The sequence below is a fragment of the Tamlana sp. s12 genome, assembly GCF_016767215.1.
In the GTDB taxonomy this organism is placed as follows: Bacteria; Bacteroidota; Bacteroidia; order Flavobacteriales; family Flavobacteriaceae; genus Pseudotamlana; species Pseudotamlana agarivorans.
In genome coordinates, this window is record NZ_CP068547.1 from 3344944 (window position 1) to 3460286 (window position 115343).

General features: G+C 34.6%; 114 protein-coding genes (1 of these 114 running past the window's edge). 46 read left to right on the plus strand and 68 right to left on the minus strand.

The genetic code is table 11. The features are described from left to right. The 4 genes from JJL45_RS14420 to JJL45_RS14435 all read left to right on the plus strand — a co-directional run. Nucleotides 1–1169 carry the 3' portion of a peptidase domain-containing ABC transporter gene (locus JJL45_RS14420; protein ID WP_068603671.1) on the plus strand. Its footprint begins 490 nt before the window's first position, so the window shows 1169 of its 1659 coding nt (coding positions 491–1659); the start codon falls outside the window, past its left edge; the stop codon is at nucleotides 1167–1169. A 9-nt stretch (nucleotides 1170–1178) separates the two neighbouring features. Continuing rightward, nucleotides 1179–2528 carry an HlyD family secretion protein gene (locus tag JJL45_RS14425; RefSeq protein ID WP_068603673.1) on the plus strand — a complete coding sequence of 450 codons (1350 nt, stop codon included), beginning with the start codon at nucleotides 1179–1181 and terminating at the stop codon, nucleotides 2526–2528. After that, nucleotides 2525–3919, plus strand: coding sequence for a TolC family protein (locus tag JJL45_RS14430; RefSeq protein WP_082935947.1), 1395 nt, complete (start codon nucleotides 2525–2527; stop codon nucleotides 3917–3919). Before JJL45_RS14425 ends, JJL45_RS14430 begins: the two co-directional genes overlap by 4 nt. 178 nt (nucleotides 3920–4097) lie before the next feature. Next, nucleotides 4098–5099: a virulence RhuM family protein gene (locus tag JJL45_RS14435; RefSeq protein ID WP_068603675.1), complete on the plus strand. Its 1002-nt coding sequence runs from the start codon at nucleotides 4098–4100 to the stop codon at nucleotides 5097–5099. Between the two features lie 231 nt (nucleotides 5100–5330). On the opposite strand, the gene hemN is transcribed toward JJL45_RS14435, so the two are convergent. Beyond that, nucleotides 5331–6695, minus strand: coding sequence for an oxygen-independent coproporphyrinogen III oxidase (gene hemN / locus JJL45_RS14440; RefSeq protein ID WP_068603676.1), 1365 nt, complete (start codon nucleotides 6693–6695; stop codon nucleotides 5331–5333). A gap of 108 nt (nucleotides 6696–6803) precedes the next feature. Between hemN and JJL45_RS14445 the strand changes: the two genes are divergently transcribed. The 5 genes from JJL45_RS14445 to JJL45_RS14465 all read left to right on the plus strand — a co-directional run bounded on the left by JJL45_RS14445 (nucleotide 6804) and on the right by JJL45_RS14465 (nucleotide 10993). Then, nucleotides 6804–7433, plus strand: a complete 630-nt coding sequence (locus tag JJL45_RS14445; RefSeq protein ID WP_068603678.1) for a YceI family protein — start codon at nucleotides 6804–6806, stop codon at nucleotides 7431–7433. A gap of 171 nt (nucleotides 7434–7604) precedes the next feature. After that, entirely contained in the window at nucleotides 7605–8135 is a 531-nt protein-coding gene (locus tag JJL45_RS14450) for an RNA polymerase sigma factor (RefSeq protein ID WP_067149741.1), read from the plus strand. A 2-nt stretch (nucleotides 8136–8137) separates the two neighbouring features. Then, nucleotides 8138–8941 (plus strand): anti-sigma factor domain-containing protein, encoded by an 804-nt coding sequence (locus JJL45_RS14455; RefSeq protein WP_068603680.1) that lies wholly within the window; start codon nucleotides 8138–8140, stop codon nucleotides 8939–8941. Nucleotides 8942–9286: 345 nt separating this feature from the next. Next, nucleotides 9287–10654, plus strand: a complete 1368-nt coding sequence (locus tag JJL45_RS14460; protein ID WP_068603682.1) for an aldehyde dehydrogenase — start codon at nucleotides 9287–9289, stop codon at nucleotides 10652–10654. A gap of 51 nt (nucleotides 10655–10705) precedes the next feature. Further along, a complete protein-coding gene (locus tag JJL45_RS14465) occupies nucleotides 10706–10993 on the plus strand; it encodes a DUF805 domain-containing protein (RefSeq protein WP_068603684.1) in 288 nt (95 codons plus the stop codon). A 35-nt stretch (nucleotides 10994–11028) separates the two neighbouring features. On the opposite strand, the gene JJL45_RS14470 is transcribed toward JJL45_RS14465, so the two are convergent. Next, entirely contained in the window at nucleotides 11029–11370 is a 342-nt protein-coding gene (locus JJL45_RS14470; protein WP_068603686.1) for a DUF190 domain-containing protein, read from the minus strand. Further along, nucleotides 11367–12671, minus strand: coding sequence for a voltage-gated chloride channel family protein (locus JJL45_RS14475; RefSeq protein WP_068603688.1), 1305 nt, complete (start codon nucleotides 12669–12671; stop codon nucleotides 11367–11369). The genes JJL45_RS14470 and JJL45_RS14475 overlap by 4 nt, the downstream gene beginning before the upstream one ends. Nucleotides 12672–12900: 229 nt before the next feature. On the opposite strand from JJL45_RS14475, the gene JJL45_RS14480 reads away from it, so the two are divergent. Beyond that, nucleotides 12901–13263 carry a DUF1801 domain-containing protein gene (locus JJL45_RS14480; RefSeq protein ID WP_068603691.1) on the plus strand — a complete coding sequence of 121 codons (363 nt, stop codon included), beginning with the start codon at nucleotides 12901–12903 and terminating at the stop codon, nucleotides 13261–13263. 241 nt (nucleotides 13264–13504) lie between these two features. Here JJL45_RS14480 and JJL45_RS14485 read toward each other — a convergent pair whose 3' ends face one another. From JJL45_RS14485 to JJL45_RS14500, 4 genes are all read right to left on the minus strand, one after another. Further along, nucleotides 13505–15739, minus strand: coding sequence for a TonB-dependent receptor (locus JJL45_RS14485; RefSeq protein WP_068603692.1), 2235 nt, complete (start codon nucleotides 15737–15739; stop codon nucleotides 13505–13507). Nucleotides 15740–15750: 11 nt separating this feature from the next. Continuing rightward, the gene (locus tag JJL45_RS14490; protein ID WP_068603694.1) at nucleotides 15751–17043 is read right to left on the minus strand and encodes a tetratricopeptide repeat protein; all 1293 of its coding nucleotides are present in this window, start codon (nucleotides 17041–17043) and stop codon (nucleotides 15751–15753) included. Between the two features lie 176 nt (nucleotides 17044–17219). Continuing rightward, nucleotides 17220–17774 carry a DUF4331 family protein gene (locus JJL45_RS14495; protein ID WP_068603696.1) on the minus strand — a complete coding sequence of 185 codons (555 nt, stop codon included), beginning with the start codon at nucleotides 17772–17774 and terminating at the stop codon, nucleotides 17220–17222. Between the two features lie 26 nt (nucleotides 17775–17800). After that, nucleotides 17801–18451 (minus strand): DUF4331 family protein, encoded by a 651-nt coding sequence (locus JJL45_RS14500; RefSeq protein WP_068603698.1) that lies wholly within the window; start codon nucleotides 18449–18451, stop codon nucleotides 17801–17803. A 154-nt stretch (nucleotides 18452–18605) separates the two neighbouring features. On the opposite strand from JJL45_RS14500, the gene JJL45_RS14505 reads away from it, so the two are divergent. Beyond that, entirely contained in the window at nucleotides 18606–19778 is a 1173-nt protein-coding gene (locus tag JJL45_RS14505) for an LETM1-related biofilm-associated protein (protein WP_068603700.1), read from the plus strand. 63 nt (nucleotides 19779–19841) lie between these two features. Beyond that, nucleotides 19842–20834, plus strand: a complete 993-nt coding sequence (gene lpxD, locus JJL45_RS14510) for a UDP-3-O-(3-hydroxymyristoyl)glucosamine N-acyltransferase (protein WP_068603701.1) — start codon at nucleotides 19842–19844, stop codon at nucleotides 20832–20834. A 107-nt stretch (nucleotides 20835–20941) separates the two neighbouring features. On the opposite strand, the gene JJL45_RS14515 is transcribed toward lpxD, so the two are convergent. The 12 genes from JJL45_RS14515 to JJL45_RS14570 form a co-directional block, all read right to left on the minus strand. Further along, nucleotides 20942–22324, minus strand: coding sequence for a TlpA family protein disulfide reductase (locus JJL45_RS14515; RefSeq protein WP_068603703.1), 1383 nt, complete (start codon nucleotides 22322–22324; stop codon nucleotides 20942–20944). A gap of 35 nt (nucleotides 22325–22359) precedes the next feature. Beyond that, the gene (locus JJL45_RS14520) at nucleotides 22360–23583 is read right to left on the minus strand and encodes a TlpA disulfide reductase family protein (protein WP_068603704.1); all 1224 of its coding nucleotides are present in this window, start codon (nucleotides 23581–23583) and stop codon (nucleotides 22360–22362) included. Nucleotides 23584–23700: 117 nt separating this feature from the next. Continuing rightward, nucleotides 23701–24669, minus strand: a complete 969-nt coding sequence (locus JJL45_RS14525; RefSeq protein ID WP_068603706.1) for a hypothetical protein — start codon at nucleotides 24667–24669, stop codon at nucleotides 23701–23703. 73 nt (nucleotides 24670–24742) lie between these two features. Further along, entirely contained in the window at nucleotides 24743–26149 is a 1407-nt protein-coding gene (locus JJL45_RS14530) for a RagB/SusD family nutrient uptake outer membrane protein (RefSeq protein WP_068603707.1), read from the minus strand. A gap of 29 nt (nucleotides 26150–26178) precedes the next feature. Continuing rightward, complete coding sequence (locus JJL45_RS14535; RefSeq protein ID WP_202664180.1) at nucleotides 26179–29664, minus strand: SusC/RagA family TonB-linked outer membrane protein; 3486 nt, start codon at nucleotides 29662–29664, stop codon at nucleotides 26179–26181. A gap of 236 nt (nucleotides 29665–29900) precedes the next feature. Beyond that, the gene (locus tag JJL45_RS14540; RefSeq protein ID WP_068603712.1) at nucleotides 29901–31046 is read right to left on the minus strand and encodes a FecR family protein; all 1146 of its coding nucleotides are present in this window, start codon (nucleotides 31044–31046) and stop codon (nucleotides 29901–29903) included. A 208-nt stretch (nucleotides 31047–31254) separates the two neighbouring features. Further along, a complete protein-coding gene (locus tag JJL45_RS14545) occupies nucleotides 31255–31842 on the minus strand; it encodes an RNA polymerase sigma factor (protein WP_082935949.1) in 588 nt (195 codons plus the stop codon). Between the two features lie 228 nt (nucleotides 31843–32070). Beyond that, complete coding sequence (locus JJL45_RS14550) at nucleotides 32071–32826, minus strand: LytR/AlgR family response regulator transcription factor (RefSeq protein WP_068603714.1); 756 nt, start codon at nucleotides 32824–32826, stop codon at nucleotides 32071–32073. A 193-nt stretch (nucleotides 32827–33019) separates the two neighbouring features. Continuing rightward, on the minus strand, nucleotides 33020–33337 hold the full coding sequence (locus JJL45_RS14555; protein WP_068603716.1) for a 2TM domain-containing protein: 318 nt from the start codon (nucleotides 33335–33337) through the stop codon (nucleotides 33020–33022). 11 nt (nucleotides 33338–33348) lie between these two features. After that, complete coding sequence (locus JJL45_RS14560; RefSeq protein ID WP_068603964.1) at nucleotides 33349–33675, minus strand: 2TM domain-containing protein; 327 nt, start codon at nucleotides 33673–33675, stop codon at nucleotides 33349–33351. 11 nt (nucleotides 33676–33686) lie between these two features. Further along, a complete protein-coding gene (locus tag JJL45_RS14565; RefSeq protein ID WP_068603719.1) occupies nucleotides 33687–35027 on the minus strand; it encodes a 2TM domain-containing protein in 1341 nt (446 codons plus the stop codon). Between the two features lie 388 nt (nucleotides 35028–35415). Next, nucleotides 35416–36150, minus strand: a complete 735-nt coding sequence (locus JJL45_RS14570; RefSeq protein WP_068603720.1) for an energy transducer TonB — start codon at nucleotides 36148–36150, stop codon at nucleotides 35416–35418. A 448-nt stretch (nucleotides 36151–36598) separates the two neighbouring features. Between JJL45_RS14570 and JJL45_RS14575 the strand changes: the two genes are divergently transcribed. Both JJL45_RS14575 and JJL45_RS14580 read left to right on the plus strand, forming a co-directional pair. Continuing rightward, nucleotides 36599–37093, plus strand: a complete 495-nt coding sequence (locus JJL45_RS14575) for an RNA polymerase sigma factor (RefSeq protein WP_068603722.1) — start codon at nucleotides 36599–36601, stop codon at nucleotides 37091–37093. Between the two features lie 4 nt (nucleotides 37094–37097). Continuing rightward, a complete protein-coding gene (locus tag JJL45_RS14580; RefSeq protein ID WP_068603723.1) occupies nucleotides 37098–37730 on the plus strand; it encodes a hypothetical protein in 633 nt (210 codons plus the stop codon). Between the two features lie 247 nt (nucleotides 37731–37977). On the opposite strand, the gene JJL45_RS14585 is transcribed toward JJL45_RS14580, so the two are convergent. Beyond that, on the minus strand, nucleotides 37978–38583 hold the full coding sequence (locus JJL45_RS14585; protein WP_068603725.1) for a pseudouridine synthase: 606 nt from the start codon (nucleotides 38581–38583) through the stop codon (nucleotides 37978–37980). Then, nucleotides 38570–40873 (minus strand): type IA DNA topoisomerase, encoded by a 2304-nt coding sequence (locus tag JJL45_RS14590; protein ID WP_068603726.1) that lies wholly within the window; start codon nucleotides 40871–40873, stop codon nucleotides 38570–38572. Before JJL45_RS14590 ends, JJL45_RS14585 begins: the two co-directional genes overlap by 14 nt. 243 nt (nucleotides 40874–41116) lie before the next feature. Between JJL45_RS14590 and JJL45_RS14595 the strand changes: the two genes are divergently transcribed. Then, nucleotides 41117–41533 (plus strand): hypothetical protein, encoded by a 417-nt coding sequence (locus JJL45_RS14595; protein ID WP_068603727.1) that lies wholly within the window; start codon nucleotides 41117–41119, stop codon nucleotides 41531–41533. Nucleotides 41534–41742: 209 nt separating this feature from the next. Here JJL45_RS14595 and JJL45_RS14600 read toward each other — a convergent pair whose 3' ends face one another. Next, nucleotides 41743–43218 (minus strand): cell envelope integrity protein TolA, encoded by a 1476-nt coding sequence (locus JJL45_RS14600; RefSeq protein WP_068603728.1) that lies wholly within the window; start codon nucleotides 43216–43218, stop codon nucleotides 41743–41745. Between the two features lie 163 nt (nucleotides 43219–43381). On the opposite strand from JJL45_RS14600, the gene JJL45_RS14605 reads away from it, so the two are divergent. The 3 genes from JJL45_RS14605 (at nucleotide 43382) to JJL45_RS14615 (ending at nucleotide 46392) form a co-directional block, all read left to right on the plus strand. After that, the gene (locus JJL45_RS14605; RefSeq protein ID WP_068603729.1) at nucleotides 43382–43741 is read left to right on the plus strand and encodes a hypothetical protein; all 360 of its coding nucleotides are present in this window, start codon (nucleotides 43382–43384) and stop codon (nucleotides 43739–43741) included. A 117-nt stretch (nucleotides 43742–43858) separates the two neighbouring features. Beyond that, on the plus strand, nucleotides 43859–45334 hold the full coding sequence (locus JJL45_RS14610) for a right-handed parallel beta-helix repeat-containing protein (protein ID WP_068603730.1): 1476 nt from the start codon (nucleotides 43859–43861) through the stop codon (nucleotides 45332–45334). A 113-nt stretch (nucleotides 45335–45447) separates the two neighbouring features. Beyond that, nucleotides 45448–46392 carry an alpha/beta hydrolase gene (locus tag JJL45_RS14615; protein WP_068603732.1) on the plus strand — a complete coding sequence of 315 codons (945 nt, stop codon included), beginning with the start codon at nucleotides 45448–45450 and terminating at the stop codon, nucleotides 46390–46392. Between the two features lie 75 nt (nucleotides 46393–46467). Here JJL45_RS14615 and JJL45_RS14620 read toward each other — a convergent pair whose 3' ends face one another. The 5 genes from JJL45_RS14620 to JJL45_RS14640 all read right to left on the minus strand — a co-directional run bounded on the left by JJL45_RS14620 (nucleotide 46468) and on the right by JJL45_RS14640 (nucleotide 49046). Then, nucleotides 46468–46737 (minus strand): hypothetical protein, encoded by a 270-nt coding sequence (locus tag JJL45_RS14620; RefSeq protein WP_068603735.1) that lies wholly within the window; start codon nucleotides 46735–46737, stop codon nucleotides 46468–46470. A 236-nt stretch (nucleotides 46738–46973) separates the two neighbouring features. Continuing rightward, on the minus strand, nucleotides 46974–47372 hold the full coding sequence (locus tag JJL45_RS14625) for a rhodanese-like domain-containing protein (protein ID WP_068603738.1): 399 nt from the start codon (nucleotides 47370–47372) through the stop codon (nucleotides 46974–46976). 8 nt (nucleotides 47373–47380) lie between these two features. Continuing rightward, nucleotides 47381–47695 carry a rhodanese-like domain-containing protein gene (locus JJL45_RS14630; protein ID WP_067149818.1) on the minus strand — a complete coding sequence of 105 codons (315 nt, stop codon included), beginning with the start codon at nucleotides 47693–47695 and terminating at the stop codon, nucleotides 47381–47383. A gap of 177 nt (nucleotides 47696–47872) precedes the next feature. Next, the gene (locus tag JJL45_RS14635; RefSeq protein ID WP_068603740.1) at nucleotides 47873–48490 is read right to left on the minus strand and encodes a thioredoxin family protein; all 618 of its coding nucleotides are present in this window, start codon (nucleotides 48488–48490) and stop codon (nucleotides 47873–47875) included. 10 nt (nucleotides 48491–48500) lie between these two features. After that, nucleotides 48501–49046, minus strand: coding sequence for a TlpA disulfide reductase family protein (locus JJL45_RS14640; protein WP_068603742.1), 546 nt, complete (start codon nucleotides 49044–49046; stop codon nucleotides 48501–48503). Nucleotides 49047–49305: 259 nt separating this feature from the next. Here JJL45_RS14640 and JJL45_RS14645 point away from each other — a divergent pair, with 259 nt between their 5' ends. From JJL45_RS14645 to JJL45_RS14685, 9 genes are all read left to right on the plus strand, one after another. Continuing rightward, a complete protein-coding gene (locus JJL45_RS14645; RefSeq protein WP_068603744.1) occupies nucleotides 49306–50712 on the plus strand; it encodes an anthranilate synthase component I family protein in 1407 nt (468 codons plus the stop codon). A gap of 307 nt (nucleotides 50713–51019) precedes the next feature. Continuing rightward, complete coding sequence (locus JJL45_RS14650) at nucleotides 51020–51589, plus strand: anthranilate synthase component II (RefSeq protein WP_068603746.1); 570 nt, start codon at nucleotides 51020–51022, stop codon at nucleotides 51587–51589. A 227-nt stretch (nucleotides 51590–51816) separates the two neighbouring features. Continuing rightward, nucleotides 51817–52812, plus strand: a complete 996-nt coding sequence (trpD, locus tag JJL45_RS14655) for an anthranilate phosphoribosyltransferase (RefSeq protein ID WP_068603748.1) — start codon at nucleotides 51817–51819, stop codon at nucleotides 52810–52812. 182 nt (nucleotides 52813–52994) lie between these two features. Further along, a complete protein-coding gene (trpC, locus tag JJL45_RS14660; protein ID WP_068603750.1) occupies nucleotides 52995–53777 on the plus strand; it encodes an indole-3-glycerol phosphate synthase TrpC in 783 nt (260 codons plus the stop codon). A gap of 130 nt (nucleotides 53778–53907) precedes the next feature. Next, complete coding sequence (locus tag JJL45_RS14665; RefSeq protein WP_082935950.1) at nucleotides 53908–54546, plus strand: phosphoribosylanthranilate isomerase; 639 nt, start codon at nucleotides 53908–53910, stop codon at nucleotides 54544–54546. Between the two features lie 35 nt (nucleotides 54547–54581). After that, a complete protein-coding gene (gene trpB / locus JJL45_RS14670; RefSeq protein ID WP_068603754.1) occupies nucleotides 54582–55766 on the plus strand; it encodes a tryptophan synthase subunit beta in 1185 nt (394 codons plus the stop codon). Between the two features lie 235 nt (nucleotides 55767–56001). Beyond that, nucleotides 56002–56766, plus strand: coding sequence for a tryptophan synthase subunit alpha (trpA, locus tag JJL45_RS14675; protein WP_068603756.1), 765 nt, complete (start codon nucleotides 56002–56004; stop codon nucleotides 56764–56766). Nucleotides 56767–56812: 46 nt separating this feature from the next. After that, nucleotides 56813–57226 (plus strand): DUF805 domain-containing protein, encoded by a 414-nt coding sequence (locus JJL45_RS14680; RefSeq protein ID WP_068603757.1) that lies wholly within the window; start codon nucleotides 56813–56815, stop codon nucleotides 57224–57226. 73 nt (nucleotides 57227–57299) lie between these two features. Beyond that, entirely contained in the window at nucleotides 57300–57755 is a 456-nt protein-coding gene (locus tag JJL45_RS14685; protein ID WP_068603759.1) for a tRNA (cytidine(34)-2'-O)-methyltransferase, read from the plus strand. Nucleotides 57756–57773: 18 nt separating this feature from the next. Here JJL45_RS14685 and JJL45_RS14690 read toward each other — a convergent pair whose 3' ends face one another. After that, nucleotides 57774–58748 (minus strand): FAD:protein FMN transferase, encoded by a 975-nt coding sequence (locus JJL45_RS14690; RefSeq protein WP_068603761.1) that lies wholly within the window; start codon nucleotides 58746–58748, stop codon nucleotides 57774–57776. A 13-nt stretch (nucleotides 58749–58761) separates the two neighbouring features. Then, on the minus strand, nucleotides 58762–59139 hold the full coding sequence (locus tag JJL45_RS14695) for a Na(+)-translocating NADH-quinone reductase subunit F (protein WP_067149857.1): 378 nt from the start codon (nucleotides 59137–59139) through the stop codon (nucleotides 58762–58764). A 155-nt stretch (nucleotides 59140–59294) separates the two neighbouring features. Between JJL45_RS14695 and JJL45_RS14700 the strand changes: the two genes are divergently transcribed. After that, entirely contained in the window at nucleotides 59295–59747 is a 453-nt protein-coding gene (locus JJL45_RS14700; RefSeq protein ID WP_068603763.1) for a Na(+)-translocating NADH-quinone reductase subunit F, read from the plus strand. 68 nt (nucleotides 59748–59815) lie between these two features. On the opposite strand, the gene nqrF is transcribed toward JJL45_RS14700, so the two are convergent. From nqrF to JJL45_RS14730, 6 genes are all read right to left on the minus strand, one after another. Then, on the minus strand, nucleotides 59816–61123 hold the full coding sequence (gene nqrF, locus JJL45_RS14705) for an NADH:ubiquinone reductase (Na(+)-transporting) subunit F (protein ID WP_068603765.1): 1308 nt from the start codon (nucleotides 61121–61123) through the stop codon (nucleotides 59816–59818). Nucleotide 61124: 1 nt separating this feature from the next. Continuing rightward, nucleotides 61125–61847 carry an NADH:ubiquinone reductase (Na(+)-transporting) subunit E gene (gene nqrE, locus JJL45_RS14710; protein WP_082935951.1) on the minus strand — a complete coding sequence of 241 codons (723 nt, stop codon included), beginning with the start codon at nucleotides 61845–61847 and terminating at the stop codon, nucleotides 61125–61127. 76 nt (nucleotides 61848–61923) lie between these two features. Then, a complete protein-coding gene (locus tag JJL45_RS14715) occupies nucleotides 61924–62571 on the minus strand; it encodes an NADH:ubiquinone reductase (Na(+)-transporting) subunit D (RefSeq protein ID WP_067149868.1) in 648 nt (215 codons plus the stop codon). 3 nt (nucleotides 62572–62574) lie between these two features. Next, the gene (locus JJL45_RS14720) at nucleotides 62575–63327 is read right to left on the minus strand and encodes a Na(+)-translocating NADH-quinone reductase subunit C (protein ID WP_068603769.1); all 753 of its coding nucleotides are present in this window, start codon (nucleotides 63325–63327) and stop codon (nucleotides 62575–62577) included. 2 nt (nucleotides 63328–63329) lie between these two features. Further along, nucleotides 63330–64556, minus strand: coding sequence for an NADH:ubiquinone reductase (Na(+)-transporting) subunit B (locus JJL45_RS14725; protein WP_068603770.1), 1227 nt, complete (start codon nucleotides 64554–64556; stop codon nucleotides 63330–63332). Next, nucleotides 64556–65911 (minus strand): Na(+)-translocating NADH-quinone reductase subunit A, encoded by a 1356-nt coding sequence (locus JJL45_RS14730; protein WP_067149877.1) that lies wholly within the window; start codon nucleotides 65909–65911, stop codon nucleotides 64556–64558. Before JJL45_RS14730 ends, JJL45_RS14725 begins: the two co-directional genes overlap by 1 nt. 213 nt (nucleotides 65912–66124) lie before the next feature. On the opposite strand from JJL45_RS14730, the gene JJL45_RS14735 reads away from it, so the two are divergent. The 3 genes from JJL45_RS14735 (at nucleotide 66125) to JJL45_RS14745 (ending at nucleotide 69567) form a co-directional block, all read left to right on the plus strand. Next, on the plus strand, nucleotides 66125–67333 hold the full coding sequence (locus JJL45_RS14735) for a DUF5103 domain-containing protein (RefSeq protein ID WP_242521393.1): 1209 nt from the start codon (nucleotides 66125–66127) through the stop codon (nucleotides 67331–67333). Between the two features lie 106 nt (nucleotides 67334–67439). After that, on the plus strand, nucleotides 67440–67826 hold the full coding sequence (apaG, locus tag JJL45_RS14740; RefSeq protein WP_067149883.1) for a Co2+/Mg2+ efflux protein ApaG: 387 nt from the start codon (nucleotides 67440–67442) through the stop codon (nucleotides 67824–67826). A gap of 247 nt (nucleotides 67827–68073) precedes the next feature. Then, a complete protein-coding gene (locus tag JJL45_RS14745; RefSeq protein ID WP_202664181.1) occupies nucleotides 68074–69567 on the plus strand; it encodes a YfcC family protein in 1494 nt (497 codons plus the stop codon). On the opposite strand, the gene JJL45_RS14750 is transcribed toward JJL45_RS14745, so the two are convergent. Together JJL45_RS14750 and JJL45_RS14755 are read right to left on the minus strand one after the other, a co-directional pair. Continuing rightward, nucleotides 69562–70566 carry a DUF6695 family protein gene (locus JJL45_RS14750; protein WP_202664182.1) on the minus strand — a complete coding sequence of 335 codons (1005 nt, stop codon included), beginning with the start codon at nucleotides 70564–70566 and terminating at the stop codon, nucleotides 69562–69564. The genes JJL45_RS14745 and JJL45_RS14750 overlap by 6 nt on opposite strands. Continuing rightward, nucleotides 70559–71287: an NRDE family protein gene (locus JJL45_RS14755; protein WP_202664183.1), complete on the minus strand. Its 729-nt coding sequence runs from the start codon at nucleotides 71285–71287 to the stop codon at nucleotides 70559–70561. The genes JJL45_RS14750 and JJL45_RS14755 overlap by 8 nt, the downstream gene beginning before the upstream one ends. Nucleotides 71288–71499: 212 nt before the next feature. On the opposite strand from JJL45_RS14755, the gene JJL45_RS14760 reads away from it, so the two are divergent. Then, nucleotides 71500–72456 carry a tetratricopeptide repeat protein gene (locus JJL45_RS14760; protein WP_202664184.1) on the plus strand — a complete coding sequence of 319 codons (957 nt, stop codon included), beginning with the start codon at nucleotides 71500–71502 and terminating at the stop codon, nucleotides 72454–72456. A 2-nt stretch (nucleotides 72457–72458) separates the two neighbouring features. Here JJL45_RS14760 and rsmG read toward each other — a convergent pair whose 3' ends face one another. After that, nucleotides 72459–73088, minus strand: a complete 630-nt coding sequence (gene rsmG / locus JJL45_RS14765) for a 16S rRNA (guanine(527)-N(7))-methyltransferase RsmG (RefSeq protein WP_202664185.1) — start codon at nucleotides 73086–73088, stop codon at nucleotides 72459–72461. Between the two features lie 145 nt (nucleotides 73089–73233). Here rsmG and JJL45_RS14770 point away from each other — a divergent pair, with 145 nt between their 5' ends. Further along, the gene (locus JJL45_RS14770; RefSeq protein WP_067149903.1) at nucleotides 73234–74328 is read left to right on the plus strand and encodes a fatty acid desaturase family protein; all 1095 of its coding nucleotides are present in this window, start codon (nucleotides 73234–73236) and stop codon (nucleotides 74326–74328) included. A 32-nt stretch (nucleotides 74329–74360) separates the two neighbouring features. Then, nucleotides 74361–75548, plus strand: coding sequence for a pyridoxal phosphate-dependent aminotransferase (locus tag JJL45_RS14775; protein ID WP_068603784.1), 1188 nt, complete (start codon nucleotides 74361–74363; stop codon nucleotides 75546–75548). A 114-nt stretch (nucleotides 75549–75662) separates the two neighbouring features. Here JJL45_RS14775 and JJL45_RS14780 read toward each other — a convergent pair whose 3' ends face one another. Continuing rightward, on the minus strand, nucleotides 75663–77090 hold the full coding sequence (locus tag JJL45_RS14780) for a TrkH family potassium uptake protein (protein ID WP_242521394.1): 1428 nt from the start codon (nucleotides 77088–77090) through the stop codon (nucleotides 75663–75665). Between the two features lie 91 nt (nucleotides 77091–77181). Next, nucleotides 77182–78558 carry a Trk system potassium transporter TrkA gene (gene trkA / locus JJL45_RS14785; protein WP_262895013.1) on the minus strand — a complete coding sequence of 459 codons (1377 nt, stop codon included), beginning with the start codon at nucleotides 78556–78558 and terminating at the stop codon, nucleotides 77182–77184. 112 nt (nucleotides 78559–78670) lie between these two features. On the opposite strand from trkA, the gene ubiE reads away from it, so the two are divergent. Both ubiE and JJL45_RS14795 read left to right on the plus strand, forming a co-directional pair. Next, on the plus strand, nucleotides 78671–79396 hold the full coding sequence (gene ubiE, locus JJL45_RS14790) for a bifunctional demethylmenaquinone methyltransferase/2-methoxy-6-polyprenyl-1,4-benzoquinol methylase UbiE (protein ID WP_067149919.1): 726 nt from the start codon (nucleotides 78671–78673) through the stop codon (nucleotides 79394–79396). 4 nt (nucleotides 79397–79400) lie between these two features. Beyond that, nucleotides 79401–80129, plus strand: a complete 729-nt coding sequence (locus tag JJL45_RS14795) for a porin family protein (RefSeq protein WP_068603791.1) — start codon at nucleotides 79401–79403, stop codon at nucleotides 80127–80129. A gap of 56 nt (nucleotides 80130–80185) precedes the next feature. Here the strand turns inward: JJL45_RS14795 and JJL45_RS14800 are convergent, their stop codons facing one another. Continuing rightward, complete coding sequence (locus tag JJL45_RS14800; RefSeq protein WP_068603792.1) at nucleotides 80186–80905, minus strand: TrmH family RNA methyltransferase; 720 nt, start codon at nucleotides 80903–80905, stop codon at nucleotides 80186–80188. Between the two features lie 188 nt (nucleotides 80906–81093). On the opposite strand from JJL45_RS14800, the gene JJL45_RS14805 reads away from it, so the two are divergent. The 3 genes from JJL45_RS14805 to accD all read left to right on the plus strand — a co-directional run bounded on the left by JJL45_RS14805 (nucleotide 81094) and on the right by accD (nucleotide 85940). Beyond that, nucleotides 81094–83592 (plus strand): BamA/TamA family outer membrane protein, encoded by a 2499-nt coding sequence (locus JJL45_RS14805; protein WP_242521395.1) that lies wholly within the window; start codon nucleotides 81094–81096, stop codon nucleotides 83590–83592. A 132-nt stretch (nucleotides 83593–83724) separates the two neighbouring features. After that, complete coding sequence (fbaA, locus tag JJL45_RS14810; RefSeq protein ID WP_202664187.1) at nucleotides 83725–84792, plus strand: class II fructose-bisphosphate aldolase; 1068 nt, start codon at nucleotides 83725–83727, stop codon at nucleotides 84790–84792. A gap of 290 nt (nucleotides 84793–85082) precedes the next feature. After that, nucleotides 85083–85940 carry an acetyl-CoA carboxylase, carboxyltransferase subunit beta gene (gene accD, locus JJL45_RS14815; RefSeq protein WP_068603797.1) on the plus strand — a complete coding sequence of 286 codons (858 nt, stop codon included), beginning with the start codon at nucleotides 85083–85085 and terminating at the stop codon, nucleotides 85938–85940. Nucleotides 85941–85995: 55 nt separating this feature from the next. Here the strand turns inward: accD and JJL45_RS14820 are convergent, their stop codons facing one another. Further along, nucleotides 85996–87105 (minus strand): sensor histidine kinase, encoded by a 1110-nt coding sequence (locus JJL45_RS14820; protein ID WP_068603799.1) that lies wholly within the window; start codon nucleotides 87103–87105, stop codon nucleotides 85996–85998. A 243-nt stretch (nucleotides 87106–87348) separates the two neighbouring features. On the opposite strand from JJL45_RS14820, the gene rpsO reads away from it, so the two are divergent. Further along, on the plus strand, nucleotides 87349–87618 hold the full coding sequence (rpsO, locus tag JJL45_RS14825; RefSeq protein WP_067149941.1) for a 30S ribosomal protein S15: 270 nt from the start codon (nucleotides 87349–87351) through the stop codon (nucleotides 87616–87618). A gap of 208 nt (nucleotides 87619–87826) precedes the next feature. Then, entirely contained in the window at nucleotides 87827–90070 is a 2244-nt protein-coding gene (locus JJL45_RS14830) for a polyribonucleotide nucleotidyltransferase (RefSeq protein WP_202664188.1), read from the plus strand. Nucleotides 90071–90684: 614 nt separating this feature from the next. Here the strand turns inward: JJL45_RS14830 and JJL45_RS14835 are convergent. Next, a complete protein-coding gene (locus JJL45_RS14835) occupies nucleotides 90685–91515 on the minus strand; it encodes a helix-turn-helix transcriptional regulator (protein ID WP_202664189.1) in 831 nt (276 codons plus the stop codon). A 1-nt stretch (nucleotide 91516) separates the two neighbouring features. Further along, nucleotides 91517–91894, minus strand: coding sequence for a hypothetical protein (locus JJL45_RS14840; protein WP_202664190.1), 378 nt, complete (start codon nucleotides 91892–91894; stop codon nucleotides 91517–91519). 351 nt (nucleotides 91895–92245) lie between these two features. Between JJL45_RS14840 and JJL45_RS14845 the strand changes: the two genes are divergently transcribed. From JJL45_RS14845 to JJL45_RS14865, 5 genes are all read left to right on the plus strand, one after another. Next, nucleotides 92246–93664, plus strand: a complete 1419-nt coding sequence (locus JJL45_RS14845) for a glycosyltransferase (RefSeq protein ID WP_202664191.1) — start codon at nucleotides 92246–92248, stop codon at nucleotides 93662–93664. A 150-nt stretch (nucleotides 93665–93814) separates the two neighbouring features. Next, nucleotides 93815–94678, plus strand: coding sequence for an RNA polymerase sigma factor RpoD/SigA (locus JJL45_RS14850; RefSeq protein ID WP_019387909.1), 864 nt, complete (start codon nucleotides 93815–93817; stop codon nucleotides 94676–94678). Nucleotides 94679–94884: 206 nt separating this feature from the next. Continuing rightward, a complete protein-coding gene (locus JJL45_RS14855) occupies nucleotides 94885–95289 on the plus strand; it encodes a BLUF domain-containing protein (protein ID WP_068603806.1) in 405 nt (134 codons plus the stop codon). Nucleotides 95290–95343: 54 nt separating this feature from the next. After that, on the plus strand, nucleotides 95344–96006 hold the full coding sequence (rpe, locus tag JJL45_RS14860; protein WP_068603808.1) for a ribulose-phosphate 3-epimerase: 663 nt from the start codon (nucleotides 95344–95346) through the stop codon (nucleotides 96004–96006). A 152-nt stretch (nucleotides 96007–96158) separates the two neighbouring features. Beyond that, the gene (locus tag JJL45_RS14865; RefSeq protein ID WP_068603810.1) at nucleotides 96159–97100 is read left to right on the plus strand and encodes an alpha/beta fold hydrolase; all 942 of its coding nucleotides are present in this window, start codon (nucleotides 96159–96161) and stop codon (nucleotides 97098–97100) included. A gap of 19 nt (nucleotides 97101–97119) precedes the next feature. Here JJL45_RS14865 and JJL45_RS14870 read toward each other — a convergent pair whose 3' ends face one another. The 24 genes from JJL45_RS14870 to JJL45_RS14985 all read right to left on the minus strand — a co-directional run bounded on the left by JJL45_RS14870 (nucleotide 97120) and on the right by JJL45_RS14985 (nucleotide 115305). Then, complete coding sequence (locus tag JJL45_RS14870; RefSeq protein WP_068603812.1) at nucleotides 97120–97614, minus strand: hypothetical protein; 495 nt, start codon at nucleotides 97612–97614, stop codon at nucleotides 97120–97122. Nucleotides 97615–97618: 4 nt separating this feature from the next. Continuing rightward, nucleotides 97619–97984, minus strand: a complete 366-nt coding sequence (locus tag JJL45_RS14875) for a 3-hydroxyacyl-ACP dehydratase (protein WP_068603814.1) — start codon at nucleotides 97982–97984, stop codon at nucleotides 97619–97621. A gap of 3 nt (nucleotides 97985–97987) precedes the next feature. Further along, entirely contained in the window at nucleotides 97988–98581 is a 594-nt protein-coding gene (locus JJL45_RS14880; RefSeq protein WP_068603816.1) for an outer membrane beta-barrel protein, read from the minus strand. A 16-nt stretch (nucleotides 98582–98597) separates the two neighbouring features. Further along, nucleotides 98598–99203 (minus strand): hypothetical protein, encoded by a 606-nt coding sequence (locus JJL45_RS14885; RefSeq protein WP_068603819.1) that lies wholly within the window; start codon nucleotides 99201–99203, stop codon nucleotides 98598–98600. Beyond that, nucleotides 99181–99798 (minus strand): LolA family protein, encoded by a 618-nt coding sequence (locus JJL45_RS14890; protein ID WP_068603821.1) that lies wholly within the window; start codon nucleotides 99796–99798, stop codon nucleotides 99181–99183. Before JJL45_RS14890 ends, JJL45_RS14885 begins: the two co-directional genes overlap by 23 nt. Further along, on the minus strand, nucleotides 99791–100567 hold the full coding sequence (locus JJL45_RS14895) for a polysaccharide deacetylase family protein (protein WP_068603822.1): 777 nt from the start codon (nucleotides 100565–100567) through the stop codon (nucleotides 99791–99793). Before JJL45_RS14895 ends, JJL45_RS14890 begins: the two co-directional genes overlap by 8 nt. Next, nucleotides 100561–101625 carry a beta-ketoacyl synthase N-terminal-like domain-containing protein gene (locus JJL45_RS14900; protein ID WP_068603824.1) on the minus strand — a complete coding sequence of 355 codons (1065 nt, stop codon included), beginning with the start codon at nucleotides 101623–101625 and terminating at the stop codon, nucleotides 100561–100563. Before JJL45_RS14900 ends, JJL45_RS14895 begins: the two co-directional genes overlap by 7 nt. A gap of 12 nt (nucleotides 101626–101637) precedes the next feature. Further along, nucleotides 101638–102840, minus strand: a complete 1203-nt coding sequence (locus JJL45_RS14905) for a beta-ketoacyl-[acyl-carrier-protein] synthase family protein (RefSeq protein ID WP_068603826.1) — start codon at nucleotides 102838–102840, stop codon at nucleotides 101638–101640. Nucleotides 102841–102869: 29 nt separating this feature from the next. After that, nucleotides 102870–103127 (minus strand): phosphopantetheine-binding protein, encoded by a 258-nt coding sequence (locus JJL45_RS14910; RefSeq protein ID WP_067149992.1) that lies wholly within the window; start codon nucleotides 103125–103127, stop codon nucleotides 102870–102872. A 1-nt stretch (nucleotide 103128) separates the two neighbouring features. Further along, entirely contained in the window at nucleotides 103129–103749 is a 621-nt protein-coding gene (locus JJL45_RS14915; RefSeq protein ID WP_068603828.1) for a 3-oxoacyl-ACP synthase, read from the minus strand. Nucleotides 103750–103751: 2 nt separating this feature from the next. Continuing rightward, complete coding sequence (locus JJL45_RS14920; RefSeq protein WP_068603829.1) at nucleotides 103752–104813, minus strand: methyltransferase; 1062 nt, start codon at nucleotides 104811–104813, stop codon at nucleotides 103752–103754. Nucleotides 104814–104816: 3 nt separating this feature from the next. Next, nucleotides 104817–105962, minus strand: coding sequence for a beta-ketoacyl-[acyl-carrier-protein] synthase family protein (locus JJL45_RS14925; RefSeq protein WP_068603832.1), 1146 nt, complete (start codon nucleotides 105960–105962; stop codon nucleotides 104817–104819). 19 nt (nucleotides 105963–105981) lie between these two features. Then, nucleotides 105982–106428: an acyl-CoA thioesterase gene (locus JJL45_RS14930; RefSeq protein ID WP_082935954.1), complete on the minus strand. Its 447-nt coding sequence runs from the start codon at nucleotides 106426–106428 to the stop codon at nucleotides 105982–105984. Further along, a complete protein-coding gene (locus JJL45_RS14935; RefSeq protein WP_068603833.1) occupies nucleotides 106406–107668 on the minus strand; it encodes an ABC transporter permease in 1263 nt (420 codons plus the stop codon). The genes JJL45_RS14930 and JJL45_RS14935 overlap by 23 nt, the downstream gene beginning before the upstream one ends. After that, complete coding sequence (locus JJL45_RS14940; protein WP_068603835.1) at nucleotides 107661–108404, minus strand: ABC transporter ATP-binding protein; 744 nt, start codon at nucleotides 108402–108404, stop codon at nucleotides 107661–107663. The genes JJL45_RS14935 and JJL45_RS14940 overlap by 8 nt, the downstream gene beginning before the upstream one ends. Before the next feature lies 1 nt (nucleotide 108405). Next, nucleotides 108406–109401 carry a BtrH N-terminal domain-containing protein gene (locus JJL45_RS14945; RefSeq protein ID WP_068603837.1) on the minus strand — a complete coding sequence of 332 codons (996 nt, stop codon included), beginning with the start codon at nucleotides 109399–109401 and terminating at the stop codon, nucleotides 108406–108408. Next, complete coding sequence (locus tag JJL45_RS14950) at nucleotides 109391–109798, minus strand: hypothetical protein (RefSeq protein WP_068603839.1); 408 nt, start codon at nucleotides 109796–109798, stop codon at nucleotides 109391–109393. Before JJL45_RS14950 ends, JJL45_RS14945 begins: the two co-directional genes overlap by 11 nt. Nucleotides 109799–109808: 10 nt before the next feature. Further along, nucleotides 109809–110264, minus strand: a complete 456-nt coding sequence (locus tag JJL45_RS14955; RefSeq protein WP_068603841.1) for an ABC transporter permease — start codon at nucleotides 110262–110264, stop codon at nucleotides 109809–109811. Continuing rightward, nucleotides 110257–110694: a hypothetical protein gene (locus JJL45_RS14960; protein WP_068603842.1), complete on the minus strand. Its 438-nt coding sequence runs from the start codon at nucleotides 110692–110694 to the stop codon at nucleotides 110257–110259. The genes JJL45_RS14955 and JJL45_RS14960 overlap by 8 nt, the downstream gene beginning before the upstream one ends. Before the next feature lie 3 nt (nucleotides 110695–110697). Further along, on the minus strand, nucleotides 110698–111831 hold the full coding sequence (locus JJL45_RS14965; protein WP_068603844.1) for a beta-ketoacyl-ACP synthase III: 1134 nt from the start codon (nucleotides 111829–111831) through the stop codon (nucleotides 110698–110700). Between the two features lie 13 nt (nucleotides 111832–111844). Continuing rightward, nucleotides 111845–112768, minus strand: coding sequence for a hypothetical protein (locus tag JJL45_RS14970; RefSeq protein WP_068603845.1), 924 nt, complete (start codon nucleotides 112766–112768; stop codon nucleotides 111845–111847). A gap of 6 nt (nucleotides 112769–112774) precedes the next feature. Next, nucleotides 112775–113659: a lipid A biosynthesis acyltransferase gene (locus JJL45_RS14975; protein ID WP_068603847.1), complete on the minus strand. Its 885-nt coding sequence runs from the start codon at nucleotides 113657–113659 to the stop codon at nucleotides 112775–112777. Between the two features lie 7 nt (nucleotides 113660–113666). Further along, nucleotides 113667–113909, minus strand: a complete 243-nt coding sequence (locus JJL45_RS14980) for an acyl carrier protein (RefSeq protein ID WP_068603849.1) — start codon at nucleotides 113907–113909, stop codon at nucleotides 113667–113669. A 268-nt stretch (nucleotides 113910–114177) separates the two neighbouring features. After that, nucleotides 114178–115305, minus strand: a complete 1128-nt coding sequence (locus JJL45_RS14985; RefSeq protein WP_068603851.1) for a WG repeat-containing protein — start codon at nucleotides 115303–115305, stop codon at nucleotides 114178–114180. Between the last annotated feature and the right edge of the window lie 38 nt (nucleotides 115306–115343).

A 115343-nucleotide genomic window follows, 5' to 3' on the forward strand; every position in this document is an offset into this window, starting at 1 on the left:
TATTTGGACTATTATTACTACTTCTTATTTTTATAGTATTCAAATTTACCGCTAAAAAGGGTTTAGACACTAGTTTATATGAGTCCAAATACAAGTATAAAGTAGCGCACTGGATACAGGAAATTGCTAGATCTGTTATTAGTTTTAAACTCTCTGGAAGCACTAATTTAGGAGTTACTAAAAATGATAATTTAGTTGACGATTACCTTAATGCCAGAGAAAGTCATTTTAAAATTTTAATGCTTCAATTTATTCAAATGGTAAGTTTTAAAGTGATTGTAACAGCCAGCTTACTGCTTATTGGAGGTGCGTTAGTACTTAATCAGGAGATGAATATTGGACAGTTTGTCGCTGCAGAAATCATTATTCTACTTATCATTGCTTCGGTAGAAAAACTAATTATTGGATTAGAATCTTTTTATGACACCCTAACTTCTTTAGAAAAAATAGGACAAATAGCTGATAAGGATATCGAAAACCAAACTGGTGAAACACCAACATTTAAAAACGGAATTCATATTGAGTTAGACAACGTTTCGTATAATGTTTCCGATAGGGAAAAACATATTTTACATGATATTTCATTAAAAATAAACCCAGATAGCCGTATTCTTATTAGAGGAGAAAGTGGTTCTGGTAAATCAACTTTACTTCGTTTAATTTCGGGTGTTATTGAACCTACCGCAGGAAATATCTATGTTAATGATATGTCGATTCAAAGTTTACAACTAAATTTCTATCGGTCGAAATTAGGCTTATCACTTTCCGATGAAACACCGTTTGAAGGTACAATCAAGGAAAACTTAACATTTGGAAACCCATCAATAACCGATGAAGACATCCATGAGGTATTAAATACCGTAGGATTAAAATCTTTTTTAAAGGAACAACCCGAAGGACTTAACACCATATTATACCCCGACGGCAAACAAATGTCCTTTACCATTTCTAAAAAAATAGTACTTGCTAGAGCCATTTTAAAGAAACCACAAGTGCTCATTCTAGAAGATGCCTTAGATCGTTTTAACATGGAGGAAACCACAGAGATCATTAGTTATTTAACCGACAAAAAACGTCCGTGGGCCCTGGTTGTGGTTGGACATAATAAACGTTGGATTGGCCAATGTGACGAGGTAGTTATTCTAGAAAAAGGTAAAATTCAAAAATAAGCGAGGTTTATGTTAAATATTTCAAACAACAAATTAAATAGTTCGATAGACCTAAACAAGTTTAAATCTGGTAAAAAGGTGATGAATAAAACCTATTTCAAGTATTTTAATAGGTTTTTACTGGGTGCTGCCATCATTTTTTTCATCGTGCTTTTTTTACCATGGACACAAAACATCACCGGACAAGGTGTGGTTACTACTTTAAAGCCTAACCAGCGTCCGCAACACATCATGTCGCAAATTCCAGGACGTATTGAAGCCTGGTATGTTCAAGAAGGTGACCTCGTTAATGCAGGTGATACGATTTTACGTATCTCTGAGGTTAAAAGTGAATATTTTGATGATCAACTTGTATCACGAACTCAGGATCAAATAGATGCTAAAAGCGCATCGGCAAAAGCATACCTTAATAAAATTGATGCTTTAAATCGCCAAATAGTGGCTTTACGAAATGAGCAACGTCTTAAGTTACAACAAACAGAAAACAAATTGATACAAGCCGAACTAAAGGTTAAAAGCGACAGTATCGATTTAGAAGCTTCAAAAACAAACCTTACCATTGCCGAACGCCAACATGAGCGAACATTAACTTTACAAGAAGAAGGTTTAAAGGCGATGAAAGATGTGGAAGAAAAACGTTTAAAACTTCAAGAAACACAAGCCAAGTTAATCGCTCAAGAGAATAAGTTTATTGCGAGTAAAAATGAAGTTCTCAATGCACAAATTGAATTATCACGTGTTAATGCGACCTTTTCCGATAAAATCTCAAAAGCACAAAGTGATATGCACACGGCTCAATCTAACAGCTTTGAAAACGACGTGCAAGTCTCTAAGCTTGAAAACAGCTATAGTAATTACAAAAAACGTAGTAGTTTACTTTATGTTACTGCGCCACAAAAAGGCTACATAAACAAGGTGATTACCGATGGTATAGGAACAACTTTTAAAGAGGGTGCCGAGTTGGTTGGTATTATGCCCGCCGATTATCAATTGGCCGTTGAAACCTATGTAGAACCCATAAACCTGCCGCTACTACACATAGGAGAAAAAGCCCGTGTTCAATTTGATGGGTGGCCTGCGATTGTTTTTAGTGGATGGCCTAATGTATCATACGGTACCTATGGTGCCCAAGTAATCGCAATTGAGCAATTTATTAGTCCGAACGGAAAGTATAGAATACTACTTGTTCCTGATGAATCTGAGCATCCATGGCCTGATGCGATTCGCGTTGGTTCTGGTGCAAGAACGATGGCACTTTTACAAGATGTGCCTATTTGGTTTGAAATTTGGCGTCAAATTAATAGTTTCCCACCAAACTACTACCAACCTCAAAGCGCGACCAAAAAAGATAAAAAATGAAACGTATCATATTAAGCCTGATATTAATAGCTACTTGTAACTTATACGCACAAGATAGCTTATCAACCATTAGTTTGGCTGAATACTTAGGGTATGTTAAATCGTTTCATCCCATTGTAAAACAGGCCAATCTAATTTTAACTGAAAGTGAAGCTAAGCTTTTAAAATCGAGAGGCGCTTTCGACCCAAAATTGGATGTGGACTATGGAAGAAAAAAGTTTAAAGGCACCGAATATTACGATAAGCTTAATGCCAGTTTTAAAATACCAACATGGTATGGTATAGAACTTAAAGGAAACTTTGAAGAAAACACAGGTCAGTATCTTAACCCTGAATCGAACGTGCCTATCGACGGACTTTATAGTGCTGGGGTTTCTGTCTCTCTTGCTAAAGGCCTACTTATTAATGAACGCATGGCCACTTTAAAGCAAGCCAAATTATTTGTTAACCAAGCCAAAGCAGATCGTACCCTTTTAGTTAACGATATTGTATTTCAAGCCTCTGTAAGCTATTTCGAATGGTTAAAAAGCTTTAATGAAAAGCGTATTTATGAAAGCTTTTTAGACAATGCTCAAGAGCGATTAGATGGTATTAAAACAAGCTTTGAAGTTGGCGAAAGACCGGCCATTGACACTGTAGAAGCACGTATTACTTTAAACACAAGAAGATTAAACTTAGAAAAAGCCAGAATAAAATACATTAAAGCGACTCTAGAACTGTCTAATTATTTATGGCTGAATGAAAATACGCCTATTGAATTAAAAGATAATATTATCCCAGATATTAGCACCATCGATCACATTGATGAGATATTCAAAACCAGCGATTTAAATATTGAAAGCATCAATTTAGAAGAACACCCGAAGATGCTATCACTTCAAAATAAATATAAAAGTTTAGAAGTTGAAAAAAGACTTAAAACAAACAACCTATTACCTAAAATAGATTTACAATACAATTTTTTGTCACAAACGCCAGATCAAATAAATACATTTAATACAGCTAATTATAAAAGTTATGTTAATGTAAGTTTTCCTTTATTTCTAAGAAAGGAACGTGGCGATTTACAGTTGGCTAAAATGAAGCTTCAAAACACCAATCTAGATATTAGTGCGACACGAGTAACGCTTCAAAATAAAATTAATGCGGTTAATCAGGAAATTGAATCCTACGACGTTCAAACCATGCATACCTCAGAGATTATTTCCGATTATAAAATCATGCTTAATGCCGAAGAAAGAAAATTTTCATTAGGTGAAAGCTCTTTGTTTTTAGTGAACTCGCGAGAATCTAAATTGATTGATGCCGAATTAAAAGGCGTATCTATCGAATACGATTTACTTCAAACCAAGGCTAGGTTATCTAACATTTTGGCTTCTGAAATAGACTAAAACAGGATAATATCAATTTAACTTAGAGGTTTTTTTCTGTAATATTTGAGACAAACAAAATAACTTAACTATTTTAGTGAACGTTAATAAAACGTCTGAAATAAACCGAATTACGGAAGTGTAAAAACAGAAAGGCTTTGAGTAAACCTGCTTACTAAAAGGTTATAAATCTGAAACTATGGAAGAAAACAAGTCTCAAATAATAATTTATCAAACAGAGAACGGAGAAACAAAATTAGATGTACGTTTTCAAGATGAGACTGTATGGCTTACCCAAAAATTGATGGCTGAATTGTTTCAGACTTCCATTCCTAATATTAATATGCACCTAAAAAACATATTTGACGAGGGGGAATTGGAGGAAAATCGAACTATTAAGGATTTCTTAATAGTTCAAAAAGAAGGCAATCGAGATGTTAAAAGAAAGCAAGTATTTTATAACCTTGACGCGATTATTTCAGTTGGATATCGCATAAAATCTCACGTAGCAACTAAGTTTCGTCAGTGGGCAACTAATCAATTAAAAGAATACATTGTAAAAGGATTTGTATTAGATGATGAACGCTTGAAAAATCCTGACTTACCATTCGACTATTTTGAGGAACTAGAAAAGCGAATACAAGATATCCGCACTTCCGAAAAACGATTTTACCGAAAAATAACGGATATTTATGCGACAAGTGTTGATTATGACCCTACTTTAGAAATAAGCATTAATTTCTTTAAAACAGTTCAGAATAAATTACATTGGGCAATAACCGGACAAACGGCTGCAGAATTAATTAGTCAAAGGGCGGATTGTTCAAAAGTAAATATGGGCTTAACTAGTTGGAGAGGTGAAAATATTAGAAAAACTGATGTCTCAATTGCAAAAAACTATTTAAATGAAGAAGAACTTTCCGCATTAAACAACTTGGTTGAACAGTATCTGATTTTCGCTCAAGGACAAGCACAGCGAAGAGTGCCAATGTATATGAATAATTGGATTGAAAAACTAAATGGATTCTTAACCTTAAACGACCGAGAAATACTAGATAATTATGGAAGTATTTCTCATGAGCTAGGAAAAGAAAATGCAGAACGAGAATACAAGAAATTTAAAGAGATTAACCAAAAAACAATAAATGATGGCGATTTTGAAAATGCAATTAGAAAAATAGAAAATAATAAAAGGAAATAATTTAACGCTAAAAACTACACATTTACAATTCTCACCAGCCGAGTTACAAATTAAGGCTAGACTTTCTAATATTTTAGCCTCTGAAATAGACTAAAACAGGATAATATCAATTTAACATTGAGGTTTTTCTTCTGTCGTTTCTCTTTCTTTCTAAATGATAAGCTTAAAAAAAAGAAAAAGGCTTTCCGTTCAAAAGCCTCTTTCCAGGGTAGTCCAGTAGTTAGTAGATCTTTAGATCGTCATAGAAAACAACTGGGTGTGCGGCTTATTTCTTTGTAATAACACATCAAAAGCCATACAAATATTTCGGACAAATGGCTGGCCTTTTTGCGTGACTTCAACACTATTTTTTGTTCTTATTAGTAAACCATCCTGTTCCATTTCTTCTAATTTAATGAGCACATCTGGCAAGGCATCAAAGTACAAATGCGTTGCTGTCCATGAGGTTTTAAAACGACACATTAAATTGAGTATATGCTGACGTACAACTAAATCTTCTTCATTTAAAATATGACCACGGTAAACCGGAATAGTATCACTGTCAAGTAATTTATAGTACGCTTCAATCGACTTCACATTCTGTGCAAAACCATACCAACTATCGCTTATAGCGGATACCCCCAAACCAATCATAGCCAATGTTTTGGAATCGGAATACCCCATAAAATTCCGATGTAAATCACCAGAAATCATGGATTTGTATAAGCTATCTGATTTCAATGCGAAATGATCCATGCCAATTTCCTCATAACCAACATCAGATAACAATTGTTTTCCTATTTCGTATTGTTTTCTTTTTAATTCCCCGGAAGGCACATCGGAATCTTTAAATCCGCGTTGCCCATTCCCTTTTACCCATGGCACATGTGCATAACTATAAAAAGCCAAGCGATCTGGTAAAAGAGATTTGGTTTTTAAAATCGTTTCTTTAACATGTTCCAAACTCTGAAAAGGTAAACCATAAATAATATCATGACTCACCGAGGTGTAACCTATTGCTCTGGCCTGTTCGGTAACACGTTTTACATTTTCAAAAGGCTGAATGCGATGAATCGCTTTTTGAACCGTGTCATTATAATCCTGAACCCCATAACTTACACGTCTAAAGCCAACATCATATAGGGCTTGTAAATGTTCCTTGGTGGTGTTATTCGGGTGCCCTTCAAAGCTAAATTCATAATTTTCGGCAACAATAGCTTGCTTCAAAATACCGTTTATGAGTGTTTTTAAGTTTTGCGGACTGAAAAACGTGGGCGTACCACCGCCAAGATGAAGCGCTTTAATAACTGGTTTTTCATCAAACATATTTAAATACAGTTGCCATTCCTTTAAAACCGCGTTGATGTATGGGGATTCTACACTATGTTGCTTAGTAATGCGCTTATTACAACCACAAAAAGTGCATAAACTTTCGCAAAATGGCAGGTGAATATAGAGACTAATCCCTTCCTCGGAGTTACTAGAACTAAAGGCCTTGTGCAACGATGTTTTCCAATGGTTTAACGAGAAAGACGTATTATCCCAGTAAGGTACTGTTGGGTAACTCGTGTATCGTGGCCCTGGAATGTTATATTTATTTACTAAAGCGTTTGACATACCCAAAAATACCTCAATTCGCGATTGTAAAATATGACATTTGTCATAACTGTTATTGGGATATTCTTTAATAATCACTAACTTTCGGAGAAATAAAAACATTTTAAAATGAAAAAAATAAGCTTATTTTTTATTGCTATAGCGCTTAGTTTAACAGCTTGTAAACAAGAGAAAAAGGAATCAAAAACAGAAACTGCTACTGAAGTGGCGTCCACGGCAAAATTTGTGGTAAAACCAGAAGCTACTTCTGTAAAATTTACCGCTTACAAAACCACCGATAAAGTTGGGGTTGGCGGAGAATTTACTTCTGTTGAGTTTGAAGAGCAATCGGGAGACACCCCAGAAGAAGCTTTAAACAACTTGAATTTTTCAATTCCAGTAAGTAGTTTATTTACTAACGACCCAACAAACACGCGCGATGCAAAAATTAAAGCAGCGTTTTTTGGAGCTATGCTAGATACCGAATTAATTTCTGGAACGCTAAAGTTTGTAAATGGCTCTGCTATTGCCACTGTTAAAATGAATGGGGAAACACAAAACTTACCTATGGATGTTACCATTACAGATGAAAGACGCGTAACACTAACGGGTGTTATGAATCTTGCCGATTGGAAAGCTTTAGGTGCTTTAGAATCATTAAACAAAGTGTGTTTCGATTTACATAAAGGTGCTGATGGTGTTAGTAAAACTTGGGAAGATGTTGCTATTGAAGTGAATACATTTCTTCGTGAAAACTAGTTCAATTAACGCTCATATTTATAAAATGAATTAATCCTGTCATATTGAGCTTGTCGAAATATTTAGACCATAAAAATCAGCAACAGCTTCGACAAGCTCAGCCTGACAAATAAAATTTAAATCTCCATACAAACAATTTAACTATTAAGCATTGTAAACATCCTTCCATATATGGATTTAGACATTCTTGTTGAAAATTTTAAGAAAAAAGATGAGAAAGCTTTTGAGGCTTTATATAATATGTATAAAGACAGTATGCTAGGTGTTATCTACAATATAGTAAGGGATCATGATATTGCTGAAGAAGTGATGCAGGATGTTTTTATAAAAGCCTGGCATAAATCGGATACCTATTCTAGTCAAAAAGGGCGGTTTTTCACATGGATTTTAAACATTTCAAGAAACGCCGCCATTGATAAAACACGCTCCAAAAACTTTAAAAACTCCAAACAAAACCTAGATTCTAATTTTTTCGTAGATATACTTGAAACCAGTGAAAATTTAAATGATTCAACGGATGCCATTGGTATCTCTCAATATGTGGGTAAGCTTGCTAAAAAGTGTATCGAAGTTATAGAACTTCTCTATTTTAAAGGCTATACCCAAAATGAAGCGTCCGAAACCCTTGATATGCCTATTGGCACAATAAAAACACGAAATAGAAATTGTATTAAGGAACTTAGAAACATGGTTTTAAATTGATTATGGATATTAATGCATACATAGAATCCGGAATTTTAGAGCTATATGTAGCTGGAACCCTTTCTGAAAAAGAAAATCAAGAGGTTTATGCGCTTATGCAAAAACATCCTGAAATTCGTCAAGAAGTTTTAAATATTGAAGCCGCTATTGTTAAACTTACGGCAGCGACTTCACAAGGAAGTAATAACGTGAGTTATCAAAATATTAAACAAAAACTAGGTTTTGATGATTCTGAAACCCAAGTTATTCCTCTTAACAAACAAAAAAACAACTGGATTAGCTATTCTGGCTGGGCAGCAGCGCTTGTGTTGGGTGTTGGTTTACTATGGCTTATCAACCAGAATAATCAATTAAAATCTAGTATTCAAACCGCTGAAACACAGCAATCATTATTAGAAACTCAAATTGAAAATTCTAAAAATAATTTAGAAGAAGCTCATACATTAATATCTGTTTTACGTGATGATAATATTGCCAGAATTCCACTAAACGGACAAGGGAATTTTTCTAACACCTACGCCAAAGTGTATTGGGATAAAAATGAGAACCGTATCTTTTTAGATGCTCAAGGCTTACCTGAACCTCCTGAAGGTAAAGTATATCAGGTTTGGTCCTTAAAAATGAGTCCGTTAACCCCAACAAGCTTAGGCACTATTGACAACTTTAAAACAGACGACAATAAGATTTTTGAAATAGAAAACAGCCACGAAAGTGAAGCGTTTGGTATTACTTTAGAACCTGCTGGCGGAAGCAAAACGCCAACCATGGAACAACTATATACCCTTGGTGTTGTTAATGCCACTTAATATCTTTTTGTAGTTTCCATTTAGGAATAGGAATAAAAATTCTGTTTAAAACAGGATGAACCACTAAAGTAGTGTTTGCCTACTAAGTATCCTATTTTACTGAATAAGATACACCTAAGCGAAACCAAAAAAATACGGCATGCCCTATTTACGATCTCTGGATTGCCCCCTTGAACCTTATAATTTAATTGTTGAAGGAACCGAATTGAACATCCTGCATAGGGGAAACAAGAAACATATTAAAGTCTATTTTACTGCGAGAATCAAGCTTCATTCATAAACAATCGGCGAATAGCAAAAGCACTTATAATCGTTTTTAAATCTTATTAAAAAAAAAAGTGATCTATGGACATTAACAAATTACTAAAACAACAGCAAGCATTTTTTAATTCCAATAGCACTAAAAATATCGCCTTTAGAATTGAGCAGCTCAAAAAAATAGAATCCCTTTTACGCTCCAACGAAGCCTTACTTTACGAAGCCATTTATGAAGATTTCGGCAAATCGGAATTTGAAACCTATGTTACAGAACTGGCACTCGTTTATCATGAACTAGCAAACTTCATTAAGAACATTGGTAAATGGAGTAAAAAGCAAAGCGTCTCCACTGGTTTTGTAAACTGGCCTGGAAAAAGCTACGTTATTCCCGAACCTTTAGGTAACGTATTGGTTATAGGTGCTTGGAATTACCCTTATCAACTATCATTATTACCCGCCATAACAGCCTTAGCTGCGGGAAACACGGTTGTTTTAAAGCCTAGTGAACTTCCTAAGAAAACCTCGGAAGTGATGGTCAATCTCATTAACAATAATTTCCCCAGTGATTATTTTTGCGTCGTTGAAGGTGGTGTAGAAGAAACCACGGCATTGCTAAAACACTGCTTTGATAAAATTTTCTTTACAGGAAGTACAGCTGTTGGAAAAATAATTTATAAAGCTGCTGCTGAAAATTTAACACCTGTAACACTCGAATTGGGAGGCAAAAGTCCCACGTTTGTGATGGCCGATGCCGATATAAAGATGACGGCTAAACGTATGGTTTGGGCTAAGTTTTTAAACGCCGGCCAAACCTGTGTGGCACCCGATTATGTTTTGGTAGAAAAAGCGATTGAAACGGAACTTCTTGAAGCTATAAAAGCTGAAATTACCAAACACTATAACAGTGATTCAATCGAGGATAATTATTTACAAATTATAAATACGGCTAATTACGAACGCCTTGTTAAACTTCTGAATACCGATAACATTTATTTCGGCGGACAAACCAATAGTGAAAACAGGTTTATTAGTCCGAGTATTTTACACCAAGTCACCTTTGAAGACGAAGTGATGCAAGATGAGATTTTTGGCCCCATTTTACCCGTTATCGCATTCACAAATCTGGATGATGCCATAAAAAAAGTTAAGGAACGCCCTAAGCCTTTATCTTGTTATATCTATTCAAAAAACAAGAAAACTATTAATAAAATACTTCATGAAGTCTCTTTTGGTGGCGGTGCTGTTAATGACAGTCTCATGCATTTATCAAATAGTCATTTACCATTTGGAGGAGTTGGTTTAAGTGGCATAGGAGCTTATCATGGAAAAACAGGCTTCGATACTTTTACGCATCAAAAAAGCATTTTACAAAAACCCTTTTGGCTAGAGCCCAATTTAAAATATGCGCCATACTCCGATTTTAAATTGAAAATTATTAAATGGCTTATGGGATAAATACTTAACTTTAAAAAATCTGAAGAGCCAACCACAGTCATAAAAATCACCATGAATTACATCATAAACCCTTTAGTAAAAGTCTTTGATTTTAACGGAAAAGCAACTTTAAAAGAGTTTTGGCTGTTCTTTTTATTTTACTTGATTTCTGGTTTCATCGCTGTTATTCTATCAGCCGAGTTTCATATTGAAGCGTTACAAACCACATACCGATATCTTATGCTTATTCCTTTAACTAGTTTAGGTTTTAGGCGATTAAATGATGCTGGTTTTAATAAGTGGTTGTTTTTAATTCCGTTTGTAAATTTAATTTTAGCCGGAATTAACCGAAATAACTAAATATAGAGGTATCGTTTTTAACTTCATAACATCATTCATTTCAGCAAAACCGTATTCTTAACCATCACTATTTTGGCATCTTGAAGAAAAGCTTGTTCTTCATCTAAAAATTGATTGATTTTCTCTTCGGAGTCCATGATTTCAATAAGGTGTGGATGTTTATGGTGTTTGATTTCATGTTTCCCCCAATGCACACTTTGGTCGTTTAAATATCCCTTATTCACATTTAGGTGTAAAACTTGTTGCATGTTGAAATTTTTAGCTCGTTTCATCAATTCTTCTGAAAAATCTGCACCAAAATGACGCTTCCAAAACGAACTATTCTTCATTTTTTGTCCGTATTCAAAATAAATTCGAAGTGTGGTTAATGTCTTCATTTTTTAGTCCGTTTATTTTTTATTTCAGATAAATGCAAGCCTTTTTCCCTTAAAAAGACATTATTCTTAGGGCTTCCAATAATTTGAGAAGCATACACACCTGAGTGCCCTGAAAACAGGTAGGCTGTAGAACAAGCTAAGGCGATAAAAACACCAGATTCTATACCAAAAAGTTCAATCCCCATAACAGTACAAGCTATAGGTGTATTGGTGGCTCCGGCAAAGACAGCTACAAACCCCATACCAGCGAGTAATCCCATAGGTAAAGGGATAAACCAAATTAAAACATTCCCTAAAGTTGCTCCAATAAAAAACAAGGGGGTGACCTCGCCACCTTTAAATCCGGCGCCAAGTGTAAAAGATGTAAAAAGCAATTTTAAGAGAAAATCATAGGAATTCAAGTCTACGTTAAAGGCATCAACAATGGTGGGGATCCCCAAACCAATGTATTTTGTGGTTCCCATAAGGTAGATGGAGATCGCTAATATAACCCCACCTACAACAGGTCGTAATGGCGGATATTTAATAAACTTACCAAAAAGATGTCCCCAAAAATGTGTTGATTTGGAAAACAGCATCGCCACTAATCCGAAAATAATCCCGGCCAATAAACACCAAAGTAAATTTACAGGAGTCATTTCGGCAACTTCGGTAATGGTATAATGCGTGTGAGACACGTTCCAAATTTCACAAAAATAGTTTGAAAAAACGGCTGCCATAAAACTAGGAATAATGGCATCTAAACGAATGCGCCCTAAAACCAACACTTCTAAAGCAAAAATTCCGCCTGCTAAAGGCGTTCCAAAAACCGAAGCAAAACCAGCACTAATTCCTGCAATTAAAACGATTTTTCTATCGCGCTTTGAAAGGTTTAAGACTTTAGTAAATCGATCGGCAATAGCACCACCAATTTGCACCGCGGTCCCCTCTCGCCCGGCCGATCCGCCAAACAAATGTGTTAAAATGGTTCCGAAAAGTACCAAAGGCGCCATCCGAAAAGGAATGATTTTTTTAGGGGAATGAAATTCTTCAAGCAACAAATTATTGCCCTTCACGACGCTATTGCCGTAAAGATGGTAGGACAAGCCAATAATAAAACCTCCAAGGGGTAAAAACCAAATAATCCATTGGTGCGATTCCCTATAATCGGTGGCCCAATTTAAACTTATTAGAAAAAAGGCAGAAACACCTCCTACAATAACGCCTAAAACCAGACAGATTAACACCCATTTTATGAGGTACAACAAAGATGGAATTTGCTCTACGGACAACAAAAAATCTTTGATTTTATTTTTTTTCATATAGATTATATGATCAGCTTATTTCATTAACACCCTGTAAAACAACCATTAAAATCATCTAACAGAATCGTTCCTTGTAAAACGTATGGCTTACTTACAAGACAAATATAGGCTAAATAAATATTTTCGCTGAACACTAAAATTAGGGTGCTATTCTATTTTTAAAATAAAGAACCTTAACTTCGAATTAAATTGTTTAGCTTAATTTTGATTATAATAGGATATCACAATGAACAACCAAAACTTCTTTCTTAATCAAAACGAACCAAACAAAGCCTGCTTAATCGCTATGCGCGATATCTTACTAAATTTTGATGAAGACATAACAGAAACCACCAAATACGGTATGCCATGTTATTGTTATAAAGGCAAAATGTTCTGTTATATTTGGACCGATAAAAAAACCTCAGAACCATATTATTTGGTCGTTGAGGGGAAACGTATTGATCATCCGGAATTAGAAACCGGAAGTCGTTCTCGCATGAAAATATTACGAATAAATCCGAACAAAGATCTCCCCATAAACACCATAAAAGACATTATGACTATGGCTTTAGATTTATACAAAAATGGTATTATAAAAATTAAGTAGAAACTATATTTCGCTTAGAAAGTTTAAAGACCGTTTCACTGTAAGAATTAAGATTTGATTATTAATAAATGATAAACAGCATCATATTTATTAAAACCTTTAAAGTCTTATTCAAAAAAAGTGCTCAACACTTTTCAGCATTGAACACTTTTCAACCTCACAAAAACCCTAAAAACAAACACAATAATTAAGGTTTGGTAATATTTTTATTTTAATTGATTCCGTTTTCACGGAAGTGGAATTAAAAACGATATGTTACAGTGCCTTTAGCATAAAATGGTGTTCCTGGTGTGAAATGAATTTCGGTAACCGACTGTGGTTCATTTTGAAGTCTAGATTCCGTAGCAAACTGTGTTTCATTCCAGTCAACATCAAAAAGATTCTCTATTGCAACACCTATGGAAACTTTACCAATCGTATAATTCAGATTAAAATCGGTTACGAAATAGCCTTCAGCTACAATACTATTATCTTCATTAGCTGGTCTATCATCAATAAATCGGTATCGAATGGCGCCCGAAAACCCTTTCCAGTTATTTAGCGCAAGCCCTCCTGTTAGCGTAAAGCTAGGTGCTAAAGGAATATAATCTTCTCCTTTAGGCTCATCGATGCTTCTTGCTTTTGTTAGCGTGGCATCGGTATCGAAAAATAAAAAGTCATTGAACTGGTAACGCAAACCAAAATCCAAACCGTAGCGCTCAGTTCTTCCGCTAGGCTCCACAATTCCAGCATCACCAACATAAACAAACTCTTGCTCTAAAAATAAATACCACAGCGCCGTATTTAATACAAATTTAGAAGTAGGCTTCCAGATATGCCCCACATCAACGCCATAAGCTCTTGGTAAGATATCTTCAACTTGATTGCTTAACACCACTCTGCTGTCGTTTGAATGAAAACCTAATCCCGATTTCACATATAACTGTAAATTATCTTTCGCTGCATAGAAAAAATTAAGCTTTGGTGATGCTATCGTTTTTGTTTCAGCAAGCGTTTGGTAATTTGTTTGAAGTTCATCATTATACATAAACTTAAAATAATCGAATCGTAAAGCAGGAGCTATAGTTAGTTTACCAAACTCGAAATCGGCATTTACAAAAGCGCTAATATTGGTTTGATTGATATCGCCCAGTTGGATATATTCCAAAGTAGTCGTTCGGTTTAAGGTATGAGACAACTCGGTGTCGTTAGTAATATCTTGTCTCAAAGCAAAGCCCGATTCTAATTTGACATCGGTATTTCCTATGCGCGTATCATGATTTAAAGCTGTATTAAATCCGAAGACATCCCTGTTTTCAACTTGCTTAATTTGATCGCCATTGATAGGATCTTCAAGAAAAAAAGTAAAGTTAGAATACAGTTCGAATGCATTTCTTAAATAGAACGCATTGGTCTTTAACAGACTATTATCTGAAAGTTGTTTACTATATTCTACATTGATATTGGTGCGTTGTGTATTTCCGCCTTCGGTATCGTCTATAGCGCCGAAACGGGTGATATTACCATTATCAACTTCACGTTGTGGAATTTGTCCAGAAGCATCCCAACGGCTTGTGAAATGAGAAACGGTTAACGATAATTTATCATTTTCAGGTGAAAACATCACGTACTTTCCAAAAACATTAATGCGGTTAAAATTTTGAGGAGACTCAAAAGGGCCATCTGTTGCTAAATATTCTACCGCCATGTAAGCGTTTTGATTTTTGGTATGCTCCATCAAATCGAACATACCTAAAGTTCTTAAGGAGTTGAATTGCCCAACCGATAAGGTCACCGAGCTGTCACCTAAATAATCTTTAGTTGAAAAATCGATATAACCCGCGGTATCAAAATCACCTTTATCGCCATAATACGGTCCTTTTCCAAAATCTACTCCTTTTACGGTTTCTGGAATTAAAAAATGTAAATCGCTGTAACCTTGTCCGTGCGCATGCGACACCATATTTACAGGCATTCCATCGACCGAAATAGCCACATCGGTACCATGATCAATATCAAACCCTCTTAAAAATATTTGTTCGGCTTTTCCCCCTCCGGCATGCTGACCAATAATTAAGCCTGGAACTTTACGCATAATCTCTTGCGATGAATTTACAGGGTTGGTATTCAAATCTAACCTAGCTATGGTATTTAAAGGGTTTAATTCCTCTCGGATAACCAATTCCTCCAATTGAAATAATTTTTCTTGTAAAACAATCTGTAATTTGGTATCAAATGATGCAGGTTCTAAAACTAAAATTTGATTTTGATAGCCTAATAATCCAAATTTAATGGAGTCGCCAACTTTAGTGTTTTCTAAAATAAAACTGCCTGTTTCAGAAGAATGCGCATGACTTTTAGAATTCAAATTATAAATATAAGCGGCTTCCAGTGGCTGTTTTGATTCGTTGATAACAAAACCCTTAACTTGCTGTGCATGCAGCTTATTAAAAATTAAAATAACAACTAAAAAAACAAATGCGTTTAGGGTTTTCATACAATTCAAGGTTATATTTTATTTATGTTTACAGCCATTAGTGGGCCTAGTTCAAAAGTGCTTTCTAACAGTTCCTGTTTTAATGCTTTAGCTTCACTTATTTTTCCGTTAGCTTTATAAATTTGAGCTAAATGAAACAATATATTAGGCTCTGAAGTTTTCATTACGATATGGTTTTCGGCAACCGTTAATGCATTTTTATAATCGCCTTGGTTAAAATAAGTCCAAGCCAATAAATCGTAAGACTCTGGCGTTGGTCTATTTTCAATTTCATGTAAAGCCATTAATAAAGCTTCGGCGTTTTTTTCGGGAACTTCAGCAAATAGCAAAGCATTGTAAGCATTATACATATCACCATACAACGGGTTTTTAACCGCTTGTTTATACAAGTCTAGCTGCTGTTTTTCAAGCGTAGAATCTCCTTTAAACTGAGCAATTTCAGCTTTCAATAAATAATAATCTGGCGCCATATAATGTGCTGTAATACTGTTTAATATGCGTAATGCTTCGTCTGGTCTTTTTTCATGGGAATACACAATCCACGCAATGCCTTTTTTGGCATAAGCATCATTCGCATCAATCTTTAATGCTTTTAGGTAGTATTTGTAAGCTATTTCCACCTGACCAGCATGCCCGTAAAAATCGGCTAAATTAGTATAAACCCATTTATTTTTAAAAGGAATATTAGAAGATTCTATAATAGTTTTGGCTTGTTCCAAATATTTTATGGCGGCATCTAAATTTCCTTTGTGATCGGACCATTTTGAGAGTCGGATTAAATAATCGAAATCGGATGCTTTTCTAATCTTTTCAAGGTAAACCATTGCTTGATCATACTCGCCCAATTCCATATACACATCAAATAGCATTTTTTCTGAAGCTTTTAAATCTTCACCCTGAGATTCTGCTTGCTTTAATAACTCAAGCGCTTCTTTAAATTTGTGCTGAGAAATGTAATTTCTAGCCAAAGCCCTTAAATATCCTGCTTTAGAATAATGGGTAGCCTCATTAGCTTTTATTAAATAATTTTCGGCTGCAACTAAGGCTTCAATGCGTCCTGTTTTTTGAAATATTTGAGATTGTGATGCTGAAACTTTCACTAAATAAGGAAACTGGTTCGGGGCTTTTTCCAGCTTTGTTTCCCAAAAGTTGAAATCCTGAATCGTTTTTTCTAACATTTTATTCTCATCCGTTTCTAAATAGGCTTGATAGTCTTTTGTGCTGGTTATTTGCTTAGGTTGCATGTTACAGCTAAATTGAAGTAGCAATAAAAATGCAAAGCCAGTAAGTTGATAAGGTTTCATAATGTTTGTGTTTTAAGTTTTTGTTTCGGTTAAAAAAAAAGAGGCCATCTGAAAAGTATTTCTTCTACCATTTTAATCCATTCGAAAAAAGCAAGTTGTAGAAAACGAGTAACAGTTTCAACAAGCTTAACTTGACAAATCAAATTAAAATGATATTCAGACAGCCTCTACCTTATTTAGTGAGGAGATGCTAAATAAGGGAATGAGGACAAAAAGGCTTTGTCGTTGGCATCAACATTATCATTAGACAAACCTGGATTTTCCATAAAATCTTCACCACCAAAAATTAACAGCAGTTCAACAGTGATTACATCGTCGGTCAAGGCTCTACCAGTTAATACATTGGTGCCATCGTAAAAAGTAGTGGTTCCGTCTAAAGACACATTTAAAACATCGGTTGCTAATAATCCTGTAAATGCAGCAGCATCTTGACCTAAGGCATTCATGTCGCCATCGTTTGCAAAGGCTGGACTTAAAGCCATTAAGTTAGCTTGAAATTTACTTTGAAATGCCGCATCTTGATTAGACGGCACCGTAACATTAAACATATCTTTGTCGGCCGAAGCTACAAACACCGTGTTTATAGCAGGGCGTCCCATTTGATCTTCCTGAGTAAAGGTTCCAGAAAAATCAGGTCCAGGAGTTATCGATTGATTATCATCGTCGTTAGAACAATTGAATGCTGCAAGCGAAACGACTAAAGTTGCTAATACTATTTTTAAAGTTTTCATTTTAGTATATTTTTAAGTTGTTGTTATTATTTTCTTTTAGATCCTACCCAAGTATTGATTGAACCCATGTTTCCAATCATCGCTTTTGGAACCTCAACCACAATAGACATCACATTAGTCCCTGCGAAAGTATCTGCTCCAGGCGTGTTGAAACTTGATGCGTTACCTGCAATAATTTCTGAGTACTGTGCAAAATCCATAAAAAACGGATCGTCACGTGGCCCTGCGAAAAAGGACATGCCTGCATTTGATGTTATTTTCGGACTAGATCCATAAGCTGAAATATCAACTACACCGCCTGTTATAGCATTGGTTTGAATGGTACTTTTTAATCCTGTTTGAGAGGGTGCTACCGGACCAAAAAACCACATTTTACCATCTTTTGGAATGGCCTGAATAACGAGGTCTTCAACAAAATCGTTGTTGGTATCGATATTAAATTCTACCAATACATTTTCATCAAACATGGCTGTATCTGTCATAGCCGGACTTAATAAGCCTTGAAGGTTAGCTACAAAAACCAAATTATCTGTATTCTCGCCTTGAAAGGCGTAAAAATCGGTAATGTCGCTATTACCACCTTGTACCGCAGGCGCATCAATGTGATCGGCTGCAATAATGAAGAAACCAGCTATTGCGATGACTCCAATTCCTAATACTACTTTTAAATTTTTCATAATTTTGTTGAGATTTTTAAGGTTATTTTTTCACTCTCAAGCATACCTACGAAAAAAAGGAAATAGCGGTTTTGTTAAAATTATGTTAAAGAAATTAATACGGTGATAATTTTGAAAAGCATTACTTTTACAGCAAAATAGATTGTAGCAAACCATGAACCCATCATCTGCAGGCTGGATAAATAAATTACTTAAAGAGCTTTCTAAATTCAACCTCTTTTTAAAATATGATGAAGAGGAATTTTACATGACGTTAAGGTCTTGCGGATTTATTTATGGAAATAACCTAGATGTTGTTGCACAAAGTCTTCCCAAGCGCGATTTAACTGAAGAAGAAGTTTGTAAAACCAACTTGGTTTTGGCCTTGCTATATGCGCATGAAAATTCTAAAAGCAAGCAACCTTTTATTGAAAGTGTTATTAATTTTTACACCGACATTAATGAAATAAAAACATCTTTATTTCAAGATATTTTAGGAGGAAAAAAGTCTAGTGAACAACTGGAACGACTTATCCATAAACGCATCCATATTAACGACAATATCCTTACTAAAAACTTCAACTATTTTGTTATTAATGCTTTACTATATGTTGATGTTTTAGCCTATACCGAATATTTAAAAAACAACCGTATTTCTGTTGAATACCTAAAAGATATTGAAGCCTCGATTGTAGCCATAACTTTGGGCGTTTTAAATTCTAAAGAAATTAAAAATAAATATGATGCAAGTTTAATCAAGCTGTTTGAATCTTCACTTAGATATCATGATAACAGCCATATTGATTACAACAAAGCCTTAAATCATCTTCATACCATCCGAGAAAAGCAGTATATTCTAGATTTAGCTTGTATGGCTACTTGGGCTGATGAAATGATTGATACCGACGAACACTTATTTTTAGAAAAATTAGGTTTGGATATGGGATTGCGATTATCTGTTATTCACCAATCTATAAAATCTGTAAATCAGTTTTACACAAAAAACAAAGCTCATATTGCCCTTTTAGCGTCCTCTAATATTGTACAGACCTTTTACAACAACTCAAGTAAGATGGTTTTCAAACTCATTACTAGAAACAGTAAACGTTTATACCATGAAATACGGGAAAGCAAGGAACTTATGGTACTCATTACACAGTCTACAGTTAGAGATTTAACCAAGGAAGAGCAAAAAAAGGTTCAGGAACAGCTTTTGGATATTTTTAAATCCATACCAAGTTTAGCTATATTTTTATTGCCTGGAGGTGCTATTTTGCTTCCTCTAGTGATTAAATTCATCCCTAATTTATTGCCTTCTGCCTTTGATGAAAATAGGATTGAAGAGTAAATAGTCGCCATAATCGAAATTTTTCGTTTAGATTTACGGCAACAAGTAAACTAAATCGAACACATGGCCTCATACACTATTCAAGAAATTAATGCTATTATTAAAGGCGAATTAATTGGTAACACGGATATCCTTATTGAAGGTCCGGAGCAATTAAAAAACGCCAAAAATCATCATATTACTTTTATTGGAAGTGCAAAATACGCTAAACTTTGGGAAACTACGGAAGCAAGTGCTGCCGTTATAAATGACAATTTAAACATTGAACCTGGCGATAATCGGGCGTTAATTAAAGTTCCTAATGCCGATTTGGCTATGGCTAAAATATTAGAGATGTTTAGTCCGCCAACACCAGAATTTGAAGTTGAAATACACCCAACAGCGGTAATACATGAAACTGTAGTTATTGGTGGTGGTTGTAAAATTGGAGCGAACTGTTATATTGGTCCTAATGTGGTGTTAGGTGATGAAGTAACCCTCTACCCTAACGTTTGTATTTTCGACGAAACCATTATTGGAGATTCTACAACCATTTGGTCTGGAACGGTTATTAGAGAGCGTTGTATTATAGGAAGTCATTGTATTTTCCATACCAACGTGAGTATTGGTGCCGACGGATTTGGTTACCGACCAAGTGATGATGGCCGCGGATTAACTAAAATCCCACAAATTGGAAACGTTGTTATTGGTCATTATGTAGAAATTGGAGCCAATTCTTGTGTCGATCGTGCCAAATTTAGTGCTACGATTATTGGTGACGGTTGTAAAATAGACAATTTAGTTCAAATTGCTCATAATAGCGTTATGGGGCGTTCCTGTATTATGGCTGGGCATAGTGGCCTTGCAGGTTCGGTTACTTTAGGAGATGGTGTTATTATTGGAGGTAGTGCTTCTATTAAAGATCATACCACTATAGAATCTGGAGCAACTGTTGGTGCAGGTTCTGGGGTTATTGGTGATGTTAAAGCGGGTCAAACCGTATTAGGTTACCCTGCACAAGACTCTAGAGAAATGCTAAAACAGTGGGTTGCTTTGAAGCGATTGACTAAAAAATAGAAAACTTCCTTATTAGTATAAACAAAAAAAGCCCGTTTAAGATGATAATCAATCCTAAACAGGGCTATTTTCATAGTGACTAACTACAAAATCTTAATAAAATTTAATTAAAGTTCTAGGGTTTCAAGCATGGTTGCCAAGTTTGGTTCTGATGGTCTTGGCGCATTAGATGTTACGATACGCCCTTGTGGATCTAACAGAATGAACTTTGGTATCGCTTTTATAAAATAATCTTGAATAAATTGTGATTCAAAATCCTTATCGGCAATAATTTGAACCCCTTCTAATTCCATATCCTTAACCATTTTTTCCCATTTGTGGGTGTTTTTGGCTTGATCTACAGAAATACTAACAAATTCGATGTTTTTATCATGGTATTTCTTTTCAATTTCCTTTAAAAAAGGAATTTCAGCTTTACACGGCGCACACCAAGTCGCCCAAACATCGATATAAACATATTTTCCTTTAAAATCGTCTAAGGAAGTGGTGCTGCCATCAATATTTTTATAATCTGTAAATTTTGGAGATGGATTTCCACTAGCTACTTTCAATTGTAATTCATAACTTTTTCTAACATTTTCATTGTTAGCTTCATCGGTACTTGCTTTTAAGTACTCTGAAAAATACTGCTCCAAGTCTGCCGTAATAGTAATACCAAACTCAGCCTTTTTATAACTTACAATGTTTTTAATTTTTTGATTGTCTAAAGTATTTAAAGCTTTCAAGTAAGCTACATCTTGCTCTATCCCTAATGAATCGGCTATTTTTTTTGCCTCTTTGTCTAAATGCTTATATAGTAAATTTGAATAACTATAAGAAAATACAAAATCTGTGAAATTGTTATAATCTATGTCTTCCAACCCGTTTAAAAACGAACTAGAAACCTTATAATCGGCATTTTTAGTATAGTGCCCATGATTAGACTCGTAGTCGTTTAACTGCTTTAAATACCCGTATTTTATATTTCTTTCCTCTCTTTCAATATATTCTTGAGGTAAATTTTCAGTGTTACTTAATAACTCAAGTAATTTAGCTTCTTGTTTTTCGCTAACAATCTCATACTCACTTTCATTTAATAAATAGATATTATCATATTGAGCCATACTCTCTTTTATGAGCGCCGATTTCTCCAATAAATAGGTGTTATAGGCAGCACCTTTTCCTGAAAATTTAATGCTGTTATTAAAGTCTTCCATATCAAAGGAAACACTAATATCGTCACCAGCTTCTAAATACATGTATAACAATCTACCTCCATGAAAAAGCATGATATTTTCGGCGTCTACATGTAGCGTATCTATAAAAGTCCCATCTTCATTTACAGGGATATTACTTCGATTTCCATAACACAAACTACTAAGTTGTACTTTGTCTTTATCTTTATCTTTATTTAAAATTTTTCCTCGCAATACAATATAATCTGGCTTGGTCTCGGTAGTACAAGACAATACCGCAACAAGTATGGTAAGGAGTAGGATCATTTTTTTCATTAGTCTATATTTTAGAGTTATCAACGGATTACAAATCAATTATTAGGTTTAGAGAAAATAGAGTCTAACATTTTGTACATGTCCTTTTTCTCTGGGTTTTTGGAACTGTAAATCATTTTCCCTTCTGGATCTATCACTATCTTTGTTGGGAATGACTGTACATTGAAAGGGATTAACAGGTTGTTATCTTTTGTGGTTTGGATATGCGTCCAATTGTAGTTATTATTAGCGATAACTTTTTTCCATCTTTGAGCTGTATCTCCAGAGTTTACACCAACCACTACAAAGTTTTTATCGGCATACTTATCGTTATAAGCTTTTATTTTAGGAATTTCGGCCATACACGGTCCGCACCAAGTACCCCAGTAATCTAAAAGCACATAATTACCTTTTAAAGCAGCGAGGTCAAACTTAGAACCATCTAATGTGTTGGTCGTTTTAAATTCTGGTACTAGGCCTCCAATAGTTGCTTTCGACTCCGCATCCAAACGCAACTTTACTTCATCATAAAACGGAGTTCCTGCTAATGTGGTACTGTCTAAGTTTTCAAATAATTCTTGAGACTCTGCTCCTGTAAAGTAGTGACGATAATATGAATCCTTTAAAACATAAGATGCTGCAATAGATTTTGGATGACTTTCAACAAAGCTACGTTTTATCTCTACAGTTTTTTTATGAATTTCTGATCTATAGGCATTCAATTCTTTACGTTCTTCGGGAGTATAATCATTGGTTGCCGAAGCAACTGTAATAGAATCAACTTTATTAACTAATGGAAAGATTTGTTTATGAATTTTGGCTAAATCGTTATTTATACCATCCGCATCGCTAGGATAGGCATCAACCATAAACTCGTCTACTTTTCCTTTATAAGTGATTTCGGCACCTGGATATCCTATGAACCACATTCTGCTTAAGAAGGCTTTTACTGAAACTTTAAATTCTTTACCTCCGGCCTTTGCCATATAACTCCTATTCGCTTCAGGAATCGTGATATAATACATTTTATAGTCGGTAATAGAATCGGTAAAAGTGAATTTACCTTGATCTACCCATAAAGTATCTCTTCTATATCCATTGGCAAAACTATCGTCCTTTTCTGTATAAATTAGATATTTCGCGTTTAGACCTTTTAAATCTGCTTTTAAAGTAAACGTATTTGCAGGCTCAGCCTTAATATTGTGTTCTTCTTTAGTTTTACAGCCTAAAATAAGAGCAGAAACTGCCATTATAAAAACCATTTTATACATGTTTTTCATTCAATAAAAATTTAGTAAAGTTTAATAATATGCCTTAATAGAAGTATTTTTTGCATACTGATATAGACTCATAATAGTCTATATCAGTAACAAAAAATATGATTTCAGTTATATCAATTATTCGGTGTGAATATTTGCTGGCCAGTCTTGACCATCAGTTCTCGTAAGTGTAAATGTTCCGTACTCATCATAACCAACAGAATAGCTATAGCTAAAGTCTATGGTTAATGTTGGTCCATCTACTTTGGTGATATCCCATTTTTGAGCATCAGCCCCTGTTATTTCTACTAAACCAGTTTCATAATTATAGTCTAGTGTTCCTCCACTTCCATAATAGTAATCTGCCGATAAGTGACTTACATCATAAACAGTAAAATACCCTGGTTGAAGCGTCATAGTCATGGTTCCTACTTTTCCTACGTATATTCTACCGTAAATTTCCGCATTGGTAGTCGCAGCAATCCATTCATAATTAAAGGTTCCTTCCCAGATTGGTGGCGCTACATTAATAACATTAGTCCCGATACCATACGTACAGTTAAAATCTACACAATCTTTTCTTGTGTCTACAACCGATCCGTCTTTTCCTGTAATTACCCATTTTATTTCAAAGAAATCATCGGCAAGCACCATACCGTTATGGTTTGACGAGAAATCGTTGGCAAATAAACTCTCTAATTTATCTTTAGAGAGGTTTAACATAATCGTTTCTGAAACATCGGTTACAGTCTCATATAATTTACCTTCTTCGCCACCTATATACTTAAAGGTGTCGCCATGAGTTTCTTCTGCGAAAGCATAAAAATCGATTTTAGCAATTTGTGATACACTGACATCATCTAGATTTAACCCTACATTAAAATCTACATCGGTAGTATTCCAATATTCCTGTCCGCCATCTCCTGACTCGACATAATATTCAAAAGCTCTAAGGCCTGGAACTTCTGGTGTAAAGCTAAGCGCTACTTCATCTTTCCAAGTGGCGTTATAAGCATCAGGAACTACAATTTCATCTCCTTCTTCACAGGCAACAAACACGGGAAGAAACAGTAAAAAACTTAAGTAATACAATATTATTTTTTTCATATTTCCATATATTTTGAACTAAAAAGCTTGAGTTGTAATCAAACTAAAGCTTTTTAGCAAGTTTGATTAATAATTATAAGTTTGGATTTTGCTCTCTTACAGCAGGTGCTATATTCACCACATAGCCATCGTCTCCTGGACTTAATGTAAACGTTTCATTTGTTACAGGATTAACGCGCGTATAAGTTGGAACTACATCACCATATACATGATACCTTTTTTGATCAAATAAATTAAGTGAAGACCCAGCTAACTCTTTACGTCTTTCGTCTTTTACCAACTGTAGTGTAGTGGCATCATCGCTATGTGAAAGCGGAGTAAATGTTACCAATCTCTTTTCTAAAAGTTTATTTAAGTTGCTTACTGCTCCAGCGCCATCACCAGTTCTAACTTTAGCTTCGGCATTGGTTAATAATAATCTTGGTACTGTTAAACCGTTACAACGCTCTGATCTTGAATACACATAAATATAATCAGGAGCCACATCAACACCTCCACTTGACGTTTGAGAAGCAAACAAATACCATCTTCGGTCATTAGACATGTCGTACAAAGCAGTTAAATCTGGAGAATACAATTGAAATGGATTAGAAAATCCCCACTCTATATATCGGTTCCAAAGCACTTCCTTATTTAAGGTATTTACAGCCCACTGCTCACCGTTATCATATCCACTCCATTTGTTTGAAGGATCTAAAAAATCTATGGTATTATAATCTTCTACATAATCATATAAAGCAAGAGCGCTATTCGAATAACTTAAGGCCTGATCAAAATCACCCATATATAGATAAATTTCTGCTAAAAGGGCATAAATAGAGGCTTTTCCTGGTTTAAAATTAGCATAAGAATTAACTGCAGGAAACGAACTATCTACTAAACTAAGTGCACTGTTTAAATCCTTTATAATTTGATCATAAACTTGAGCTACTGTAGATCGTGGAGTTTGTGCTTGTAAATCTACCTCTAAAGGCATGGCAATCCCTGGTAGATCCCTATTTGAAGGATCGTAATGATGCGCATATTCATTCACCGTTAAGAAGTACTCATAAGCCCTTTGAGCTAAGCCTTCGGCTTTAAGAGTATTTCTTTTTGATTCGCTAAAATTTCCTGTATCAGCATTATCAACTCCACTTAAAACATAATTCATAACATGAATGTAATAGTAAAAGTTGTTATAGTCTAAATCAGTCGTAGCTGGTTCAAACAAATCATATTGCCAAGTATAAGCATTCACACTAGGCGTGCTGTTAGAAATTGTATTAAAACTAGCTGTATTATGGTATACATCTGGATCCATATAGCGAACATTGGTTCCTACAGAACGTAGAATAGCATAATCCAACAATAGTTTATCATAGTCCTCTAATGTAGATGGAATAATAAACCCCGTAGGTTCTACATCTAAAAATTCGTCTGGACTTTGGCAAGAAGCCAAAACCAAAAGCGGTAGTAATAAATAATATATATATGTTCTCATCGTGTATTCTTTGTTTTTTAATATGGTTATTAAAATGAAGCTCTTAACCCTAAGGTATAACGCGTTAAATTTGTATAAGCCTCTGTGTTTGGCGCGATTGGATCAACACCCAAGTCGTTTGATACCCAAAGGAAAGGGTTGGCAACCTGCATGGTTAATCGTAAGCTTTTAAAGAAGGTTGAATCAAGCACTTTTGATGGCATACTATATCCTAAAATGATATCCTGAACTCTTAAGTAATCTCCTTTATGTACATTTCTAGTTGATTGGTTCCAGATACGGTGCATAGCAGCTGTATCGTATCTATTTTCCATAGATCCCGACGTTGGGTTTAAACCATTATAAAATATTTTAGGAACATCGGTAAAAGCTTCGTCTCCTGGTTGCATCCAACGATTTGCCCATTCGTTATGTACTCTAATATTTGAAAAATCGTAATCGAAGTTATTATAAGTACCATTTCCAACAGAAGCATAGTTATAAGACATTTTAAACACATAATCTGCTTGGTAGTTCATGTTAACTGTTAAATCCAATCCTTTGTATTTAAATGTGGTAGATAAACCGCCATAATGTTGTGGTGTTCTTGGCCCTACATATTCTAATTCTTCGATTGGCACATTACCTTTCCAAGATCTTGTATTACCATCTGCATCATAAAGCATCACTTCACCATTGTTATCTAAACCTGCAAACTTATAAGCATATGTTGCTCCTAGCGGTAAACCTTCTTCATAAGCGTTACCTCCTGTATATGTATCGGCTGTAGGTGTTGTGTTAATTTTTGCGGTAGCTAAAATATTTTTATTATGGTTCAAATTAGCTCTAAGCGTCCAGTTAAAATCTTTAGTCTTTATAATCTCAGCATTTAACTGCAGTTCAACACCTTTATTATCGATATCAGCATAATTAACAGAACCTGACGACCACCCTACGGTTGGATCCAACGGTCTAGACGTATAAACATCGGTACTCTTTTTAATATAATAATCTATACTACCTGATAGTCTATTATTCAAGAATGCAAAATCAAGTCCAAAGTTTGTTGTTGCGGTTTCTTCCCATTTTAAATTTGGATTAGCAGGCTGATTTAAAACAAGACTATTGTATAGATTTCCCCAATTCACATTTCGTACACGAGCTGTAGCTTCTGGGTAAACTCCTGCTAGACTGTTTCCTCCTAATCCATAAGTTGCTCTTAGTTTCAAACGGTTAACCCAGTTGGCATTGTCCATAAAAGATTCGTTAGAAATATCCCAAGCACCACCTACAGACCATAATGGCTTGTATCTAAAATCTGGATTACTACCAAAAATATTGGCTTGATCAACTCTAAAACTACCATTAAAAGTGTATTTTTCCTTAAAGGTGTAGGCCATGTTTGAAAAATAACTCACAAACCTATTGTCTTGATTATCAACATCAAAAACCAGTCTATCATAATATCTTGTAAACCTACCACCGGCCCAGTTTGTAATTCTATAGTTAACCAAATCACTTTCATTAATTGGAACGTATGTGGTAGACCCTTGATCGTACCCAAACTGTCTGTTTCTAGTAAATTCATTAAACCTTCTTGAATATTCACCACCAGCGAATGCTGTAAGTTGATGATCTCCCCAAGTTTTATCCCAAGAAATGGTGTTTTTAAATACCCATCCTTCAGAATAGCTATGTTCTTGTAAATATTCATCTCCTGGAGGTATACCGTATACATAATTTCCAGAACTAGGATCTTCAACGTAATAATCGTTCACAGTATTTCTCCAGGACGGCATATTCATAGATTTAAAAGCATTTAAATCGTCGGTGTTTCTTTCATATCTAAATGAACTACTAGCCAATAGTCCTTCAACTATCTCTACATCCATTTTGAAATCGGCTCTAATATCTACCAACTTGCTTGAATTTTTCATATTTCTTTGCTCTTCTAAAGCATTGTAAGTATATGGAGCTCCAACTAAGGCTTCTCTATCTTGAGACATCCAAGGATTCCATTGGTAATACTTTTGAATGTATTGTCCGTTTTCATCTACTAGTTGGTCGTAAGGTTGTGCAAGTGTAACCATCTCTATAGGGTTACCAAAAGTATACTGTCCTAATAAGAAGTTATCTTTTTCATTTCTGATAATGGCGCTCATCCCTGTTGTGAATGAAATTTTATCATTGAAATCGAAAACATTACGCACGTTCATTGTAATACGATCATTGTCGTCTCCAACCAATTGTCCTTCTCGATCGACATATGATAATGAGCCAAAAAATGCATTTCTTTCTCCACCACCAGACAGCGATAAGTTATAGGTGTTTTGCATAGCACTTCTTAACAAATATTTCTCCCATTGGTCGTTAATGTTTCTGTTTTTAAGTGCATTAATATAATTGTCGAAAGTATTTTGAGACCATTTAGTACCATCTGGCGCCAAACCATTTCTATAAATGTGAGCCATATGAAAATCGTTAATACTTCTAGTACCTGACACCAATGCATTGATGTCGGTCCATGACTTATCAATATACTCTTGGTCTAAATCTAATTCTTGTGCGGTAGACATCAGATTCATATCATCTAAATCTACCTTTCTTTCCATCTCTACAAACGTAGACAGATTTACTCTTAGCGGTGTATTTTTACCTCCCTTTTTGGTGGTAACTACAATAACGCCATTGGCTGCTCTAGACCCCCAAATAGAGGAAGCGGCAGCATCTTTAAGTACTGTTATGGTTTCAACATCTTCAGGGTTGATTGATTCAATATTTGCTTGATCGGCTAAAGGAAATCCATCCACAACAATTAAAGGTTGTGTGTATATGTTTAATATTGAATTTCGACCTCTAATTTCAAAATTCCCTCCAAAAGCAGGGTTAACATTTAAACCTGTAGTTTGCCCTAGCATTCGGTCAATAATGTTGGTGCTACTTGGTCGTTGTTGTAGTTGCTCTACGCCTACCTGATCGAAAGACCCTGTTGTACGTTCTTTAGAAAGTTCCTGATATCCAGTTACGACAACCTCATCTAATAAATTACTATCTTCTTTTAATGCAATATTAACATTGGTATAATAAACTAAATCGGTTACATTTACTTGTTTATCCATAAAACCAAGAAAAGAAAACTCTAATACAGCGTTACTTTTTACTGAAATGGTATATACCCCATCGATGTTGGTTGAAACACCGTGAGTAGTCCCTTTTTCTAGCACCGTTACTCCAGGCATTGGCATACCAGATTCGTCGGTAACAGTTCCCGATATTTTAACTTTTTGTTGGCGTCTTTTGTATACCGGAGTAGCCTTTCTTATTAAGATGGTATTATTTTCATCTACATCAAACTCGAGGTTGCTATTTGTTAATGCTTTCTCTAATAAGCTGATTGCTAAGACCTCCCCTTTTTCTAGAGTGATATTAGGAGCATCTACAAACAATTTCTTAGGAAAAATAAAATGATACTGTGTTTGCTGTTGAATTAAGTTAAACACTTCGTCAATAGTGACGGTTTGGTTATAGTTTATCATGACTTTTTCTTGCGAAAAAGAAGCTTTGGTTGACAAACCAAATACTGTGGTACACAATAGAAATACAATTACTCGCATAAGTAATAAGGATACCCGCTTAAACAAAAGGCAGCGGAGGTTAGTTAATTTAATTTTCATAAATTTGTTGTGTGTTAGTTAGACATTCATTTTAATTAATACGTGATAGAGGGAGCAAGTTTGTACACCGCCAAATGTTTTACTTAACTCCCTTTTTTTTATTCAATAATGATCTTTTTTCCATCGAATTGATAGCTATTTAAAACTTTCAACTCTTTTAAATTTTCTAAGATATCTTCAATTTTTTCGTGTTTACCAAGGGTTCCTACAAATTGCTCGTTGGCAACTTTCTTATTTTTGAAGTCCACTTCAAAATCGTACCACCTCGATAATACTTGCATAATCTCGCTTAAAGATTTATTGTTAAAGCTAAACTGCCCACTTTTCCATGATATATCATGAAAAACATCGACATTATTTACCGTAACGGTATGCGTTTCTTTATTTAATATGGATTGTTGGTTTGGTTCTAGGGTATAAACATTTTCCTGTACATTTATTTGAACCTTACCTTCTACTAAGGTGGTTTTAACAACCGGTTCTTCTTTATAAGATTTCACATTAAACTCTGTACCTAACACTTCAACCTCATGATTTTCGCTAACCACTATAAAGGATGCTCCGTTATGTCGAGTGCTAGGAGACACATCGAAGTAAGCCTCACCATAAACAAGCTCAACAACGCGACGCTCTCCTTCTGGAAACTCTACTGGAAATTTAAGCTGCGAATCGGAATTTAACCACACTTGTGTGCCATCGGCCAAAACCACAGCATACTCTCCCCCACGAGGAACCGTTAAATAATTATATGAAACTTCTTTATTCTTTTGGGAATTCGATTGATATACCAACTTCCCTTCTTGATTCACTACATTTTGTTTCTGAAATGTATTGCCGGTTAAAGCTACTGTAGAACCATCTTCCAGGGTCAAGCTTGCTTTTTCTGCTCCTATTTCTATAACACTATTAACTGTTACCTGAGAGGCATTACCGCCAAAAGAATTGTGATTTGCAAAAAACACGCCTAAAGAAACAAATAATAATACTGAAGCTGCAACGGCCCACTTAAAGACAGGTCTTTTATGTAAAGGAATTACCTTTACAGGTGTATTCGCGATCTCTTCTTTTATTTTAGTAAATAAGCTTGCTTCAATTTTATCTTTATCTAATGCTTCTGGCCAATCTTTATTTTTTTGATTGTTAAGAAAGAAATTAAATAATTTATCGCGATCTCGATTTTTTATCGAACCATCGAAAAGCTTATCAATTAACAATAAAAGATGTTGTTTATCTTTTTTACTCATGTGTCTTTTAGGTCTCTTTTAGGTGTCTTTATATATTAAGACTACATAAATTTAAAATACACCTGCTCCAAAACAACTTTTTTTTAAAAAAAGTTTAAACTTATGTTAAAAGACACATAAAACATAGTGATGTAAACAAAAAAAACACTAAACAAAAACACATTTATCTCAATAAATACGCGTAAACTGTGTGAGTTAAAAAACGGTTTTATTTATTTTTTAGGAGGAAGAAGATGAAATCAATACTTAAAGACACACTTAGCGACATTCTTAAAAATCGCAATGCCTTACTAATATGGCCTTCAACAGTGCGTAGTGAAATATTAAGTTGAGCAGCAATCGCTTTATTGCTTAGCCCCTCTTCTCTACTTAGCCTAAACACCTCTTTACATTTTTCGGGAAGCTCATCGATAACCGACTCTACATGCTGAATCAGTTCTTTATGCATCAATTGGGTTTCTGGTGTAAGGGCTTGAATTTTTTCATTGAAGTTGGTTACCAGTTCAACTTCAATCATTTTGTTATTCTTTCTAAAAAAATCATAGACCTTATATATTGTACTTGTGTACAAATAACTTTTAAGTGAGGTTTTAACCAACAGTTTATCTCTTTTATTCCATAGGTTAACAAATACATCCTGCACAATATCTTCGGAAATCTCTTTATTCTTTACCAAGTTATAAGCAGCAACATACATAACCTCCCAATATTTTTTGTAAATAAGGGACAGTGCTTGTTCATCACCTTCATGGAGGAGTTGTATTAAATATTCATCGTTATGAGATAGTCCTGACAATATTTATGATTTTGGATCTGTAAAAAATCAAATAGAAGTATTTTAATTGTAATTTCATACTAAAAGTAATATTTTTTAGAAAAATCTTAGCATTTAGAACCAAACACCACAATAAAAACAATATAACAACAGAGCCGCACCTTTTATATCAATAGCTAAGAATCAGAATGTTTTAGAAAACACATTTTTATGCTTAAATACAAAAACCAATGTAAAGCTTATAAAAACCTATTCCAACCACAATTTAAAATCCTTGACACGCTCTCTGGCCACAATAACCTCTTGATCATGATAACTGTTTAGTTTTATTTGTAGTCGGGAATTGGTGTAACTTACCATATCCTTAATGGCGTTAATGTTTACGAAGAATTTTCGATTAATGCGGAAAAAGCTTTCAGGTTCTAATTCGTTTTCCAAGAAATCTAAGGTATGGTCTAACAAATAATTTCGACCTTCGGTGGTATGAATATAGGTGCCTTTATTTTCGCTGTAGACGCATTCGATGTCTTCTACTTGAATAAGCTTTATGTGCTGCCCCACTTTTACGGAAAACCTTTTTTTATAAGCCCGATCTATTGGATTTATAAGTAACTTTTTGATATCATTAAAATCTAAGGTTACATCCTGAGACCGGGTAGTTCGGTTTTTAAATTTTTCTACGGCTAGTAATAGCTCATCCTCATCGATGGGTTTTAACAAATAATCGATGCTATTCAATTTGAAGGCTTTAAGCGCATATTCATCGTAAGCTGTTGTGAATATAATAGCTGACTTGATATGGACCGTTTCAAAAATCTCGAATGAGAGTCCGTCGCTTAATTGAATATCCAAAAATATTAAATCGGGATGCGGATTATTTTGAAACCATGTTATAGACTCTTCAACCGAATGTAAAAGCACATGAGCTTCAAGATTACAACCCTCTAACAAACGTTGTAAACGTCGTGCCGATGGTTTTTCGTCTTCTATGATAATAATGTTCATTGTGTAAAACTATAAATTAAACAGTGACTAGGCTTTGCGTTAGGCAGGCAGGGATTACTCACTGCTTTTTAAATTTATCTTTTGGAAATCGTGAATGCACAGCATTTACAGTGGAAATCCTTTTTTTATTTCCAAAAAAAAGATTGTAACGTAAAGCCCGACCCTTGTGGTATCGCCCTAATTAGATCAAAACTTATTCCCATCGTTTTGTCTGGTTTTCGGTTTCCATGAATTCGCGTATTTTTTTTGATTCCCAATCTTTTTTAAAGAAGATTTTACCTCTAAACACGTTCCAACCATGTATAACTATAAAGGCTGTCCAAGCCACTAAAATACAAATATCAAACCATTGAAAAAATGGTTTATAGGGCCCTGACATGATGTATAAATTATAACTAAGGAGCGCAACAACTACAAAATATCCAACCAAATGAATGTAGAATATTTTTAGGTTTCTAAGCTTTTTCTTGGCTTTTAATAATAACAGTTCATTTTTGTCTTCTGGTTTCATGTGCCTATAAATTAAAAGTTTTGTCGTTCCTTATCCATGTACTCCTTAATTTTTCGCTCTTCCCAAGCTTTCCCGAAAAGCAAGTCTACGCCAAACACGGTCATGGCGTGAAATGCGAGTCCCATACCCCAAAACAAAGGGGTTGCAAAAGTGCCAAAACTGAAGAAATCACCGCCATTAAAAACAATCATACAAATGATAAAAACATTTACTACGATGTACCAGAAGGCGTGCCAGTAGAAGCCTTTAAGTTCTTTTAGGCGCTTTTCGGCTCGTAAATAAGCCTCCTCTCGGCGAAATTTTTCGCTCCTATAATCCTGTGGGTTTTGTGTTTCCATAATGCTTTGATTTATTGCCATTTATTTTTATCTTCTTGCATAAACTGCTCAATTTTACGCTTTTCCCAGTTGCGTCCAAAGGCGCCATCGTCTACAAAAACTCGAAAGGCCTGAACAACTAAACCTATACCCCAGCCAAACATGGGGAACCAAAACCACTGGAAGCCCCAATAGGTTTTAAAGTTTACAAAAATTAAAAAGGGAATAACTACGAGATAAGAGCCTAGGCTATAATAAAATCCTTTAAGTTCCTCGACGTGCTTGCGTGCGCGTACATAACTGTCGTCTAAATGTGATTGTGATGTATGTGTTCTCATGATTGATATTTGTTTGGTAAGCATTGGTATTGCTACAGCAAAACGATTTGCTTCTTTAATGATATTTATTTTTCTATGGGTTAGTAAGTTGTAGCGTTGGTTGATATTATTTAAACCTACACCACTACTCTTTTTTACAATTTGTTTTGGCTGAAAATTATTTTCGACCACCAAATTGTTTCCGTCTTCAAAAATGGTTATATGCAAAGGCTTACTTGGCGTAACCATATTGTGTTTTACCGCATTTTCTAGCAACAATTGCAGCGATAAAGGCACGACTTTACTTTCGGGGTTTGTAGCTTGCTCTGGCATATTGAATACGATGCTATCTTCGAAACGCATTTTTAATAAAGACATGTAGGTTTTGGCAAACTGCAACTCCTCGTCTACCGTTACCAATTCTTTATTTTTTTGTTCTAAAACATAGCGATAGACTTTGGATAGACCCGTTGTAAATTTTTGCGCGTTTTTAGGATTTTCTTCAATTAAACTGGTTAGTACATTTAAACTATTGAATAGAAAATGTGGGTCTAATTGATTTTTTAAAGCATCGAACTTAGCGCTTGCTGTGCCTGCTATAACTTTTTGCTCTTTAAGCTTGTTTTGCTGGTACCTGTTGTAGTAGTAAATAACATGAAAAACTGCAATGATGCTTAAGGTTATCCAGAGTCCAAATTGATAATATTCCAATTTTTCACGTTCCAAAAAGGCTCTAAAATCTACCCCATAATATAAGGTAGCCGTAGTTGATCTAAGCAGAAAAAGCCCTACTAAAGTGATAAAGACTGCACCTACAATACCAATTGCAATACGTTTTTTCCATTCACCCGCTTTCCAGTTTACGCGGTCTAAATATGCGAAGAAGTATATATTTGAAAACCCTAGCACAAAAGCATACAATTGATAAAACACAAAATCGATAAAGATTTCATGAGTATTATCTACATCAAAACCACCAGAAATTAAAGTGCCCATTACAAAAACGACACTACCTATTACAAAGGTTAGAATGATATTTTTTAGGAGTTTTGACATGGATAAAGAATGGTATATAAAAATTGGACGTTTAAATTTAGTGAAAAGTTAATTGGAAGCCTGAATTGACTACAAAATTCAATTTAAAAGATTAAGTTTCCTGTTTCATATTTTAAGTTTTAAAGATTAATATGAAGCAAATATCCAAACGAAGGGTGCTATTTAAAAAAAACATGTACCGAACTGTAAAATTGTTATGATGAATTGTTGGTGGTTGATATTTTAATCGCAAAAACTGCCTAAAGAGTCGGTTTTTCGTCAATCTGAAATAATTTCAGATCCTCATCATCATGGCGTTTCCATGTGATGAGATTCAGTGTCAAGCACAGAATGACGATTGTTTTAACTTTTCAGACAGCTTCTTACTATTGAGTAAAACCAGCTTTTACTATTTTGATCTATACTTAAAAAAGATGGGTACGGCATATGATACTTTTACAGGCACACCGCGTTGCGTTCCAGGGGTCATTTTCGGCAACAAACTAATAATACGCTCAGCTTCATTCTCTAAAATCTCATCGGGTCCTCTTGATTTTATGGATGAGATACGCCCTTGACTATCAATAACAAAAATAACAGAAACACGCCCCTGAATCTCTAAATCTAAAGCGGCTTGGGGATACCTAAAGTTTTTCGTGACGTGCTCTGTTACCTTATTTTTAAAACAATCTATGGCAGCCTGTTTAGTAAGACCTTCGCAACCAGGAAACACAGGAACCTTCTCGATAACAGCAAAAGGCACTTCAACCTCTTCTTCTACTTCCTCTACTTCTACGGCTTGAACAGCAACAGGAATGGACTCTACACTAACAGCATCTTCGAGCCCAATTTCAGAGCTTTCGACAACAGTTTCTTCTACCTCAACAACATCTTCAACTATTTTAATAGCCTCTGTTATAGATGCTGGAGGTGGTGGTGGCGGTGGGGTATTCAATTGTACAATTGGGATGTCTTCCTCAAATTGTTTTTCAACAACCAAAGCTTCGATACTTACTTCCTTAGAATCGTAAGTCTTATACTCTAAAGCTTGCCAAGTAAAAAACAACATCAAATTTAATCCTATAGCAAAATAAATGCTGCTATGTCTCCCAATTTCGATCTCAGGATTCTTCTTAGCTTTCATGACGATATAGTTTAGAAATTACTTTTTAACCTTCTTAAAGCTAGTAAATAACCTCTAAAAAAACCATGACAAAAATCATAATAACAAACTATTTCACAAGTATTTACACTAATCACCAATTAACTTTATCCCATAAAAAATCAAGCCTATTTGCTTAAGGTGATTTCCTTATTTTATGGCATCAATTTTGGCCATGAAACAAACATTTTAAAAGCCAAACCCTGCCTTTAAACAAAAAAACAGCCTGTGTAACATTATAAAAACACTCTAAATCTTACCTTTAAAGCTATCATAAATAGAATTCAAAAAAATATTTTTAAGAAAGTGTAACAAATTAAAAGTTTCTGCATCTTATCAATTGAACTGATTTAAACCTTTTGCGTTTATGTAATAGTTGGTTTTTAGCAAACGAAAAAATGTAAACCAGTTCAAAAACTAATCCAATCCATTGAATAAAGAACTCGAACATAATTTTGTAGAATTACTGGAAAAGCATCAAAATATTGTGCACAAGGTATGCCGTTTATACACCAATAACTATGATGCGCATAACGATCTATTTCAAGAAATTACGATTCAATTATGGAAAGCCTATCCAAAATTTAGAGGCGATGCTAAATTTAGTACTTGGATGTACCGCGTTGGGTTAAATACAGCGATTACCCTCTATAGAAAATCGAAGCGCACCATAAACACACAAGATTTTGATGGTGTGGCTTTCAAAATAAAAGCTGATTACTACGACGATACAGAAGAGCAACAATTAAAGATCCTCTACCAAGCCTTACACCAATTGAATGACATTGAAAAAGCATTGGTGTTTTTGTACCTAGAAGACAAAGATTACAGAGAAATAAGTGAAACTTTAGGTATAAGTGAAGTGAATGCCAGAGTGAAGATGAATAGAATTAAAACGAAACTTAAAACCATTTTAAATCCGTAAACCTATGGATGAATTAGATTTATTAAAAAAGGACTGGAACAAGAAGTCCGATAGCACTAAAATTTCTGCTAAAGAAATTTACGCTATGCTGCATAAAAAATCGTCTTCTATAGTTAAAACCCTGTTTTACATTAGTATAGGCGAACTTGTGTTTTGGATACTTATAAACGTGCTACCCTATTTTTTTTCGCAGGCATACAACAACCAGATAGACCTTGTTTACAGTAATAAAAACGTATTGACGCTCATAAACGTTTTTAGCTATTCCATAATCCTCATTTTTGTTTACTTACTTTTTAAAGCTCACAAAAGCATTTCGGTAACCGATAACGCAAAAAAACTGATGGAAAGCATTTTAAAAACCCGAAAAATTATAAAATATTATGTTTTATATAACCTTATCGTGGCTTCTATTGCCATGTTAATGGGACTGTATTTCGGAATTAAATTTACACCCGAAGTATCAGATAAGCTAACCGATGCTAGCAGCACCGAATTATTTATCATTTTTGGAGTATGTTTTTTAATGACCGCTATTTTTGTACTTTGTTTTTGGTTGTTTTACAAGCTCCTTTACGGCCTATTATTAAAACGTTTGAATAGAAATTATAAGGAATTGAAGAAATTGGAGGTTTGAAGTGAAAGTTAAAAGTTAAAAGTTAAAAGTTAAAAGTTAAAAGTTAAAAGTTAAAAGAAAACTACAAATTGAAACTTTGACCTAGCGATTACACAAAAAAACATATCAACAATTTCTCTACTATTAATTGAATACACTAAAATCTAAGCAGAAACCTATTTAAACCAAGCAAAATCTTTGAAACTTTGAAACTTAGCAACTTGTGAGGCTTTGAGCCCTTGACCTCCCGATTACACAGTTAAACAATTCAACGATTAAACATTAACACATTTAAATCATCAACCTCAACAACATCACCTGGCTGCATCTTATTTAAAAGAATATCGCCTACACGTACACGCACCAAACGCAATGTGGGATGCCCAACGGCTGAAGTCATTTTTCGAACTTGACGAAATTTCCCTTCCTTCAAGGTTACTGAAATCCATGGCGCTGGTCCGTGGCGTTCGTCTCTAATTTTTTTCGAGCGCTTGGGTAATTCTGGAATGCCTTCTAAAGCAAAAACTTTACAGGGCTTGGTTTGGTATTTTTTGCCATTAAAACCAATTTCGACACCCTCACTCATTTTTTTTATCGCTTCCGCGGAAATAGCGCCGTCTACTTGAGCATAATATTCCTTTTCCACTTTGCGACTGTTTATATAATCGCTCATTTTACCATCGGTGGTAAGTAATAACAAGCCTTCCGACTTCTCATCTAACCTTCCAATAGCCATAATACCTTCCGGAAAATCATGAAGCGCACCCAAGAAATTTTTAGATTGCTGTTTAGAGTCATGACTTTTAAACTGACTCAAAAAACCGTAGGGTTTGTAAATGATAAAGTGTCTATGATGCGTTTTAGATGCTTCCATTTAATATTTGATGCACCAAGGCTTTGGTAGGTTTTTGGCCGTTCATAGCAGATCTTACGTCCTCGAAAGTCATTTTAAAATCACAACCTGTCTTGTACGCACTGCAACCGTAGGCCGTTTTGCCTTTTAGTACCGTGCCCTTTTTACATTTCGGACACATCAATTCGTCTGAACTTGGTTTAGGTGGCGCTTTCGCGGAAGTTTTTTTAGGCTCTAATTTTAATTTGAAATTATCATCAAAACGCAACAAACCTTCAACCGTAGTTCCGTCTACCTTAAAACCTTTCAAATTCACCGTAGAACCCTTTTGAAGCAGTCGAATCCATTGTTTTTCAGAGATTTTTTTATCAGCAAAATTGAATGGCAACACAAAATCGCATCCGTCTTTATAACCGCTGCAACCGTAAGCTGTTTTTCCCTTTAAAAGTTTTGCTTTTTTACATTTCGGACAATCTTCATTCAAAATGCCTGCAACTTTTTTCTTGGCAGCTTTAGCTTCTCGGTTTTTAACGGCAACAAATTGTGAAATATTAGCGCGTTTGGTTTCACTACGCACTTCATAAACCAAGGCATCCACCATCTGCTTCATATTTCTAATAAAAGCAGCTGCACTAAACTCGCCTTTCTCAATATCTTTGAGTTGTTTTTCCCAAGAGCCTGTCAATTCTGCCGATTTCAATAAATCATTCTGAATCGTATCTATCAACTGAATGCCCGTAACCGTTGGTAAAACCTGTTTTTTATTTCGTTTTATATATTTTCTTCTAAAAAGCGTTTCAATAATATTGGCTCGAGTAGAAGGTCGCCCAATACCATTTTCCTTCATTAAATCACGTAATTCTTCATCGTCTACCTGCTTGCCTGCGGTTTCCATGGAACGTAGTAAAGAAGCCTCTGTGTATTGATTTGGTGGCTTGGTTTCCTTTTCTAAAAACGAAGGTTCATGTGGGCCTTTTTCGCCCTTTACAAAAGTTGGTAAAATACCCGATTCCTTTTCCTTTGCATCTGGGTTTTCAAAAACAACACGCCAGCCCTTTTCTATAATTTCTTTACCAGTGGTTTTAAACACGATTTTGGCTGCATTTCCTAAAACGGTGGTGTTCGAAACCGTACAATCGCCATAAAAAACAGCTATAAATCGTTTTACAATAATATCGTAAACCTGCTGCTGGTTGTATTGCAAATTGGTCTGCATGCCCGTTGGAATAATAGCATGGTGATCGGTGACTTTTTTATCGTTAAAAACCTTAGACGATTTTTTAATTTTCTTCCCTAAAAGCGGTTGTGTTAAAGTCGCGTAATTGGTTAACTTCTGAAGAATACCAGGCACCTTCGGATAAATATCGTTTGGTAAAAAAGTGGTATCTACTCTAGGGTATGTCACCACTTTTCGTTCGTATAAAGCCTGAACAATTTTTAAAGTTTCATCGGCCGAAAATCCGAATTTGGTATTACAATACACCTGCAACCCGGTTAAATCGAATAATTTTGGTGCGTATTCTTTACCTTTCTTTTTGGTAATGGAATCAATTTCAAAATCACTCTCCTTAACTTTATTAGCTAAAGCTTCACCATCTTCTTTCTTTAAAAAACGTCCTTCTTCATAACTAAAAAGCGTATCGCGATATAAGGTTTGTAGCTCCCAATACGGCTGTGGTTTAAAGTTTTCAATTTCCTTAAAACGATTTACAACCATTGCCAAAGTTGGAGTTTGCACACGACCAACCGATAAAACTTGCTTATAACCACCGTGTTTAACCGTATATAATCGTGTGGCATTCATACCTAATAACCAGTCGCCAATCGCTCTTGAAAACCCGGCGTAATATAAATTATCGTAATCTGATGCTGGTTTTAAACTTTCAAAACCTTCTTTAATGGCTTCGGTGGTTAAGGATGAAATCCACAAACGCTGTACTTCACCTTTGTAGTTGGCTTCATTCATCACCCAACGTTGAATAAGTTCTCCCTCCTGCCCGGCATCGCCACAATTTATAACCAATTCGGCTTTATCAAATAAACTTTTTACAATATTAAATTGCTTCTGAATCCCTGAATTTGAAACCACTTTCGTTTCAAATTTTTCGGGAAGCATGGGGAGGTTATTCAAATCCCAGCTTTTCCAATAAGGCTTATAATCGTTTGGTTCTTTAAGCGTACATAAATGTCCGAATGTATAAGTTACCGCATAACCATTGCCTTCAAAATAGCCATCGCGTTTTGTGTTTGCTCCTAAAACAGAAGCAATTTCTCTGGCAACACTAGGTTTTTCTGCAATACAGACTTTCATTTATTTTGATTAAAAACAGGGCTGCAAAATAGAACTTTAAAATAGTTTTAAAAAAAGTTCTTTTTAGGAGTTATTAACGAAAAAAGACACTTAAAACCGTTCATAAAAAACAAGACACAATACCTTAAATCAATAAAAAACAACGGTTTACATACAAATAACTTCTTAATTATTGAAAAAATAATGTAAATTTATGTCAGTACACTATAAAACATTTGTCTAACCTTAATTATCCTAATTATTATGAAACGACTGATTCCTCTTATCTTAATCACTTTTTTAGCATTTAGCTGTAGTAATGATGACGATTCTTACTACCACGATTACCATTTAGAATATATTGGTGCCGTTGATGCAAACGTACCTTCTGAGTTCGTTTTTGGAAGAACTTATCGCATAGAAGTCACTATCGAGTTACCAAATAGCTGTTACTTTTACTATAATCAATACGATTATTTCTATGAAGGAACTTCCAGGCTAATTTATCCTATTGCGCACGTAGATGATGGTGTGTCTTGTACTGAAGACATTCGAGAAGTTACATTCCCTATCCCTGTACAAGCCTTGCAGCAAGAAACTTATACTTTTAAATTTTATCAAGGACAAGATTCAAGCGGTCAAGACACCTTCTTTACTATTGATGTTCCTGTGGTTAATTAGTTATCCTAGAAACACTAAACAGGTATAAATTATAAAACTTATTCATAATCTAAAATAAAAAGAGGCTGTTTAAAAGTTGAAACAATCGTCACGCTGTGCTCGACACAACATCTCATTCAGTGACATGCGGTGATTATGAGAATCTGAAATAAATTCAGATTGACGAAAAAGTAACTTTTTAAACAGCCTCTTTTTTACTATTAAAACCTTTACTCAATACACTTAAGTTTATCTATAAAGAATTCTGAATAATCTACTTCTGACATTTGAACACTCCCTTTTGTCCCTTTTAGTTTTATGGATGCTATAGGCGACTCTTGCAACATGCGTATTTGAGATTTAGACAAGTTGCCTTTAAACTCAAAACTACCACACTCCATATTCCAAGAATGATAAAAAACGACATTTTTTCCATTTTCTAAAGTAACCTTTACCGACGAACGATTATGTGAATAATGACTAACACAGCCTAAATCTTCTTTCGCATTAAAAAACACATTAACCTTGTGACCTTGTCGGTACAACTCCACGGTTAGCACATCATTAAGCACATATTTACTGGTTTTCATAGTATGCACATTGTAAAACACATCAAAATCGTTAATCTCATAACTGCAAGAATCTTTAAACTTGATGCGTTCAAGTTTTAGTCTTTCTTTTTCACCCATTTCCTCGCTTGCTTCAACAACATTTGTGACACTTTTCTTTTCTGCAGATAACACTCGAATTAAGGAGTCTTTGATACGTTTTTCATACTGCCTTTTTTGAATAGCCATACTTCTAATTAAAGAATCCTTTATTTGTTTTTCATATAAGGCTTGAGGACTATTTGCTTCTAAATTCTGTTGCTCTTTTAAGGATTTCTGCTTTGCTAAATAAACCTCATTCTGTCGTTTTATCTGTAGAGCAGCTTCAATTTCTTTTTGCTTTGCTAAATTTTTCTGGATAGTATCTTTTACCCGCTGCTCCTCAAAAGCTTTCTCTTTGGCCACAATTAAAGCTATGGAATCTTGTTTTTGTTGCTCTTTCAAGGCCTTTTGTTTGGCAAAATAAACTTCATTCTGATGCTTAATCGCTAGAGCGGATTCAATTTGCTTTTGATTAGCTAAACGTTTCTCAATGGAATCTTTTACACGCTGTTCCTTAATCGCTTCCGCTTTAGCCTCGATTACAGCTATGGAATCTTTTTTTCGCTGCTCTTCCAAAACCTTTTGCTTGGCAAAATAAACTTCATTTTGATGTTTAATTGCTAGAGCGGATTCAATCTGCTTTTGATTGGCTAAACGTTTTTCAATGGAATCTTGTTTTCTCTGATCTATTTCGCCTTTTTCCGAAATTTGATACACCTTATTTTTCCGCGCTTCTTCTGCCTGAATTAATTTCAATCTTTCCTCCTCCTGATAGGCATAATACAAGTCCATCATACCCTCGGTGACCTCTAAATCATCCATTTTCACGATACCAACCTGATCATTATATTTTATTTTATAATTATCACGTCCTAAGAAATCCACTACTTCACAAGGTTCATTTTCGGAAAATTGACCTATTGGATTTGTAAGCTCGTTTAAATTTTCATTCAATTCTTTATAAATTTTTCCGTCTTGAAAAAACTGAGTGGATATTTGAGCGTTTTGAGAAAATAAGCTTAATGAAAATAAAAATAAATAACAATATTTTATCAAAGTCTTGGGGTTTAATAAAGTTTAGAATTAAGGCTTAAAAAGCCTTTTATATAGGTTATGTGACCAAAATATATTTATATTAAAATTTTTAAAAATTTATTGGATTAAATTCTTTATTATTAGGTTTAACGTCCTATTTAAGGATAAATACATAACCCAAAATATGACCATCGAAGCGTTAGTCGGCAACTACACTATAACTGGACACAATCAAAATGCGGAAAAAAGCCCCTATAAAGGAAAGCTAAGTTTAAGCCTAGACGCCTATAAGCGGATAAAGGCCGAATGGACTATAAATGATGAACAACTTCAATGGGGCGTGGGCGTTTATAAAGACCATATCCTTGTTATTAATTTTCATTATAAAGGCGACCAAGGCGCTATTTATAATGGTGTAGTGGTTTACAAATGCATTACTGAAAATATCCTTGAAGGCTTTTGGTACGAAGAACATGGTGATCCTGAATACCTGGGGCATGAACAATGCATAAAAACCATCTCAACAAACACTTTGTTCAATTAAAGCTTCGGATTCTACTCCGCTAATCAAAGTCTGAAAAATTTAGTTAAAAAAATATCACCGTAACACCCTAAACTGTATTTTTGTTATCGATTACATTTTTAACTTAACTAACATCTTATGACTACAAAAACCACACAATGCAACCTTATTTTAGCATGTTTTATGCTTTGGCAAATTAGCTGTTTTGCCTTTACTGATATTACGGTAAATAATGCTTCACAATTTAACACAGCCGTATCAAGTGCCAGTACTGGCGACAACATTTATGTTCGCGGTGGCCATTACAGTTTCAATACTGTGGTAAGCATCAATAACAGCGGCACAAGCTCAAACCTTATTTCTATCCTACCTCACCCCGACAACTCTTCTAGACCTGTTTTTGATTTTTCTAGTATGATTGAACATAGTAGTAATCGTGCCATATCCTTACAAGGCAGTTATTGGCACATTAAAGGCATTGATATTTTTGGTGCTGGCGATAATGGGATGCACATTAGAGGAAATAATAATTTAATCGAGTATTGCACCTTTAGCGAGTGTAGTGATTCTGGATTACAAATAGACAACGGCGGTTCGTTTAACACCATTCTAAATTGTGACTCCTATAACAATGCCGATTCTTCTATTGAAAATGCCGATGGTTTTGCATGTAAATTAACTGCTGGTACTGGCAATAAATTTATAGGTTGTCGTGCTTGGAACAATTTAGATGATGGCTGGGATGGTTACCTTAGAGGCACCGATAACATTACAACTACCTACGAAAACTGTTGGGCTATTAATAATGGCTATTTAAAAGATGGTACTGCAGGAGGCGGTGATGGTAACGGTTTTAAAACTGGTGGTAGTGACAACAAAGACTTAAAACACCATGCCGTTTTTAAAAATTGTATTGCTGCTGGAAACATTGTTGATGGCTTTGATCATAATAGCAATAGAGGCACCATCACCATGTATAATTGTGGTGCATACCAAAATGGTAGAAACATAAACTTTAGCAGCTCTAATATTGCTGAAAAACTGGAAATTAAAAACACGATTAGTTATGATGGGAATAGTAATGATAGCTTTAGAGCAACAACACTGATCGTAGAAAAGAACAGTTGGCAAAACGGGTTGACTACAAATGCTAATGATTTTGAAAGTCTGGACATCAATTCATTACTAGCCGATCGAAAAACCGATGGTAGTCTTCCTGATGTTCAATTTTTTAAACTTGTTGCTGGTAGTGATTTAATAGATGCTGGCGTAGATGTTGGAATATCATTTAACGGCTCTGCTCCCGACATAGGGCCTTTTGAAACGGCCGCCCTAAGTATTAACGATTTTGTTTTTGAAAACGGTGTAGCTAATTATCCGAATCCCTTTTCGGAAGAAACTCAAATTGTTTTCAACTTAAAAAAAGAAACAAACTTAAATGTAGCCATATACAGTTTAACAGGAGTAAAACTGATGGAATTCAAAGAAAACAAATTCAAAACTGGTAAAAACACCTTAATCCTAAAGCGTAATAGCTTAGCTTCTGGGAATTACCTACTTACCTTAAGCGGATCAAATAACTTAAGAACAAGCAAATTAATTACTGTAAAATAATTTAATTGCCGCTTAGCATCTAAAAAAAAGGAGGGCTCATTTTTCATAATAGGCTTTCCTTTTTGTTTTTCGATACAATTTCAAATAACTTCAACAAATAAAACGCTTAAACTATGGGCTTAAAAAAAATCATATTAAAAATCATTTTCATGGGGAGCATTTTTGGTAGTTCAGTGATTACAAATGGTCAAGAATACGACATTGAACTTTGGGCAACAGTTCCAAATGCGATTGAAAATAAAGATTATCAAGAAGAATTTCGATTAAATAATAAAGGTGTTGCTACAGGTATTAGAAAAGTAACCGAGTCCACTATAAAAGTTTTTTTAGCTAAACACAAAAAAGTAGAGACCACTCCAGCCATTATCATTTGTCCTGGAGGCGGCTACAAACATTTATCTCATGTAAAGGAAGGCGAAAAAGTTGCAGAATGGCTTAATTCTATAGGCATTTCAGCATTTGTACTTAAATACAGATTACCCAGTGATGCTATCATGGTTAACAAAACCATTGGGCCTTTGCAAGATGCTCAAGAAGCCATTAGAACAGTAAGACGCCGATCGAAAGAATGGCACATCGACACTAACAAAATTGGTGTTATGGGCTTTTCGGCAGGCGGACATCTAGCAGCAACGCTATCAACCCATTATAAGGATTCTATTTACAACCACGACAATACTTCGGCACGACCAGATTTTTCTATATTAATCTACCCAGTTATTTCGATGAAAGATGATATAACACACCAAGGCTCGAGAACTAATCTACTGGGAGAAACCCCATCGCAAAATTTAATAAACCAATATTCTAATGAAGAGCAAGTGACTCCAACCACTCCACCCACGCTTTTAATCCACGCATCAGATGACCAATCCGTTCCTGTTGAAAACAGCATCAATTACTACCTGTCACTAAAGGAAAATAACGTCCCCGTTGAAATGCACATATACGAAAAGGGTGGTCATGGCTTCGGGCTTGGCACAACAGGCACAAATGTAAATTGGCCTAGTGCCTGTGAAGCTTGGCTTAATGTTCAGTCCTCAAATTCTCAACCATAGCTTAAAATAGCTTACAAAAAAACCCATGTACACAGATATACATGGGCTTTGATAAAAGTTTATTAAAATAAATTATTAACTTACTTTTTGATTCTCTTTCATTTCTTTCAATAGCTTCAATTCTCTCTGAATTTCTTCACTTCTTTTAGCTATCTTATTAACTTTTTCATCTATGACCGCTTGATGTCTAAGCCGACGCTCACGTCGAAGTTCTTCTTTTTCTTTACGCATCTGGCGTTCCTTCATCATCTTCGCCTTTTCTTGAGCTACAGATATATATGAATAGCCATACATGCTTAAAAACAATAAAGCCACAATTCCTAATACTACAAAACCGTATTCCATTTTAAAATGCTATTAATTAAGTTCTATTTTAAACCTAAAATTATTGAATCGCCAATATTTTGGCAATCTTTATAATAAAGGTATAAAAAGACCCCGCATATTTTAAAATAAAAAAGATGAAAGACTTAAAAAACAGTTAAACGTTTAACAAACAACTTTTAGGTTACGGTGCTGTAAATATTAATTATTCTGTTAGACGTAAAATTGCCTCTAGAAAAATCATAAAAATAAAGTCGCTATTCGTTAACTTTATAAGGCAAACCGTTGGACTTCCAACCTAAGAAACCATCTTTTAGATTATAAATGGTAGTAAATCCTGCTTTTTTAAAATATGGAACACTTTTTTTACTTCGCTTTCCTGTTCGACAATAGATGTAAACAGGTTTATCGGAGTTTAGTTTTTCAATATTGTTCAAAAAGTCATCGGATTTAAAATCGACATTAATGGCATGGTATAAATGGCCTTCCTCAAATTCTTTAGGCGTACGAACATCTATAAGTTGAACAAAGTCATGACTCACATCCATTTGAAATTGTTTTGCTGGCATAAGAACATAATCATCTGACACACATTGATTACAGCCGCTTAAAACAACGCTTAAAAAACATAATAAATATAATGGATAATACTTCATAGGAGTGTTTATTTTTCAACCACATCTCCTGTCCACTCCAGCATACCGCCTTCAAGGTTATAAGCGTTTTCGAAACCTAACTGTTCCATGATCTGACAAGCTTTCCCAGAACGATTACCAGAACGGCAATACACATAATAATTTTTCGACTTATCTAAAGCTTCAATCTCATCAACAAACTCTTGCCCCTTATAAATATCGATATGAATGGCATTTTCTATAATACCTTCAGCTACTTCAGCATCGGTTCTTACATCTAAAACAACCGCATTATCATCGTTTGCTAATTGTTCTACCCATTCTTCTTGTGTTAAATCTTCCATAGTTATAAATATAAAATGTTTAGCGCATCTACATTAAAATTAAATATCCTCAATATATAAGGATATGCTTTAAGTTTTAATGTTAGTGATTATACAAAATTAAGGCTTATAAAATTATAGACGAAAAAAAATCCGAAGAATTAGTTCCTCGGATTTTTTTTGAAAACGCATATTCCTTTAGACTTTTATAGAACACCCTATGGCTTTGGTTTCTGTTTCTGGCACCGGATTACCTTTCAATAAAGCATCAACAGCGGCTTCTACATACTTCGTGGTCACAGCCGATGGATCTTTATAATTGTCATCGATAGCGCCAATATATTTCACAACATTCCCCTTCTTAGTTTTCTCTAAAACAAATATATGTGGTGTTTTAGTCGCACCAAATTTTGGGTACACCGATTGTTTTTCATCTATTAAATAAGGAAAGTTGAATCCTTTTTCTTCGGCGCGCTTTTTCATTTCAGGTAAGGCATCACCAGGCTTAACGGCTATATTATTAGGCATAATGGCAATAACAGGATAGCCCTTAGGAGCGTATTTTTTATTTAACTCTACAATGCGATCTTCATACATCACAGCGTACGGACAGGTATTACAAGTAAACGTTATAATGTAGCCTTTGGCTTTTTTATAATCGGCCATGGACACCATCTTTCCATCTATATTTTTAAGTGAAAAATCTTCGGCGACATCGCCAATTTTATAACCGTCGCTAAGCGTTTTGTTTACGGTAAAAGCACTTACTAAAAGTACTAGTAAGCCTCCTGAAATAAATTTGATTACTTTTTTCATAATGTTTGGTTTATTTTAAAAATGGTTTGATTTCTTTTTCTAAAGATTCGAAAGTAAAGGATTGCTCAAAAAAAGCGCTTTGGTCATTTTTATAGATTATAGTAGCGGGAAGCGCTCCAGACCATGAAGGGTCTACTTTTGGAATCCATGTGTTCATATCGGGATCATCTAAAGCAATGACTTTCGATTTCAATTTTTTATCCTTTATAAAAGGTTTCAGTTTAGAGTCGTATTGATGTGGAAAATCTAAACTAACTAATAACACTTCTACATTTTTATCTTTATAGGTTTCGTGTATTTTTTCAAAATATGGGAGTTCTTTAACGCAAGGCCCGCACCAGGTTGCCCAAAAATTTATCACGTGAATTTTATCATCCTTTTGATTTAAAAACTTTTCGAAACCATCAAAATCATAAATCTTAAGATCGTCATTTTTAGTTTGAGTTTTCTTTTGAACAGATTCGTTAATAGCCATTTGAGATAGGCCTTCTTTCTTTTTAACTTTCGAACAACTCGCCATTATCAAAATAGCAAAGAATAGGACATTTAACTTCATAAGCATAAAACTAATTAATACTTCATTGAATTTCTTTTAGTTTAACAAACTTTTAATTAAAAAATTGTTTTAAAGTTTTGCGTAATGGCTTATCATTTTTATATTTGGTCAGATAAAAATAAGAAAATGAATACTTTTTTAAACAATACTTGGTGGTGGTGCTTTCGAAACTAATCTTCGTGAAGTAAAATCCTAGTATATTTAAAACTCAAAATATCAAAAGGCTTGTCATTCACGACAAGCCTTTTTTATGTCATATATGAAAAAATTTAGCCTTTATACCCATCACAAAAGAATTTTAACCGATACGATTACACCAGTAACTGTGTACTATAAAATTCGTGATAAATATCCTAATAGCATCCTTCTGGAAAGTGGTGATTACCATAGAAGTCATAAAAACTTCTCGTACATCTGCTTCAACCCTATTGCAAGCATTAAAGTTGAAAATGAAGTGATTTCTGAAACCTATCCTGATGGCAGCACTACCCATATTAATATAGACGAAAACGTCAATGTGGTAGATGAAATCCATAACTTCACAAAGCGTTTTGATGTAAACACTGATGAAGATTTCAAGTTTATAAACAATGGTATTTTCGGTTATACAGCCTATGATGCTGTACGTTATTTTGAAGATATTCAAATTAGCAAAAAAGATGATTCGGTAACGGTTCCAGACCTGTATTATGCGGTTTACAAGAACATTATCGCTATTAATCATTATAAAAATGAAGCTTACATTTTCGCACATTGTTATGAAGATCAAGAAAACAACATTGATGCCATTGATAAGCTTATTAATACTCAAAACTTTGCTGAATATGACTTCAGTTCAAAAGGAGACATTCTATCTAATTTAACAGATGATGAATTCAGAAAACAAGTTGAAGTAGCAAAAAAACACGCAGGCCGTGGCGACGTTTTTCAGCTGGTATTATCACGTCGTTTTTCTCAAGAATTTACCGGTGATGATTTTAATGTTTATCGCGCCTTAAGAAGTATTAATCCTTCACCATACCTGTTCTATTTTGATTATGGAGATTTTAGAATTTTTGGAAGTTCGCCAGAAGCACAACTTGTGGTTACTGAAGGGCTTGCCGAAATCCACCCTATTGCTGGTACATTTAAACGTACTGGAAACGATGAACAAGACGAAAAATTAGCCGAAGAATTAAAAGCCGACGATAAAGAAAATGCCGAGCATGTGATGCTTGTCGACCTAGCAAGAAACGATTTAAGTCGTCATGGTAGCGGCGTAAAAGTGGTTACCTATCGTGAAGTCCAATTCTTTTCCCACGTGATTCACTTGGTGAGTAAAGTTACAGGTAACAAGCATGATACAACACCAACCATGCAAGTGGTGGCCGATACTTTTCCAGCAGGTACTTTAAGTGGTGCGCCTAAACATATGGCGATGCAACTTATTGAAAAATATGAAAAAACAAGTCGTGGCTACTACGGTGGCGCTATTGGTTTCATGGATTTCGATGGGAATTTTAATCATGCCATTATGATACGAACATTTTTAAGCAAAGACTATAAATTAAATTGGCAAGCTGGAGCAGGCATGGTTTCTAAATCGGATGCCGAAAGTGAACTGCAAGAGGTTTTTAACAAACTTGGCGCACTCACAAAAGCGATAACCTTGGCTGAAGAGATTTGATTTTTGGTTATTGGTTATTGGTTATTGGTTATTGGTTAAAAAACAAAAAAATCAATTGAAAGAAAATAATAAAATAAAGAATCAAGTCCCTAATTTCGACGCAGTCGGAAACATCATTCTGAAGAAATAATGAGTGAAGGAATGAAGATGCGAAGCGGAGCTTCAAGCACGAAATTCCGAGAACGAATGTTCCGCAGGAATTTCCTAAGATTGATTTGATTTTTTGGTTCGTTTTGTATTAAGACAAAATGAACAATAATAAAAGTATAACTTAAAACAGATTCCTGCCTTCGCAGGAATATAAGAGATGAGTAAGAAAGTATTAGTTATAGATAATTACGACAGTTTTACATACAATTTGGTTCATTATTTAGAAGATTTAGATTGTGATGTTACTGTTGTTAGAAATGATAAATTAACCTTGGAGGATGTAGAACCTTTTGATAAAATTGTTTTATCGCCAGGTCCTGGAATTCCAGATGAAGCGGGGTTACTAAAAGCCATTATTGAAAAATATGCCCCAACAAAAAGTATTTTCGGAGTTTGTTTAGGACAACAAGCCATCGGCGAAGTATTTGGTGGTTCGTTAAGCAATTTAGACGAAGTTTATCACGGTGTGGCAACACCTGTTGAGCTTTGTGTAGACGATGAAATCCTCTTTAAAAACTTAAACAAAAACTTTGATGTTGGCCGCTACCACTCATGGGTTGTGGATGCCAATTTACCCGATTGCTTGGAAGCGACTTCTTTTGATTCTAACGGACAAGTCATGTCCCTCAGACATAAAGCTTATGATGTTAGAGGTGTGCAATATCATCCAGAATCGGTATTGACACCAGATGGTAAGAAGATTTTAGAAAATTGGGTTAATAGTTAATAGTTAATAGTTAATAGTTAATAGTTAATAGTTAATAGTTAATAGTTAATAGTTAATAGTTAATAGTTAATAGTTAATAGTTAAAAAAAATAATTTTATCTATAAAACAAAAAACTTAGTAAGGAATTTTCTCTAATTAATTTGAGTTATTGTTCGTTCATTGATCAAGATAAAATTAGTAGAGATAAAATAGATTCCCGCTTTCGCGAGAATGAAAATTGAAATTAATGAAAGACGTATTAAATAGATTAATAAATCACGAAACCCTATCTAGTGAAGAAGCCAAACAAGTTTTGGTAAACATCTCTAAAGGGATGTACAACCAAAGTCAGATTGTTTGTTTTCTTTCCGTTTACATGATGCGTAGTATCACATTAAACGAATTAAACGGATTTAGAGATGCGCTTTTAGATTTATGTATTGCGGTAGATTTAAACGAATATAACCCCATTGATTTATGTGGTACTGGTGGTGATGGTAAAGATACTTTTAACATTTCAACTTTAGCCTCTTTTATTACTGCTGGCGCTGGTGTTCATGTTACCAAACATGGAAATTATGGTGTTTCCTCTTCTTGTGGATCATCCAATGTTATGGAGTATTTAGGTATTAAATTTTCGAACGATATCGATTTCCTAAAACGCTCTATCGATCAAGCCGGAATATGTGTTTTACACGCCCCCCTATTCCACCCTGCCATGAAAGAAGTTGGCCCAATACGAAAAGAACTTGGAGTAAAAACCTTTTTTAATATGTTAGGTCCGATGGTTAATCCGGCGTTTCCTAAAAATCAAATGGTAGGTGTCTTTAACTTAGAATTACAGCGCTTATACGGATACTTATATCAGAAAACAGATAAAAATTATAGCATCATCCACGCTTTAGATGGTTACGATGAAATTTCCTTAACGGGAAAAGCTAAAATTATTTCCAATAACGCCGAAACACTTTTTACTCCAGAAACCTTAGGTTTAAAAGCCATCACTCAAGAATCCATTTTTGGAGGAAGTTCTGTGGAAGAATCGGCCAAAATATTTAAAAAAGTAATAAACGGCGAAGGTACCGATGCCCAACACAACGTGGTTTGTGCCAATGCTGGTTTAGCTATTGCAACAACAAATCAAATTTCACATCAAGAAGGTTTTGAAATGGCTAAAGAATCGTTATTCTCGGGAAAAGCGAAAGTTAGTTTAGAAAAGTTAATTGAGCTGAGTAATAGTTAATAGTTAATAGTTAATAGTTAATAGTTAATAGTTAATAGTTAATAGTTAATAGTTAATAGTTAATAGTTAATAGTTAAAAAAACGAAACCTAGTTTAGAAATAAAACAATATCAGTAATAAAAAGTTTTCAGTCACAGTTTTCGGTATGCAGACAACAGACTAAAAACTACAGACTTATAAAAATGAATATATTAGATAAAATCACATTAGATAAACGCAAAGAAGTTGAACTTAGAAAAAGTTTAATTCCAACGTCACAATTAGAACAGTCTGTTTTATTCGAAAGACCAACCGTTTCCTTATCTGAAAAACTACGTAACAGTAAAACAGGAATCATCGCCGAACACAAACGCCGATCGCCATCTAAATCGGTTATTAACCACACTTTAAGCGTTCAAGATGTGGCAAAAGGTTATGAAGATGCTGGTGTTTGCGGCATGTCAGTTTTAACAGACGGCAAATATTTTGGAGGTTCTTTAGACGATTTACTTACCGCTAGAGCAAGCTGTAACCTACCGCTTTTAAGGAAAGAATTTATTATAGATGAATATCAGCTTCTAGAAGCCAAAGCTTATGGTGCCGATGTTATCCTTTTAATCGCAGCGATTTTAACCCGCGACGAGATTAAAAAATATTCAGAGTTTGCTAAAAGCCTAAATCTAGATGTGCTTTTGGAAGTGCATAACGAAGAAGAATTACACAAATCTATCATGCCAAGCCTAGACATGTTAGGTGTAAACAACAGAAATTTAAAAACCTTTGATGTTAGTTTAAATACGAGCAAATCTTTAAGCACGCTTATTCCTAATGATTTCGTTAAAGTATCCGAAAGCGGCATTAGTAATATTGAAGCCATTAAAGAATTACAACCTTACGGTTATCAAGGGTTTTTAATTGGAGAAAATTTCATGAAAACCGATAATCCAGGAGCAAGTGCAACAACTTTTATTAAAAGCCTCCTCTAGCGCCTCCAAAGGAGGAGGACGCTTACTCATGTGAATAATCACTGTTATGAATAATAAAGACAAACAACATACACCGCAATCAATGCCCTCCCCAAAGGGTAGCGAGGGGCTTCTCCTCAAAATTTGCGGCATGAAGTATTCAGATAATATCGAAGAAGTTGCCGCATTGCAGCCCGATTATCTAGGATTTATTTTTTATGAAGATTCAGCAAGAAACTTTGACGAAAGCAGCATTCCTGAAATACCTAGTGAGATAAAAAAAACAGGCGTTTTTGTTAATGCCGAAATCAATTTTGTAATTGAAAAAGTTACCACTCTTGGCCTACAAGCCGTTCAATTACACGGTCATGAATCGCCAGAATATTGCGATACCTTGCGACACACGCAATATATTCTTGATGATGTGCTGCTTAAAAAACCAGAAATCATCAAAGTTTTTTCAATAAAAGACAGCTTCAATTTTGAAGAATTAAAGCCTTATGAAACGGTTTGCGATTATTTTCTATTTGATACCAAAGGAAAGTTACCAGGAGGAAACGGTTACACATTCGATTGGAATGTTTTAAACGACTATCCGTCTACAAAACCATTCTTTTTAAGTGGTGGTATTGGCCCAAATCAAGTTGAGGATGTTAAGAAATTTATAGAAAGTCCAGCTTCAAAGTACTGCTACGCTTTAGATGTAAACAGTAAATTTGAAATCGAGCCCGGATTGAAAAATATAGAATTATTAAAAGAATTTATAAAAAGTTTGTCATTTCGTAAATAAAACGGAATCCATACTTCGAAGGAATATTAAATATTATGAATAATTACAACGTAAACGAAAAAGGTTATTATGGCGAATTTGGAGGCGCTTTCATTCCAGAAATGCTATATCCTAATGTAGAAGAATTATGCCAAAACTATCTGAAAGTGATGGCCGAACCCGATTTTAAAGCAGAATTCGATAAACTTTTAAAAGATTACGTAGGTCGCCCCTCGCCGCTTTATTTTGCGAAGCGTCTTTCAGAAAAATACAATACCAAAATATATTTAAAACGCGAAGATTTAAACCATACGGGAGCGCATAAAATCAACAACACTATTGGTCAGATTTTAATGGCAAAACGCCTTGGTAAAACCCGCATTATTGCCGAAACTGGTGCCGGACAGCACGGTGTGGCAACGGCAACGGTTTGTGCCTTAATGGGACTGGAGTGTATCGTGTATATGGGCGAAATTGACATTGCCAGACAGGCTCCAAACGTAGCAAGAATGAAAATGCTTGGCGCAACTGTTGTACCTGCAAAATCTGGAAGCCGCACCCTTAAAGATGCCACTAACGAAGCCATTCGCGATTGGATTAATAACCCTGTAGATACCCATTATATCATTGGTTCTGCTATTGGTCCGCATCCCTACCCCGACATGGTAACGCGTTTTCAAGCTGTGATTTCCGAAGAAATTAAATGGCAATTAAAAGAACAAGAAGGTCGTGAAAACCCCGATTACGTGGTGGCTTGTATTGGTGGAGGATCGAACGCCGCTGGAACCTATTACCACTATTTACACGAGGAAGAAGTAGGTATTATTGCCGTTGAAGCTGCCGGTTTGGGCGTCGATTCTGGTGAAAGTGCAGCCACTTCTGTTTTAGGAAAGGAAGGGATTATTCATGGTTGTAAAACCATGTTAATGCAAACTAAAGACGGACAAATAACCGAGCCGTATTCAATTTCAGCAGGATTGGATTACCCTGGTGTTGGTCCGATGCACGCACATCTTTGCAAAACAGGCCGTGCCGAATTTATGGCCATTACCGACGATCAAGCAATGAATGCTGGACTGGATTTATGTAAGTTAGAAGGCATTATTCCAGCTATTGAAAGTTCACACGCTTTAGCCATTTTTGAGCAACGCAAATTTAAACCAACCGATGTTGTGGTGGTGAGTTTATCTGGTCGTGGTGATAAGGATCTGCAGAATTATATTGAGTATTTCAAGATTTAGTATTTGGGCGTTACCACAAGGGTCGGGCTTTCGGCAGTCGCTTTTTTTGAGAAAAACAAAAAAGAGCTCCAACAATGCCTCAATCCCTAACGCAAAAGTGATAAAGCAGGAACAAAATCAGGAGTAAAATTCAGAATTCAGATTAAATAATGAGAACCTGAAACAAGTTCAGGTTGACGAAAATAAATATTAAAAAGATTCCCTTTTTCAAGGGAATGAAAACTATTCATTAACAATGAACAGAATAAATAAAAAACTAAGCGAAGACAAAAAATTACTGTCTATCTATTTTACAGCAGGTTACCCAAGCCTTAACGATACCGTATCAATCATTGAAGATTTAGAAAAAAGCGGTGTCGATATGATTGAAATTGGCTTGCCTTTTAGCGATCCTTTAGCCGATGGGCCAACCATTCAGGAAAGTTCAACCAAGGCTTTAAAAAATGGCATGACTACCGAAGTGCTTTTCGATCAATTAAAAGACATTCGTAAAACGGTGAATATTCCATTAATCATCATGGGGTATTTTAACCCTATGTTTCAATATGGCGTGGAAGCTTTCTGTAAAAAATGTCAGGAAATTGGTATCGACGGACTTATCATTCCAGACCTTCCAGTAGACGTGTATCATGAAGAATACCAGGCGATATTTGAAAAATACGGCTTAATTAATGTCTTCCTAATCACGCCACAAACGAGTGACGAGCGTATTCGTTATATCGATTCTATTTCAAACGGATTTATATACATGGTAAGTAGTGCCAGTACAACAGGAGCACAATCTGGTTTTGGCGACGAGCAAACACAATATTTCGAGCGTATAGATAAAATGAAGCTTAATAATCCGCAAATTATTGGTTTCGGTATTAGTAACAACGAGACCTTTACACAAGCCACACAATACGCAAAAGGCGCCATTATAGGCAGTGCTTTTGTAAAACATGTGACTCAAGAGGGCACTAAAAGTTTAAATAAATTTATAGATTCTATATTAAATTAAATATATTGACCTACTAATTATTAACTAACCCCAAATAAATTACAAAATGAACTGGTACTTAAAAGTATTGCGCGACAATTACGCGAATTTTAACGGAAGAGCGAGAAGAAAGGAATTTTGGATGTTTTCGCTTTTTAATTTAATCATAATTTATGGTAGTCTTATGGTCCTTGGCCTTCTTGCTTATGCATTAGACAGTCCTTTTATTATCTTTTTGGTTTACATTTATATACTAGCAACCATAGTACCTTCACTTGCTTTAAATGTTAGAAGATTACATGATGTTAACAAAAGTGGCTGGTTTCTTTTAATAGCACTTGTTCCATTTATTGGCTCTATCTGGCTTTTTGTTTTATCGGTAACAGAAGGCGACCATGGTCCTAACGAATATGGTCCAGATCCTAAATTAGATAACGCTGAAGAAATCAATGACATAGGAAAAACTCAAATTGAAGCCTAATCCCTGATAAAATCATTTTTAAAGCCTATTCTATAATCAGGAATAGGCTTTTTACATTTAAATAATCAATAACATGCCTCTAAACATCGTTTTAATAGAACCCGAAATCCCTAACAACACTGGCAATATTGGGCGATTAGCCTTAGGATCAGGCTCTAATTTACATATCGTAAAACCTCTGGGGTTTGAAATTACAGACGCCCGTTTAAAACGCGCTGGTTTAGATTATTGGCCACATCTTTCGGTAACCTATTACGATAATGCCGAAGCCTTTTTTAATAAGCATCAAGGTAAGAGCATGGCTTTTCTATCCAGTAAAGGCGCTAAAAACCATTGGGATATTCCTTTTGAAGACGACATGTTTTTAATCTTCGGAAAAGAATCCGTGGGGTTAGCTCCAGAAATTATAGAAGCTAACACGGAAAGGTTATTTAAAATTCCGCTTTATAGTGAACATGTAAGAAGCTTAAATCTAGCGAATGCGGTAAGTATCGTTATTTATGAAGGTTTGAAAGGCTTGAATCCATAGGCTAAAAATCAAAAGCTATTAATTTTCCGGAAAACCATTAAGTGCCAAAGTTTCTATTTCTTGATTGTCGTTTTCAAAAATCAAATACACTTTAAGTTCAGGATGATCTTTTAAAAAGGCTTTTACCTTCTCTACACCCATCGCCTTAAAAGCTGTTGCATAGGCATCAGCCGTCATGCAAGTTTTATCAATAACAGAAATACTAAGTAAGCTGGTTTTACTAGGAAAACCGGTTTTAGGATCAATAATATGAGCGTAACGTTTGCCTTCTTTGTCAACCTTAAATTTTCTATAGGTTCCAGAAGTAGCCATAGCTTCATCTTTAAGCTCCACGACATCAGAAATCATATGCTCACCTTCAAAATTTGGACTCTCAATTCCAACTTTCCAAAGATGTTTTTTTTCAGCATTTATGCCTCGCACTCTTATTTCTCCACCAATTTCAACCAAATAATCATTTATATTTTGTGATTCTAAAAACTCACCTATCACATCAACCCCATAACCTTTTGCAATGGCATTGAAGTCTAAAAAGGTGCCCTTAGGTTTAATTATTTTATTGTCTAGTAATGTCACCTGCTTCAATCCCACCGAACGCATTAACCAGTCTATTTTAAGAGTATCTAGCTGCTCAATTTCTCCTTTTGGTCCAAAATCCCAAGCATTAACAACCGCACCAATCGTAGGATCGAAAGCGCCATCGGTTTCTTCATATATGTTTTTTGCAGCCTCATAGACCTTTATAAAGTGAGCATCGACTTCAACCAATTCATTTTCATTTAATTTAGAAATGATGGAATTCTCCTGATAGGTGGACATTGAATGATTCAATACAGCAAACAAACTATCAAATTCTTTAGAATAATTTTTTTCTGAATTATAAATCACAGAATACGTAGTTCCGAATACGTTTCCAGCTAATTTGGTGTTTCTTATCTCCTTTTTACATGAAACAAAAAATAGAAGAGCAATAACAATGGCTATATTTTTCATAGGATCGAACAGTTTAATTTAAATTGGTTTCTAAAAATTGAATGCCATTATACTCTAATAAATAATCAGTGTTGAGATAAATTGGGGCTTGTTCTCCCTCTAAACTTCCAATACCTACCCCTGCATATAAAACTTTAGCATTTTGTTCTCTAGCATGATTTTTAAAGGACTCCATCCAAACAACATCATAATTATTCGGGTTTTCGGGTAAAATTACGGCTCTAACAATCACAAAAAAATATTGATTGTTTTTATCAATACATACAAATTGAGGATGCTTTTTTAGCTTACTATTAATCGCTATAAATTCAAAACCACGTTCTTCTAAATCCTTACCAACATGGTTCATGGCTAAATTATGTAATTCTTGTTCTGTAAGCGGTTTACTCATATGCAATTATTTTTCTTTAGACAAACTTAATAATATTTTAAAGAAATACAGTTACTCATCATAATAATGATTAGCAAAGAGTTTCTCTAAACAACTAAAGACTAAACTGTTAAAATAATAATTACCAAATTTTTATTAACTTAGAAGTAAAAAACATGAAAACGACCAAACGATTTGATGCGGCCATACATAAATTATATACCGCTTTTCACAGTAACCAGTTAAATCCAGCATGTTGCAAACAATGTGCTGTGGGCAATATTTTAGATAAAACGGATGGTTGGAAACACCTTTCGGATTCTCACGGTAGCACAAACTTAAATTATGTTGGCCAGGTGCATCAATCCATGGGACGGAAATTTAATGGCTACACGCCTTTAGAATTCCTTCAAATAGAGCAGGCTTTTTTAGAAGCTTGTGGATTTGAAACACCACTTCATCACAGTCGTAAAAAAGCTTCAAACCCAACCGATAAAGATGTTTTGTTTCAAGGGCTATCAGCGGTAATAACATTACTGTGTAAGTTCGACAACATACCAAACGTGATGGATTACAAACGTGTATTTAAATCATCAGAAATGGCAATCATTAAAAAAATAAAGGCATAAAAAAACCGATACTTTCGTATCGGTTCTCTGTATAATATATTCTTACAGTAGGTGTAAGAAGTTTTTTACTATCCTCCAAAGTCATCAAAACGGATGTGCTCATCAGGAATTCCAAAATCTTCTCCCATTTTCTGAACCGCATTATTCATTAATGGTGGTCCACAGAAATACAATTCAATATCCTCTGGTGCTTCGTGTTTACTTAGGTAATTATCAATCACACAATTGTGAATGAAACCAACGAAACCATCTCCTGGAGAGTCAATATCTGATTTTACTTGCCAGTTATCTTCAGGTAAAGGTTCAGATAAAGCTAAGAAAAATCTAAAGTTCGGGAAGTCTTTTTCTAAATCACGGAAGTGCTCTAAATAGAATAATTCACGTTTAGATCGTCCACCATACCAATAAGTTACTGTTCTACCTGTTTTTAAGGTTTTGAAAAGGTGATAAAGGTGCGAACGCATTGGTGCCATACCGGCTCCCCCACCAACGTAAAGCATTTCGCTTTCAGACTCGTTGATAAAGAATTCACCGTAAGGTCCTGAAATAGTTACTTTATCTCCTGGCTTTTGGTTAAAGATATATGAAGACGCTACACCTGGATTTACATCCATCCAACCGTTTTTAGCACGATCCCATGGCGGACAAGCCACACGAACGTTCAACATAATTTCACGTCCTTCAGCTGGGTAAGAAGCCATAGAATACGCTCTTTCAACCGTTTCACTATTCTTCATTACTAATGGCCATAAATTGAATTTATCCCACTCGGCTTGAAACTTATCTGGTGTATCATGCTCTTCTGGATGCGCCGTAATATCCATATCAGAATACTTCACTTCACATGGTGGAATTTCAATTTGAATGTATCCACCAGCTTTGTAGCCCATATCTTCAGGAATCTCTACAACAAATTCTTTAATGAAAGATGCCACATTGTAGTTACGCACTACAGTAGCTTCCCATTTTTTAATTCCGAATACTTCTTCAGGAATCGTGATATTCATGTCTTGTTTCACTTTAACTTGACAAGCTAAACGTGCGCCATGTTGTAATTCTTTTCTTGTGAAATGAGGTACTTCAGTAGGAAGTGCTTCACCACCACCTTCTAAAACATGACATTCACACTGGATACAAGTTCCACCACCACCACAAGCTGATGGTAAGAATATTTTTGAGTTTCCTAAAGTTGAAAGTAAACTTCCACCAGAAGCTACTTCTATTTCCTTTTCACCATTAATCGTGATCTTTACAGGACCAGAAGGTGATAATTTTTGTTTTACAACTAATAATAAAGTAACCAATAAAAGCGTAATAATTAAAAAGGCGATTACCGTTACTACAATAGTTCCTGTTGTACTTGCTGCTAAAATCATACTACTCATTTACTTTTATGTTGTTAGCGATCACTTCGTTGTTCTCTGGTTGTTCCTTAGCAGGTTCAACTTGAGCTGTTTTTTCTTCCTTCAGTGCTTCTTCGTCACCTCCAGTTAACATACCTCCGAAACTCATAAATCCGATAGCCATTAAACCAGTAATGATAAAGGTAATACCTAAACCACGTAATGCTGGTGGTACGTTTGAATATCTAATTTTCTCGCGGATAGCGGCAATAGCAAGAATTGCTAAAAACCACCCAATTCCAGAACCGATACCATAAGTGGCAGCCAATCCTATTGTTTGAATTTCACGAGATTGCATGAATAATGACCCACCTAAAATCGCACAGTTTACAGCGATAAGCGGTAAAAAGATACCTAATGAGTTATATAATGAAGGTGAAAACTTTTCAACAACAATTTCTACCAATTGTACCATGGTTGCAATAGTAGCGATAAACATGATAAAAGATAAGAAGCTTAAATCGTAGCTCGCATATTCTTCTCCTAACCATTTTAAAGCACCTGGCTGAAGTAAATATTGATCCAATAACCAGTTTAATGGTACGGTGATAGCAAGTACGAAAATTACCGCTGCACCAAGTCCAACCGCTGTACTTACTTTTTTAGATACAGCAAGGTAAGAACACATCCCTAAGAACGTGGCAAATACCATGTTATCTATAAATATTGATTTTAAAAATAATTCTAAATGTTCCATATTTTTTAGTTTTTAGTTTTTTGTTTTTAGTTAGTGGTAAATGACTATCAACCAATAACTATCAACTATCAACTATTTAATGATCTTCTACTAAAGCTTTATTTCTTGTACGTTGTACCCAAATAATGATACCTACAACAATTAAGGCCATTGGTGATAATAACATAAACCCGTTATTCTCGTAACCGATAGCGTATAACCCTGTTTTCGCAATTGGATCACCCAGTACAGGGAAACCTAATAAAGTTCCAGAACCTAATAATTCTCTAAAGAAACCAACGATGATAAGAATAACACCATATCCTAAAGAGTTACCAATACCATCTAGGAAAGATTTCCAAGGACCATTTGCTAAAGCGAAAGCCTCAAAACGTCCCATGATAATACAGTTGGTAATAATCAATCCTACGAAAACCGATAGTGTTTTACTCAACTCGTAAGCAAAAGCTTTAAGTACCTGATCTACTATAATTACTAGAGCAGCTACAACAGTTAACTGTACAATAATTCTAATTTTAGAAGGAATGATGTTACGCATTAAAGAAATAACAACATTACCTAACCCTAATACAAACATTACAGAAATGGACATTACAATTGAAGCTTTTAACTCTGCTGTAATAGCCAGTGCTGAACAAATCCCTAATACTTGAATAGTAATTGGGTTATTATCTGCTAATGGGTCTGTGATTAACTTTGTGTCTTTTTTTGATAAAAGTCCCATAGATTAATTATTTTTTAAATTATCGAAATAAGGTTTGTAAAGCTTTAAATCACTTTTAATCATTGCTGTTACCCCATCACCTGTGATAGTAGCTCCTGCAATGGCATCAACCTCGTTATCTGTTTTATTTTCGTTTGTTGGATCGGCATTTCCTTTAGCCACGGTAACACCTTTAAAGTTTCCGTTATCATCTAAAATATGCTCTCCAATAAAGTCATCCATAAAGTAACGTTGCTTAATGTTCGCTCCTAATCCAGGTGTTTCACCTTTGTGATCGAAATAAGCCCCTTGAATAACCATGTTTTCATCTAAAGAAACATAGCCCCAAATCGCATCCCATAATCCTTTTCCATAAATTGGAATGATATAATGAGTCACCCCATCTTTTTCACCAACAAATAAAGGTAAGTTACGCTTAGTAGCATCACCACCAGAAGCGGCTTTATCCTTTTTAAGGTCTATTAAATAAGCTTGGTCATCTTCTGAAACCTCACCATTTTTAATCACTAATTGTTTAGAGATGTATTTATTAAATAATTCTGGTGCATCTTTTGTTGAAACAAAAATGGCACTAGATTCATCATTATCATTTACACCCATCGCATACAAAATATTTTGTTGCTTTTCTATACGTTGGTTTTCTGAAATTTTCGGACTTAAAGAAGACGCCGTAAATGCTAATAATGCGCCAACCACGATAACCATGGCTATGGCAAATATTATAGTATATGAATTTTTATCCGTTCTATTTTCCATTGTTAAGCCGTTTTTACTTTTAAACGTTTCTTTCTTTTCTTCACATTACCTTGTACTACGTAATGATCGATTGTTGGTGCAAAAACATTCATTAAAAGAATGGCTAACATTACACCCTCTGGGTAAGCAGGATTGAATACACGGATTAAGATAGAAATGAATCCAACTAAGAAACCGTAATACCATTTACCTTTATTGGTTTGTGCTGCTGTTACAGGATCGGTAGCCATAAACACGGTACCAAAAGCAAAACCACCAATTAGTAAATGATGCCAAAATGGTGTACTCATTAATCCGTAAAACTTACTAGTTTCGGTAATGACACCAGCATCAACAACTTGGTTAAAAATAAGTCCTACAGCAAGGGCTCCAAGAACTGATGATAACATGATTCTCCAGCTTCCTATTTTAGCAAAAATTAAGAACAATCCACCTAAAATTATTAATAAGGTAGAAGTCTCTCCGATAGAACCTGGAATAAATCCGAAGAACATATCGGCAACCGAATGGGCTACTTCTTTACCTTGAGCTAAGCTTCCTAAAATGGTTTCACCAGAAACGGCATCTAGATTCTCTCCCGCTGCAATCGCGCGATCTCTAGCTACAGCACCTTCAACCCATACTTTATCTCCAGACATCCAAGTTGGATAAGCGAAGAATAAGAAAGCTCTAATAGTTAATGCAGGATTTAGAATGTTCATCCCTGTTCCTCCAAAAACTTCTTTACCAATTACAACACCAAAAACTACAGCTACTGCAAGCATCCATAATGGAATATCGACAGGCACAATTAACGGCACTAACATACCTGTTACTAGGTATCCTTCTTCCACTTCATGTCCTTTTATGATGGCGAATATAAATTCAATACCTAAACCAACACCGTAAGAGACGATGACTAGCGGTAAAATTTTCCAAAAACCAACTAAAAAGTTATCTAGTGTCCAGAACTCGGCGCTAAAAAAACCTCCTGAAACTGCTTGAATACCATCAAAAGCTAAATGATGTTGATATCCTGCGTTGAACATACCAAAAATTAAACATGGTACCATAGCCATAATTACGGTATTCATGGTACGCTTTAAATCGTCGGCTGCTTTAATATGCGTTCCGTTATGAGTAACCTCATTAGGTAAAAATAAAAATGTATGAATAGCAGAAAAAGCAGGTAACCACTTCTTCCCTTTATTTTTAACTTTAAAATTATGTAAATTTTCTTTTAAACCCATTATCCTATCTCTTTTAGCATTAAGTCTAAACCTTCTCTAATTATTTTTTGATGTGGTTGTTTAGACACACAAACAAATTCTGTTAAGGCAAAATCTTCGGGAGCAACTTCGTACATCCCTAAAGCTTCCATTTCATCTAAATCTTTATACAAACATGCTTTTAAGATTTGTAATGGATAAATATCAAGAGGAAAAACTTCTTCATAAGTACCAGTTGTTACAAAAGCTCTATGCTCACCATTTGTATTGGTATTTAAATCGTAAACTTTTTTAGGATTTAACCATGAAAAAGTAAACGCTCTTGAAGTAGATACTTTATTAAAAATAGGCTTGTTCCATCCGAAGAACTCGTAATCATCACCTTCAGGAATAACAGAAATCACATTGCAATAGTAACCTAAGCTACCATCGGCTTTAATTTCTTTTCCTGATAATACATTACCAGAGATAATACGATCATGACCAGCTTTATCGATACCTTTATCGTAGATCATAGTAGAAACTTCACTTCCAATAAGGGTTTTGAAATATCTTGGTTTTTGAACTGAAGATCCTACCAAGGCAACAATACGTTCGGCATTGAATTTCCCTGTTAGCAATAGCTCACCGATAATTACTAAATCTTGAGCGCCTATCGTCCAAACAACCTCGCCTTTATTTACAGGGTCAATTTTATTGATTTGCGTTCCAACATTTCCAGAAGGATGCGGACCAGAAACCTTATGTAAGGTAATGCCCTTCAATCCTGAAAGTGGTGAATTAGCAGTTTGACCAACTGAAACATGTACTTTACCTTCGGTAAGCTTGCCTAAAGCTGTAACCGCAGCTTGTAGCTCGGCTTCTTTACCTTGCAAGGTAAAATCTAAATCGGCTGCTAAAGGAGCACTGGCATATCCTGAAATAAAAATCGCTTTTGGCGATCGCTCAGGGTTTGCAACCACGTCGTAAGGACGTTGTTTTACAAACGGCCAACATCCTGAAGCAAGCAAATGTGCTTTTACTTCTTCTGGTTGCGCAGTTTCAACAGCAATCTTTCCAAAATCTTTGTAAGACTGTGTTTTATCGGCTTCAATTTTAATAGCGTCAATGCGCCTCTTAGGTCCACGAATAACCTCAACGACTTTACCTGAAACAGGAGAAACAAAAATTAGTTTTTCGTTGGACTTATCATGAAAAAGGGTGTCTCCAGCTTGGACTGTAGTACCTTCTTTCGCAATAAGTTTAGGGATAATTCCATGGAAGTCTTCTGGTCTTATGGTACAGTAGTTGCTGATAATCGCTTGCTCGACCGTTTTATCAGCTGCACCCTTAAGTTTAATATCCAGACCTTTTTTAATACGAATGTCGTTTGACATATTTATATTTATTGAAATTAGTTGTCTAAAAATTGCTGCAAATTTACAGAATTTCTTTAGTATTAATATCCATTGTATTCGTATTGTTTCGTTATTTGTATTTATTCTAAATAACAACGTAAAACCTCGATATGAAATTTGTTATCTTTACCCATTAATAAAAAACACCCCATGAAAAATAGCCTTCTTTTGCTTATTATTTTTTGTCTTAATATGTCATTAAGTCTTGCTCAAACACAAGAAACACCACCTCCCGAATATATAAAAACGATACAATTTAAAGGGGCTTCAACCGACAACCAACTACCTATCATACGCTTAGGAGACCCAATAACCATTGAATTTGACGCCCTAAACGGCAACGAAGAAGACTTTTATTATAAAATAAAATATTACAATAGAGACTGGACCCCCTCTGTACTTATTCAAACAGAATACATGGATGGTTTAGACAATCAACGTATTAGAGAATATGAAAACTCCTTTAATACGTACCAGATTTTTTCTCATTACAAACTAACCATTCCTAACGATCAAACGAAAGGATTAAAGGTTTCAGGAAACTATATGCTGTTCATTTATAATAGTGACAATGAACTTATGTTTTCTCAAAAATTTATGATTTATGAAAATTTAGCTGATGTGGGTATTGTGCTCAAACGTGCAAGGGATCTTTCTAATATTCAAGAAAAACAACGTGTTGAAATTCTTGTGATTTCCAACCGCATTCAATTTAACAACCCGACCCAAACCGTAAATGCGGTAATTATTCAGAATAATAACCTAAATACCGCCATTACAGATGTTAAACCGCAATATGTATTAGGAAATCAATTGGTTTATAAATACGATTCTGAAACCAGCTTTTGGGGAGGGAACGAGTATTTCTTTTTTGAAAACAAAGATATTCGAGGTGCGAACAATAACATTCAGTTTGTTGATTTACAAGATCTGTATCACAATTATTTATTTACAAACTCCATCCGCGCCAACCAAATTTACACTTACAATCCAGACATTAATGGTAATTATGTTATTAACAACTTGGACGCTTCCGATCCCAGAATTGAAGCCGATTACGTTTGGGTTCACTTTTCTCTAGCCGCAGACGAAAACATAAAAAACAAAGACATCTATGTTTACGGCGCATTCAACAATTTTACTATTGAAGATTCAACACGCCTAAGCTACGATGCCGCAAAAAACATCTTTAAAGGGAGTCTTTTGCTCAAGCAAGGGTTTTACAATTATAAATATGTCGCTGTAGATTCTAATGGTTCAATTAATGAAAATTTAATTTGTGGAAACTTCTGGCAAACAGAAAATACCTACAAAGTTTTAGTGTACTACAGAGACCTCGGAGCACGATATGATAGAATTGTAGGCGCTAACGAAGGGACTTCCGTAAATATTAGCGACTAAAATTGTAAATTATCTAATTTTTTCATCTCAGACGTTAAAATTTATGATTGGCATTTATAATTTACTACATTAGCTACCATTAACACGTGGTATATCAGTATTTAACATGGTTCAACAGGTTACAAAAGGCATAAAAATTTCCGTAAAAACGACTTACGAAGGTTCATTTTATAAAAACTATAAGATACAATATGCTTTTGGGTATACTATAACCATTGAAAACCAAAGTAAAGATTCTGTCCAACTATTTGCTAGACATTGGGAAATTTTAGATGCCTTAAACAATATTGAAACCGTTTCTGGAGAAGGTGTTGTTGGCAAAAAACCAGTTTTAAAACCAGGCGAATCTCACACCTATTCATCAGGATGTTTACTTACATCGCCATTAGGTGCCATGCACGGGCATTACAGTATGGTAAACTTCACAACAACCAAAAAGTTTCAAGTTACTATTCCTACCTTTAAATTAAGTGCTCCTTTTGCTATGAATTAAACCATTGTCACTATTTCCTTTTTAGTGAAAATGGCTAAATACATTAAAAGCAAAACACGCCTTTCTTAATAATTGATTATTTTTAACAAAGTATTTAATCAATCACAGATATGACTGCGAATACCCTACCTATATTGAATAAACAAGGGATTTTGGATGTGAAATAATTACAAATTCCAAAAAGACAAGCTTCCTTAACTTTAATCGAAACCCTCACAAGAGAAAAAGCACAGTTTATAAAAGGCTTATGAAAAAGTTAAAATTTCCTTCAGCACAAACCTTATTATTCATTATTGCTGGATTAGTGGCTTTATTAACATGGGTTGTTCCTGCAGGGAAATACGACAGCCTTTCTTACAACGCTTCAAGTCAAACTTTTACTAAAACCAGTCTTGAAGCCACCTACGAACTTCCTGCTACAACAGAAACATTAAACAATCTTGGCATAAAAATCCCTTTGGAAAAATTTACTAGTGGCGCCATCTATAAACCTATCGGGATTCCTCATTCATACAAAGCACTGCCAGCGAACTCTCAAGGATTTTTCGATTTAGTGAAAGCCCCTATAAAGGGTATAATTGAAGCTGCTGATATCATTTTTCTTATATTAATTATTGGCGGTTTAATTGGTATTATGAACTTAACAGGCGCCTTTGATGCCGGCATTGCTTGGACAGCCAAAATACTTAAGGGCAATGAATACCTATTAATTATTTTAGTAACCACCATCATAGCGTTAGGAGGAACTACTTTTGGACTTGCTGAAGAAACCATGGCCTTCTACCCTATTTTAATTCCCGTTTTTTTAGCTGCAAAATATGATGCCCTTGTTGGGGTGAGCTGTATATTTCTGGGTTCGGCAATCGGTACCATGTGCTCTACTGTTAATCCGTTTTCAACAATAATCGCTTCAGATGCTGCAGGAATCAACTGGACCACTGGTTTACAAAGTCGGTTAATTATGCTTGTGCTTTGTTTAAGTATTACTATAATTTACATTCTTCGTTATGCCAAACGCGTAAAAACCAATCCTTCAAAATCTATCATATACAATCAAAAAGAAGACATTGAAGCCCGTTTTAAAATAAAAACCAATAGCTATACTAAGTTTTCGGGACGACTAAAAGCGATTACCTTTGTGTTTTCTGCATCTTTTGTGGTTATGATTATTGGTGTCTCGTTTTTAGATTGGTGGTTTATTGAAATGACCACGACCTTTTTAGTAACCGCCATCATTATTGGAATTCTAGCCAAAATCAAGGAAAGAACATTCATTGAAACTTTTGTTAAAGGTGCAGCAGATTTATTAAGCGTCGCCTTTATTGTTGGCATCGCCAGAGGTGTCACCATTCTTATGCAAGATGGTCTGATTAGCGACACCCTGTTATTTCACGCCAGCACTATTACTGAAGGTATGCCCAAAGCCCTTTTTACAAATTTCATGCTTTTTATTTATGCGGGACTCTCGTTTTTTATGCCATCATCTTCAGGAATGGCTGTATTAACTATGCCCGTGATGGCACCCCTTGCCGACACCGTTAATTTAGGTAGAGAAGTTATAGTAAACACCTACCAATATGGGATGGGACTTCTTTATTTGATTAGTCCTACAGGATTAATTTTGGCCGCTTTAGCTATTGTTAATATCGGATTTAACAAGTGGCTAAAGTTTGTTACCCCATTACTCATCATATTAACGTTAACAACCATGGCCTTTTTAAGCCTCTCTGTTTATTTATAATAAAGAAGAAGATACCCGCTCAAATCTATATACAGATGAATTTTGCTTTACCTGAAAGCTTTTACAGTTAGAAAAAGGCATAAACTCATAGTCTGAATCGTAACAAAACGTCTTTTTATCAACTTGAAAATAGGCGTCACAATCCACCCTTCCGTAAGGAGAAATACGTCTGAATCTATAATTAATATCGTCATCGGTTTTGTGAAGTTCAAACCAAGCTCCTCCTCCTATTCCAGACAACCATTGTGCTTTATCACTTAATCCCACCACCTCTTTTGACAACAGGTTACCTTCCAAGTTCGGCTGAAAACCTTTCAACCTATCTAAAAAACACCTGAGATTTTCACTTTTTTGAGAGCCTTTAAACTTGGAGATATCGCCGTTTTCTGAAACTTTAAAAATGGTATCCTCCGTATCACTCAACAGAACATTACCAACGGTGCTAGATGTAAATCTTTGCATTTTTCTGAGTTGCTTTCGAATGCGATCATCAGTTACTGAAGCCAACAAGGTATCGGTTACGAAACGCGCACAGTTAGAAGCTTCCCGTTTAAAAGCAGCATAGCGAACGGCCTTTTCACCTTGTAAATTTAATATGAATGACCGCGCCTTATTGTAATCAACAGAACTGCAAACGGAAGCTAACATCGCCCCTTCTCCATGGGTGATTTTGGGATGCGTTACTAAATATTTTAAAATGTCATCTAAATTTTTAATAACACCTTTTTCCATTTCTGCCTTAAATGGCATTTCCAATTCATTATCGGTTTCATAACTGCGAACGCGACCAAATGGGGCTGGTACGATATAGCGGCCAAAATCGTAATAATCTAAAGCACCGGTTTCTTTTTCGACTAAAACTAATGCAGCATGTCCGGCTCTCACATAATTTTTAGTACCAATACCAAAAAACCGTAAATAGGGTGCATACCATTCTTTTGGCAACCTAACCACCGTATCGGGGTAAGCTAGAGTTATAACAATTCCCGTATTAACCATGCATAGCAGATTTTTGAAAATCGAACACCTCTTCAGAAATCATTTCGTTTTCAAGGGATTCATATCGCATATTCACTTTGTCATTCTTCTTTTCTATCTGTGTGATACTAGTCGTTTTCACAAAGCCACGATCCATGATCACACCATAATCACGATTTGTTCCTCCTGCAGTTTTATGAAATTTCAAGATTTGTCCTGCCCGCCTATCGCCTTCAGATAAAAAATCATGAAACCAACATTGGCGTTCCTTTTTCATGGCTTCGGTATATAAGGTTGAAGAGGACCAAATCCTTGGTTTTAAAGGCAACTTCTCAAAATGCCTTTCTTCGCCATCCCAAACCAATTCAAAAAATTGAAGATGCGTTTTCCAGTCTACTATAACGATGGTAAAAGGTTCAATATCCTTAAAATTGTAGTTTTCAACATCTTCAACAACATACTCCATAAGCATCAAATCTTTAGCAACGAGTCCGCGACTTTTACGGTACGTTGCTTTACGTTCATGCAACGCAAAACCACCATTAAGCACACAAACTAATCGTTTTTTTTCGCTAACACCAATCCATGTCCCTCCAGACAAAGGGTCTTTAGGGAATAAAATTTTTGTGTTTTCAACAGAAGAAAAGCTAGGATTAACGGCAGGCCGATCAGGAGATTCATCGCGATTTGAAGTCAATATAAAATCGGTAGCATTAACTGGAAACAAACTTACGGTGCACATAAAATGATTAGTCAGAAAAAAGTTGAGCCAACTTACAAAAAATATTTAACAGACAACTATTTCGGCATGACACATAAACCTATAATCCCAAGTCGTACTAGTATTCACCAAACATAGTACCTTTCAAGATTATTGAAATCTTGCCGCCTATCTTTAAAATTATGCTTAATTTTATTCTTTAAAACAGCTTTTTTTAGCTTATTCAATTTTCAATGAAAAAATTACTATTCACCCTATGCATAGCTTTACCACTATTAACTTTTGGACAAGCTAGCAAACTATATAGACAAGCCTTAAGAACTTCCGATTTATCTGAAAGAATTTCGTTATTGAATGAAGTTATCAAATTAGAACCTAAAAACTTAGATGCTTATTTTCAACGCGCCTTGGCTAAAAACAATTCGGAAGACTACTACGGAGCCATTGTAGATTATTCTAAAATTATTGCAGAACAGCCAGACGCCGACTCCTATTATAACCGTGGAAATTCTAGGTATAGTGTTAAAGATTATGCTGAAGCTAAAGAAGATTATGCTAAAGCCTACCTTTTAGATGATAGTTTTATTGACGCCCTTTACAGTTTAGCCTGTGTGCGCTTAGATTTAGAAGAATACGACAAAGCGATTAGCGATTTCGATAAGGTGATTAAAAAAATTCCTGGGAATACAAAACCCTATATTTTAAGAGCTACAGCCCACAAGGCCTTGGAGAATTATCAAAAGGCTCTTGAAGATTATTCCACAGCGATTTTAATTCATCCTAGTCCAGAAAACTTTTTTGAAAGAGGTGTGTTTTTTATGGACGTAACACGCTACCAAGATGCTAACAATGATTTAACCATAAGCATCCGTTTAGACGACAATAATCCGTTTGCCTACTTCTACAAAGGCGCTTCAAGTTTGTTTCTAGGGAATGATATGAATTCAATTTCCGATTTTGAAAAAGTTTTAAAGTTTGACTCCAATGATTTTGATGCCCATCTTGGTCTGGCTATAGCCTATATAAACTTAAACGATAAAGTAAAAGCCAAACAGCATTTTGATAAAGCCAACAGTATTTTAAATTTAGGAGCCAACATATCAAGTATTGAAGCTTACAGTGATACGTACTGGTTTCAACACCAATATTACTTTTTCAATAAAGGGATTACGGCACTGGTAAAACTATAAGTTTAGCCACGGTACTTTAAAGGCAAATGCACTACTTTTTTTGTTTCAAAAAAGTCTTCCTCATAATAATCACTTAAATTATAAATGGTCGTGGTACGATAATCTTTAAGTTCTTCGGTTAAATCGCCACCTTTTAAATATAGAATACCATTTTTTAATTCATGTTTTTGTTCTTTGGCGATTTTCCCTTTTACCCAATGCACAAAAGTTGGCATAATGGCAACGGCACGACTTACTATAAAATCAAATTGCTCATCAATAGCTTCAACGCGACTATGAGTGGTTCTCACATTGGTTAGCCCTAGGCCTTCCACTACTTCGTTTACCACTTTAAGTTTTTTAGCAATACTATCAACCAAATGAAAAGAACATTCAGGAAACATAATAGCTAAAGGGATACCTGGAAATCCGCCACCTGTACCAACATCGAAAATGTTACTACCATCCTTAAACGAAATCACTTTTGCTATTCCTAAAGCATGCAAAACGTGGCGTAAATACAATTCATCAATATCTTTTCTTGACACCACATTAATTTTTAAATTCCAGTCTTGATACAGCGATTCTAATTGCGCAAACTTATTGATCTGGTCTTCTGTAAGATTAGGAAAGTACTTTAAGATGAGTTCCATATATTGTTAAATTTTCAACAAAAATATAGCTTTTAAACCCATTTTTTTACAAAATTTTGGTAATACTTAACTTTGTTTATTCCTATCTTTGCGCAGAATATGGCGTAACGAATTGATTTTTACGTCATATTAATTTAATTATAGCATGACAAAACAAGCATTATCATTTTCAAGAACAGATTCGGCAAAATTTTTCCGAACATTAAATAAACGCGTCAATGATTATTTCAAAGAAAATAACATTAAACGTACCGGAAACTGGAAACTGTACCTAAAAGCAGTGGTTATGTTTGCCTTACTTATTGTACCTGTTGTTTTAGTTTTAAGCCTTGATTTACCTTGGTGGGCACAAATTTTATGCATGATTACTACGGGAATCGGTATGGCTGGAGTTGGTATGAACGTGATGCACGACGCTAATCACGGATCTTTTTCAAGCAAAAAATGGGTTAATAAATTAATGGGAAGCAGCATATATATTTTAGCTGGTAACGATTACAACTGGAAAGTACAACACAATGTTCTTCATCACACATATACCAATATTCAAGGTCATGATGAAGATATTGACGCAGGAAGAATCATCCGTTTTTCGAAACACACCAAATGGTTAAGAATTCATAAATACCAACGTTTTTATGCCTTCTTTTTATACGGATTATTAACTGCAAACTGGGCTATTACGACCGATTTCATCCAAACGTACAAATACCTAAAAAGAAAATTAGCTTACGGAAAACTTCCTCACCCAGCTACACAATGGACCAAGCTTATTATTGGTAAAATCGTTTACTATACGATTTGGATTGTACTACCCCTATCTTTAGGGTTTGCTTGGTGGCAAGTTTTAATTGGTTTCTTCGTAATGCATTATACTGCAGGTATCATTTTAAGTGTAATTTTTCAATTAGCGCATGTAATGCCGAATACAGAAATGCCTGTACCTGATGAAGATGGCAACATGAAAAATACGTGGGCTATTCATCAATTATTCACAACCTCTAACTTTTCACCAAAAAGTTGGTTCGCCGAGTTTTATACAGGTGGGTTAAACAGACAAGTAGAGCACCATTTATTTGCTCACATCAGTCATATACATTACAGCAAAATCGCTAAAATCGTAAAAGAAACAGCGAATGAATACCGTTTACCTTACAACGAATATTCTACCTTTTGGCAAGCCGTTTCCGAACACTACAACCAACTAAAAGTTTTAGGTAAAAAACCTAATTTCGCATAAATTTTCAAACCACACTATAACAAATAATTTACATGCAATTACTATCTGATAGAATTTTAAACATGGCAACCTCTGCAACATTGGCAATGGCTGCTAAAGCAAGAGAGCTTAGAGGAGAAGGAAAAGATATCATAGGATTAAGTCTTGGAGAGCCAGATTTTAACACTCCAGATTTCATTAAAGACGCTGCAATTCAAGCGATTAATGAAAATTACAATTCTTACTCGCCTGTTGATGGTTATGCCGATTTAAAGGAAGCCATCATCACTAAATTCAAACGTGATAACAATTTAACCTATACTCCTGCTCAAATTGTAGTTTCAACAGGAGCAAAACAAGCGCTAGCTAATATTGCTGGGGTGATGTTAAACAATGGTGATGAAGTTATTTTACCATGTCCTTACTGGGTAAGTTACGCTGATATTGTAAAATTAAATGATGGTGTGCCAGTAGAAGTAAAAACAACTATTGACACAGACTTCAAAATGACTCCAGAGCAGCTTGAAGCAGCGATTACACCTCAAACAAAAATGATTTGGTTCAGTTCACCATGTAACCCAAGTGGATCGGTTTATAGCAAGTCTGAGTTAAGAGCTTTAGCTGATGTACTAGTAAAACACCCAAATATTTACGTTGTTTCAGATGAAATTTACGAACACATCAACTACGGTGAAGGTCATGCTAGTATTGCCGAGTTTGAAGACATGTACAACAATACCATTACAGTTAACGGGGTTTCTAAAGCCTTTGCAATGACAGGATGGCGTGTTGGGTACATTGGTGCTCCAGAGAAAATCGCTCGTGCTTGTAACAAATTACAAGGACAAATAACAAGTGGAACAAACTGTATAGCACAACGTGCCGTAATTACAGCTTTAAACGAGCCACCAACTCGTGTGCAGTACATGATTGACGAATTTAAAGTACGTCGTGATTTAATCTTAGACCTTTTAAATGATGTAGAAGGTTTTAAAACAAACACTCCTGAAGGTGCTTTTTATGTTTTCCCTAACGTAACACATTACTTCGGAAAGACTTTAAGAGGAAAGAAAATTAACAACGCTACAGATTTCTCATTATACTTATTAGAAGAAGCGCTTGTAGCTACTGTTACAGGTGAAGCTTTTGGAAATCCAGATTGTATCCGAATTTCTTATGCTGCTTCTCAAGAGCAAATCATTGAAGCGATTAAAAGAATAAAAGCTGCGGTAAGCGAATAATACTCCTGCCCACTTTATAAAACAAAAAAGCTACTGATAAAACGCAGTAGCTTTTTTTATGCACATTTTTCAGTGCTTTTATTTTTATCTTAATAATTTAAAGTTGAAAAGACCTTAACGATTCCTCCAGAAGAAAGGTGTAAATAAGATAAGTACCGTAAACAGTTCAAGCCTCCCTATAAGCATTAAAAAGGACGCCCACCACTTTCCTAATCCTGGCAATAACGCGTAGTTATTAACAGGTCCGAAATCACCAAATGCAGGCCCTACGTTTCCTAAAGTAGATGCTGCTAAACCTATAGCCGATTTAAACTCCAAGCCAAACATAGAGAACACCAAGGCTCCAATAATAAAGGACAACATATAAAGAATAAAAAAAGCTAACACGTTAAATACAATAAATCGGTTAATCGCTTTTCCATTATACCTTACTGGTACGATAGCATTTGGATGTAGGGTACGCTTAAATTCTAAAAATCCATTTTTTATTAAGATGAGATGGCGCACCACTTTCACACCACCAGAAGTACTTCCTGCCGAACCACCTAAAAACATGAGTCCGAAAAAGAAAACCACCAAAAATGGTGTCCATAAAGTATAATCGGCCGAAACAAAACCTGTTGTTGTAACTATGGATAATACTTGAAAAAGTGCATGCCTAAATGAACTTTCTGCCTGTCCCCAAACGATCGGGTGATGTATTGAAGAGATACTCAAATCGGCATGTAAATAAATGATAACTCCAGCTATTAAGGTAAAAATGGTGATGAATTTAAAGTACAATTTAAACTCTTCATCATGTAATATTTTTTGAAATTTCCCTTTGAATGCAAAATAACTCAATACAAAATTGGAACCTGCTAGAAACATAAATAAGCAAATAATGTATTGTATTATAGGCTGATGATTCCAATAAGCTACACTAGCGTTTTTAGTTGAAAACCCACCTGTAGACAAGGTACACATGGCATGATTAATCGCATCAAAAAATGACATCCCTGCAATGTTTAACAGAATAGTTTCAGCAGCGGTGTAACTAAAATAAATAAGCCATAAACGCTTTGCGGTATCGGTAATACGAGGATGAAGCTTATCACCACTCGGTCCTGGGGCTTCAGCAGCAAAAAGTTGCATCCCTCCAATACCCAACAAAGGAAGAATGGCAATAGCTAAAACGATAATCCCCATACCACCAATCCAGTGCGTTAAACTTCGCCAAAATAAAACCCCTTTCGGAATGACTTCAATATCGTTTAAAATAGAAGCTCCTGTGGTTGTATAACCCGACATGGTTTCAAAAAAAGCATCGGTAAAACTCGGAATACTTTCCGTTATCACATAAGGTAGAGTACCAGAAAGCGACATAATTATCCAGCCAAAGGCTACAACAATATACCCTTCTCGCTTATTCATAACTTTCTCATGGTTTCTTGTAAATACCATTGTGATGGCACCAACAACCATAGTTAATAAGCCCGCTATAAATATTTGGGACGTAACTCCGTCTTTGTAAAGTAAACTAACCAGTGAAGAAACTAGCATAAAACCGCCATTAAACAATAATAGCAATCCTAAGAAGTGAAAAATAATTTTAAAATTGAGTTTCAAAATAAGTACCGATTAATGGGCAAATTTATATAAATAATTTTTCAACGCGTTTTATCGATTTCAATAAACAACAAACCACCACGCGATCCCCGGCCTGAATTTTAAAATTACCTAAAGCAATCATACCAACACCGTTTCTTATAACCCCGCCTATAATAGCCGATCTAGGAAAATCAATAGATTTAATAGATTTGTTACAAACGGCTGAAGAACTTTTAACTTCAAATTCCAAAAGTTCGGCGTTTAAGTTACTCAGTTTGGTCATGGCAACCACTTCGCCACGTCTAATGTATCTAAAGATATTATTGGCTGCTAATAATTTTTTATTGATTAAAGTATCGATACCGATCGAATGCGACAGATCGAAATAATCCATGTTTTCAACCAAAGCGATGGTTTTTTTAACCCCTTTCGATTTAGCTACTAAACAGGACATGATGTTCGTTTCTGAATTTGGACCAACAGCAATAAAGGCATCCATATCACCAATATTTTCTTCATCTAACAAATCAGCATTTCGTCCATCACTATTAATCACCAGAACTTTGGTTAATACATCTGCAATATCAAAAGCACGATCTCTATTCCCTTCTATCAACTTCACATTAAACCCCTTCTCACTTAAATCACGGGCTGTTTTAAAACCAATTTGCCCACCACCTAAAATCATAACGTTTTTAATCTCGCGATTGATTTTACCAGTAAGTTTACAAAGTTCGTCGGCACCGCCTTCCGAAGTAATAAAAACAACATTATCACCTCTTTTAAAAACGGTATCTCCTCGTGGGATTATAGTGTATTGGGTACCAAATCGTTGAATAGCGATAGGAACAAAATGAATTTCGGGAAAAACTTCGGCTGCTTCCTTAACTGTTTTTCCAACAAAAGTGGCTGTTCTAGATAAGGTAAGGCCCGCCATGGTAAGCGCACCTTCTTCAAACTCGTAGTTTTCGTTAAATGACGACTGTTTTAATGACAACTCAATCTCTGAGGCTGCTAACGCTTCTGGAGAAATTAATTCATCGATACCAAATTTGGTAAAACCAACTTCATCTTTAAAACGAATAAATTCGGTATTAGAGATTCTGGCAATGGTTCGCATAGCACCAAGTTGCTTAGCTAAAACACAAATGGTAATATTCGTCGTTTCGCTAGAAGTTACGGCTATAAATAGATCACAAGTATCTACTCGTGCTTCTCGTAAAATAGCGATAGATGTCGCATCACCTTTAACAACTCGTATGTCTAATTGATTATCGGCGTGTGCTAAACTTTTTTTATTTGGGTCTATTAAAGTTATTTCTTGAGATTCGTAAGACAATAATTTTGCCAAATGAAATCCAACCTCACCTGCTCCCGCAATTATTATTTTCATTTTTCTGTCATCATAAAAAAGTAGCACAAATATAGTATAAAATAAAGGGCACTACATAAAATTGAAACAATATAATTATTTGGTTAGCTATTGTGTAAACCTTTGTTAAAAGTTTATATTTGTCAAAAATTTTTTCAACTTGTCAAAAGTAAAACCATACAAAAACAGCGCTTTAGGTAAAAAAGAACAAGTCACTAAAATGTTTGATAATATTTCTAGTGATTATGATGGCTTAAACCGAGTTATTTCCTTCGGAATTGACATTAAATGGCGCAAGAAAGTAGTTAATATCGTAAAAAACAGTAATCCTGAAAGCATTTTAGACATTGCTACGGGAACAGGTGATTTAGCGATTAACCTTGCTGAAACTGATGCTACCAAAATTGTGGGATTAGACATTAGCAGTGGGATGCTAGAAATAGGCAAGGAAAAAATTAAAAAGAAAGGCTTAGACTCTAAAATTGAAATGGTTTTAGGTGATAGCGAAAATCTACCGTTTAAAAATGACACTTTCGATGCCATTACCGTAGCTTTTGGAGTTAGAAATTTTGAAACTTTAGAAAACGGCCTCAAAGAAATATACCGCGTTTTAAAACCTAATGGAACTTTTGTGATTTTAGAAACCTCTGTTCCTACCAAAACACCATTTAAACAAGGATATAGTTTATACACGAAAAACATTTTACCACTAATAGGAAAAATATTTTCTAAGGACCGAAGTGCCTACAGATACTTATCGGAATCGGCCTCTGTTTTTCCTTATGGTGAAGCCTTGAACAATATTTTAAGAAAAATTGGGTTTATTAATGTTGAAGATTTTCCACAAACTTTGGGTGTGGCAACTATTTACAAATCATCTAAGTAAACATATGAAGCATTTTTTTGCACTAATCGCTTTCCTACTCATATTCCAAACATCAAACGCTCAGCTTTTTACACGAGAAAAAGTAACCTATGATGCCAATCAAGGACGAGGCTCAACCGATAACGATTTATTACGTTGGGGCTATTATTTAGGAATGAATATCTATGACTTTAATTTCGATTACTACGAAGACCTCACCGATATATACGTAAAAAGAGAACCAGGCTTTAGTGTTGGACTAATTGGAAACTTACGCATCAATAATTTTATTGATTTACGTTTGGAACCTGGTCTGAATATTACAACTCGAGAATTGCGTTATAGCGAAGATTATTTTGATGGCATGAGCTATACCGATGCAGACTTAGTTAGGGAAGTAAAATCGACATACATACACGTTCCTTTACTGATAAAAGTCTCAACAAAGCGTATCAATAACTTTAAACCTTTTGTTGTGGGTGGTTTTTCAACAGCCATTAACTTATCGAGTAACCAAGATAATCCTGAAGACAATTCTAGCGGACAATTTAGAACTAAAACAACACCTATCTTTTATGAATTAGGCTTCGGAATCGATTTTTACCTATACAATTTTAAATTCACACCTTCGGTACGTGGTGTTTTTGCTATTAGTGATGAATTGATTAGAGATGAAGACCCTAATAGTCCGTGGACAAGTAATATTGCAAGTATGAAAACACGTGGGGTATTTTTAAACTTTACCTTTCAATAAGGATAATTGTTAATGGAAATAAGTTTTTGGTTGTTGGGTTAAAAAAACGTTTTATATCAAGAACGCTTAAACTCGCTTAACAAAATAGCTGTTGCTGTGGCAACATTTAAACTTTCTGTAGCTTGCAAATCACCAAATCGAGGTATCGATATTTTTTTAGTGATTAGGTTTTCAATAATTTCCGAAATACCGTTAGCCTCGTTACCCATTACCAAAACACCTTGTTTCGGAAGTTCAGTTCTATAAACATTTTCACCTTCCATAAAAGCTCCAAAAACGGGAATGGTCTGTTTCTGCAGAAAGTTTTCTAATTCCAAATAACTCACGTTAACACGAGTTATAGACCCCATGGTGGCTTGTATAACTTTCGGATTAAAACAATCAACTGTATTTTTACTACAAACCAAATCTTTTATCCCAAACCAATCACACAACCGTATAATCGTACCTAAATTTCCAGGATCTCTCACATCATCGAGGGCTACTACCAATCCCTCGGCTTGTATGGTTTTAGGCTCAGGAATCCTAAAAAGGGCTAGCGCCTTATTTGGGGTGGTTAAGAAGCTAATCTTTTTTAATTCGGCAGCTGTAATTATAACTTCATTTTCAGATTTATTACCAAAGGATTCCGTGGTAAAAAGTTGATAGAGTTCCAATTCAGAATTCAACAATTCAGCAATCGTTTTAAGTCCTTCAACCACAAAAAAACCATGTTGAAGCCTATATTTTTTTTGCTTTAAACTCGTTATTAATTTAATCTGACTCTTTGATAGCATGTTCCTTTTAAAAATTTGTATAAAGAAAAGAAAATAATTAAAAGATTTACTTAGTCTCGAATTAATTAAATTCAATTTCTAGCTGAAATACCTTATTTTTGAACCTTAATAAGCTTCAAAAACATAAATCAAACACAAACTCTGCATTAACCATACTTCATTTGAAAAAACAGCACTTTAAAATATTCATGTTAGTATTATTTACAGGGCAATTTTTCTCGTGCGACACTGTAAAAAGAGTTAATGAAGGTGAGCTGTTGTTAACAGAAAACGAGGTGTTTGTAAATGATAAAAAAGACAACTCGGAAACAGTTGAAAATCTACTCTATCAACATCCCAACCGAAAAGCCTTAGGCGTTCCATTACGATTACACTTATACAATACGGCACGCCCTAACCGCGATTCTTTATTTGAAGCTTGGTTAGATAAAAATCCGAAACGGCGTGAGCGTTTAAAAATAATGTATTCACAAAAGCAGGTGGACAACTTAAAAAAATCTGCGCTTAGCTTTAACAATTGGCTTAAAGAAACTGGTGAAGCACCAGTAATAGTCAGTGAAGCCAAATCTAAAAAATCAACCAACCGTTTGGAGGCCTATTATATTAATCACGGATGGTTTAACGCTAAAGCGGAATACAACGTCATTAAAAAAGATGACAAACGCGCTGAAATTAAGTACAACGTTAATACAGGCACCCCTTTTATAATTGATTCGATATCTGAAACTATTAAATCTCCAAAGGTAAAATCACTTTATGACCGCTACAAATCGGAGTCCTTTATAAAATCAAACGAACAATATCAAACCGCCAATTTTGATGAGGAACGCAAAAGAATTTCAACAAGTCTGAGGAATTCTGGGGTATATCATTTTAATCAAGATTACATCACCTTCGAAATTGACACCATTGGCACGAACAAAAAAGTTAATGTTGGGCTTACTATTCAGGATCGATCTATTAGAGATCATGACTCGATTATTCGCCAGCCTTTTGATGTTTATACCATTAGAGACGTTAACGTTATTACCGATTATAGCTATGAAAACCGAGGGAAACCATTTCAAGATTCGACGTCTTTTAATGGTTATAAATTTTACAGTTATAACAAAATGCGGCATAGCCCAAAAGCCATAGCTGATGCTATTTTTATAAAACCAGGAGATGTTTTTAGAGACCGCGATATGATAAACACATACCGGCACTTAAAAGAACTACGAACATTTAGATACCCTAATATTGAAGTCACAGAAAGACTTGATAATACCATTACAGATACCATTTTATTAACACCTTTAAAGCGATTTAGTTTAGGGTTTAGTACCGACGTTTCTACGAGTAATATTCAAACGCTAGGTTTTTCCTTAAATCCAAGTTTGCTCATGCGAAATATTTTTAGAGGGGCCGAAACACTAGAAATTGCAGGTAAAGGTTCTATCGGATCTTCAAAAGATAAAAATAACCCGAATGATGCTTTTTTCGACATTGTTGAATATGGAGTCGATTTAAGGCTTACCATTCCAAGGTTCTTCTCTCCTTTTTACACCAAACACCTTATTCCCAAATACATGTCGCCAACAACTAATATTAGTTTAGCCATGACCAGCCAAACCAATATTGGCCTCGATAAACAAACTTTTGGAGGTGTATTTAATTACAATTGGGTGCCTAACAAAACGGTAACTAATAGAGTTGATGTCTTTAACATGCAGTATGTACAAAACTTAAATGTTGATGCTTATTTCGATGTGTATCAAAACTCATATGAATCATTAAATGAAATCGCTCATGAAGTTGATTACATCCCACCCGATCAAAATTTAGAAATTCCAGACGGAGCCAATGATTTTATAGATTATGCGACAAGTGTACCGCCACCGTCTGAGTTTTCCAATAGCCAGTTGACTACCGTAAATAGTATTAGTGAGCGAAAAGACCGATTAACCGAAAATAACTTAATCTTTTCTTCTAGCTGGAGCGTTATTGTAAATGAGCGAACGAGCCTTTTTGATGAAGACTATTACATTTTACGTTTTAAACTCGAACCTGCAGGTAACTTACTTTCTCTCGGTGCTGGTTTATTAAACCTAGACAAAGATGATGAAGGCAGATATAAACTCTTTGATGTCGCTTATTCTCAATTTATAAAAACGGAAATTGAATATACCAAGCACTGGGACTTAGGTAAAAAAAATGTACTTGCCTTCCGTAGTTTTCTTGGGATCGCTATTCCTTATGGCAATTCAAATAGTATTCCTTTTTCTCGAAGTTTTTTTGCTGGAGGCCCCAACGATAACAGAGCATGGACAGCCTATAGCTTAGGCCCTGGAAGTTCACAAACCACGGACGAGTTTAATGAAGCCAATTTAAAACTTGCTTTTAATGCAGAACAGCGTTTTCATATCTTAGAAAACTTTTATGGCGCCGTATTTGTTGACGTTGGTAATATCTGGAACGTTTTAGATAACGTAACGGATGAAGGTGCAACATTTACCGGGTTTAAGTCGCTAGAGGATTTAGCCGTTGGCTCAGGATTCGGACTTCGATACGACTTTAGCTTTTTTGTATTCCGATTTGATGTAGGTTTTAAAACACACGACCCTTCTTACAACAAAAAGAACAGATGGTTTAACGATTTTAATTTCTCTAATGCAGTATATAATATAGGTATTAATTACCCTTTTTAAGCTGCTTTTTAAGCCTGTATCACTACAACGTTTTAGTATCATTTTTGCTTTTTATCAAAACAAAAGACCAATAAAATACTTAAAAAATGATTACTTTTATACTTTACTAACTTTGAATTATATTTTTTAAAAATGGGACACAATATTAAACCAGGAGTAGCTACGGGACAGGAAGTTCAAGCTATATTCAAACATGCAAAAGATAATAACTACGCACTTCCAGCTGTTAACGTTATAGGATCAGATACCATTAATGGTGTTTTAGAAACCGCAAGAGACTTGAACGCTCCTGTAATCATTCAGTTTTCTAATGGTGGTGCTCAATTTAATGCAGGTAAAGGTTTAAATAACGACGGACAAAAAGCTGCTATTGCTGGTGGTGTTGCAGGTGCAAAACACGTTCATACCTTAGCGGAAGCTTATGGTGTTCCTGTAATTTTACATACAGACCACTGTGCAAAGAAATTATTGCCTTGGATTGATGGTTTATTAGATGCTAGTGAAAAACATTTCGCTGAAACTGGAAAACCTTTATTCAGTTCTCATATGATTGATTTATCTGAGGAACCTCTTGAAGAAAATATTGCCATTTGCAAAACGTATTTAGAGCGTATGAGCAAAATGGGCATGACTTTAGAAATTGAACTTGGTATTACTGGTGGTGAAGAAGATGGTGTGGATAATTCAGATGTTGATGATTCTAAATTATACACCCAGCCTGAAGAAGTTGCTTATGCTTATGAAGAACTAAGTAAGGTAAGTCCTCAATTTACAATTGCTGCTGCTTTTGGTAACGTTCACGGCGTATACAAACCTGGAAACGTAAAATTAACTCCAAAAATCTTAAAGAATTCACAGGAATACATTTCTAAGAAATATAATGTAGAACACAACCATATCGACTTTGTATTCCATGGTGGTTCTGGATCTACCGTAGAAGAAATTCGTGAAGGTATCAGCTATGGTGTTATAAAAATGAATATTGATACCGACTTGCAATATGCATTCATGACTGGTATTAGAGATTATATGGGAGAAAAATCAGAATACCTAAAATCTCAAATCGGTAACCCTGATGGAGAAGATTCTCCTAATAAAAAACATTACGACCCAAGAGTTTGGTTACGTGAAGGAGAAAAAACATTCGTAGCACGTTTAAAAAAGGCTTTCGAAGATTTAAACAACGTAAATACTTTATAGTATCAAGTTCATTGTACTATAAAAACTTATTAAAGGTTTTGCTTAACGCAGAACCTTTTTTTGCATTATAGAGTTCTTTTTCAATAAATTACAACAAGACTTTAAGAAAACATGCATGTGGTTACAAGAAATTTAAAAAAAGGCTTAATTTTGTATCCAGACTTTTTCTAAATAGTTTAAAGTGAAATCATTTCAATTTAATACTCATAAGCAAGGAAAAGCAGCCCTAAACATTTAAAATTGAAAACCTTTTTTAGCCCAGCTGAAAAAACTAAAATATATTAAGTAATATGACTTGGTTTAAAAGAACAACAAAAGGTATCACAACCACTACCGAAGAGAAAAAAGACACTCCAAAAGGTCTTTGGTACAAATCTCCAACAGGTAAAATTGTAGATACCGAAGAATTAGAGAAAAACTTCTATGTAAGCCCAGAAGATGGTTACCATGTTAGAATTGGAAGTAAAGAATACTTCGAAATCCTTTTTGATGATAACAAATTTAAAGAGCTTGATACGAACTTAGAATCTAAAGACCCTTTAAAATTCGAGGATACCAAAAAATACCCAGAGCGTTTAAAATCGGCTCAAAACAAAACCAACTTAAAAGATGCCGTAAGAACTGCTGTAGGTAAATCAAAAGGAAAAGATTTAGTTGTAGCCTGTATGGATTTCGCTTTTATTGGAGGATCGATGGGAAGTGTTGTAGGTGAAAAAATTGCTAGAGCAGCCGATTATTCTCTAAAGAATAACATTCCTTTAATGGTTATTTCTAAATCTGGAGGAGCTCGTATGATGGAAGCTGCTTTATCTTTAATGCAATTAGCAAAAACTTCGGTAAAACTAGCTCAATTAGCAGATAAAGGCATACCATATATTTCACTTTGTACAGACCCTACAACAGGAGGAATTACAGCTTCTTTTGCCATGTTAGGAGATATTAATATTGCAGAACCAGGTGCTTTAATCGGTTTTGCAGGACCTAGAATTGTAAAAGATACTACTGGAAAAGATTTACCAGATGGGTTCCAAACTTCTGAGTTTTTATTAGAACACGGATTTTTAGATTTTATTACCCAACGTAAAGAATTAAAAAATAAAGTGAATCAATATTTAGATTTAGTTCTAAATCAGCCTTTAAGAGACTAATTTTCTAGATGACTAGATACAATTAACCTGTTTTATTTGATAAAACAGGTTTTTTTTATGCACTTTTAAAAGATATTGAAAATACAGTACCTTCCCCCACTACACTGGTTACTTTAACTTGACCTCCCAAAGATTCTATATGATTTTTAGTTATAAACAGACCTATTCCAATAGCATCTTTATTACAGTGAAAGGTTTTGTACATCTGAAAAAGCTTATCCCCATATTTTTCTAGGTCTATGCCCTTACCGTTATCTTTAATATTTAAAATAACAAACCCCTCCTCTTTTGTTGTGCTTAAATTAATTTGAGGCTTCCTGTTTTCATCTCTATATTTAATCGCGTTAGTTAGAAAGTTCAAAATAATACTATCTAAATAAGCTGGTAATCCTTTAATGATTAAATCATCATCTACATTATTTATAATAGTAGTATTGGTGTTTTTAGCAAAAGCTGCTACAGTATAAATAGCCTTATCAACATAATCGTATAAATTTAAATGTTTAATCTCACTAGATTCTACCTGCTTTATTTTAGCAACTTCAGCTAAGTGCGACACGGTTTCTTCAAGGTTTTCGATAGCGTGAGATAAGAGCTCAAAATTTTCATTACCTGCTAACCAACTAAATTCTTCTTCTAAAAACCCTTTAATAGTCGATAAATTTCCTGAATGCGACCTTAAATTATGGGTGATAATATCCGCAAAAGCGGTGAGTCGTTCATTTTGCTCACGAACAACACGTAACATTAATTTCAACTTGTCTTGATTTCTTTTACGGTTGGTAATATCCGAAAACTGCCAAATCATTTGTCCAGGAGAACCATCGGCATTTTCAATTAACGACACCGAAATAAGCACCCAAATTATAGAACCATCTTTATGAAAATAGCGTTGCCTGACCCGGTACCTACTAATTTTTCCCTGAAGTAAACGCTCATATTTAATCTGATGAACCCCTAAATCTTCCCTGAAAATAATAGTTTCAATGTTCATATTGAACAACTCTAGCCTGGAATACCCAAAAAGTTCACAAACACTATCATTAACTTTTATCCAATCGCCATCCAAAGTAAGAATGGCAATACCATTATAAGTATTATTAAATATTCTTTCTAAAGAATCGTAAGTATCCGGAAAGTTGTTGTGAGAAAATAGAGCTTTCATAGTTTATCCTAAACATTTTTTAATCCATAAAAATTGAGCATGCTATATAATCTTTATTCTTAAGGAGTTCATTTAAACCATTAGGGACTTAAAATTCTAACGAGGTAAATAACATTTCAAATCGTAATCCATTTAATTAGTAAAAGTTACGCAAAAAAACTATCAAACCCAAAAAAGTTAGTATATTTGCCGCTCGAAAGAAAATCTTTCGTGTACATAAAAATCATTTACAATAATATTAGCATGTATTTAGCAAAAGAAGCAAAGGAAGAACTTTTCGCAAAACACGGTAAAGGAAAAAACGATACTGGTTCTGCAGAAGGTCAAATCGCGTTATTTACGCACAGAATTAATCACTTAACAGAGCACTTAAAAAAGAATCGTAAAGATTTCAACACCGAGCGTTCGTTAGTAAAATTAGTAGGTAAGCGTAGAGCTTTACTAGATTACTTAACTAAGAAAGATATCTTAAGATATCGTGCCATAGTAAAAGAACTAGGATTAAGAAAATAACATTAAAAAGGGGCTAATTTAGCCCCTTTTTTTTATCTTAGCCATTCGTTTTTGACTTTCCTATTTTCGAACTAAGATTTTCAAAAAACAGCTCTAACGTAAGAGTTTAAAACACGTATTGAAGAAGCTAATTACAGTTTTTCATTGGTCATACAACAACTACACACAACAACACAACGACCATTGTTTAATTTAGTATAAAATATTTATGATTCCACAAGTTTTTAAAGAGGTCATAGACCTAGGGGACGGTAGAGAAATCTCTATTGAAACTGGAAAATTAGCAAAACAGGCACATGGTTCTGTTGTTGTTCAATCGGGAAAATGTATGTTATTATGTACAGTTGTTTCCAATTATAAATCTTCTGATGTAGACTTTTTACCGTTAACAGTTGATTATCGTGAAAAATTTGCTGCTGCAGGACGCTACCCAGGTGGTTTCTTTAAAAGAGAAGCACGCCCAAGTGATGGTGAAGTATTAACGATGCGTTTAGTGGATCGTGTTTTACGTCCGTTATTCCCAAAAGATTACCATTCAGAAACTCAGGTAATGATTCAATTGATGTCTCATGACCCAGAAGTTATGCCTGATGCTATGGCTGGTTTAGCTGCATCAGCTGCAATTCAATTATCAGATTTCCCTTTTGAATGCCCTATCTCTGAAGTAAGAGTAGGTAGAATCAATGGAGAATTCATCATTAACCCTTCTTATGCGCAACTTGCAGAAAGTGATATCGATATGGTTATCGGTGCATCAGCTGACTCTGTGATGATGGTAGAAGGTGAAATGGATGAAATTTCTGAAGAAGAAATGACAGAAGCTATCAAATTTGCACACGAAGCTATCAAAGTGCAATGTGAAGCCCAAGTAAAATTGGCTGAAGCTTTTGGTAAAAAAGAAACACGCGAATATGAGCCTGAACGTGAAGATGCTGAATTAGCACAAAAAATTCACGATATGGCATACGATAAAGTTTATGCTGTAGCTAGAGCAGGATCTTCTAAACATGAAAGAGGTGCTGCATTTGCAGAAATAAAAGAAGAAATAATCGCTTCATTTTCGGAAGAAGAATTAGAAGATTTTGGAGGATTAGTATCTAAATACTATAGCAAAGCAGAGAAAAATGCTGTAAGAGACTTAACGTTAAATGAAGGTTTACGTTTAGATGGTCGTAAAACAACAGACATCAGACCAATCTGGTGTGAAGTAGATTATTTACCATCTACACATGGTTCTTCTATTTTTACACGTGGGGAAACTCAAGCTTTAGCAACCGTTACTTTAGGAACTTCTAGAGAAGCTAATCAAATTGATATGCCATCTTTTGAAGGTGAAGAGCGTTTCTATTTACACTATAACTTCCCTCCTTTTTCTACAGGTGAAGCAAGACCAATTCGTGGAACATCTCGTCGTGAGGTAGGACACGGTAACTTAGCTCAACGTGCCTTAAAAGGAATGGTTCCAGAAGATTGTCCTTACACAGTAAGAGTAGTTTCTGAAATCTTAGAATCTAATGGTTCTTCTTCTATGGCAACAGTTTGTGCTGGTACTATGGCTATGATGGATGCAGGTGTACAATTAAAGAAACCTGTTTCTGGTATCGCTATGGGATTAATTTCTGATGCAGATTCTGGAAAATATGCTGTTTTATCTGATATTTTAGGTGATGAAGATCATTTAGGAGACATGGACTTTAAAGTTACAGGTACTGCCGATGGTATTACGGCTTGTCAAATGGATATTAAAGTAAAAGGACTTTCTTATGAAATTCTTGTAAATGCTTTAAAACAAGCCAGAGATGGTCGTTTACATATTTTAGGAAAAATTACGGAGACTATTGCAACACCTAATTCAGGAGTTAAAGATCACGCTCCAACGATGATTACACGTCGTATTCCTAATGAATTTATCGGTGCTTTAATCGGTCCTGGTGGAAAAGTGATTCAAGAATTACAAAAAGAAACAGACACAACTATCGTAATTAATGAAGATCCTGTTACCGAAGAAGGTGTTGTTGAAGTACTTGGCGTAGGCAGTAAAGGTATTGATGCCGTTAATGCTAAAATCGATGCTTTAATGTTTAAGCCTGAAGTAGGAAAGGTTTACCAAGTTAAAGTCATTAAAATGCTTGATTTTGGTGCTGTTGTAGAATATACTGAAGCTCCAGGAAATGAGGTTTTATTACATGTAAGTGAATTAGCTTGGGAACGTACCGAAAACGTAACTGATGTGGTTAATATGGGTGATGTTTTTGATGTGAAATACTTTGGTGTAGATCCAAGAACTCGTAAAGAGAAAGTATCTCGCAAAGCAATTTTGCCAAAACCTGAAGGTTATGTTGCAAGACCACCAAGAGACGATAAACGTTCAGGTGGACGTGATAACAGAGGTAATGATAATCGCGGACGTGATAATCGTCGTGACGATAGAAAACCTAAAGGAGACAGATAATATTTGATTCCTATATAGATTAAACCCCATAAAGTTAGCTTTATGGGGTTTCTTTTTGAGAGGTGTTTTTAATTGAAAATAGCTTTTAAATTCCTAAGGAAGCGTACGATTACTCTTATGTACTTAGATACAATATCTAAAGATTAGTAATAAGATTAACAGTAAATAACCGATAGCCAAGAAACCTCCAAAAAATAAAGGCAAAGACTTATGGAATACATTTTTGAATAATTTGGTTGTCATAATAACGAGTATTGAGAGTAATTGGATAAATTATAAACATATTTAAAAACTTAAATGATCTAGTAACCTAGGTTAAATCGGTTAATTAAACAATCATTTTAATTTTTAAACCTTTTTAATTTATTTCCTACAAATTAAACTCAAAAAACAACGTATAACACCTAGACAAAGGGAGACAAATAGGAGACATTATAGCTTTTGTGGTATTTTTCGGCCAACTTTGTGGTATAGACTATTATAAAAATATATCCTCCTTCCTGATTAATAAATTTTTAAATAGCTAAATAGCAAGATCGTTTTCACTATGTATAATAATAATAATAATAATAATAGGCACTAGTATTTAACTTCGACTAAAAGTCATAAAATGCCTAAATTTTAAATATAAATTCTCTTAAGGAACCTTGAGGAGGAATTTTTAATTTTTGCTTCATTCTTTGAATCCCTTTTTTTACAGCTGCAAGCGATACATTTAAAAAGAAAGAAATTTCAGAATTACTAAACCCCATCTTAATAAAAGATGCTAATTTTAAGTTACTATCCGAAAATGAGTTATCAATTTCCAATAGTCGTTTATAAAACAAAGGATGAACCTCTTCAAAATGCACTTTAAACAATTGATATTGATATTCATCTTTAAGATGCCTTTCAATAGAATCACTTAACTTTTGGAGCTGGAGTGTCGTGGTTTTTATATCATCCGAAATTAACTTCTCTAAACGCTTATTAGTCTGTTCTAAAAATTGATTTTTAGTATCCAAAGTGAGATAATTGGTACTTAAAAGCCTATTCAGTTCATTGTTTTTTAACCTATCTTCATAAGATTTAACAAATTGATTATTCGCTGAATTTAAGGACACTATCGCAGTAGCATTAGTTAACGAATTAAGAACACTAAAAAATTTATATTTCAGAACAATATTTAATACTGTATCTACACGATTTGATGTCAAAAGTATAACGGAGATACTAAGCGCTTCAGGCATTTCATTTATTTCTGAAGTTACTTCATCTAGATCAGAAACACTATCGTAATCAATGATTATGATATTTGGAGTATAAGGTTTAAGATCTTCAACGGAAGCAATAGTAATCAACTTAAAATTAAAGCCATCTAAATACGTTTTTTCCTTATCAAAACTATTTCTAGTAATAATAACAACGCTAAATTTAGTATGTTCACTTTCGTTCTCCTTTATCACCTTAATCACTAGTTAAGTATTCTAAAGCCACATCCATATCTGTAAAAAACTTAATTTTACTACCAGTTTGTGAGGTATAAATCTTTACAAGAAGTGACAAAAAACCACTAGAACCTACCAATACCGATTTTTTAATTTTGGGTTGTACCATTTTACCCAGAATGGCCATCTTTCTCGTTGTTCCAGGGTTTGTTCTAGTCCCCTTAATATGTACCAAAGCTCTAACCGACTTATCTGGGCGTTCCAACCCCATCGCAACGGCTGTTTCAATTTGATTTAAAATTTCTCGATCGGTTGTTAATCCTGAAAAATCAATAAAAATGTACTCTGTATTTAAATGGTGTTTCCATACTGGTGGTGTTATATTGGCATTACTCATTTACTAACATTTAGTTGGTTTTTAAAAGGGAGAAATTTATTTCAAATTTAAAATTTATTAATGCTTTTAAAAGCTTTACTTCCCAAAAAAAACAACTCCTTTCATTAAACAACCTTGTTTAATATAAAAAACTACTATAAAGTTGACATAATTGCTTCCTTAGAATTAATCAGCTTAAATCCAATCATCTAAAAATCTTATATACAAAGAGTCAACCATATAAAATTCATTCATAAATAATTGTTCTATGTTTTAATTCCTAATAAATAGTTAAAATTAAAATTAAAAGGATCTAGATCTCTATTCCCCGCGTATAAGAAACAAAAGGAAATAACAACACAGGAATTAAATATGGAAACAAAACAAACTAACGGTAACGAAAAAGGGAACCAATTAAATAATTTAACGACTGGAATAAAAAATTTAATCACTAATAAAACAGGACGAACTTGGGGCTTTCTTGTGCTAATAAGCACTTTTTTGTTAATGGCAAATGCTGTTTACCTCTTTTATTTATTACAAAGTGATTTTTATGAATTCAACATAAAACAAACATCTTCAACTTTAGGAATGGTTTTCTTAGCTATATGTACGGGATTACTTGTTTTTAAAGTTAGTTTTTTCATATACACCTTATATAAATATTTCTGCTATAAACCTATTGAATCGGTTTCAGATGAAGAACTTCCAACCTGTACAGTAATTGTACCTGCCTACAATGAAGGCAAACAAGTATGGGACACCTTAATCAGTTTAGCTGAGAGCGATTTCCCTGAAAACAAACTACAGTTATTAGCTATTGATGACGGTAGTAAAGATGATACTTGGGAATGGATGCTTAAAGCTAAAAACACGTTAGGTGATCGTTTAGAAATTTTTCAACAACCTAAAAACCAAGGAAAGCGCCATGCCTTATACCGTGGGTTTAACCTTGGAACAGGCGAAGTGTTTGTTACTGTAGACAGCGACTCTATAGTAAACAAGGACACCATTAGACTTTTAGTTAGTCCTTTTGTTCATAATGAAAAATGTGGCGCTGTTGCTGGAAATATTCGAGTTCTAAATAACAAAAAAGCCTTATTACCAAAAATGCTTGATGTTAGTTTTGTTTTAAGTTTCGAATTTGTAAGATCGGCAGAAAGCACGCTAAATTCTGTACTTTGTACACCTGGAGCACTTGCTGCTTATAGAAGTTCAGCTGTATTTGCTTGCTTACCAGAATGGATTAATCAAACTTTTATGGGCAAGCCTTCTGACATTGGTGAGGATCGTGCTATGACCAATATGATATTAAAACAAGGTAAACACGTATTGTTTCAAAGAAATGCTTATGCCTATACTAACGTTCCAGAGAAATACAAAGGTCTTTACAAGATGTTCATTAGATGGGGACGAAGCAATGTTCGTGAAAACATAGAGATGTCTAAATACGTATTCACAAATTTCAAAAAAGAGTCTAAAGTTGGAACTCGATTATTATTCCTTAGTCAGTCGTCAGAAATTATTATGACGTATCCGTTCTTAATCTTTATGCTATTCTTTGTAATTGCACACCCTTTACTTTTCATTAGTTCAACTTTGGTAAGCACCTTAATTATTTCAACCTTCTCAATGTTGTTTTACGCCAATCGTTATAAAGTTTCAGAATCGTTTTGGGCTTACACTTACAGTGTTTTATATACTTTTGCTTTGTTTTGGATTACACCTTATGCCATTGCAACAGCTAGTAAAAGTGGCTGGTTAACGCGTGAGCTGGCTGTGAAAAAATAAGATGTTTTCAGTAATTTAAATAAGGAATTAGAGCACTCAAATATTAATTTCAGAAAAAAAGATAAACTTTTTTGTAACATTATCTTTTATACCTACGTATAACTATTGAATGCCCTATTATTCACAAATTAAATTACAGGAGAATATTAAATGAGACAGCTAAAAATTACGAAGCAGGTTACTAATAGAGAAACGGCTTCGTTAGATAAATATTTGCAAGAAATTGGTAAAGTAGATTTAATTACTGCCGATGAAGAAGTAGAATTAGCACAACGTATTAAAGCTGGAGATCAAATTGCTTTAGAAAAATTGACAAAGGCTAATTTACGTTTTGTTGTATCGGTTGCGAAACAATACCAAAATCAAGGTTTAACTTTACCAGATTTAATTAATGAAGGGAACTTAGGTTTAATTAAAGCGGCACAACGTTTTGATGAAACTCGTGGTTTTAAATTTATTTCTTATGCTGTATGGTGGATTCGTCAATCGATTCTTCAAGCTTTAGCTGAACAATCACGTATTGTACGTTTACCTTTAAATAAAATTGGATCTATTAATAAAATCAACAAAACATTTGCCTTCTTAGAGCAAAGTCATGAACGTCCGCCTTCTGCTGAAGAAATTGCAAAAGAATTGGATATGACTATTAATGATGTTAAGGAGTCGATGAAAAACTCTGGCCGTCACGTAAGTATGGATGCGCCTTTAGTTGAAGGAGAAGATTCAAACTTATATGATGTATTAAATAGTGGAGAATCTCCAAATCCTGATAAAGAGTTGTTACATGAGTCTTTACGCACTGAAATTGAACGTGCTTTAGAAACCTTAACTCCTCGTGAAGCAGACGTTATTCGTTTATACTTCGGCTTAGGAAATCAACACCCAATGACCCTAGAAGAAATTGGTGAAACTTTTGATCTAACACGTGAACGTGTTAGACAGATTAAAGAAAAAGCCATTAGACGATTAAAACACACGTCTAGAAGTAAAATTTTAAAGACGTATTTAGGTTAGTATTTCTTAATTAATACGACTAAATTACCATAACAAACAGTTACTCATAACTGTTCGTTTTTTGATTGATGAAAGAACCCTCGGCTGATTACCGAGGGTTTATTCATTTATAATATATTGATAAAATAAAATTATAACTACTGACATATTTTTAGTCTATAATCTTATATATTTATAACTAATTAAATGCCCCCTAAAGAAACACAATGCTTAAAACCATATGCTACATTAGTGATTCAAGTAGAGATGTCACTATCAACAACCTAAATGAATTATATTCAGCAGCTAAGGCTAATAATTCTAAAAATCATATTACAGGTGTATTGGTGTATAAAAACCATAATTTTTTACAGGTTCTGGAAGGCTCTCAAGAATTAGTCGATCAAACTTTCGATCGCATAAAGAAAGATTCACGCCATAGCAATATTTTTAAAGTCATTAACACCAATATTGAAGGACGCATTTTTGAAGATTATAATTTCGGTTTTACAGTGATTGATGACAAAACAGAACTTAAAAACCTCAATGAGTATTTAGAATGGTTAAAACTAGGACACAATAAACTTGCCAACGAAGTAATAGGAATGGTAGAAAATTTTATTGAAAACTAATCTCTTACCTAATTCAAAACCATTATTTTTGTCGAAATTTAAATAAACAGTTTAATGAGTTCTAAATTAATAGCTCCTTCGGTTTTAGCGGCAGATTTTGCCAATCTTCAACGTGATATAGAAATGGTTAATGAAAGTGATGCCGATTGGTTTCATATTGACATTATGGACGGAGTTTTTGTACCAAACATCTCCTTTGGTATGCCTGTTTTACAAGCTATTTCTAAACATGCAAAAAAAACAATTGATGTACATTTAATGATTGTTGATCCTGATCGCTACATTAAAACCTTTGCTGAATTGGGTAGTGATATTTTAACCGTACACTACGAAGCTTGCACGCACTTACACAGAACCCTACAAGCTATTAAAGCAGAAGGCATGAAAGCTGGAGTTGCACTTAACCCACATACAAACGTTAATGTTTTAGAAGATGTTATTCAAGATATTGATTTGGTTTGTATCATGAGTGTGAATCCTGGTTTTGGTGGACAAAGTTTTATCGAGAACACTTATAAAAAAGTAAGACAGCTGAAAGAATTAATCGTTACGAGAGGTGCTAACACCTTAATAGAAATTGATGGCGGTGTTACCAACAAAAACGCACAAGCACTAACAGATGCTGGCGCTGACGTTTTAGTTGCAGGAAGCTATGTTTTTAAAAGCAGCACACAAATCGAAACCATCAAAGATTTGAAGGCCATTGCTAATTCATAGTATAGCATAATATTACAAATAATAAAAAGCCCCGAATTGTTTACTTAAACTATTTCGGGGCTTTCTTTTAAAAAATATCTCAAAACAAAGTATTATCTTTCTAAAAGTAAAGTCTCAAGACAATTTATACCCCATTTCATAGCAGAACTTATATGTCAAAACACTTAATACAAATTTTCTTTTTATTAGTAATTATTGGATGTGGAACACCAAAAAAGGCTCCTTATGATAATTATGTGTTTCAAACACTAAAGCAAAAAAACAATTATATACAGGCTTATAATCAGGCTCTGCAACTTTGGGACATACCCTATTCTGAAGAAGACATTCAAACAAAATACGGTAAGGCCCATGTTATTATCTCTGGAAAAGAAAATAACAAAGCGTTAGTTTTATTACACGGTATGGATGCCAGCTCAACCATGTGGTACCCCAATATTAAAGCTTTATCCAAAACACACCGTATTTATGCTATAGACTTTTTAATGGAGCCAGGGAAATCAACTTTAACTACCGAAGCATTATCTAAAGAAGAAATTGTGGATTGGTACCAAAGTATTTTCAGTCATTACCAATTAAAAAACTTTGATATTGTTGCGGCCTCACGAGGTGGATGGATGGCTACTTTATTAGCTACACAGGAGAATAATAGTATCGATAAAATAGCATTATTAAGCCCTGCCCAAACTTTTGAATATGTAGACGCGCCTGCAAAGACATCAAAAGCACTATTTTTAAAGCTATTCCCAAGTAAAAATCAATTTAAAAAGACTTTAGACGTATTCTCAAAATACCCTAATAAAATCAATTCGGTTTATAAAAATCAGTTTTATCTAGCCAATAAATATGCGAAATCAAATACGAGTTTACTTCAAATGCAACCTTTTTCGGAAGATGAGTTAAAATCAATTAGTAACCCAGTGCTTGTTTTAATAGGCGATCAGGATGTTATTAATTCTGAGGAAGCCCTTGAAAAGGCTAAAGATAACTTGGAAAATAGTACGACGAGGGTCATCAAGGACGCCGGCCATTTTTTAAGTATTGATCAGTCCGAAATCGTAAATAAAACCATTACTGAATTTCTAAACCCTTAGTCTATATAAGGAGTTTAGTTTATATTCCGAGTGCAGCTTTATCGGCGTCACTAAATTTTTTAGAATTCGAGATATAGTCACCAATATGCATTTTTAAATGAGAACTTTTAATCTCATTGTAGTGCCTAATTAAAAAAGCCTTATCACTTTCTATTTCCTGATTATATTTTAAAATTTTAGGAACATTCTGTTGAATGCTTAAACGGATAAAGCGCACTTCAATATTACTCGTATCCTTTTCAACAGCATATTCCACAAGGTTGACGCCTTCCATGAAGCCATCTTTTTTCTCTTTTATGGTTTTAGCACTTTTAGCCATAAGCGCTATTGAAGCCCCTTTGTAAGCTACCAATTCATTTCTATTTTTTTTAGTAACAGCCTGTAAATCGTTAAAAAAGGCATTTACTTTATTAGCATCCTGAGCAGCTAGCTTATAAGCCTCTCGTGTTTTTTGTAAATCAATAGTCTGCACACTAATGAATACGCCAAAAAATAATGCTAATAGAAATTTCATAATATTAAATGACTTTATAGTTACTTGATAATTTTAAAGCAATAGTTTCATCGAAGCGTGTCGTATTTTTAACCTTATACCCTCCTTCTGTTTTAGAAATATCCAATTCTAAGACTAAATCGGGGGTTTTCTCAGGGTTAATTATAGCCATGAATTTTATATTGCTTGAAGTCGTCATAAACAAATCCTTTTCTACGACCTTTTCTGTTAATTCCTTTATAATTTGCATCATGCAAACACCAGGAGTTACAGGGTTCCCAGGAAAATGTCCTTTAAAAATATCGTGTTTACTATTTATAGTAATTTGCGCCGTAGCTATTTGTCCGTCTACCGACAAGTCATTGACCGTATAAAAATCTTTTAATTGCATCTATTAAAAATTGAAATGATAAAAAAGTCCCAATTGAATACCAGAATTCAATTGCGTTTCATAATCTAATTGCTCCGATTCAAAACTATTAAAAGTTCCTGAAAAAACATCAACTGCCCCCTGTATATATCGTGCTTCAAATCCGAGTCCATTGTTTAAAACATAACCCACACCTAATCCAAGCGTAACATCTATAAACGACACGTTATTTCCTTCTGTTCTATTGGCTAATCCAACTAAAGTATCATCCGTATCAAAATACAAGCCCGGTGCTACTATAAAATGAAAAGCTGAATTTTTCACAAAAAACTTATTGGCTACAGCTAAAGAAATATAATGTAAATCGATGTTCGCTTCCGACATAAGGTCTGATTCTCCTCCATGAAGAGCATAACCTAATTCAGGTTGTAAAGCATAAAATTCTGATAATTTAAAATTTCCAAAAAGCCCCAAATAGAAGCCAGTTTTTGTATCTAAATTAGCATTCGAAACCTGGGTAAATTGGGTGCCGCCTCTAAAACCGAAGGTTTTTTGTCGTTGTGCTTCACAAATACTAACTGTGGTAATAAAGCATAATAAAAGAATGCATTTTTTCATAGCAAATAAAAAGGTGTTAATTGATGGATTTGAGGGTCATTTTAAATTCAATATTCAAATGTTCAATAAGGATGTGTTTTGAAACATGATCTTCAATTTTAGAAAATTCAAATACTATTTTTTCCTTACCGTGATTTACTTTTACAATTTTATGAAGATTTTCACCTATAAAATAATAATAGTCTTGGTTATCAATAATGGTTTGATGTACTTTATCTTCAGCTGAATGATAAGCTTTCATACTCCTAATATCTTCGGTAACTAAAACTTTAAAATCCTTTTTTAAGAAATTAATAAGTATTTTTTTGTCGAGATCATTTAAAATATAATTCACTTTAAACACCTCTTTTTCAAAGGAAAAATCAAAAATCTTGTTTCCCATTTCGGTAGTGAATACGATTCTATGACTTCCCGAACCCGTTTTTTTTACAATAAAAAGTCCGCCAAAAACTTTATCATAAACCTCTATCTGGGCTTTATAAACATAATCTTTATCTAGGTTGGAAAAAAAAGGATTAATAATCGAGTCTTCAGAATTAATAACCGTAAAGCCTTGCTTTTTTGAGTACGAAGCACAGGCCGATAAAATACATATCAGACTAATGATTAAAAACCGCTTCATCAATGGGCTGGTTTAAAGTTTTATTAGAAAATATAATTTTCGTGTAATCATTAGAGTGCTCTATCATTTTAACTTCAGTAACATCGGCATGTTCATTAAACGTGATGTGAAAAGACTTTATGAATTGTGCTAGTTTTTCATCTTTCGGACTAAAATACACTAAGCTGCCTTCTTCCATTTTAAAGTATTCCATGTGAAACTTATCCTCATCGAACATATCTCCTTTTACACTACTAATAATCAGATTATTTAATTGTTTAAACAATTTATTACGACCAATATCAATATCACTTTTACGTCCTTCATCATTAATAAAAATTTTGCTTTCTTTAAAAATAATAGCATACTCAAAAGGTGTTGTATAAGCCCACTTTACCCAATCGGGCGCTTTAAAAGTCAAATGGCCTGATGATTTAATATCATTATCTAAAAAATCCAGGTGCTTTAATTGTACAAAATCACTAGAAATTGTTTGAACATTATTGGCAAGCGTTTTTACTTTCATTTTTAAGTCAGAAGCTTCAGCTACCGTCATTTTAGTCTGTGCTTGTGCCGATAACACAACAAAAAACATAAGAATTATAATTTTACGCATAAGCTTTAATGTCAAATAAGGTATCGATGGTTACCGCTGAAAGTTTCTGTTGCTGCAAAAATAACAATAACTGTTCCAAAACCCGTATTGTTTTTTCACTGGTATCGTGTAGCAAAATAACATCTCCTGGTTTTAAATCATTTATAATGCGTTTTAAAACCGCTTTTTCATCACGGCCTGTAGTATCCAAAGAACGCTTACTCCACCCAACCGAATGTAAGCCCATTTGGCTGATAGCTTTTTTAATATTTGGATTAGTTACGCCAAAAGCTGGACGATATAACTTTACTTTTAATCCTGAAATTTTTTCGATGATTCTATTAGTACTTTCAAGCTCTTTAATAACTCTTTGGGTTCCAAAAAAGCCAAAATAATGACTATGAGAATAAGTGTGATTACCAACAACATGGCCTTCATTCAAAAGGGTTTTAAACACTTCTGGATGGGCTTCTATATGTTTTCCAATGCAGAAAAAAGTTGCTTTGGCATCATATTGCTTCAAAAGTTGTAATACTTTAGGCGTAAACGTGGCGTTAGGACCATCATCAAATGTGATGGCTATTTGTTTTTTTTTAGTGTTATAATTCGCATTTAGGGATTTAAAAAAATAATTCCACCCAATAAAAGCCGAACCAAAACCCGTGATTAAAAACCAAATAAATAAACTAAAACCAAAATAAAGTGGGGAAATCACATCAATAAAAAATAGAATGAACAAACCCATGCTAGTAAGGCCTGCTATTATATTTACTGATTTAAAATTTAGCATTGTTTAAGCAATGTAAAACTATGATTTTCATGACGGTATTGATTATACAGTAAAACGATTTTAAACCCTGTTGATTTTAAATCATTACGTTTTACCAAGGCTGGTAAGGTTTGAGATTGAATTGTTTTAGCAGCCAACCAAAACCCGAATGAAGAAGCCGTATTAAACTCTCCTGAAATATGCTTGTAATAAGCCTGCTGAGTTTCTTTAAAAACTCCCTGACTTAAAATATCATAGTAGTCGTCATAATCAGCATCACCGTTAGCTCCTAAAATAACCAAATCGATATCACTAATTTTTAGATTATGTGAAGCTAAAAAGGTTTCAAGAGCTTCTGAAAGTTCGGTCTTAGGTAAAGTATTAAACATTTTTACTCCTACTAATTCAGCATAGGAGTTGTTTTGTTTTTCATTTGAAAGCACAAAAAAATTGGCCCCTTCACCATATACAGCTCCAGAAGTATTACTTTCTAACAACTCTGAAGCTTTCACAGGTTCTTTTTTAACATGACCAACTAATTCTTGAAGCTTGAATGTATGCTCCCCTATTTCATCGACTCCGCCAACTAAAATATTATTTTCTTCTTCATTGGACAGTAATAATTTAGCATCTAACAAGGCAGATTCAAAAGAATTACTAGCGTGCACATAGGTAAAATTATAACCTTTGCACTGTAATTCTAAAGCCACCTGACCGCCAACGGTGTTATGTGTTGATTGAATGAAGGCTGTTGGAGTAAGGTATTGCTCGTCGTTATCAATAAGAGCACTTAGAAATTTTTCAGAATCACGAAGACAGCCCATCCCTGTTCCGGTAATAATCGCATCAACTTGATCTAAGCCCGATTCTTGAAGTGCTATTTTTGATGCTACAACACTCATTTTTACCCCTTTAGCCATACGTCTAGCGGCAGCAGGCGGAATAAATGCTTTATAATCGGGATTTACAACAGGAAATACAACAGCTTCATGATCGATAAAATCATTTAAAAACTCGGCATTATCAAAAGTTTTTTGAGCCGAAATGGATGCCACGCTATTTATATAAACCTGTTTCAAATTGTATTATTTTTATGGCGTTTTAGAAAAAATGACCGTAGAACAATTTCCACCAAAACCAAAAGAATTAGACATCACGGCATTTAAAGGCTTATGCTTCAGCTCTAATTGCGGGGTAATTTCAAATTCCTTCATTTGCGTTTTAAAATTCAAATTAGGATAAATCACATTGTTTTGTAAAGCTAAAATAGAGTAAACTGCTTCTATAGCACCTGCTGCTGCAAGCGTATGCCCAGTATAAGCTTTCGTTGAACTAAAGCAAGGTACGTTGTCTTCAAAAACTCTAATAATAGCTCTGCCTTCAGACAAATCATTATTTCCAGTAGCCGTACCATGGGCATTGATGTAATCTATATTATCAGGGTTAAAATCGGCAACCTTTAAGGCTTTTTCCATTGCTAAAGTCGCGCCATCACCATGATCGGAGGAAGCCGTTTGATGAAAAGCATCATTAGCATTACCATAACCCTTTACGTAAGCAAGAACCTTTTTATTGTCTTTTGTTACAAGCTCATCAGATTCTAAAACCAAATAAGCCGCAGCTTCACCTAGGTTTAGCCCTTTTCTATTGTCATCGAATGGTGTGTTATAGGTATCTGATAAAATCATGAGTGTTTTAAAACCATTAATGGTAAACTTCGACAAGCAATCTGCCCCACCTACAACAACACGATCTAGTTCGCCCGATTTGATTAATCGCGCCCCTAACATGATAGCATTTGCTGCTGAAGAACACGCTGTACTAATAGTCGTTACTAGACTTTTATCTATGCCTAATTGTTCTGCTATTTTTTGTGAAGAATCACCTGCATGATGACTTTCAATATATTTCTGAACACTTTTATTATCGAAGGATTCGTAATAATACTTCTCGGTCATATCCATACCACCAACACTGGTTGAAGATATTAGACCCGTATTATAGGCGTTAATATCATCTATTCCCGCGTTAGCAACCGCTTCTTTTGCAGCTACAGCTCCTAATAAAGCAGTTCTTGTAAAACTGTTATCGGAATTTAACCCTAACATTTCAACAAGGTCTTCATTTGTATAGGCGATTTCACCAACCATAATATCGTTTACATGATTGGTTTGGATTTTAGAAATTCTAGAAATTCCTTTTTTACCCTCTATTAAGGACTGAAAATTTTCTGCCACATTGTTTCCAATGGCTGATATGATACCCATTCCCGTTATAGCAACGCCTTTACTCATAAACCTCTTCGATAAAAAAATATGAGTTTTTAGTTTGCTCTGTGCTCGGTGATGTAAGCCGCCATAGTATCGATAGATTCGAAAATAGCTCTTCCCTGTTTTGGGTCGGTTAATTTAATACCGTAATTTTTATCTAACATCACAATAAGTTCTAGAGCATCGATAGAATCTAAGCCTAAACCATCTCCAAAAAGAGGATCGTCATTCGCTATATCTTCAACATTAACATCCTCTAAATTTAATTGTTCTATGATAAACTCTTTCAATTCTTGCTTTAAAGCATCCATATTAAATATTGTATAATTTATTAATTTCGTGTTCGTTATGATCCGTATTCCCTTCAGGAGAAACCAAATATAAAAAGGCTTCATAATGGGAGTCATCTTCAAAATCTACCCATCCACAAAGCACCTCATCAGCTTTCTTATTAGACAATAAAATATCTGAATAAATCTTTAAATGACGGGCATTAAAGCTGTCAAAGATAAAGAAACTATTTTCGGAATTCAACTTATATTTTATGCTTACTTCTCCAATACAAATATTGGGTAAAGTATAAACAAAAACCGCTGGACTGGGGTAATAATTTGATGGATCTTGAATGGTTTCTTGGTGTTTTCTATCGGTGTCTAAACTAGACGATTTGTTAGAGAACACTAAGGCTATATTTTGTTCTACTTCAGGATCGAAATTTTCATTTTTCAATAAAACATCCGCAGCCAAAAAAGCCAATTTACTGAGGTTGTCCATTTTAAAAAACTTCGGATATTTTGTTTTTTCAGATTTATAAGCGGCTTTTATAAATTCTGAAAATGTATTTGAATCGTTCGCATAAATCACCTTCCCATTTAAAGACACTTCATGTGCTTTAATATGACAATATGATTTTATTTTATACGACTGCGACATGTTTATTTTTTATTAAAAGTAAACATGGTATGGTATTCTCCAATGGCCAAATCCTCTTGAAGACTCAACCCTGCTGCACTAGCAATATCCATAAACTCGGTAGCTTTATACATTTTTGAATTACCATTAGCTAAAGCCGTAAAATAGATGGAAGTTGCTTCCAGAACAAACTTTGCGTTATCGAATTTTTGCCTATCGGTAAATGTTTCAACAATGATAAGTTCTGCTCCCTCATCCATAGAATCCACACAAGTTTTTAGAACTTTATAAATTTCTTCTTTAGAAAAACAATCTAAAAACTGACTCATCCATATGGTATCGGCACCTGTTGGAATTTGTGGGTTATCGGACAACCAATCTATTTCATGTCCCTTAACTCGGTTTTCAAACCCTGCATCTTTAACATTCTTCAAAGCTTTGTTTAACTGTCCAGGAAGATCAATCATGGTGATGTTTACAGATGCATTATTTTGGCAACATTTCATAGTGAACTTACCTGTATTGGCCCCAATATCAAAAATGTGTTTTCTTTCTTTTTGAAATAAAACGTCTATCGCTTCGCTAAAAATATCATCGGAATAATGATGATCAAAATCAAACCAAGATTTCTGTTGTAAAGGTGATAATTGCGACAAGCCTTCGTAAATCGTTTTCCAGTCACCAAGCTCCTTTAGCCCTTCTGGCTTCCCTGTTTTAATGGCTTCGTCTAGATGAAACAAGCCTTTGTAGCACACTTCATTTGTAAAGTTAATATTTACATTAACCGTCTCGTTAAATGCTAAAAAATATCCCGTAGTTGTAATCTCGTAATGATCAGTTTCATTACGGGTTACAATACTAGATGACTCTGCTATTTCTAGTAAAACGCCTATGCCGTAAGTACTAATTCCCAGCTTTTCTGAAAGCGCTTCCAACGTGATTCCACCTTTTCTTCTATGATCGAAGATAACTTGAAACACACCTAGTTTTCTTAATGCCACTACGGCTTGAAATACAAAAGGTGCAAAAGCAATTTTTTGAGCTTCCTGAATAGCATCTATGGCTTTAATACTTTGATTTGACATATTTTATTTTACTTTTTTAAAAATTACAGCCGTATTACACCCTCCAAAACCAGAGGCTGTTTTTAAAAATATCTGTAACGGCTTTTCAATTGTTTTATCTATAACATTTAAAGGTTTTGAGACCCCTAAGGATTCAAAGCCTAAAGACTTATATAAGGTTTGATTTTTTAAAGACTGCATTCCAACAATCGTTTCTACTAGCCCTGAAGCTCCAAGCGTATGTCCGAAATAACCTTTTAAACTATTAAGAGGCACTTCACCTAAACCCATCCGATTAAATGCTATAGCTTCCATTTCGTCGTTAAAAGTCGTTGCGGTTCCATGTGCAGAAATATAATCGATAGCGTTGGCATTTAATTGTGCTTCTTTGAAGGCCGATTGCATACTTCTATACAAACCTTCTCCTGTTCGAGATGGTCCTGAAATATGATTGGCATCATTACACGATCCTTCACCTAAAACCTCAACAGCATCTTCAGAAAGATGGTTTGAACTTCGTGTTACCAAGGCTGAAGCAGCTACTTCACCTATGTTTATACCTACCCTGTTAGCGTCATATGGCTTACAAGGCGTTTTACTTAAAGCTTGAAAGGAATGAAAACCAGACAATGTAAATGCACTAACAATATCGCCACTTACAATAAAAACGTGATCGTAAATGCCGTGATTGATATAACGCTTAGCAATAGCTACCGATAGAATCCCAGAAACACAGGCGTTTGAAACTACAATGGCTTCGTTTTCAAAATTGAAGTACGTTCGAATTTCATGGCCTAAAGCACTTAAATAGGCTCGGCATTTATCAAAATCTTGATCGGCCTCTAAAACATCTACATTCCCCTTTGTGGTCGAAATTATGAGTCCGACACGGTCATCCAATGGAATACCTGCAGCTTCAATCACTTCTGTTAAAGAGGAAATCATCATCTGCTCCAATCGGGTGTAAGCTTTACTCGAATTTAATTTATTAAACCTCGATATTAGTTGATCCTTGTCAATTAAAGCACCACAGAATGTTTCTTGAAAAACTTGTTCGTCATCAATAACTTTTAATCCTGTTTTACCAGAAGTTATATTTTTAACCACCTCATCGGTTGAAAACCCTAAGGGAGCTAGTATATGGTTATATGATAGGTAAACACTACTCAATCGTAAAATAATTATCGGGTTATATTAGTCCAACTTGTTTTTTCCAATTCATAAAAAACTCTGGAACGTTAAGCGATAATTCGCCATTTCCAATATCATCAACAAATACCTGAGTGGTTTCGCCAGTACAAACTAAGAGTTCTTCTTGATTGTAAATTTCATATCTAAAAATCATTTTCGCTGCGGGACTATCCACATAAATGGTTTTAATAGTGGCTATATCGCCATATTTCAATGGTCTTTTATGCTCGGTACTCGATTTTACAATAGGCGTAGCAAAACCATGTTGTTTCTGATCTAAATATGAAATACCATGTTTTCTACCGAATGATTCTCTGCCATCTTCAAAATATTGAATGTAATTTCCATGCCATACAATGCCTAGCGGATCGGTTTCAACAAAACGAACCCTCACCTGATTAGTATGTACAATTTCTTTATTTTTAGACGGCATTTTTCTTTTCATTATAAACTATGGCAATTAATGTGGTTGTGATAAAAAACAAAAATAACAGACTTATCTCTGGCAAAATCTCAACTACGCTAGTATTTCTTAAAAAGATATCAAGATAGGCATTTAATCCCCAATTCATAGGAGAAATATTTGATAAAACCTGCATAATTTCAGGCATAATAAAAACTGGTACCCATACACCGCCAAGTGCCGCAAGGATAACAACTAAGGTTGCTCCAAAAGGAGCTGATTGTTCTTGGGTTGTAGCGATGGTTCCTAAAAGTAAACCTAAACCAATAGCGGCTAAACCTGTAAAAACGGTTACAAGTAAGAGTAAAGGCAATCTACCAGATACGTCTAATGTTGGTAATCCTATTTCAGGGAATACAAATAAACCAACTAACAACATCAATACAAATTGGATAATGCATACGACTAGATAGACTAGTGTTTTTCCTGCTAAAACAGTAGCATAAGAAACCGGATTTGTACGCAAACGCACAAAGGTTCCTTGACTTTTTTCTTTAACTATATTGATAGAAAGCGGTACTATAATGAAGAAAATAGCAAAAAGCGTCCACGCTGGTACGTTGTGCTGAACAGAATTTGGCAATATTTCCTGATCGCCATTTTTTGCTACAATTTCTTTGAAAGTTATGAAGTTTTCAGTTTCGAAAATAACTTCTGAAGGATCATCGGTGATTTGTTTTTGAAAAGCCTTATAAATAGATTCTGTTTCGATTTTTGAAACCATTTTATCGATACCGTTTTTCACTGAAGCTTTAAAAGACTGCTGTGTTGCAGGATCGAAATATAAGCGTACTTCTTTATTCGGAATGGCAACCGTGTCGGTAGTGGCTTCTTCTAAACCTATCTTTGCAATAATACTGTTTACATTTTGATTGACTTTACGCTCTAAATCGGCTGATAAATTTTCAGGAATAACAATCGCCAACTGGTAGGTGCCTTTATAAACCAACTCCTTAGCTTCTTCTTCCGTTTTATCTAAAACCATTTTAAAAGCATTGGCAGTTTCCAAACCTTTTTCAATAGTTTTTGAAACGTCACCATTATCATTATTCACCAATAGAATGGGAATGTTCGTATCGGCAATAGTTTTAAATGTACTATCCTGAATAAGTGTTACGGTAATTATAAGCACCATCGGCATGACAAATAGTATGGCTACACCACCAATATCACGACTTAAAAGCAAAAGTTCCTTGTATGTAGACGCCCAGAGTTTATGCACTATCTCTTAATCCTTTACCGGTTAAACTTAAAAATACATCCTCTAAATTTTTAGCGCCATCAAACTTATCTATAAGTGCTTTTGGCTTGCCTTTAACGATAAGTTTTCCTTGATCTATAATGGCCACTTGGGTACAGAACAATTCAGCTTCATTTAGGTGATGAGATGTGTAAATAATAGTCGTTCCTTTAGCATTTAAACTTTGAAGAAAATCGATAATAACATTTTTAGATTGCACATCAACACCTACGGTAGGCTCATCTAAAAACAAAACCTTTGGATCATGTAAAATACTAGCGATAAGGTTAACACGTCTTTTCATACCTCCAGAAAACGTTTCAATTTTTTTATTAGCAAAAGCTAAAAGTCCCAATTGATCTAATTTTTCATAAATCTGATGATCTAACTCTTTTCCCTTTAACCCATACATACTTCCAAAATACTTTAAGTTTTCAAAAGCTGTAAGTGTCGGGTATAAAGCATACTCTTGTGGTACGATACCAATAAGTTGTTTGAGTTGATTTTTATTTTTTTTATAGGTAAGTCCGTTAATCGTAAACGATCCTGAGGTAGGTTTTATTAACGAACACAGCATAGAAATTAAGGTCGTTTTCCCAGCTCCGTTTGGGCCTAGGAGTCCGAATATCTCATTTTCAGCAATAAACAAATCTAAATCCTTAACCGAATATGATTCGGCCATTTTATATTTTTTAGAAATTTGTTCGATATTAATCATACTATACTGCTTTTCTTAAAGCCTTAAAAAATGCACGTTCTTTCTCGGCAATCGTTTCCAATTGTGAAGCCACATCATTATAGGCATCTAATTTAGCCTTTCTATTTCTATATATTCTTGAAGCATCAAGAGCAAAATCGCGCCATAAATCACCAATCACAGTCATTTCTTCAGACAATTCTGCTAGCTTTTCATTTTTTAATATCTTACTAGATTCTTGCAAAAAAGCTGCAAAAATATAACGAAAACCGCCGCCCCCTGTGCCAATTTCTTCTTGCATTCTAACAATTTGACCAAGATAGTGGTTTGCCTTTCTAACACCATGCTTTTTAGGCCATTTTCTAATAAGTCGCGCCACCATTTTAATTCCCTTTACACCAACAATTGGTACTGGCGCTAACATGTCTTTACAAGTATGTTTTATCCCTTTAACAATCGCTTTTTCTAAATCTAATTTTTCAGGAAATGCTTTCGGATAGTAAATGTGTCCTTTAGGAGCCAAAGCGCCTTTAGCAAAACGCACTTTTTCCAGTTCTTTATCGGTTAAGGTAGTCACCGTTTCCATCACAGGGTCACTAATCAGGTAATTTTCTCCCTCCTTACCATAAACCACTAAATTATGAGCATTAAAATGAAAGCGATATTCATCTGGGAAATAAACCAGGTTATACACCCCTACTTGCAAGCCAACAGGATTATTATTTTTTAAATTTTCATCTAAGCGTGCTTTAGCTTTGGCAGGATTTTTAAATTTCTCATGCTGAATTTTCACACCAACACGTTTTGCAAAACGCTTAAAAATCGCTCCGGGCATCGCTCTATAGGTTATCGCTGGGGCATGATTTACTTTTAAAAAAGGAAGATAGCAATACAACAAACCAGAACCAATACCAAACACCATAGGCTCACTAATATCAAAGCCATTATGCTTCATCAGGTTGGATACCACACCATTTTCGCAATGTGCAGATTGGTGGTGTGTAAAATTAATCTCCATGCTTAATCTCTTTTAATTCTGTGATAGTAATTTCAAAAACATCGGCATATTTTTGAAGTATTTTATTGGAAAGCTTAGCAAAAACTTTAGGTTTAAAATGACGTTTTACACGCCACTGCCACATGCCTACATAGCTTGCTAGAATAGGGACATCCATTTTATGAACTTCCATAAAGTACTCTAACGGACTCGTTTTATTATTTATAACGTTTTGTCTGGCATTTTCAATTCGGGCATTAACTTCTGCTATCGCATTATCTAAGGCTATTGTTTTAGGCTCCCACCCCGAACTATGTGCGGTCGTGTATTCGCCTTTTTCATTTACAGCGTAGCACAACTCTTTGGACTTTGTAGACTCTAAATTACTTTTATCTTGAGGGACGTCGTGTTTTTTCATCTTGAAACTATTATTCTAGTTTTTGAATAAACAAATTTAACACACAAGATAGTAATTCTTTGTTTGAGGATAAAACCGTGCAAGACAGGGTGCAAATACTGTAATTATCGGCATCAAATCTAGATTGTAAATGTGCGTTAGACGTAATCGTTTCACCTACTTTTGGGCAGGCCGTAACTTTGATACTTTTTATAGCGCTAATAAAACCAATAAGTTTTGCTCCTTTACCTTCCACATCATCTTCATCAAAATAACTTTTACCTACAATAGAGGAGCAGGTTTGCGCCGCGTTTTCAATTAAACCGACTTCACTAAATTCGCCATCAACAACAAAAATATCATCTTTCCTTATTGCAAAAGATGTAGACACATGTTCTTCATCTATCGAAATCACTTTATCCACCATTAAAAATGGTGCCCTATGTGGTAAAAAATTTTGTATATCGAGAGATTGGATATTACGCATCGGTTGCTATTACGGTTTTCATTTCTGCGTTAGCCAGCTTTTCACCAAGGGCATTAACCACTTCGACAGCCACCATGGTAACCCCATTAAACTCGTGAAGGATATTCACTTTTGTTGTAATAGTATCGTTTAAGTTAGGTAGAGCATATACTTCTGCTTTTTTTACAGCTCCAATATAACCTGTTGGTGCTTCTGAGCCTTTTAGAAAATAATCATACCCTGTATGAAGGGCCACAGTTTGAGCCATATTTTCAATAAGTCCCGTTTCTAACAACTGCCCTTTTTTCAAAAAAATATTTTCTTCTAAAACTTTAAAGCTCGACACCACAGCTTCAGCAGAAAACTGAACTAAAGTATCCACCATTACAAATGGCCATTTTTGAGGAATTAAATGTCCTATATTTTGAAGTGGTAATTGCAGCTTTTCCATATATTAACAAACAGTTAAATACGCGTAAGCGAATGAAAATCTTGCACTTTCAGGAACCGAAAGTAATATTTTATTGCCTTTTTTAAGTTTTCCAGAAGCCACTAATTCTTCTAGCATCAAATAAATGGAACCGGCACCAACATTACCAACCTTGCTTAAATTCATGAACCAGTTTTCCCAAGGAATTTCCACGCCTTGATCTACCATTTCTTGATATAAACGTTCTTTAAAATAATAAGATGAAATATGTGGTAAGTAATAGTCGATCTCACTAGGTTTTAAATCATGTTTTTTTAGTAGTTTTTTAAAACTATCAACACCTTTCACGAGAATGTTTTCACTTAATAGTTTAACGTCTTGCTTAACGGCAAACAATGATTTTGTACTCCATTCAGCTGAAGGGTAATCGGTCCAAGACTTTAGACGGCCATCTTCTTGTTTATCGCCACCGGCATACATACAAGTTTCCATTTCAAAGGCGTATGAATAGCCTTCCATCCATTCAATTTTAAGTGGCTGTTTCCCTTTAGGCTCGTTTTCTAACAAGAAAGCACCAGCCCCATCAGAAAGCATCCAACGTAAAAAATCTTTTTCAAAAGCTAAAATCGGATCACTTTCTAGAGATTTAAGATGATTAATTTCCTCTTCGTAAGTGCTAGACATCAGCCAAGATGAAGATCTTTCTGACCCTGTACAAACAGCATTATTCGTTTGTTCAGATTTCACAGACATAAAGCCATACTTTAAGGCATTCATACCCGAACAGCAAGCACCAGAAGGCGAATTAACCTCTAAATTTCCATTTTTTAAAGCCCCATGCACCATAGAGGCATGCGATGGAATAAGCTGATCTGGACTAGTCGTACCACAAGATAGTAACTCTATATTTTCTAATTTAAAATCGGTGTCACACAAATTGACTACGGCTTCTTTGGTAAGCTCGGCATTATTATGCGTCATCTCACCTTTTTCATTTATAGCGTAATATCTGGTTGTAATTTTATTATTTCTTAATACAATACGTCTTCCTTTTGAAGCTTTACCATTAAGTATACCCAATTTAGACTCCATCTCCTCATTACTAACAGGATGATTTGGTAAAAACTTAGATATTCTAGTAATGTAAACGTCTTTCATACTTTAAAGTCTTCTATTTTAATTCTACCGATTCGTAATAGACTTTCTCTCGCTTGATCCTCCCTAAACTTGGTAGATAAGTAAGCAAAAATAAGATAAAAACGATAGGAGCAATAACCCAGATGGCAATTAACAAATATTTCGTGAATATTTTGACCCAAAACTTACGATTTGGGTTATCTATTTCACCTTTCGATTTTAAAAACTTAGCCCATTTACTAAAAATAGCGTTACCTCGTTGGTCTGTAACGACTAAGAACGGTTTGATTTTTACAGCATCTTTTTTCAAAAGATTTTCTTGTAATGCGCTATAATCATTGGTCTTTACATGATTCAAAATAACCTCTCCAAACTTAGAAGCTTCATCAATATCGGTTTGGGAAACCCCAGGCTTTGGAAAAATTTTCATGAAGCGTTCTTTTTTCCCTGAGAACATCCATTGCACAATGGTTATGACGCTTACATGATTAATATGTCGATCTACCAATGCAATATTTCCTACTAATTTGGCTTGCAAGCTTTTAAGTTGGTGTTTTACTTTTTCTTGAGCCATAATCCACATATTTCGACTACCACTAACCGTAATAACCGGAGTGTTTTTTAGTAGTTTTTCGGCATCGGCACTTTTAAGAAAAGAATTGACAGGAATAGATGGTGTTAGGTACCAAACTTGATAGCCTAAAATAATTAAATCGTAGGTTTTATTTAAAATATCTTGAGATACAGGATGTATTTTTGCGGGTTCTTGAAGGAAAGATTCAGGAAAAACACCCATAAATTTTTCTTTAGTCCACGGAAATGGAAAATCCTGCTCCATTTTAATATTGTGAAAATCGACAGTTATGGCATCATCCTTTTGCAAGGGAGCTACAATATTTTGTAGGATTTCGGTAAGTTGCCCAGATTGGGAATAATGTATAACTAAAATATTTCTCAATTGTAACTATTTTTTGTGAGTGTTCCAAAAGTAAAAATAGTTAAACCACTGTAACGGGTACTGGTTTAAAATCCAACTCAAGCTTTCTATATATTCTTTTAATAAAGCCTGGGCATCACGTTGTTTAAATTCGGCTTTTCTTGTATATAGATGATAATGTGTTCGTGTTTCTTTCATCACATAAACAAACAACACAGGAACGCGCAGGCGCGAAGATATTAAAAAAGGCCCTGCCGGAAAGGCTGCTTCTTCATTTAAAAAGATTTCTGATAAATATTTAGCTCCCTTAACGTAACGATCGCCCGTTATACAGACCAATTCATTTCTTGCTAGGGCAGCATTTATTTCGAAAATATGAGATAAATCTTCTTGAATATAAATGAGGTTTACATTGGGTTTGTTCGTGACAGATTCAAGGTAGGTTTTAATATCGGAATGCTCAGAATCGGTAGTGAGAATATTAATAGCTGCTTTCTCTTCTAGCTCGCCAAAAAAGTATTCGGCTATTTCAAAATTTCCAACATGAGCACTAATTAGAATCCCTCCTTTTTTATTTCTTAAGGTTTCATTAATAAGCTCTACGCCGTCAAAATGATAACTAAATTTATCTCGTAACCCCGAAGGAATGGCAATTTTATCTATAATGGTTTGTCCAAAAACATAATAACTCCTAAAGATGCTTATGATACTTTTTATACTAGAAAACTGTTGTCGCTTCCTGAAGTAATTATAATTCGCTTTGGTGTTTCCCCAAGCAAAAAAGAAAAAATAAGATGACACAAAATACAAGACAAAATAAGCAACGCCTAAGCCTAATTTCTTAATACAAAATACAAAAATTTTATACCCAAGAACGGTGCCTCTCGACTGCCCTCGCCATTCTTTTAACATAGAATAATTAGCTTAGTTTATTTTCAATGAGGTTATAGAAGTCTTGTAAAGTGGACACCCCTTCAAAATCGTCACCTTTCAGTTTTACTCCGAAATTAGTTTCTATAGCTACTACCAGATCAACAAAATCTAAACTATCAAGCTCTAAAGTATCTTTAAGGTTAGCATGGGGACTCAAATCGTTTTCATCCACTTCAAATTCATCAACAAGAAAGTCGTTTATTTTTTCAACAATAACGGCTCTATCCATTCTATAACATATTATTTACTACAATTAACTCCTTATCTACGTCAACTTAAAAATGAGATTGACAAAAGTACATCATTTTTTTATCTTAGGATTTGTGTATTGAATTTAATTGTGGCCTCTAGGGTTTCGCGCTAAATACAGAGGATAGATTGTGTGTTTTTAGGAATGAACAAAGACATAAAACACCTTTACAATAAAAGAAAAAGCTATCTAAAAATCCACAAACACCTTTTTTATGGACTTTCAGACAGCAATTTTATTAACTTGATTAATTGAAAAGCTCTAAATTATCGTACCAAGAATTATTTAAGACATTGCCCTCTTTATCGATAAAGCCCCATTTTTTCTTCAATTTTACACGTGCCAAGCCATCAACAAAGCCTTTCACGCTATTTTTTTGAAACATACTCATTCCAAAAGCTGATATATCATATTGATCTTTGATTACCAGTTTTCCCGACTTATCGATAAAGCCCCATTCTTTTTTAGGTTTAGCAGGCGCTAAGCCGTCGGTACTAAAAATTTCCATATCATCAAATTCAAAAGGCACCACTACCTCTCCGCTTTTATTTATACATCCCCAATTTTTACCATCATAAACCGGCGCCAAATCATTTACAAAGGCCCGAACTTTATCATATTCTGGTTTTATAACCCACTCTCCTTCTCCATTAATAAAACCAACCTTATCGTCTTTTTTAGCAAAGGTTAAATCTTCATTAAGTGAAAAATCCCAAATTTTTTCCACGCCATCAAGCGTTTTAAAATCGCCATTAATAATTAATCCATAAACATCACCTTTATTAGCAACTACATGTCCGTTATAGTAATTGCTTACCCCATCATATTCTGGTTTCACCAAGTAAGCTCCTGTTTTATCAATTAAGCCCCACTTATCATCTATCTGCACTTTAGCATAACCGTTAACATATTCAAATACTTTGTCGAACTTTGTAGGAACAACGGTTTCACCATTTGTATTTATAAACCCGACTTTATCGCCATTTCTAACAATAGCCATACCCTCACTAAAGTCATACAATTTATCGGTTTGTACGTTTGTAAGCGCTTTTTCACCTTTATCATTAATAAAAAACCACGTTTTATCCTTATACACTATGGCATATCCAGAATTAAAAGGTTTGGTTTTTTCAAATTGAGGTTGAATAACCCATTCGCCTTTTCTATTAATAAAACCCCATTCTTTATTATCGTTCATAGCCTCTGCCAAATCGCCCGAAAAACTTTTAGCTTCCTTAAATTTAGCTTCAATAGCCCAATTTCCTGTTTTGGATATGTATCCTGATTTCTTATCTAAACTGGCTAGAGCCAATTCTTGGGCGTTTACAAAAAGTGTGCAGATTAGCAATACGCCTAAAAGTACTTTAGTTTTCATAATAGAATTATTTTAATGTTAATTGATTAATATTCAAG

Bases quoted from the DNA above. Each gene is read 5' to 3' on its own strand.
- JJL45_RS14425 (WP_068603673.1), top strand. From the start codon at position 1,179: ATGTTAAATATTTCAAACAACAAATTAAATAGTTCGATAGACCTAAAC.
- JJL45_RS14430 (WP_082935947.1), top strand. From the start codon at position 2,525: ATGAAACGTATCATATTAAGCCTGATATTAATAGCTACTTGTAACTTA.
- JJL45_RS14435 (WP_068603675.1), top strand. From the start codon at position 4,098: ATGGAAGAAAACAAGTCTCAAATAATAATTTATCAAACAGAGAACGGA.
- hemN (WP_068603676.1), bottom strand. From the start codon at position 6,695: ATGTCAAACGCTTTAGTAAATAAATATAACATTCCAGGGCCACGATAC.
- JJL45_RS14445 (WP_068603678.1), top strand. From the start codon at position 6,804: ATGAAAAAAATAAGCTTATTTTTTATTGCTATAGCGCTTAGTTTAACA.
- JJL45_RS14450 (WP_067149741.1), top strand. From the start codon at position 7,605: ATGGATTTAGACATTCTTGTTGAAAATTTTAAGAAAAAAGATGAGAAA.
- JJL45_RS14455 (WP_068603680.1), top strand. From the start codon at position 8,138: ATGGATATTAATGCATACATAGAATCCGGAATTTTAGAGCTATATGTA.
- JJL45_RS14460 (WP_068603682.1), top strand. From the start codon at position 9,287: ATGGACATTAACAAATTACTAAAACAACAGCAAGCATTTTTTAATTCC.
- JJL45_RS14465 (WP_068603684.1), top strand. From the start codon at position 10,706: ATGAATTACATCATAAACCCTTTAGTAAAAGTCTTTGATTTTAACGGA.
- JJL45_RS14470 (WP_068603686.1), bottom strand. From the start codon at position 11,370: ATGAAGACATTAACCACACTTCGAATTTATTTTGAATACGGACAAAAA.
- JJL45_RS14475 (WP_068603688.1), bottom strand. From the start codon at position 12,671: ATGAAAAAAAATAAAATCAAAGATTTTTTGTTGTCCGTAGAGCAAATT.
- JJL45_RS14480 (WP_068603691.1), top strand. From the start codon at position 12,901: ATGAACAACCAAAACTTCTTTCTTAATCAAAACGAACCAAACAAAGCC.
- JJL45_RS14485 (WP_068603692.1), bottom strand. From the start codon at position 15,739: ATGAAAACCCTAAACGCATTTGTTTTTTTAGTTGTTATTTTAATTTTT.
- JJL45_RS14490 (WP_068603694.1), bottom strand. From the start codon at position 17,043: ATGAAACCTTATCAACTTACTGGCTTTGCATTTTTATTGCTACTTCAA.
- JJL45_RS14495 (WP_068603696.1), bottom strand. From the start codon at position 17,774: ATGAAAACTTTAAAAATAGTATTAGCAACTTTAGTCGTTTCGCTTGCA.
- JJL45_RS14500 (WP_068603698.1), bottom strand. From the start codon at position 18,451: ATGAAAAATTTAAAAGTAGTATTAGGAATTGGAGTCATCGCAATAGCT.
- JJL45_RS14505 (WP_068603700.1), top strand. From the start codon at position 18,606: ATGAACCCATCATCTGCAGGCTGGATAAATAAATTACTTAAAGAGCTT.
- lpxD (WP_068603701.1), top strand. From the start codon at position 19,842: ATGGCCTCATACACTATTCAAGAAATTAATGCTATTATTAAAGGCGAA.
- JJL45_RS14515 (WP_068603703.1), bottom strand. From the start codon at position 22,324: ATGAAAAAAATGATCCTACTCCTTACCATACTTGTTGCGGTATTGTCT.
- JJL45_RS14520 (WP_068603704.1), bottom strand. From the start codon at position 23,583: ATGAAAAACATGTATAAAATGGTTTTTATAATGGCAGTTTCTGCTCTT.
- JJL45_RS14525 (WP_068603706.1), bottom strand. From the start codon at position 24,669: ATGAAAAAAATAATATTGTATTACTTAAGTTTTTTACTGTTTCTTCCC.
- JJL45_RS14530 (WP_068603707.1), bottom strand. From the start codon at position 26,149: ATGAGAACATATATATATTATTTATTACTACCGCTTTTGGTTTTGGCT.
- JJL45_RS14535 (WP_202664180.1), bottom strand. From the start codon at position 29,664: ATGATAAACTATAACCAAACCGTCACTATTGACGAAGTGTTTAACTTA.
- JJL45_RS14540 (WP_068603712.1), bottom strand. From the start codon at position 31,046: ATGAGTAAAAAAGATAAACAACATCTTTTATTGTTAATTGATAAGCTT.
- JJL45_RS14550 (WP_068603714.1), bottom strand. From the start codon at position 32,826: ATGAACATTATTATCATAGAAGACGAAAAACCATCGGCACGACGTTTA.
- JJL45_RS14555 (WP_068603716.1), bottom strand. From the start codon at position 33,337: ATGAAACCAGAAGACAAAAATGAACTGTTATTATTAAAAGCCAAGAAA.
- JJL45_RS14560 (WP_068603964.1), bottom strand. From the start codon at position 33,675: ATGGAAACACAAAACCCACAGGATTATAGGAGCGAAAAATTTCGCCGA.
- JJL45_RS14565 (WP_068603719.1), bottom strand. From the start codon at position 35,027: ATGTCAAAACTCCTAAAAAATATCATTCTAACCTTTGTAATAGGTAGT.
- JJL45_RS14570 (WP_068603720.1), bottom strand. From the start codon at position 36,150: ATGAAAGCTAAGAAGAATCCTGAGATCGAAATTGGGAGACATAGCAGC.
- JJL45_RS14580 (WP_068603723.1), top strand. From the start codon at position 37,098: ATGGATGAATTAGATTTATTAAAAAAGGACTGGAACAAGAAGTCCGAT.
- JJL45_RS14585 (WP_068603725.1), bottom strand. From the start codon at position 38,583: ATGGAAGCATCTAAAACGCATCATAGACACTTTATCATTTACAAACCC.
- JJL45_RS14590 (WP_068603726.1), bottom strand. From the start codon at position 40,873: ATGAAAGTCTGTATTGCAGAAAAACCTAGTGTTGCCAGAGAAATTGCT.
- JJL45_RS14595 (WP_068603727.1), top strand. From the start codon at position 41,117: ATGAAACGACTGATTCCTCTTATCTTAATCACTTTTTTAGCATTTAGC.
- JJL45_RS14605 (WP_068603729.1), top strand. From the start codon at position 43,382: ATGACCATCGAAGCGTTAGTCGGCAACTACACTATAACTGGACACAAT.
- JJL45_RS14610 (WP_068603730.1), top strand. From the start codon at position 43,859: ATGACTACAAAAACCACACAATGCAACCTTATTTTAGCATGTTTTATG.
- JJL45_RS14615 (WP_068603732.1), top strand. From the start codon at position 45,448: ATGGGCTTAAAAAAAATCATATTAAAAATCATTTTCATGGGGAGCATT.
- JJL45_RS14620 (WP_068603735.1), bottom strand. From the start codon at position 46,737: ATGGAATACGGTTTTGTAGTATTAGGAATTGTGGCTTTATTGTTTTTA.
- JJL45_RS14625 (WP_068603738.1), bottom strand. From the start codon at position 47,372: ATGAAGTATTATCCATTATATTTATTATGTTTTTTAAGCGTTGTTTTA.
- JJL45_RS14630 (WP_067149818.1), bottom strand. From the start codon at position 47,695: ATGGAAGATTTAACACAAGAAGAATGGGTAGAACAATTAGCAAACGAT.
- JJL45_RS14635 (WP_068603740.1), bottom strand. From the start codon at position 48,490: ATGAAAAAAGTAATCAAATTTATTTCAGGAGGCTTACTAGTACTTTTA.
- JJL45_RS14640 (WP_068603742.1), bottom strand. From the start codon at position 49,046: ATGAAGTTAAATGTCCTATTCTTTGCTATTTTGATAATGGCGAGTTGT.
- JJL45_RS14645 (WP_068603744.1), top strand. From the start codon at position 49,306: ATGAAAAAATTTAGCCTTTATACCCATCACAAAAGAATTTTAACCGAT.
- JJL45_RS14650 (WP_068603746.1), top strand. From the start codon at position 51,020: ATGAGTAAGAAAGTATTAGTTATAGATAATTACGACAGTTTTACATAC.
- trpD (WP_068603748.1), top strand. From the start codon at position 51,817: ATGAAAGACGTATTAAATAGATTAATAAATCACGAAACCCTATCTAGT.
- trpC (WP_068603750.1), top strand. From the start codon at position 52,995: ATGAATATATTAGATAAAATCACATTAGATAAACGCAAAGAAGTTGAA.
- JJL45_RS14665 (WP_082935950.1), top strand. From the start codon at position 53,908: ATGAAGTATTCAGATAATATCGAAGAAGTTGCCGCATTGCAGCCCGAT.
- trpB (WP_068603754.1), top strand. From the start codon at position 54,582: ATGAATAATTACAACGTAAACGAAAAAGGTTATTATGGCGAATTTGGA.
- trpA (WP_068603756.1), top strand. From the start codon at position 56,002: ATGAACAGAATAAATAAAAAACTAAGCGAAGACAAAAAATTACTGTCT.
- JJL45_RS14680 (WP_068603757.1), top strand. From the start codon at position 56,813: ATGAACTGGTACTTAAAAGTATTGCGCGACAATTACGCGAATTTTAAC.
- JJL45_RS14685 (WP_068603759.1), top strand. From the start codon at position 57,300: ATGCCTCTAAACATCGTTTTAATAGAACCCGAAATCCCTAACAACACT.
- JJL45_RS14690 (WP_068603761.1), bottom strand. From the start codon at position 58,748: ATGAAAAATATAGCCATTGTTATTGCTCTTCTATTTTTTGTTTCATGT.
- JJL45_RS14695 (WP_067149857.1), bottom strand. From the start codon at position 59,139: ATGAGTAAACCGCTTACAGAACAAGAATTACATAATTTAGCCATGAAC.
- JJL45_RS14700 (WP_068603763.1), top strand. From the start codon at position 59,295: ATGAAAACGACCAAACGATTTGATGCGGCCATACATAAATTATATACC.
- nqrF (WP_068603765.1), bottom strand. From the start codon at position 61,123: ATGATTTTAGCAGCAAGTACAACAGGAACTATTGTAGTAACGGTAATC.
- nqrE (WP_082935951.1), bottom strand. From the start codon at position 61,847: ATGGAACATTTAGAATTATTTTTAAAATCAATATTTATAGATAACATG.
- JJL45_RS14715 (WP_067149868.1), bottom strand. From the start codon at position 62,571: ATGGGACTTTTATCAAAAAAAGACACAAAGTTAATCACAGACCCATTA.
- JJL45_RS14720 (WP_068603769.1), bottom strand. From the start codon at position 63,327: ATGGAAAATAGAACGGATAAAAATTCATATACTATAATATTTGCCATA.
- JJL45_RS14725 (WP_068603770.1), bottom strand. From the start codon at position 64,556: ATGGGTTTAAAAGAAAATTTACATAATTTTAAAGTTAAAAATAAAGGG.
- JJL45_RS14730 (WP_067149877.1), bottom strand. From the start codon at position 65,911: ATGTCAAACGACATTCGTATTAAAAAAGGTCTGGATATTAAACTTAAG.
- JJL45_RS14735 (WP_242521393.1), top strand. From the start codon at position 66,125: ATGTCATTAAGTCTTGCTCAAACACAAGAAACACCACCTCCCGAATAT.
- apaG (WP_067149883.1), top strand. From the start codon at position 67,440: ATGGTTCAACAGGTTACAAAAGGCATAAAAATTTCCGTAAAAACGACT.
- JJL45_RS14745 (WP_202664181.1), top strand. From the start codon at position 68,074: ATGAAAAAGTTAAAATTTCCTTCAGCACAAACCTTATTATTCATTATT.
- JJL45_RS14750 (WP_202664182.1), bottom strand. From the start codon at position 70,566: ATGGTTAATACGGGAATTGTTATAACTCTAGCTTACCCCGATACGGTG.
- JJL45_RS14755 (WP_202664183.1), bottom strand. From the start codon at position 71,287: ATGTGCACCGTAAGTTTGTTTCCAGTTAATGCTACCGATTTTATATTG.
- JJL45_RS14760 (WP_202664184.1), top strand. From the start codon at position 71,500: ATGAAAAAATTACTATTCACCCTATGCATAGCTTTACCACTATTAACT.
- rsmG (WP_202664185.1), bottom strand. From the start codon at position 73,088: ATGGAACTCATCTTAAAGTACTTTCCTAATCTTACAGAAGACCAGATC.
- JJL45_RS14770 (WP_067149903.1), top strand. From the start codon at position 73,234: ATGACAAAACAAGCATTATCATTTTCAAGAACAGATTCGGCAAAATTT.
- JJL45_RS14775 (WP_068603784.1), top strand. From the start codon at position 74,361: ATGCAATTACTATCTGATAGAATTTTAAACATGGCAACCTCTGCAACA.
- JJL45_RS14780 (WP_242521394.1), bottom strand. From the start codon at position 77,090: ATGCTAGTTTCTTCACTGGTTAGTTTACTTTACAAAGACGGAGTTACG.
- JJL45_RS14795 (WP_068603791.1), top strand. From the start codon at position 79,401: ATGAAGCATTTTTTTGCACTAATCGCTTTCCTACTCATATTCCAAACA.
- JJL45_RS14800 (WP_068603792.1), bottom strand. From the start codon at position 80,905: ATGCTATCAAAGAGTCAGATTAAATTAATAACGAGTTTAAAGCAAAAA.
- JJL45_RS14805 (WP_242521395.1), top strand. From the start codon at position 81,094: ATGTTAGTATTATTTACAGGGCAATTTTTCTCGTGCGACACTGTAAAA.
- fbaA (WP_202664187.1), top strand. From the start codon at position 83,725: ATGGGACACAATATTAAACCAGGAGTAGCTACGGGACAGGAAGTTCAA.
- accD (WP_068603797.1), top strand. From the start codon at position 85,083: ATGACTTGGTTTAAAAGAACAACAAAAGGTATCACAACCACTACCGAA.
- JJL45_RS14820 (WP_068603799.1), bottom strand. From the start codon at position 87,105: ATGAAAGCTCTATTTTCTCACAACAACTTTCCGGATACTTACGATTCT.
- rpsO (WP_067149941.1), top strand. From the start codon at position 87,349: ATGTATTTAGCAAAAGAAGCAAAGGAAGAACTTTTCGCAAAACACGGT.
- JJL45_RS14830 (WP_202664188.1), top strand. From the start codon at position 87,827: ATGATTCCACAAGTTTTTAAAGAGGTCATAGACCTAGGGGACGGTAGA.
- JJL45_RS14840 (WP_202664190.1), bottom strand. From the start codon at position 91,894: ATGAGTAATGCCAATATAACACCACCAGTATGGAAACACCATTTAAAT.
- JJL45_RS14845 (WP_202664191.1), top strand. From the start codon at position 92,246: ATGGAAACAAAACAAACTAACGGTAACGAAAAAGGGAACCAATTAAAT.
- JJL45_RS14850 (WP_019387909.1), top strand. From the start codon at position 93,815: ATGAGACAGCTAAAAATTACGAAGCAGGTTACTAATAGAGAAACGGCT.
- JJL45_RS14855 (WP_068603806.1), top strand. From the start codon at position 94,885: ATGCTTAAAACCATATGCTACATTAGTGATTCAAGTAGAGATGTCACT.
- rpe (WP_068603808.1), top strand. From the start codon at position 95,344: ATGAGTTCTAAATTAATAGCTCCTTCGGTTTTAGCGGCAGATTTTGCC.
- JJL45_RS14865 (WP_068603810.1), top strand. From the start codon at position 96,159: ATGTCAAAACACTTAATACAAATTTTCTTTTTATTAGTAATTATTGGA.
- JJL45_RS14870 (WP_068603812.1), bottom strand. From the start codon at position 97,614: ATGAAATTTCTATTAGCATTATTTTTTGGCGTATTCATTAGTGTGCAG.
- JJL45_RS14875 (WP_068603814.1), bottom strand. From the start codon at position 97,984: ATGCAATTAAAAGATTTTTATACGGTCAATGACTTGTCGGTAGACGGA.
- JJL45_RS14880 (WP_068603816.1), bottom strand. From the start codon at position 98,581: ATGAAAAAATGCATTCTTTTATTATGCTTTATTACCACAGTTAGTATT.
- JJL45_RS14885 (WP_068603819.1), bottom strand. From the start codon at position 99,203: ATGAAGCGGTTTTTAATCATTAGTCTGATATGTATTTTATCGGCCTGT.
- JJL45_RS14890 (WP_068603821.1), bottom strand. From the start codon at position 99,798: ATGCGTAAAATTATAATTCTTATGTTTTTTGTTGTGTTATCGGCACAA.
- JJL45_RS14895 (WP_068603822.1), bottom strand. From the start codon at position 100,567: ATGCTAAATTTTAAATCAGTAAATATAATAGCAGGCCTTACTAGCATG.
- JJL45_RS14905 (WP_068603826.1), bottom strand. From the start codon at position 102,840: ATGAGTAAAGGCGTTGCTATAACGGGAATGGGTATCATATCAGCCATT.
- JJL45_RS14910 (WP_067149992.1), bottom strand. From the start codon at position 103,127: ATGGATGCTTTAAAGCAAGAATTGAAAGAGTTTATCATAGAACAATTA.
- JJL45_RS14915 (WP_068603828.1), bottom strand. From the start codon at position 103,749: ATGTCGCAGTCGTATAAAATAAAATCATATTGTCATATTAAAGCACAT.
- JJL45_RS14920 (WP_068603829.1), bottom strand. From the start codon at position 104,813: ATGTCAAATCAAAGTATTAAAGCCATAGATGCTATTCAGGAAGCTCAA.
- JJL45_RS14930 (WP_082935954.1), bottom strand. From the start codon at position 106,428: ATGAAAAGAAAAATGCCGTCTAAAAATAAAGAAATTGTACATACTAAT.
- JJL45_RS14940 (WP_068603835.1), bottom strand. From the start codon at position 108,404: ATGATTAATATCGAACAAATTTCTAAAAAATATAAAATGGCCGAATCA.
- JJL45_RS14945 (WP_068603837.1), bottom strand. From the start codon at position 109,401: ATGGAGATTAATTTTACACACCACCAATCTGCACATTGCGAAAATGGT.
- JJL45_RS14950 (WP_068603839.1), bottom strand. From the start codon at position 109,798: ATGAAAAAACACGACGTCCCTCAAGATAAAAGTAATTTAGAGTCTACA.
- JJL45_RS14955 (WP_068603841.1), bottom strand. From the start codon at position 110,264: ATGCGTAATATCCAATCTCTCGATATACAAAATTTTTTACCACATAGG.
- JJL45_RS14960 (WP_068603842.1), bottom strand. From the start codon at position 110,694: ATGGAAAAGCTGCAATTACCACTTCAAAATATAGGACATTTAATTCCT.
- JJL45_RS14965 (WP_068603844.1), bottom strand. From the start codon at position 111,831: ATGAAAGACGTTTACATTACTAGAATATCTAAGTTTTTACCAAATCAT.
- JJL45_RS14975 (WP_068603847.1), bottom strand. From the start codon at position 113,659: ATGTTAAAAGAATGGCGAGGGCAGTCGAGAGGCACCGTTCTTGGGTAT.
- JJL45_RS14980 (WP_068603849.1), bottom strand. From the start codon at position 113,909: ATGGATAGAGCCGTTATTGTTGAAAAAATAAACGACTTTCTTGTTGAT.
- JJL45_RS14985 (WP_068603851.1), bottom strand. From the start codon at position 115,305: ATGAAAACTAAAGTACTTTTAGGCGTATTGCTAATCTGCACACTTTTT.